Source organism: Hymenobacter sp. H14-R3 (assembly GCF_030063445.1).
Classification (GTDB): Bacteria; Bacteroidota; Bacteroidia; order Cytophagales; family Hymenobacteraceae; genus Hymenobacter.
Genome location: NZ_JASITD010000014.1, coordinates 1 through 111,243 on the forward strand (window position 1 = coordinate 1; position 111,243 = coordinate 111,243).

Below are 111,243 nucleotides of genomic sequence, written 5' to 3' on the forward strand. Positions count from 1 at the left end.
AGGGCCAGTTCAAAACGGCCGTCCTCGACTTCTTCGACCGACTCCCCGAGTTTGGCCCAGAACTCGCGTCCCGTCTAACCCTCAAATTTCATATTCTCGATTCGCAGACTACCGCGTAACGAGTATAACTACTTGTTGGTAAGGCATAACGTGTGGCGCGGCGAAATACCCGCCGCGCGCGGGCAACCCCTGTGCCGTCAACCACGTTAGTACTACTAAATTTAGTAAAAACCGCTTCGTTATGAAAATTGCAGTTGACAAAGGCCAGGACAAAGGTTTCCTGCCCGACGGCCGCCACCTGGTTACCATTACCCACATTGAGGAAGGCACCAGTGAGCACCAGGGCGTGCCGTTTTTCGCGGCCCACATGGAGAGCGAAGATGGCTACGTAGACCAGCGCTTCTACAACTCGCCCGCCGGCCACCCCATCATCCTGTCGCTGTACGCGGCCGTGGGCATTAAGCCCGAAGAAGGCAAAGACTTGGATACCAAAGAGCTGCTCGGCAAGCACTTGTCGGTAGAGGTAAGCGACCACCACTACACCGATGCCGCCAGCGGCAACGAGCGCAGCGTACGGCAAGCCACGGGCTTCCGGGCCGCGTAGGTAGCTGATAAGTAAAGGCTTCGTTAGAACGTCAGGCTGAGCTTGCCCCAGCATCTCGCTCGTATAAGCAATCTCAATCAGTAGAAATTACTTACGCGAGCGAGATGCTGGGGCAAGCTCAGCCTGACGTTCTTTTTTAAACTTAAGCAGCTTACTGCCTGCTCATTAGCTAATAACTTTCAGCTCCTTGCCTACTTTGATGAAGGCGGCAATGGCCTTATCTAGCTGTGGGCGGGTGTGGGCGGCGCTCAGCTGCACCCGAATGCGGGCCTTGCCCTGCGGCACCACCGGGTAGTAGAAGCCGACTACGTAAATGCCCTCGGCCAGCATGTTGGCGGCAAATTCCTGGGCCAGCTTGGCCTCGTAGAGCATTACGGGCACAATGGGGTGCACGCCGGCCGGAATGTCGAAGCCCGCGGCCGTCATCTGCTCGCGGAAGTAGGCGGTGTTTTCTTCGAGTTGGTCGCGCAGCTGGGTGCTTTCAGTGAGCAGTTCCAGCACGCGCAGCGAAGCCCCCACAATGGCCGGGGCCAACGTGTTGGAAAACAGGTAGGGGCGCGAGCGCTGGCGCAGCATCTCAATCACCTCCTTGCGGCCGCTGGTGAAGCCGCCCATGGCCCCGCCCAGCGCCTTGCCCAGCGTGCCGGTAATGATGTCGACGCGGCCCATTACGTGGCGGTGTTCGTGGGTGCCGCGGCCGGTTTTGCCCAGGAAACCCGTCGAGTGGCACTCGTCCACCATTACCAGGGCCTGGTACTTATCGGCCAGGTCGCATATCTTATCTAGCTGCGCAATAGTGCCATCCATCGAAAAGGAGCCGTCCGTGACGATGATGCGGTGGCGCGAGCCCTTGGCCTGGGCATCCTGGAGCTGCTTTTCCAGGTCGGCCATGTCGTTGTGCTGGTAGCGGTAGCGCTGGGCCTTGCACAGGCGCACCCCGTCGATGATGCTGGCGTGGTTGAGGGCGTCCGAAATAATGGCGTCCTGCTCGTTGAACAGCGGCTCAAACACCCCGCCGTTGGCGTCGAAGGCGGCGGCGTACAGAATGGTGTCCTCGGTACCCAGAAACTCGGCCAGCTTGGCTTCCAGCGCCTTGTGAATGTCCTGGGTGCCGCAGATAAAGCGCACCGACGACAGGCCGTAGCCGTGGGTGTCGATGGTGGCCTTAGCCGCCGCAATTACCGCCGGGTGCGAGCTAAGGCCCAGGTAGTTATTGGCGCAAAAGTTAAGCACGTCACCGGCTTCCTGGGTGTCGATTTCCGCCCCCTGGGGCGAGGTAATCACGCGCTCGCGCTTGTAGAGGCCGTTGTCCTTTATTTCTTGGAGCTGCTGCTGAAGGTCGGCTTGGAGGGTACCGTACATGGTAGATGGGAATGGAGAATGGCTGGGAAAGGGGCCGTTTAGAACCGAACAAAGTTTGGGCAGTAATGCCTCACGCTAGCTGCCAGAAAACGCGCAGTTGCGCAGGCCAGTAATAGCGCCGCTTTTCTGGCTTACACGTAAGTTATTAGTAATCAAGTACTTGATTACTAAGCTGGCTGGCTGGCCGTGGCTTCGCGCACGGCGGCTACGGCATCGGCCAGGAAGTTGGGGTTGCGCTCCAGGTGGTTGCCCACCACCACCAGGTCGGCCCCGGCGGCCAGGGCGGCGTACACTTTTTCGCCGGTGTTGAGGCCACCGCCCACAATGAGCGGCGTGGCCACGGCGGCGCGCACGGCGCTAATCATGGCCGCCGACACGGGGTGCTGCGCCCCGCTGCCCCCGTCGAGGTACATGAGGCGCAGGCCGAGCTGCTCGCCGGCCATGGCCGTGGCGGCCGCAATGCCGGGCTTGTCGTGGGGCAGCGGCGCGGTGCCGCTAATGTAGGAAGCCGTGGTGGGCCGGCCACTATCGACCAGCATGTAGCCCGTGGGCAATATCTGGAGGCCGCTTTGGCGCAGGCGCGGCGCGGCCACAATGTGCTGGCCGATGAGGAAATCGGGGTTGCGGCCCGAGATGAGTGAGAGCAGTAAAATGCCGTCGGCGCTGCCATCTACGTGCAGGGCGTGGCTCGGAAACAGCAGCACGGGCACCTGCGGGGCCTCGGCCTTGAGCAACGCAATGAGGGCAGCCTGGTGCTCCGTAAGCACCAGGCTGCCCCCAACGAGGAAAAAATCAACGGGATGCTGCTCAGTTAGTTGCAGCAGCTGGCGCAGGCGCGCCGGCTCAAAGTCATCGGGGTCAAGTAGCACGGCCAGGGCTTTGCGGCCGCGTAGCCGCAGCCCGGCCAGCGTGTCAAGCAAGCGGCTCGCGGGGAATGAGGGTGTCGTCGTGGTGGGCGGCGGCAGAGGCATTCTGAGCGGCAGAGGTAGCAGAAGTGGCGGGCCAGGTAGCGGGCTGAACGCCCGCCGGGGCCGATGAAGCCGCAAGGTCGGCATTTTTGCCGGTTTCTGCTTCATCCTTTGGCATAAAGCCCTGTACGGCCTTGGTTACCAGGGCCAAGGCTACTGCGGCAGCCTGCGCCACAATAACGCGGCCGGTTTCGCTTTGGGCAAAAGCAGTCAGCATGGGTAAAATAGTGCTGCGCTTAGACTTGGCTTTGGCGGAAGTGTTGGCAGTAAGCTCTTCGTCCTCGTCTGCCTCTGCCCCAGCAAAGCTGTTGGAGTGGGGCAAGCGGCGGCTGTCGTCGTAGGGGCGGGCCTGGTACGAATCAGTATCGGCAAACGAACCTTCCGGGCCCTCGCTGTCCCCGTGGTCTTCACCAAAGTGGTAGGCGTCAGCGTCTTCGTTGCCGTGCTGCGCGGTAGAGTGCGCCGGGAAGTCGGGGTAATCGCCCAGGCCATTATCATCGTCGTCCTCGCTTGCGGGGGCTTCAAAGTAGAAGCCGTCGCCGGCCGACCCGCTGTTGTCGGGGTCGTAGGCGTAGTCGGGGGCCTGAAAGTCGTCGGCCAGCTCGGTCCACTCCTGGTCGTTCTCGTCGAAGCCATCGAAGCCCGCATAGTCCTCAAACGCGGGGCGGTGCTTCTTGGGCTTGTGCTTCTTCTTTTTGGATTTACCACCGCTGAAAGCCTTGGCCAGCAGCCAGATACCCCCTACCACGCCCGCGCCGATGATGGCTACTTTGCCAGCCTGCACGGTTGTTTCCTTTAGCTCGGCCACGTCGCCGCGCAGGGCCCGCTCATATTCCAGCTTTTTACGCTCCAGAAAATCTTTTTCGTCTTCAAACAACGGGTTAGTAGGCTCGGTCATGGTCGGGATGGGTTGCGAGAATAGCCAGAGAAATAAGTGCCTTACGCACGCTTATCTGATTTGTAGATGGTGTTGTTGAGCAGCTTATCAGCCACGCCCTGGAATATTTTCTTGTCGATGCCCACAAAGAAAACGATGGCCAGCACCAAGTACAGCGCCGCCACCAGGCCAAAGCCCGCCGAGGGGCTGCCGAGCGCCTCGTTGAGCGCGAAGCCCAGGTATATAGAGCCGAATATAACGAAAAGCAGGCCTAGCACGCCCAGCGCTACCCCGTGCACGGTACTCACGAAGGCCCCTTTCACCTTTTCCTGGGTTTCGAGCTTGATGAGGTCGATGCGGGTATCGAGGTAGCCGGTGAGGTTGCTGATGAGGCTATCGTTACGCGGCGTTTTGTCGTCGGTCAGGGAGGCCATGTGAGCGGAATTGTTTAGCGAAGAAATGCGGTTAAGGAGCAGGGCCAGCGGCAACAGCTTGGCTGGCTAAGGCGTTCTTTACGCAAAACTTGGGAGCAGGGCTACCTTTTAAGTCGCGCTTTGTTTAAAACTTTCGGGACGTGAGTCAGAATCATTACCAGGTGCTGGGCGTGCCGCCCACGGCACCCATCGCCGACATTAAGCGTGCCTACCGCCGCCTCGCCACCGAGCTGCACCCCGATAAGCACGGCGGCGACCCCCACTATGAGGAGCGCTTTAAGGTGGTGGCCGTGGCCTACGGCGTGCTTTCGGACGCCGACCGCCGGGCCCAGTACGACTACCAGCAGCAGCAAGCCGCCCGCCGCGCCGAAGACCTGCGCCGCGCCCCCACCGAAGCCGGCCGCGGCGGCCCCTCGGTGTATAAGATGCCCGGCGAGCCGGCCACCGCCCCGCCCCTGCGCACCCGCCCGCCCGCCGGGGCCCGCGAGCGCCACTACCAGCAGCGCGTGCCGCGCCAAAAGGTGCGCTTCAACAAACAGGATTTCTGGCTGGTGGCGGGCCTCACGTTCCTGATTTTTCTGTTTGGCATCTCGGCTAAAATCGTGATGGACCGCGTGCAGGCCGACTTGTACTATACCGATGGCCGCACCGCCTTTGCCAAGGGCCAGTGGGGCGAGGCCCAAAGCCAGCTCGACCAGGCCCTGGGCTTTCGGGCCGACCACCCGGCGGCCCTGCGCCTGCGCGGCCAACTCAGCCAAGACATTGCCCACAACCTGCCCGCCGCCCGCGCCGACTACCAGGCCGCCCTGCTGGCCGACGATGGCCAGCTGCCCCCGCCCGAAACCGCCCGCCTGCTCTATCGCCTGGGCCGCTGCCAGGCCGGCCTGCACCAGCCCGCCGCCGCCGAGCTTAGCTACTGCCGGGCCCTGGCCCTCGACACGGCCCTGGCCGAAGCGTACGTAGCCCGCGGCGAAAACCGCCTGCTCGACCTCCACCAAACCCGCCCCGCCCTGGCCGACCTGCGCCGCGGCCACGCCCAGCTGCGGCGCGCCGGCCGCCCCGTGCCCCTCGAAGCCCTTCAAACCGAGGGCGCGGCCCTCACCCGCCTGGCCCGCTACGACGACGCCCGCGCCTTGTACCTGCAAGCCCTGGAAACCCAGCCTGAAGACGGCCGCACCCTGTTTTTGCTGGGTCGCCTGGCCCAGCAGGCCGGCGACGCCGCCAGCGGCTGCGAGTTTTTTAGGCGCGGTGCGGCGGCCGGGTATTCATACGCAGTGCGGGCAGCGGAGAAGTGTCGGTGATTAACTTATTGATAATCAATAGATTAACTTTGCAGAGAAAGATTTCCTTCTGGCGGAGCGCATTAGGAAGTGTAAGTGGAAGAACAGTAGCTTTGCTACGCTTAATATATTCTTCATTCTTATGAAAAAACTCTCCTTTCTCCTGCTCACGCTCGTGGCGCTTGGGGGCTGCAAAAAAGACGATAACAATACCCCCGGTATGTCGCCCACTGAGTTGCTAACGGCCAAAAACTGGCGGGTGTCTACCTTCAGCGTTACAGCCGCTGGGCAGCCTTACCCGGCTGTGCTGGACCCCTGTGACAAGGATAACTACCTGAAATTCAATACGGATAAAACGCTGATAGTTGATGAGGGGCCAACTAAGTGTGACCCCACCAACGCTCAGACTGAAAAAGGAACCTGGAGCATGCCCAGCGCTGATAAGCTAACCATAACGGCTCCTAACTTACCTGTCTCCGGCGGCACGTTCGATATCAAGGAGCTGTCGGCCACTACGCTACACCTGTACATCAGCGATAGCCAAAGCGGCACCCCACTAACTGCCGACGTTACCCTGACGGCTTTCTAACTCGCTGAATAAGAAAATTTTATCTAAAGCAGCCCCAGGTAGCTACGCTAGTTGGGGCTGCTTTTTTGTGACCAGCGCCGCCGCAATTAGCTGGGCGTGGTGGCGGCCGTTCTCGATAAACCAGCGGCTGGTGGCGAGGCCGCCGCACACGGTGCCGGCCACGTACACGCCGGGGCGGGCCGTTTCGTGGGTGGTCACGTCAAAAATGGGCGGGCGGGCATCGTCGGTTTCATCCAGCGGCAAGGCCAACATATCCACAAGTAACTTATAATCAGGGCGGTAGCCGGTGAGGGCGTACACGTAGTCGGCCTTGATGCTGCGCGGGCCGTCGGGCGTGTTTACCTCCACGGTGGTGGGCGTGAAGGCGTCGATGGTGGTGTTGAAATACGCCGTGATGCGGCCCTCCTTGATGCGGTTGAGCAGGTCGGGGCGAATCCAGTATTTCACGGCTTCGGCCACTTCGGGGCCACGCACTACCAGCGTGACGCGGGCGCCGGCGCGGGTGAGCGACAGGGCGGCCTTGGCGGAGGAGTTTTTGGCCCCTACTACTACCACATCCTGGCCGGCGTGGGCGTAAGGTTCTTTAAAATAGTGATTTACGTTTGGCAGGTCTTCGCCGGGGATGTTCAGGCGGTTGGGCACGTCGAAGAAGCCGGTGGCTACTACCACGGCGCGGGCCGCGAGTTCGCCCTTGGTGGTTTCGACCACGAAGTCGCCGGCCTGGCCGCGCAGGCCAGTCACGCGCTCGTAGAGGCGCAGGTCGAGCCGCTCGGCGGTGGCCACGCGCTGGTAGTAGTCGAGGGCGTCTTCGCGGTGGGGCTTGTAGCTGGCCATCGGGAAGGGGTGGCCGCCGATTTCGAGCAGCTCGGGGGTCGAGAAAAACTCCATCTGGGTAGGGTAGCCCACCAGCGAGTTCACGAGCGCGCCCTTATCTACCACGGCCACGGTGAGGCCTTGGCGCTGTATTTCGAGGGCGCAGGCCAGGCCCACGGGGCCGGCCCCAATCACGACGGCATCTAGCTTTTCAGTTATCATTTAACAAGTATCAGTTAGCAGCTTTTAGTAGTCAACCAACGGCCCGCCGCCAGGTTGGGTTCTGGTGCTGAACTTTACGGATGCTTTTGGGTAGAAAAGCAGAAATTGGGATACAAAGAAGACCACCGTGCTGAACGCCGTGAAGCAGGAGGGTCTGACAACTGATAATTGAAAAAGATGCGCCACTGCGACCTGTGCGGAGCTACCAGCTTCGAGCCCCTGCCCTTCTACTATCTCTTTGACGGCCAGCGCCTGCAAGGTACCCGCTGCTTGAGCTGTGACCTCGCTTTTCTGGACCCCCAGCCCACGCCCGCGCAGCTCGAAAAGCTCTACGGCAAGGCCTACTTCACCGACCGCCCCAACTACGACCGCACGGAGAAGGAAAAAACGTTTATCGAAGAAGGTAAAGCACTGGATTTGAGTAAGGTAAAGGAAGATAAGTTCACCACTTATATGCAGCGGCACTACCCCGGCCGCCGCTTCCGGTACCTGGAGGTGGGCTGCGGCCCCGGCTACACCCTCAAAAGCCTGCAAAGCCTGGGCTGGGAAACCCACGGCCTCGAAATAAGCGCCCACGCCGCCGAATACGCCCGCCACGAGCTGGGTCTGCCCGTGGTAACCGGCAACATCGAAACCACCGAAGACTTTCAGGACAGCCAGTTCGACCTCGCCTACCTCGGCGACGTGCTGGAGCACCTGCTGTCGCCGGCGGCGGCCATCCGTAAGTTTGGCCGCATCCTGGAGCCCGGCGGGCTGCTGGTGCTGGCCCTGCCGAGTGTCACTAATCTGCCGAGTATGCGCCTGGGCTTTGCGGCCTACAAGGCGTTGGGCCGCCAGCGCCGCATGGATATTCCGCCCTACCACCTCTACGAGTTCACGCCGAATACCATTCGCAAGATGCTGGTTAAGAACGGGTTCTCGGTGGTCGATTTGCTCAACCCGGTGAAGGCCCCGGCCAACATCCGCCTGGGCGGCAACGTGGTGGAGCAGGCCACCAAGCTCGGCACGCAGTACCCCACCTACTGGCTGAATAAGTTAACGGGCCGGTTTGGCGACCGCATGTTTGTGGTGGCCAGAAACGAGAAGTAGCGTAAGCTTCAGCTTGCGAGCGAGCGCAGCGAGCAGCTTGCGCGTGGCCCGGCCCCGCCTGCTCGCTGCGCTCGCAAGCTGAAGCTTACGCTACACTACATTTTGCGCAATGCCTTCCAAGCCCCGGTGCTCCACAGCGCTACACCAATCAGCACGGGCTGCATAAATAAGCGCCCCAGCCGCTTGCCATCTGTGTCGAGGCCAAAGGCCGACAGGTGCTGCGTGTACTGGTGAATATTACCCGGAAAAATAGCTGCGTAAAACGCCGCCAGCCCCAGTCCCAGGCGCACCCGGTTTTTCCCCTTTAGTAAAAGCAGCGCCAGCCCCAGGCTGATTTCGACCACGCCCGAGAGCAGCACCACGGTGTCTTTGCTCATGGGTACAAAATCGGGCACCTGGGCCTGAAAATCCTGGCGCACGAAGGTGAGGTGACCCGTGCCGGCCGCCACCATAAAGGTGCCCAGCAGGCAGCGGGCTACGTTTTGCAGCGTGGTGGTTTTGGGAGCGGGCAGGTTGGCGAGCTGGCGAAGGGTGGTTTCCATGCCGCTACATACGGCCCGCCGGCGGCCGGGGTCTGGCCTAGTATTCAGCTTACTGCCGCTACCCGCACCGGCTTGCCGTTGAAAATAACTTCCTCGCCCGCCCGCCGCCCGTGCAGGGCCACCGCCAGCGGCGCGGCCGCCGATACGGCCATAAACTCCTGACCCTCAGCCGTGGTCAGCCGCCCCGCGCTGATGCTTACGTAGAACAGCCCCAGGCTGGTGCTGGCCAGCGCGCCGGTGCGCACGGCGTCGCTGGCTAGTTCGGGGTTTATTTTTTGCAAGGTGGCCAGTAGCTGCTGGGCCTCGTGGAACTGGGCGGCGTGGCGGTCGCGCTCCTGCTGGGCCATGGCGCGGCCGGTTTCGTACTTGTCGCCGGCGCTGCTTTTGGTTTCGGAGTTGCTGGACTCTTGGGCGGCGGCCATGCCGGCGCGGGCCGCATCAAGGCGGGTTTGCACATAGGCAAGGCAGGCGGCGAGGCAGGCAGGTTTTTTAGGGGGCATCATTAGTCAAAACTAGCGCGGGTTTGGGGTTGGCGGGGCGGGCTACCGGCTTTTGCGCCGGCTGTCCGCTCGTTGCCAGCACGAGCGGCGCGGATAAGTGAGCACAAGCGGCGCGCACGACGAGCGGACAGCTGGCGCAAAAGCCGGCAGCCCGCCCCGCCCAGTGCCCTGCAAAAGCAATAGCTTTTCAGCATAAACTAGACCGAACCCGGCCGCTAGCCCCTGCGGGTGGCCTTCACCAAAAAACCAGGTCTACTTTAGCTTGTAGCGGCCGGCTCACCTTCGCCGGCGGCGCGGTTTTTATGCGTAATGTCTTTGTAGTATGCAGCTTGCTGGCTGTGAGCGGCGCGGCGCGGCCGGCCCTGGCCGCCGACCCTATTTACCAGGTGCGGGGGCAGGCCGTGAGCGTGCACACCAGCACGGTTAACCTGGAAATTCAGGTGTATGCGCCCGGCACGGTGCGCGTGTGGCGCGCGCCAATGGGCGCTAAGTTTCAGAAAACCAGCCTGTCGGTTATCAAAACCCCCGAGGCGGCGGCCAAGTTTGAAGTAACCGAAAGCCCTACTGAGCTGACTATCAAGACCAGCCGCCTGCGCGTGGTGCTGGATGTGCGCAGCGGGGCCGTGCGCTTCGCTACCCTAGCGGGGGCGTCGCTGCTGCGCGAGGCCGAGCCCGCCGACTCGCTGTTTACCCCGACCCTCGACGTGGGCAAGCCGTCGCACGTGGTGCGGCAGCGCTTTGCCCTTAGCCAGGGCGAGGGGCTGTACGGGCTGGGCCAGTTTCAGGATGGGGTGATGAACTGGCGCGGCCACCAGGTGAAGCTGCGGCAGAACAACCAGTTCGTGGCCAACCCCTTTCTGGTGTCCACGGCCGGCTACGGGGTGCTATGGGATAACTACTCGACCACCACGTTCCGCGACAACGCAGCGGGCGCGTCATTTGCCTCTGAGATAGGCGATTACATTGATTACTACTTCGTGTATGGCCCGGCCCTCGACGCCGTGGTAGCGGGCTACCGCGACCTCACTGGGCCGGCCCCGCTGTTTGGCAAGTGGGCGCTGGGCTTGTGGCAGAGCCGCGAGCGCTACAAAAGCCAGGACGAGCTGCTGGACGTGGTGAAGGAATACCGCCGCCGCAACGTGCCGCTCGACAACATTGTGCAGGACTGGCAGTACTGGGGCACCGACAACCACTACTGGAACTCCACCGAGTTTGGCAACCCCACCTTCCCCAAGCCCCAGGAAATGGTGGACCAGGTGCACGCCCTCAACGCCCACGTGATGATATCGGTGTGGCCGTCGTTTGGCGATAAAACGGCCATTTTTCAGGAGCTCAAGCAAGCTAATTTGCTGTACGACTTCAAGAACTGGCCGCCCGACGGCGGGGTGCGGGTCTACGATGCCTTCAACCCCAAGGCCCGTGATATTTACTGGAGCTACCTGAATAAGAACCTGTTTTCCAAGGGGATAGATGCCTGGTGGCTCGACGCCTCGGAGCCGGAGCAGTTTGACCGCGAGGGCCGGATGGACTCGACCCAAACCGCGCTGGGCAGCTTCAAAAGCGTGCGCAACGCCTTTCCGCTGGAGCACATCAAGGGCGTGTACACGCACCAGCGGGCCACTACTTCCGATAAGCGCGTGTTTATTCTGACGCGCTCGGCTTTTGCCGGGCAGCAGCGCTACGCGGCCGCCACTTGGTCGGGCGATATTCAGGGCAGCTGGGAGGTGCTGCGCAAGCAGATTTCGGGCGGTCTGAACTTCAGCATGGCCGGTATTCCGTACTGGACCACTGACATCGGGGGCTTTTTCACGGGTAAAACCTATCCGCTGGGCGTGGCCGACCCCGCGTTTCGGGAGCTGTACGTGCGCTGGTTCCAGTTTGGGGCGTTCTCGCCGCTGTTCCGCTCGCACGGCACCGATACGCCCCGCGAGATATATAAGTTTGGCGACAAAGGCGACTGGGCCTACGACGCGCAGGCCCGCTACGTGAACCTGCGCTACCGCATGCTGCCCTACCTCTACTCGCTGTCGTGGCGCGTCACCAACCAGGGCTACACTCTGATGCGCGGCCTGGCCATGGACTTTCCGCGCGACACCAAGGTGTACGGCATTGATAATCAGTACATGTTTGGACCGTCGCTGCTGGTAAACCCCGTAACGACGGCGCAGTACAGCCAGCGTACTTCGGATGGCAAACAGCCGGGCGCACTCGATTTCAGCACCATCAAAACTCAAAGCCAGTACCTGCCCGCCGGCACCGGCTGGTACGATTTCTGGACCGGCGAGCGCCTGCCCGGCGGCCAGACCGTGACGCGCCCCACGCCCATCGACGTGCTGCCGCTCTACGTGCGGGCGGGCTCCATCCTGCCCCTCGGCCCGGTAGTGCAGTACGCCACCCAGAAAACCACCGCCCCCCTGGAACTGCGCATCTACCCCGGTGCCGACGCCGATTTCACGCTTTACGAGGACGAAAACGATAACTACAACTACCAGAAAGGGGCCTACGCCACCATTCCGATGCACTGGGATGACAAAACCCAGCAGCTGACCATCGGCCGCCGCGCGGGCCGCTACCCCGGCATGGCTACGGCGCGCAGCTTCCGGGTGGTGTTTGTGAGCAAAGGCCAGGGCGCCGGCGACGGCCCTGCCACCGGCCCGGCCCGCCTGGTGCAGTACCAGGGCAACCCGGTGGCCGTAAGCCGTCGGTAGCGGCTGCGGGAGTAGGCAGCCGGCGCGGCCGGCCGCCTACTCCCGCAGCCACTGCGTGGCCCGGTACTCGCCCGCCCCAAAGAACAGCGTGAGTACTTCCTCTACCAGCTTGGGGCCGTTGGCGCTATTGGTGAAAATCAACAGGCTTTCCTGCTGGCCGGGCAGCGTCATAAAAAAGCCTTTAAAGTTGCCGTTGTCGCCCCACTGCCACTGCGCCAGCCCCCGGCTGGTGGTGGCCAGCCCCACGCCGCAGGCCCAGTCTATGTACGGGTCGGTGGCGGTGGCTGGCTGGCCGCAAGGGTTGGCGGGCGTGGCGGCCGTGCGCAGCAGTAGCGCGGTGGCCGGCTGCAACCCTTCGCCCGTGCGCAACGCTTGCAAAAAGCGGCTGTAATCGGTGGCCGTCGAGTAGAGGCTGAACCCCGCATTAGGCTCGGTAAAGTGGTCAATGGGCGCGGGCTTACCCACGCTATCGTGGCCGGCGCTGGCCGTGGTGGCAAACGACTCGCGCCACTTAAAGCTGCTGTTTTTCAGCCCTAACGGCTTAAATATCTCCTCCGTAGCCAGCGTTTCCAGCGGCTTACCAGTGATATGCTCCAGGGTTTTTTGCAAAAACGTGTAGCCCTCGCCCGAGTAGTTCCAGCAACTGTCGGGGGCGTACTTCAGCGCCAGGGCCGAGGCTTGCCAGCCGGGGCCGGTCGGGTTTTCGGACCAGTTGGGCAGGCCGGCCGTGTGCGCCAGCGCCATGCGCGCCGTGATGCGGGCGGCCCGCGGCTGGCCTTGCAGCCGGGGGTAGGCCGCGTATTGCAGCAGCGGCTTGTCGAGGTCGAGCAAGTGGCGGTCGAGCAGACGCAACGCCACGTAGGCCAGCATTTCCTTACCCAGCGAGGCCGCCTCGAACGTGGTAGTTGCCGTAACGGGCTGCTTGGTACCCGCTTCGCGCACCCCCAGGTTATAGGCTTCCACGGTTTTGCCTTTGGTATACACCACCTGCATGCCGGGCACGCCGTGGCGCTTGAGCAGGGTCGTAAGCTCGGCTGCTCGCTGCGCCAGGGCCGTTTGGCTCAGTAGGGTAAGCAGGAGTAGGAAGGGAATTCGCATAGGCCAGCAAGTTATCTGTTATCCGCGCTTGGTGTTTCTTGGGCGGCGGCCCTACCAGCGCAGGCGGCGGGGAGGTGGGCAGCGGGTTATAGCGAGCGGTTTTGTAGCTTGGTTAGCTCCTGCTCGTAGGAGGCAGTGGGGGTTTGCTGGGTGCGGGCCAAGGCTATTGCCTGGCGCTGCGCCGCCAGGGCCTCGTCATAGCGCTGCAACCGATAGAGCAAGTGGGCCAAGGTATCGTAGTGGGCGGCAACAGGGTTTAACTCCAGGGTGCGGCGGCTCCATAGCACGGCGGGCTGCAAGTAGGCCGCGCGGCGGGTGCCACTCTGGTACACTGACCACGCGGCGTTGTTCAGGGCCATGCTGTAGGTGACGGGCAGGTTCTGGGTAGCCTGCTGCGCTACGGTAAGCTGGCGTGCTAAGGTAGTGGCCTCTCTACTACGAGCCGAATCGGCCGAAATGCTCAGGTAATAGCGGTCATAGTACACCACGGCTTGACGTAGGTAATTGGCCGTGTCCTGGGTAGTGCGGTAAAAGGTTAGCATGTTGCTGGCGTAGGATTGCGCGCCCCGCTGGTAGTTGGGCAGCCAGCTAGTACGGGCTAAATCGGCACCTAAGGCCGCCAGACGGGCATTGTTGGTGTCAATGGCTTGGGCAAGTGTATTATTGATTATCAGCGTGTTAATCTGAATGCGCTGGGCTAGGGGCAGCACTTTGTAGAGGCTGTCCAGCAGCGGGCCGTTCAGGTGGGTAAGCTGGGAGGCCCGGCTAGTGAGCACGGGGCCGAATTCGAGAATGAACAACACCTCGGCGGCGCGGTCAAATTGCCTGGCTGGCAACTGCTGGGCGTAGGTGTCGAGCAGCGCCGGCTCTACCCACTGGCCTAGGGCCCGGCGCTTGCGCAGATAGCCCTGCAAAAAATCGGGCGACCGGTTGCCCTGGTCAAACCCGCGCCGGTAGTAGCCCAGGTTGTGGGGGTCGGCCGCCGCCTGGCGCACCGCCTGCATATCGTCCAGGTAGCGCGTCTCAGCCGTCGACTCGCCCCGGCTCCGATACAGCAAATCGCCTTCCGGAGTAAAGTAGAGATAGCTTGGGTAGCTCACCACCTGATACCGGCGCAACGCCGCCCCCAGCGCTTCGGCGCTGCCGAAGGCCACCTCTTTTACCAGAAACTTCTTGTTGAGCGCGGCCACCACGGCCGGGGCCTGCAAGCCCGTTGGCCGGCCCGCCGCAGAGGTACTGGCTGGCCGGCCGGTAGCGGTGAGCGGGGGGCTAAAGATGAGTAGCACCGGCTTGTGCTGCCGGCGGGCCTGCGCAAATACCTGGCGCACCGAATCCTTCTCGAACTTGATAACCTGCGCCCGCAACGAGCCCAGCGCACTCCAAAAGACCCAGAAGCATAGTACTGCGTATTTCATTGGTTATTGAGGTGGGTGCGCGGTAAAAATAAGCAGCACGCGGGGCACTGGCTGTTGGGTTGCCAGCGCACCACATCCGAATTAGTGCGCCTTCAGCCAGTTATCGCCCACGCCCACTTCCACTTCCAGCGGTACGCCGCGGGGCAGCAGCAGCGCGGTGGTCATCAGCTCGCGGATTTTGGGGGTGATGTAGTCCACTTCCTCGCGCACGGCGTCGAACACGAGTTCGTCGTGCACTTGCAGTATCATCTTGGTACCCAGCTTCTCACGCGCCAGCCAGTCGTTGATATTTATCATGGCCAGCTTGATGATGTCGGCGGCCGTGCCCTGGATGGGGGCGTTGATGGCGTTGCGCTCGGTGTAGCCGCGCAGCGTGGCGTTGCGCGAGTTGATGTCGCGCAGGTAGCGGCGGCGCTTGAGCAGGGTTTCGGCGTATTCGAGCTCGCGGGCGCGGTTGATGCTGTCGTCCATAAACTGCTTCACGCTTGGGAATTCCTGGAAATAGGTGTCGATGATTTCCGTGGCCTCCTTGCGGCTGATGCCGATGCGCTGGGCCAGCCCAAACGCCGAAATGCCGTAGATGATGCCGAAGTTCACGGTCTTGGCCTTGCGGCGCATCTCGCTATCTACTTCAGTAAGAGGCACATGAAAAACCTTGCTGGCGGTGCTGGCGTGCACGTCCTGCCCCAGCCGGAAGGCCTCAATCATGGTTTTATCGCCCGAAAAATCGGCCATGATGCGCAGCTCTACCTGCGAGTAGTCGGCGGCGAGCAGCACGTGGTTTTCGTCGCGCGGCACGAAGGCCTTGCGGATTTCGCGGCCCTTCTCGGTGCGGATGGGGATGTTCTGGAGGTTGGGGTTGGTGCTGCTGAGGCGGCCGGTGGCCGTTACGGCCTGGTTGAAGCTGGTGTGCACGCGGCCATCGACGGGGCTCACGAGTTGGGGTAGGGCCTCGACATAGGTGCTGCGCAGCTTGCTGAGCTGGCGGTACTCCAAAATGAGGCCGGCGATGGGGTTGTCGGCCGCCAGCTGGCTCAGAATTTCCTCGCCGGTAGCGTACTGGCCGGTCTTGGTTTTCTTGATTTTGCCCTTGCCGATGTCCATTTTGTCAAACAGCACCTCGCCGAGCTGCTTGGGCGAGCCGATGTTGAACTCCTGGCCGGCTTCGCGGAAAATCTGCGTTTCCAGCTCCTGCACGTAGCCTTGCAGCTCGGCCGAGTACTCGCCCATTGCCACCGAGTCGATGCGCACACCCTCAAACTCCACGTCGGCCAGCACGGGCACCAGCGGGTTTTCCACGTCATTGAGCAGGCCCAGCAGGCCCAGCTCTTGCAGCATGGGCTCGAACACGTGGCGCAGCTGCAAGGTCACGTCGGCGTCTTCGCAGGCGTAGTCGCTCACGGCGGCCGGGGCGAGGTCGGCCATCGTTTTCTGGTTCTTGCCCTTGGGCCCGATGAGGTCCGTGATGGGCACCGGCGAGTAGTGCAGGTAGGTTTCGGCCAGCACGTCCATGTTGTGGCGCATGTCGGGCTCGATGAGGTAGTGCGCCAGCATGGTATCGAAGAACGGCCCCGCAATGCGCACCTGGTAGTTCTTGAGAATCAACAAGTCATACTTAATATTCTGGCCGATTTTCAGGATGGTGTCGCTTTCCAAAAACGGCCGGAACTCGTCCACCACCGCTTGCGCCGCCGCGGTGTCTTCCACCGGCACGGGTACGTAGTAGGCCTCGCCGGCCAGCCAGCAGAAGCTCATGCCCACCAGCCGCGCTGTTTGGGTGTTGAGGCCCGTGGTTTCGGTGTCGAAACTTACTTCGGCCTGCTGCAACAGGAAGTCCAGCAGTGACTTACGCAGCTCTGGCGTATCGACCAAGTGGTAGTTGTGGGGCACGTCGGCCAGCGTTTTGCGCGGGCCGGTGTAGTACTCGCCGGCCTCCTCACCTTTCTCAAATTCGCCATTCTCGGCGGCATTGATAACCGCCCCGCTGCCCTCGCCAAACAGCGAGCCCTGCGCGCTCGGCGCGGCCACCTTGGGCCTACGCGCCCCGCGGCCCACCGGCGCGGCCGGGCCGGCCGGCCCGGCGCTGGGTGCGGCGGCGCTGCCGCTGCCCAGCACCCGCGCCGCCAGCTGCCGAAACTCCAGGTCGTCAAACAGTTGCCGCAGCTGCGCCTCGTCGGGCGCGTCCAGGGTCAGGGCCTCGGGCTCGAAGTCGATGGGCACGTTCACGTGAATGGTGGCCAGCTCCTTGCTCAGCAGGCCCTGCTCGGCGAAGTTGCGCACGTTTTCCTGCTGCTTGCCCTTGAGCTGGTCTACGTTGGCAATCAGGTTTTCGACCGAGCCGTACTTTTGAATCAGCGTCTTGGCCGTTTTCTCGCCAATGCCGGGGATGCCGGGAATGTTGTCGCTGGCATCGCCCTGAAGACCCAGAATATCAATGACTTGCTCCACGCGCTCAATCTCGAAGCGGGCCAGCACGTGGGCCACGTCGAGCACCTCGGCCGCGTTGCCCATGAAGGCGGGCTTGTAGATTTTGATGCGCTCGGTCACCAGCTGGCAGTAGTCCTTGTCGGGCGTCATCATAAACACGTCGAAGCCATGGGCCTCGGCCCGCTGCGCCAGGGTGCCAATCACGTCGTCGGCCTCAAAGCCCGCCATCATCAGAATGGGAATATGAAAGGCACTGATAATCTGCTTGATGTACGGAATGGCCGTGCCGATATCCTCGGGCATGGCCTGGCGTTGCGCCTTGTAGGCCGGAAACTGCTCGTGCCGAAACGTCTTGCCCGCGTCGAAGCACACGCCGATGTGGGTGGGTTTTTCCTTGAGCAGCACTTCCACCAGCGTGTTGGTGAAGCCCAGGATGGCCCCCGTATTCAGCCCCTTCGAGTTGATGCGCGGGTTCTTGGAAAAGGCAAAGTGCGAGCGATAGATGAGGGCAAATGCGTCGAGCAGGAAAAGCTTGGGGGCGGGGTCGGCGGCGGTATCGGACATAGGTAGGGGCAAAGGTCGGGGCGGCAGGCTGCGCGGGGCTAAGCTAGCTCTACGATTACCCAACAAAAAAGCCGGACGTTGCCGTCCGGCTTCTGCTGTTTTCGTAGTATTCGCCGGAGCCTAGAAGTTAGGCGACAGTGAGTACTTGTGGTAGAAATCATCAATGATTTGCACCGCTTCGCTGGCATCGTCCACAATGTGCACGAGGTCCAGGTCTTCGGCCGAGATGTTGCGCTCGTCGCCCAGCATCACGTTTTTAATCCATTCGAAGAGGCCGCCCCAGTAGGCCGAGCCCACGAGCACAATGGGGAAACGACCGATTTTTTTGGTCTGAATGAGCGTGAGGGCCTCAAACAGCTCGTCGATGGTGCCGAAGCCGCCGGGCATGCCCACGAAGGCCTGCGCGTACTTCACAAACATCACCTTGCGCACAAAAAAGTAATCGAAGTTGATGCACTTATCCTGGTCGATGTAGATGTTGTGCGTCTGCTCGAAGGGCAGCTCAATGTTGAGGCCCACCGATTTGCCACCCTCGGCGCGGGCGCCCTTGTTGCCGGCTTCCATAATGCCGGGGCCGCCGCCCGTGATGACGCCGTAGCCGTGGCGCACCAGTTTGGAGGCGATTTCCTCGGCCATCTGGTAGTACTGGTTATCGGGCTTGGTGCGGGCCGAGCCGAAGATGCTTACGCAGGGGCCGATTTTGGACATCTTCTCGAAGCCTTCCACAAACTCGGCCATCACCTTGAAAATCTGCCAGCTATCGGCGATTTTAATCTCGTTCCAGTCCTTGTCCACGAAGGCCTTGCGGATGCGCTGCTCGTCGGGGTCCTGGCCGGTTTTGGCCACGCCGCCGTTCTGCTGGCGCAGCTCCGTGATGCTGGTCAGCTTGTTATCGTTTACGTTGGGCTGCACAATGGTCTTGCCGGAGCCCGCGTTCAGGCTATCGTCGGAAGACTTGGTCTTGCTGGTTTTCTTAAGTTTTGACATAATGCCAGGGTGGGGAAAAAACGAAACCGCCCCGGCTCGATGAAGCGGGGCGGCCAAAAGTAGGGGCGCGAAGATAAGCGAGTAGCGCGAAGCTTCCGCTTCGCGCTACTTCGCCCTTATCGCAATAACGGGGTCGAGGTTGGCGGCCATTACGGCCGGGATGATGCCGGCCAGAATACCGATGCCCACCGATACCAGCAGGCCCAGCGAGATGTTGCCGAAGCTCAGGGTGAGGGCCAGCGCATCTTGCGGCACCAGCGTAATGAGCCACACCAGAAAGATGCCCGAGGCCCCGCCCAGCAGGCACAAAAACACGGCCTCGAACAAAAACTGGAACAGGATAAAGTAGTTTTTGGCCCCCAATGATTTCTGAATGCCGATAATGTTGGTGCGCTCGCGCACCGACACAAACATGATGTTGGCAATGCCGAAGCCGCCCACTACCATAGCAAACGAGCCGATGATGGCCCCCGCTATCCCAATGACGCTGAAGAGCTTGCCAATCATATCGGCCAGCATTTCGGGGCGGTTGAGGGCGAAGTTGTCTTCCTCGCGGGGCTTGAGGCCCCGGATAATGCGCATGTCGCCCTGCATCTCGGCCTCCAGGTTGAGCAGGCCGGGGTCGTCGTCGCGGCCCTTCACGGCCAGCATCGGCGAGGGGCCGCTCATGCCGGTGCTGCTCATGGCAAAGATGCTGGCAAACGCGCCGAACGGAATGAGGCAGTTGGCGTCGTTGCTGGGCGTGTCGAGCAGCTTTTTGCCCTCCTTTTTCATCACCCCAATCACCGTGAAGTAGCGGCCGTGGGTCTTGAACTGCCGGCCCACGGGCTCGCCCAGCGGGTAGAGGTTTTCGGCAATGGTGGCCCCGATGATGGCCACCGGCCGGCCGCCGTCCATTTCCTGCTGCGTAAAATAGCGCCCCACCTCAATGGGCATGCTCGATACGTTGCGGTAATCGTAGCTTACGCCTTGCAACGTGCAGTCGCTCACCGAGTTAATGCCGTCTTTGAGGGTGTTGCCGCCCTTGGGCACGAAGATGGCTACGCCCTTTTGGCTGGTGGCGGGCAGCATGCGCTGCAACTGCCGAAACTCGCGCACCGTGGGCACGGGCCGGTTGAAATACTTCCACCAGGGCCGGTCGGAGTCGAATACCCAGGGCCACTTGCCCACGTACACCACCTTGTCGCCCAGGAAGTTCATGCTGCTACGCACGTTCGATTCCAGCGAATCGACGACCATGAACACGGCGATGATGGAGAAAATACCTACCGTGACGCCCAGCAGCGACAGGATGGTGCGCAGCAAATTGGCCCGCAGTGCCTGCCAGGCAAAGGCGAAGCTCTCAAGCACGAGGCGAATGGTGAGGAACATAGGAATGTAGGGTAAGCTTTGACTACGCCGTCTTTCAGCTGGCTTGCCAGGACCGGAAGGTACCAACTCGCCGGAAAATTACTGCAGTATTGGCAGTTAGCCCGAACTAAGTTGGTAAGCTCAAGCTTACCCTTAAAAAAAAGCGTACCTTTGCCCCCCGAATTTTCGGTAACTTCCCCCTAGTACTGCCCATCATGGCGATGAAACTGCATGAGTTCAAGTTTGAACTCCCCGAAGAGCTGATTGCCAGTCACCCTGCCCGCCACCGCGACGAATCGCGCCTGATGGTGGTACACCGCGCCACCGGCCAGATTGAGCACAAGATGTTCAAAGATTTGCTCGACTACTTCGTGGAGGGCGACGTCTTCGTTTTCAACGACACCAAAGTATTTCCGGCCCGCATGTATGGGCAAAAAGAGCGCACCGGTGCTCAAATTGAAGTGTTCCTGCTTCGCGAACTCAATAAGGAGGGCCGCCTCTGGGACGTGCTCGTGGACCCGGCCCGCAAAATTCGGGTGGGCAACAAGCTGTACTTCGGTGAGTCGGATATCGTAGCCGAGGTCATTGACAATACCACCTCGCGCGGCCGCACCATCAAGTTTCTGTTTGATGGCACCGACGAGGAGTTCCGCAAGGCGTTGCACGAGCTGGGCGAAACCCCCGTGCCCAAGGAAGTGCTGAAGCGCGAAACCGAGCCCGCCGACAAAGAGCGCTACCAAACCATTTTTGCCGAGAACATCGGTGCCGTGGCCGCCCCGAGCGCCGGCCTGCACTTTTCGCGCGAGGTGATGAAGCGCATGGAAATCAAGGGGATAGAGAAAGCCTACGTGACGCTGCACGTGGGCCTGGGCACCTACCGCAACGTCGATGTGGAGGACCTTACCAAGCATAAGATGGACTCGGAGCAGTTCTTCGTGAACGCCGACGCGGTGAAGGTGGTCAACAAGGCCATGGACACCAAGAAGCAGATTTGCGCCATCGGCAGTACTACCGTGCGCGCCCTCGATGCCTCGGTGTCGGCCAACAGCCGCATTAAGGTGACCTCAGGCTGGAACGACAAGTTCATCTACCCGCCCTACGAGTTCAAAATTGCCGATTCGCTGCTCACCAACTTCCACCTGCCCGAAAGCACGCTGGTAATGATGGCCTCGGCCTTCGCCGGCTACAAGCTGATGATGGAAGCCTACCAGGAAGCCATCAAGGAGAAGTACCGCTTCTTCGCCTACGGCGACGCGATGCTGATTCTGTAAGTGAATAAATGAGTAAATGAGTAATGGCTCGGCTTCCTTGGGAAGCCGGGCCATTTTGCGTTCTGCTTCAGCGGCTTTGCTACCTTCGCCCGCGTCAATTTTTACCGACCCATGCCCCTGCCTCCTCTCCCTTCGCCGGATAATTTACTCACTTACACAGCTACTCATTTACAGCCCCGCTACGCCATCATTGTGGCCGGCGGCAGCGGGCTGCGCATGGGGGCCGACCGGCCCAAGCAGTTTTTGCTGCTGCGCGGCGAGCCGGTGCTGCTGCACACGCTGCGGCGCTTTGCCGAGCCCGCGCTGGGCGTGGCCCAGCTGGTGGTAGTGCTGCCGGCTGACCAGTTGGCATATTGGCAGCAACTAATTGAGCAGTATACGATTACTATACCGCACCAGCTAGTAGCGGGTGGAGCCACGCGCTGGGCCTCGGTAAAGGCCGGACTGGCCGCGCTGCCCGCCGACGCGTCTGCCGACGCCCCCACCGGGGCGCTGGTAGCCGTGCACGACGGCGTGCGCCCGCTCATTACGCCCGCCATTATTGAGGCGGCCTACCAGGCGGCCGCCCAGCACGGCGCGGTGGCCGTGGCGGTGCCCCCCAAAGACTCGGTGCGGATGCTGGGCGCGGCCGGCTCGTCGCCGCTCGACCGCCGCCGCCTGCGCCTCATGCAAACGCCCCAAACCTTCGACCTGGCCCTGCTGCGCCGCGCCTACCGCCTGCCCGAAATGTCCACCTTCACCGACGACGCTAGTGTGGTGGATGACCTGCACCCCGTGCAGCTGGTGGAGGGTGACTACCGCAACCTCAAAATCACCACGCCCGAGGATTTGCTGCTGGCCGAAGCGTTAATCGCAGATTCAAACGGATTTAACTGATTTCGCAGATACGGGGCTGGCGCCCCTGGCTACGCTAATCGAATTACGACTACCCTACTTTTCACTGTAGTAGAGTAGAATTGTAAGCTCGATTAGCGTAGCCAGGGGCGCCAGCCCCGTATCTGCGAAATCAGTTAAATCCGTTTGAATCTGCGGTCCGGTTATTTCAGGTAGATGGTGCGGGTGTGGCCGTTGATGGTGACGGAGGCAATGTTATCGCAGGCAGCGGTGCCGATGGGGTCGTAGTCGAGCAGCATGGTCTTCTCCTTGGAATTGGTGATTTGGACGGTGCCGGCCACGAAATGCCGGGCGCAGCCCACGGCAAACTTCTTGATGAGCGGGCGCTGGATGGCGGCGTTGTAGCTGATGTTGCGGCGGTTGGTGCCCGTGAGCGTGCCCGTGATGCTGTAGGCATCGTCGAGGATAGTGCGGGTGCCGAAGCCGGCCGTGCGGGCGTAGTGGCGCGTGGAAGTCCAAGCTGTGGTGCCGCCGTTGTTGGCGAAGATGATGCTGGCGTTTTGCACGCTCAGGTCAAACGAGCCGCCGCCCAGGTTGGTGATGACGCGGGTGCCCAGGTGCTGGTTATCGTTGACGAAGTAGTTGGTGCGGTTGATGGTGACCACCGCGCCGGCCTGGCGATAGGGCCCGCTAAACACGGCCGTGAGTACGCCGCGGCGGTAGCGGCCATCGGGGCACAGGCAGTTGGTGGGGCCAAAATCGAGGGTGAGCGTGCGGGTGGCGGCGTCGTAGCTGCGCTTGGCGCAGCCCGCGAGCAGGCCTTGCAGCTCGGTGGCGTCGGCCACGGGGGCGCTGGCCGCGGCGGTGGCATCCTGGGGGGCGGCGGCCTCCACGAGGTCGGCAGTGGCGGCGTTTTCCTCATCGCCGAGGCCGGCATCCTGGGCCGAGGTTACGTCCTCGGCCACCACGTCGGCGCGGTGGCAGGCGGTGGCAAGCAACAGGCCGCTGGCCAGAGCGGCCAGGGCGAGGGTGCGGAGGGGAGTAGCGTGGCGCATAGGAGAGCGGTAAAACAGGAGAGGTTAAGGAGTTACACCCACTCAGAGCGGCAGTCTTCCCCAGAGTTTAATGCGCGCTGAAAATAAAATCGTTGGGCTACCTCGACAGCTTCCGCACCGCTTTTGCTGGTAGTCAGCGCCTTAGCGGAAATCGGCAACTATTAGCTAAGATGTTCGTAATCAGGGTTATTAACGCTCATTTCCTTTTCCCAACTCCTATGTTTCGCTCCACTTTGCCCCTGCTTGGGGCCTGCCTGCTTGCCCTAAGCTCGTGCGGCTCCAGCACCGATACTGCCAGTACCACTACTACTCCCGGCGCCGCCGCCGACTCGCCGACCGCCCCAATGGGCGCGCCCGCCGCCGATAGCTCGGCTACGGCCATGGCCCCCATGGCGGGTAAGGCCGACCCCAACGGCCCCACGGCCCCCCACGCCGACGATAAGGAATTTATGATGTCGGCCGCTCACTCTGACCAGAATGAGATGCAGTTCAGCAAAATGGCTCTGGCCAAGGGCGTGACGGGGATGACCAAAACCTACGCTGAAAAGATGATAGCCGACCACACCAAAAGCACCGCCGCCCTCAAGCCCATTGCGGCCAAAGCCGGCGTAACACTGCCCACCGACATGGATGCCGACCACAAAGCCATGGCCCCGATGATGGAAAAGCTGAGCGGAAAGGCCTTCGAAGACAAGTACAACGCCCAGATGGTAACCGACCACCAGAAAACGGCCAACACCATGGCCGCTCATCAGCAAATGACTAAAAATGCTGCTTTGCAGAAGTTTATCACCAACACGCTGCCCGTAGTAGAAAGCCACCTCTCGATGGCCGACAAGGATTCTAAAATGAAGATGTAGTAACCGGCCCAGCGCCCTGGCACCACGGCTTAGGCCCGCAAAAAGCCGCTTCGGAAAGTCCGGAGCGGCTTTTTTGTGGGCGGGCGGCTACATTTAGTCGTCCATCAGTAGCACGCTATGAACCAGCCCGATACCGCCCTCGACCACCACGACCGCACCGAGTTTCAGCTGGAGCGGCTGATTCTGTTTACCGATGCCGTGTTTGCCATCGCCATCACGCTGCTGGCCATCGAAATCCGGTTTCCGGAGCTGCACGGCCTGCCTACCGATGCCGACATCTGGCGCGGCCTGGGCGCGCTGGCCCCCAAGTTTATGGGCTTCCTCATTGGCTTTGCCATCATTGCCCAGTACTGGACGGCCCACCACCGCATCTTCCGCTTCGTGCGCAACTACGATACCAAGATGCTGTGGCTCAATATGTTATTTTTGCTGTTTATTGTGCTCATGCCGTTTTCGTCGGGCTTATTCAGCTCCTTCGGCATTGTGCGGGCGGCTTTTATCATCTACGCCATCAACATTATGCTGGCGGGCCTGGCGCAGGTACTGCTGCTGCGCTACCTGCTGGCCCCGGCCCACGCCCTCATCTTGCCCGAAGACCGCACCCACCCCGACCTCGATACCTGGCGGCCGCTGGTGGCAGTGGCGGGCTTTGGGGCGGCCACGCTGGTGGTGCTGCTGCTGCCCAGCCGCAGCCCGTTATCGCTGCTCATTCCGTTTACCTCGCTGCTCACGCTGCCTTTTTCGTGGCTGCACCGGCGGCGGCATCGTACGCACCTGGCCGGCTTGCAGCCTGCGGGTGAGGTAGCAGTTAGCTGAGGGGCAACTGAGCCCACCCAACGGCGCTGCATGGCCCCATCTACTCGCTTCCCGCGCCCACCTCTTGTACGCAAAAGCCCCCGCGTTTCACAACGCGGGGGCTTTTATTAAAAGCTTGATTAGCAATTACTTAGATACCACAGCCTCGCCGGCTTCGCTGAGGCGGATGCTCATGTGCGAGGCATGATAGCGCACCTGGCCATCTTGCAGCATCAGGAGCTGCGGCGACTGGTGCTCGACGCCCAGCTCGCTGGCAATCTGGCCCGAGATGGGGCGGAAGCGCAGCAAGTCGAGGTAGTAGATGGCCGTGTCGGCGGGCAGGGAAGCATCGGGCCACTGGCGCTCAATCTTCGACTTGGCCGCCGCGCTGATAGAGCAGGTAGTGCTGTGCTTGAAGATGATAACCGGGTGCTCGTGCGATTCTTGCACCAGTGCTTGTAGCTGCTCAGATTCGGTAAGGGGAAGCCAGGGGGTAGCCATATTAAAGGGAAAAGTTGAATACGGAGGAGAAGGCCAGCCAGCCAAGCGGCCGTGCTGCCAGGCCCTTTAACCACGTAGCGAGGCCTTGGGTTCGCGGGCAGCGCGGCGGCGCAGGCCCGGAAACTTTTTCTGGCTGACGCGCGGCGTGCCATCGCGGCCGAAGCGCGGCTCGCGGGCGGGGTGGGGCCGGGCGGCGGCGCTGCCCAGGCTGGCGGGGTCGAGGTGGCTGTCTTTGTAGGGCGCTACTACGCGGCGGGCGTCGCGCTGGGCCTGGCGCTCGGCGGCGCGCTGCTGGGCCGGGGTGGTGGGCGCTATCTGGGCGGGGGTGGTGGCCAGCAGCAGGCCCACGAGTAAGTAGGTAAGCATGAGTACAATGCGAAAAGTGGCTACTCGCCGGGCGCGGACTGCGTGGGGTCGGGCCTGGGTACGGGCGTTTTTTTATCCTTGCTTTTCTTGGGCTGGGGGGCTGGCTCGGGTTCGGGCTCGGTGGGCTCGGGCTTGGGAGCTATTGCTTTGGTGCTCTTGGCTTTGGGCGGCGGGTTGGTGGGCTCGGCGGCGGGTGGGCCGGGGTCGGGGCCGGTATCGAGGGCGGGGTCTAGGGGCTGGTCTTTTTCCTTCTTGTCGCTGTTACGGGGCGCGTCTTTGCCGTGGTCGGTGTGGCCCTTTTTGCGCAGCTTGCGGTTTTCGGTGCTGGCTTCGCGCGGGGTGAGGGGGCGGGTATCGTAGTGGTGCAGCTTGTGGCCATTGTACTGCATCCGTTGCAGGCGGCTGCGCTTGAGCAGGCCCGTTTTGGTATTATAGGTGTTGCCCAGCATGTCCTCAATCGACTTGTTTTTGTCCGATAAGCTTTTGGCGTCATCGGCGGCGGGTGGGGCACCGGGGTCGGTGGTGCCGTCGGCGCTGGTGGCTTCGGCGGCTTTCAGTGAGGTGCCCTTGCGGCGGGCTTTCTCGGCGGCCTTTATGCGGGCCTTGGTGCTCGACGTCATGGGCGGCGTGCCCAGCCGGTGGGGGTGAAACACGGAGTCGTACACCGCGCAGCCGCTCAGCAGCCACAGCGGCAGCAGCAGGACAACGCAAACGGGCAGCTTCTTTAAAAACTTCACAGCAAAGAGATTGGGCCGGGCAACGGGCAATATACAAACCACGCACCCCGGCTAGTAGTCGCGCAGGGCCCGCAGCTGCTCACGCAGCCGCTGCTGGGGCAAAAAGTCGGCCTCCAACTGCGGCGCAAACGGCACGGCCGTGTCGAGGGCAGCCACGCGGCGCACCGGCGCGTCGAGGCTGGCGAAGCAGTGCTCGGCAATCCAGGCCGCGATTTCGCCGCCCAGGCCGCCAGCCAGCGTGTCTTCGTGCAGAATGAGCACGCGGCCGGTTTTGCGCACCGAGCGGCCCACGGCCTCGGTATCCCAGGGCAGCAGCGTGCGCAGGTCGATGATATCAGCCTGCACGTCCAGCTCTTTGCAAGCCGCCAAGGCCCAGTGCACGCCCAGACCGTAGGTGATGATGCTCAGGTCGTTGCCTTCCTGGGCCAGCGCCGCCTGGCCGATGGGCGTGGTATAGTACGCCGCCGGCACCGGCCCGCTCAGCGAGCGGTACAGCAGCTTGTGCTCGAAATACAGCACCGGGTTGGGGTCTTCAAAGGCGGCGCAGAGCAGGCCCTTGGCGTCGTGCGGGTTGCTGGGGTACACCACTTTCAGGCCTGGCACATGGGTAAACCACGCTTCGGTGCTTTGCGAGTGAAACGGCCCGGCGGCCGTGCCCGCGCCGGTGGGCATGCGCACCACCACGTCGGCGTTCTGGCCCCAGCGGTAGTGGCTCTTGGCTAAGTTGTTGACAATCTGGTTGAAGCCGCAGGTCACGAAGTCGGCAAACTGCATCTCGACCATGCTCTTCTTGCCCCGAATGCTCAGCCCCAGCCCCGCCCCCACAATGGCCGACTCGCAGAGCGGCGTGTTGCGCACGCGCCCCTTGCCAAACTCGGCCACGAAGCCCTCCGTTATCTTAAACACGCCGCCGTACTCGGCAATGTCCTGGCCCATAAGCACCAGCTCGGGGTAGCGCTCCATGCTCTGGCGCAGGCCCTGCGAAATAGCGTCGATGAAGCGCTTTTCGGGCACCGGGCCATCGGCAGCCGGCTCAGTAAGCGGCTGCACGAAAGGCTGATACATATCGGCCAGCTCGGTGGCCGTGTCGGCCACCGGCGCGGGGGCAGCTTCGGCTTCCTGCCAGCCTTTTTCTATCTCCTGCTTGATGCTTTCGCGGGTTTGCGCCTTGGCCGTTTCGCTGAGAATGCCCTCGGCCAGCAGCCACTTTTCGTAGTTCTCGACCGGGTCTTTGGTGGCCCACTCCTGCATGAGTTCGGCGGGCACGTACTTGGTGCCGCTGGCCTCCTCGTGGCCGCGCATCCGGAAGGTGAGGGCCTCCACTAGCACGGGGCGCGGGTTTTGGCGCAGGTCGGCGGCCAGGGTGGCTATTTTGTCATACACCTCCAGCACGTTGTTGCCGTCTACCTGCACGGCCTCCATGCCGTAGGCGGGCCCTTTATCCACAAACGACTTGAACCGAAACTGCTCGTTGCTGGGTGTGCTGAGGCCGTAGCCGTTGTTTTCGATGAGGAAAATAACCGGCAACTGCCACACCGCCGCCACATTGAGCGCCTCATGAAAGTCGCCCTCGCTGGCCCCGCCATCGCCCGAATACGTGAGCGTTACGCGGGGCTGCTTGTCGAGCACGTCGGCCAGGGCAATGCCGTCGGCCACGGCCAGCTGCGGGCCCAGGTGCGAAATCATACCCACAATGTGGTGCTCGTTGGTGCCGAAATGGAAGCTGCGGTCGCGGCCCTTGGTGTAGCCCGTGGCCTTGCCCTGCCACTGCGCAAACAAGCGCCCCAGCGGCACGCCGCGCCCCGTAAACACGCCCAGGTTGCGGTGCAGCGGCAAAATGTACTCATCGGCATTGAGCGCCAGCGTGCTACCCACCGAAATGGCCTCCTGCCCGATGCCCGAAAACCACTTGGTTACCTTGCCTTGGCGCAGCAAAATCAGCATTTTTTCCTCAATCATGCGCGGCTTCAGCAGTTCGCGGTACAGGCGCAGTAGCAGGTCGTTGGAGTAGTCTTTGCGGTCAAAAATCATGAGCGTTGGGGGGCGGGTTGGGGGTGGCAAAGGTAGCGGCGGGCGGCAGCTAGCTGCCCGCACGGCACAACGTGGGCTGTACGTATTTTAATGTAAGCGGCGGCGGGTCCGCTGGCCCACCGGCCGGCCTCGCCGCCCGCCGCGCTACTTGTCTCATTTTACCGTTGGGCGCTAGCCACAGAAGTGCCTATTCAAAAGGGCTCGAAGCCCGCCAGGCAATAGCCTGCCACCGCTATGTAGTAGGCATGCACACCTTTTTGGGGGTGGCGCTGTTAAGTTTGTCAAACCAGCCACTTGCTGGCCCGACCCGCCCTGCTATGATTCATTTTCAGGAATTTACCCTGCCCAACGGCCTGCGCTGCCTGGTGCACGAAGACTTTGCCACCCCGCTGGCCGTGCTCAACATCCTGTACGATGTGGGCTCACGCGATGAAAGCCCCGACCGCACGGGTTTTGCTCATCTGTTTGAGCATCTGATGTTTAGCGGCTCGGTAAACATTCCGAGCTACGACGAGCCGCTGCAAAAAGTGGGGGGCGAAAACAACGCCTTCACCTCGCAGGACATTACTAACTACTACCTCTCGCTGCCGGCCGCCAACATCGAAACCGGCTTCTGGCTCGAAAGCGACCGCATGCTGGACCTGGCGTTTTCGGAGAACGGCCTCGACGTGCAGCGCAAAGTGGTGGTGGAGGAGTTCAAGCAGAACTACCTCAACCAGCCCTACGGCGATGTTTGGCTGAAGCTCAAGCCCTTGGCCTACCAAAACCACCCCTACCAGTGGAACACCATCGGCAAGGAAATCAGCCACATCGAAGAGGCCGAGATGGCCGACGTGCGCGCCTTTTTTCGCCAGCACTACGCGCCCCAAAACGCCATTCTGGTAGTGGCCGGCGCCGTGGCGTTTGAGGAGGTTAAGCGCTTGGCGGAGAAGTGGTTTGGCCCCATTGCTGGCGGCGAGCGCCCGCTGCGCCAGCTGCCCCAGGAGCCCGCCCAAACCGAAGCGCGCCGCGCCGAGGTAACGGCCGCCGTGCCCCTCTCGGCTCTCTACAAAGCCTACCACATGCCCGCTCGCCTCGACCCGCGCTACCACGCCATCGACCTGCTGAGCGACTTGCTGGGCCGGGGCAAAAGCTCGCGCCTGCATCAGCGCTTAGTAAAAGAGCTTCAACTATTTAACAACGTATCGGCATCCGTAACGGGGGCCCTCGACCCCGGCCTGTTTGTGGTGAGCGGCAAGCTCAACGCCGGCGTGGCCCTCGCAGATGCCGACCGCGCCGTGGAGGCCGTGGTAGCCGAGCTGCTGCGCGACGAAGTGCCCGCCGACGAGCTGCAAAAAGTAAAAAACCAGGCCGAAGCGGGCCTGGTCTTTGGCGAAATCGAGTTGCTGAACCGCGCCCTGGCCCTGGCCATCGGTAAGCTGCTCGGCAACGCCAACCTCGTAAACGAGGAACCCGCCCAGCTGCAAGCCGTAACCCCCGCCGACCTGCGCGCCGCCGCCGAGCTGGTGCTGCGCCCCGAAAATTGCAGCACGCTTTACTACCAGGCCGCCGAGTAACTACTTGTTTTTTAATTAAATAATTAAAAAAGGCCCGTCGCAAGGGATTGCGACGGGCCTTTTTGGTTACCTCGGATTGGCTACTTCACGGTGCCGAGCGTGGTGCGGGTGCGGGCGGCACCTTGGGGCGCGGGGCCGTCGTAGGGGGGCGTGTTTTTGCCGTTGTCCCGCACGTTTACCGGTTCGCCGGGGGCGGCGTACACGTTGTTGCCCTGGCCATTGTTGTTGGTGCCGCGCAGCGGGTCGGCGGCGCGGGCGGCGGGCGTGGTATTGGGCACCATGCGGGGGGCCGGCTTGCGGGCCGGGCTGGCCTTGGGCTTGGTTTGGGCACTGGCTACCTGGGGCACGCCCGACAGGGTTAGCGCCGCTGCGCCCAGCAGGGGTAGGCAAAGGCTACGAAAGGATGACATAAGATTCTGATAATGAAGTTGGAAATGCCCGGCACAACTGCCCGGCCGGGCTGCCTCTTCATACGCAAAGCGGCCACGAAAGGCTAGCTTCCGTGGCCGCAGCAGTGTAGGCAGAAAAAAGGGAGAAAAGCGGGCGGCTAGCGCCGGGTGGTGATGGTGGTGCTGGCTACCTCGCGGCGCAGGGGCCGGCCGTTGTAGTCGGTGGTTACGCCGTGGCCTACCTGGTTGATGGGCATGCCGGGGGCCACCGACAGGTTGGCGGTGGGGCGGTGCGCCGCGGTGTTATCACCGGCGGCTACGGGCTCGTCGCCCCAGCCGTTCCAACTGGTGCTGCTGGCGGTGGCGGGTACCTGGGCGGCGGCCACGGTGGCTTGGGCGGCCTGGGCTTTGGCGGTGGCTTCGGCAGCGCGCTTCTCGCGGGCGGTGAGGGTGCGGCCGGGGCGGGCCACGGGGCGGGCGTAGGCCCCGGCGGCTGGCTTGGCGGGCACGGTTTGGGCAGTGGCGGCGGTGCTAGCAAAAAGCGCAATACCCAACAGCGGCAGGAGAAAACGGCGTACCATGGTGAGAAAGGAAAAGGAGTGGGAGGAGTGGAAAGCTGAAAAGGTGTTTGCAAAGGCGATGCCAATTTTTGGCAAAGCCCTGGGGCAGCCCCGCATTGCGCAGCGGCACCCATAATGTAACTTGCTTTCGGCTAGAATATTATAACTTATTCGAAAAGCAATGCTAGACTGCGTTTTAGCGCGCCGCAGGGCCGGCCGTACCTTTGCGGGTATCATGCAGGAATCTATTTCGGGCCTGGCCGCTGAGGTGGCCGCCGCCGACGTCAGCACCGCCGCCGCCCTCGACCAGTTTCGCCTTCTCTACCTAGGCCGCAAGGGCCGCCTGGCCGACCTCTTTGACCAGCTCAAAACGGTGCCCGCCGACGAGCGCCGCGCCATTGGCCAGCAGCTCAACGGCCTCAAGCAGCAGGCCCAGGCCCGCTTCGACGAGGCCCAGGCCGCCGTGGAAGCCGCCACCGCCAACCAGCCCGCCGACGCAGGCTTCGACTACACGCTGCCCGCCGTGCCGCACGCCCTGGGCACGCGCCACCCCCTCAACCTGGTGCGCGAGCAAATGCTGCGTATCTTCTCGCGCATCGGCTTCGCCGTGGCCGAAGGCCCTGAAATTGAGGACGATTGGCACAACTTCACGGCCCTCAACTTCCCCGAAAACCACCCGGCCCGTGACATGCAGGACACGTTTTTCGTGCCCGCCGTGGAAGGCGATACGCAGCCCGGCCTGCTGCGCACCCACACCAGCACGGTGCAGGTGCGGGTGATGGAAAACGAGCCGCTGCCCATTCGCCGCGTCATGCCGGGGCGGGTATACCGCAACGAGGCCATTTCGGCGCGGGCGCACATGCTGTTTCACCAGGTAGAGGGCCTCTACATTGATGAGAACGTGAGCTTTGCCGACCTCAAGCAAACCATCTATTACTTTGTGCGTGAGCTGTTTGGCGAGGATATCAACATTCGGTTCCGGCCCAGCTACTTCCCCTTCACCGAGCCCAGCGCCGAAATCGACATCACCTGCCTCATTTGCAAAGGCGCGGGCTGCAACATCTGCAAAGGCACCGGTTGGGTCGAAATCGGCGGCTGCGGCATGGTAGACCCCGCCGTGCTCGAAAACTGCGGCATCGACCCCGAAAAATACTCGGGCTACGCCTGGGGCATGGGCATCGAGCGCATTACCATGCTCAAATACCAAGTGAAGGACCTGCGCCTGTTCACCGAAAACGACGTGCGCTTCCTGCGCCAGTTCGAGGCGCTCTAGTCCGCCAGGAAACCCTAAACCGCCCAGTCCTGTTGCCCAACGCGCACGTAGCGTAAGCTTTAGCTTGCGAGTGAGTGCAGCGAGCAACTCGCGCCAGGGCCGGCCGGTCCCGCCTGCTCGCTGCGCTCACTCGCAAGCTAAAGTTTACGCTACACCGTGTTAATCAGTGATTTATGAAAGTTAGAACTCTTAAACAGAATAAAGTCAACGTTATAACGCTGGGCTGCTCCAAAAACCTCGTCGATAGCGAGGTGCTCATGGGCCAGCTCAAGGCCAACGACTTCCAGGTGACCCACGAAGCCAAGAAGTCGGACGCCAACATCGTGATTATCAATACCTGCGGCTTTATCGACAATGCCAAGCAGGAGAGCATCGACACCATTCTGCGCTACGCGGAGGAGAAGGAGAACGGCAAGCTGGAGAAGCTATACGTAACGGGCTGCCTGTCACAGCGTTATAAAGACGAGCTGGAAGTCGAGATTCCGCAGGTCGACGCGTTTTTCGGTACCCTGGAGCTGCCTCAGATGCTGAAAGTGCTGGAGGCCGACTACAAAAAAGAGCTGGTAGGCGAGCGCCTGCTCACCACGCCCAAGCACTACGCCTACTTCAAAATCGCCGAAGGCTGCAACCGCCCGTGCTCGTTTTGCGCCATCCCGCTGATGCGCGGCAAGCACGTGGACCGGCCCATGGAAGACCTCGTAACCGAGGCCAAGCGCCTGGTGAGCATGGGTACTAAAGAGCTGATTCTCATTGCCCAAGACCTCACCTACTACGGCCTGCAAGCCTACGGCGAGCGCAAGCTGCCCGAGCTGCTGGAGCGCCTCTCGGACGTGGCCGGCGTGGAGTGGCTGCGCCTGCAATACGCCTACCCGTCGCAGTTCCCGCTGGCGGCGCTGGACGTGATGCGCGAGCGCGACAACATCTGCCGCTACCTCGACATGCCGTTGCAGCATATTTCGGATAACATGCTGAAAAGCATGCGTCGGGGCATCACGGGCCGCCGCACCAAGGAGCTGGTGCGCGACATCCGCGACCGGGTGCCGGGCATTGCGCTGCGCACTACGCTCATCGCCGGCCACCCCGGCGAAACGGAGGCGGACTTCGAGGAGCTGTGCGAATTTGTGCAGGAATCGAAGTTCGAGCGCCTGGGCATTTTCACCTACTCGCACGAGGAAAACACGCACTCGCACACCCTGGCCGACGATGTGCCTGCTGAGGTAAAGCAGGACCGCGCCGACCGCATCATGGAAATTCAGCAGCAGATATCGCTGGATTACAACGAGTCGCGCGTGGGCCAGACGTATAAGGTGCTCTTCGACCGGCTCGAAGGCGGCTACTACGTGGGCCGCACCGAGTTCGACTCGCCCGAGGTAGACAACGAGGTACTGGTGCTGGCTACCAACGACTTGCATATCCCACAGGGCAGCTTCGCCAACGTAAACATCACCGGCGCGTCGGACTTCGATTTGTACGGCGAGGTCGTGCGCTAGGTATGAGAGCCGCGGATTTTGTAGACGATTCAATAACGGGCAAGTAGGCTCGTTTTAGGAAAAGGCAGCCACTTGGCTGCCTTTTTTGTTTACTCCCGACCTTTGCCAACCGGTAAGGGCCTGGCGGCACCGCGCCGACCACAAAATCCGACCAATCCGCTAAATCCGAAAAATCCGTGGTTCAGACACTTTCCTACGCTACCACCGGCGCGTTCTCGGGCCTGCTTACCGACTACATCGCCGGCGCACCGGCCCTGGCTCCCTTTTATAACCGCCGGCCCGAACTGGCGGCTTTTCAGGCCCAAATCGACGAGAAAAAAGCTAGCTACTCGCCCGAAGCCCGCCAGCGCCTCGTGGCCGACCTGCGCGCCCAATACGCCGAATTGGGCGGTGAGGTACCGCCCGCCGTGGCCGCCCACCTCGACCTGCTGGCCCGCGACACCACGTTTACCATCACCACGGGGCACCAGCTCAACCTGCTCACCGGGCCGCTGTATTTTGTGTATAAGATAGTTACGGCCATCAAGCTGAGCCAGGAACTAAAGGCGGCTTACCCCGCCTACGACTTCGTGCCGGTGTACTGGCTGGCCACCGAGGACCACGATTTTGCCGAAATCAACAGCTTTCCGCTCTTCGGCAAAACGTATAGCTGGGCCGGGCCCGGCGGCGCGGCCGGTCTGGGCGGCCCCGTAGGCCGCCTGCGCCTGCAAGGCCTTGACGAAGAGCTGCTAAGCCAGCTGCCGCCCGAGGTGCCCGCCGCCTTCCGCGAGGCCTACACCAGCAGCCAAAACCTGAGCGAGGCCACGCGCCGGCTGGCTACCAGCCTCTTTGGCGACTACGGCCTGCTGTGCCTCGACGCCGACCGGCCGGCGCTAAAGCAGGCGCTTAAGCCGCTACTGGAGAAGGAGCTGCGCGAGCAGTTTTCCAACCAGGCGGTGCAGGCCACCAACGGCCGCCTCACGGCCGCCGGCTACAAGCCGCAGGTGTTTTCGCGCCCGCTCAACCTGTTTTTCCTCACCGATGGAGGCAAGCGCGAGCGCCTGGAGCTTGATTCCCAGCCGCAAGCTGAGCTGCTGGCCCTGGCCGCCGCCGAGCCCGAGCGCTTTAGCCCCAACGTGGTGCTGCGCCCGGTGTACCAGGAAATCCTGATGCCGAACCTCGCCTACATCGGCGGTGGGGCCGAGGTGGCCTACTGGTTTCAACTCAAAGACGTGTTTGCGGCGCTCGGCGTGCCCTACCCCATTGTGCTGCCCCGCAACTCGGCCATGTACCTGAGCCGCGCCAACGCCGGCAAGCTCGCCAAGCTGGGCCTCACGGCCACCGATATTTTCAAGCCGCTGGCCGAGCTGAAAAAGCAAGTCGGCGCGCAGCTGGGGCAGGAGGAAATCAGCCTGGCCGCGCAGCAGCAAGCGCTGGCCGCCGCCTTCGAGCAGGTGCAGGCCCTGGCCCAGCGCCTCGACCCCACGCTGGTAAAAACCGTGGCCGCCGAAGCCCAGAAAGCCGCCGGCAGCCTCGCCGGCCTCGAAAAGCGCCTCGCCAAAGCCGCCGAAGCCAAGCACGAAACCGCCTACGCCCAGCTCACGGCCCTCAAAGACAAGCTCTTCCCCGAGGGCGGCTTGCAGGAGCGGACGGATAACGTGCTGAGTATCCTGCTTAATAACCCCGGCTTTATCGAGCAGCTGGTGGCGGCATTTGAGCCGCTGGCCTTGGAGTTTGCGGTGGTGACGGAGGGCTGAGCAACCAGCCCGCTGGTAATCATCGTACACCATAGTCTTACCTATCTAATTCCTCGCTCATGTGTCGCTACGCCATGCACAGTTATAAGCAGCATTATGCGTGCTTCGATTGCCGCAAGGCTTTTAAAAGACGGCTCCTGACCGATGTGCAACCCGAACGTCAGGAGTCGGTGGCGGGGCACTGGTTTAGGGTGAATGCCACTTTGCAAGAAAAGCAAGTGCTTAAGGAAGAGCCGGAAACTGCCAAATGCCCCGATTGCGGTGGCCTAATGGCTAGCATGGGTCGCGACTTTAAGGCCCCGCCCAAAGATGACTACCGGGCCTGGCAGCACCTGCGCAGGCTGTACAAAGTGGGCATTGCGTTTCACTCGTGCGGCTGCGGCGGCCCCGGCCTGGTGCCTGCTACGGCCGAGGAGCTGGTGAGCCACTTAACCCAGCAGCTCAGCGGCTACGTAGAACAGCTACGCTACTGGTTAATTCGCTCAGCACCAATAACTAAAATTGAGCATGAGGCGGATAAAAAAGAGAACTGGCACCAGAACTGGGGCTTGCAAAAAGATGACAAAGGCCGGGTAGACGCGCCGGCTGCCCTGGCCTATTGGCAGGGGCGCGTACAACAGTTGGAGCATCACATTGCGGAGGTAAAAAGGCAGCTGCCCACCCCAGCCAGGTAGCGCCGTCCGTAACTCGACTAGCTGGCGCCCTGCTCAAGCTGGCTCCCGGCTATTGCGCAGGTCCGGGGCAACCCACAGCCGCCGCACTGCATCTAAAAGAGCCCAGTGCCACTCCGGCGCTGGGCTCTTTCTTTGCGACTATGGTTCGCTATTCGCTGCTCGTGCTTTTCTGGCTGCTGGCCGTTGTCGCCGGGGCCCAACCCATAACCGGGCGCGTGACGGACGCCAAAACCGGGCAGCCGCTGCCGTTTGTGAATATTGGGGTGGTGGGCAAGGCGCTCGGCACCGTCAGCAACGAGCAGGGGCAGTACGGGCTGGCGTTTCAGGAGCAGCTGGCCGCCGATACCGTGCGGGTGTCGTACCTGGGCTACCAGCCGCGGCTGCTCACGCTGCGGCAGTTGCAAAGCGCGCCCAACCTGGCGCTCACCGCCGCCGCCGTGGCGCTGGCCGAGGTGCGGGTGGCGGGCAAGTCGCAGTTTCGGCGGGTGCACACGCTGGGCAACACCGGCAACAGCGAAACCTCTACCAATACGCTTAGCAACAACGATTTGGGGGGCCAGGTGGGCACCGTTATCAAGCTGAGCCGGCGGCCCACCCGCCTGCGCAATGCCACGTTCAATATCGCGCGCACGGCGCAGGGCGTAGTCACGTTTCGGGTTAATATTTATCGCCTCGATGCGCGCGGACGCCCTACCGATACCAAGCTGCTCACCCGCGACATCATCGTGACGGCCCCCGCCGTGCGCGGCCCCATCACCGTTGACCTCAGCGCCGACCAGCTCATTTTAGACGAGAATTTCTTCCTCGCCATCGAAATGCTGAAGTGGGAGAACGCCACCCCGCGGGCCGAATTCACCTTCTCGGCCGCCATCGGCTATGCCAATAACGAGATTTACTGGCGGCGCACCAGCCAGGCCCCGTGGGACCGGGCGTCGGTGGGCGCCCTGCTGGCCGGCATGCAGCCCAAGCTCAGCTTCTACGTAACGGCGGAGGATTGATTATCATGATAAAATACTCATTAGCAATATTTTGCCTAATAACCCTCGCGGCTTCGGCGGCCCGGGGCCAGGCCGCCTACGTGGGCACGGTAGGCACCGCGCCCATTGAGTTGACGCTGAACTCGGTAGGCGATGGCGAGCTGGCTGGGGTGTACCTCTACACCAAAATCGGCACGCCGATTAAGCTCAGCGGCCGGCTGAAGCAGGGCGCGCTCACGCTGACCGAGCCCGACGCCCACGGCAAGCCGGCCGCCACGCTCACCGTCGCCAGCTTTGCGGCGGGGGCCGCCCGGCTCACGGGCACCTGGCGCAGCCTGGCCACCGGCCGGCAGCTGCCGCTGGTGCTGGCGCGCCCCAGCCAGCCGGCCCAGCACGGGCTGCTGCAAGCCGAGGCCCTGAAAGACAGTTACTTCAAGATGGTGTTGGTGGGCAAGCCGGGCAAAGACGAAGACCAGCCGACGGCCGTGCAGCTGCTCGAAAAAAAGACTAACCGGGTGCTACAACAGCTACCCGTGGAGGTGCAGCCGATGGGTATTTACAGCGTGCAGGTGGGCGATTATAACTTCGATGGCCTGCCCGATTTTTCGGTGTTTGAGAGTACCTACGCCGGTCCCAATACCACGAGCCTGTACTACCTCTATGACCCCGCCAGGCAGCGCTACGTGGCCAGCGGCTACGAGGGCACGTCGCTGAAATTTGACCCCAAAAAGCGCCGCGTGTACGAGCACAACTCGTGCTGCGCCGGCTCGTCGGTAATCAATGTGGAGTATAAAGTATTGAATAACAAGCTGGTAACGCTGGCCCGCCATTGCTACCGCTGGGACGAGAAAAAGCAGGAACTCGTGGAGCGGCCCTTCAGCGCCTGCCAGTAGCGCGCCATGCAGCCCCTCGCCAAAGCCGCCCTGCGCCGCGCCGCCCTTACCGAGCGTAAGTTATTATCCGAAAGCGAGTTAGCGATGAGAAGCGAGCAGCTGTGCGCCCAACTGTTTCAGCATTTCCCGGTGGCGGAGTGGCGCTGGCTGCACGTTTTTTTGCCGCTGCTGAAGCAAAACGAGCCCGATACCTGGTTAATAATCAGCCGCATCTGGGCCGAACGGCTGCCGGTGCGCCTGGCCGCGCCCGTGGTGCAGCCCGATGGCATCTTCCTGAACCACTATGAGTTGACTGCTCATACGCCGCTGCTGCTCAACCGCTGGGGCATTTCGGAGCCGGCCCCCGACCTGGCCACCGAGGTGCGGCCCGCGCAGCTCGATGCGGTGCTGGTGCCGCTGCTGGCCTGCGACCAGCAGGGCCAGCGCGTGGGCTACGGCGGGGGCTTCTACGACCGCTTCCTGGCCCAGTGCCGGCCCGGGGCGGTGTTCATCGGCCTCAGTATGTTGGAGGAGGCCCCGGTGCCCGCGCTGGCCGACGTGCTGCCCACCGACGTGCCGCTGCACGCGCTTATCACGCCGGGCGGCGTGTGGAATTTTTAGGCGCGGGGCATCAGGAAGGTAGCTACTGCTTATGGTAGCGCTGCGGCGGCGCGGCGCGTGCAGTGGCCTCATTCTTAATTCGCTACCTTATGGCTGCCATTGACCGACCCGCCCCAAAAGCTGGTAAAAAACCGCGCGCTCGCAAGCACAATTTCCGCCTCGACATGACGCCGATGGTGGACCTGGCGTTTCTGCTGCTCACGTTTTTCATGCTCACCACCACCTTCGCCAAGCCCCGCGTGATGCAGCTGACCATGCCGGTGAAGCCGCAGTCAGCTGACCAGAATGAACCCCTGCGGGCGTCACGCGCCATGACCATTATGCTGGGGGCGGGCCACCGGGTATTCTACTACTTTGGGCTGAACGCGACCACCGACCCCAGCGTGCCGGCGCCCACGCTACACACTACCGATTTTGGCCCCAAAGGCATCCGGCAGGCGCTGTTAGCGCGGGGCCGCCAGCAGCCCGCGCCCGTGGTGCTTATCAAGACTGGCCCCCACGCCAAATATAGCGACATGGTGGATATTCTGGACGAGATGAACATCACCGGCCAGTCGAAATACGCCCTCACCGACCTCTCGGCGGCCGACCGCCAGCTGCTGCCGCCTAGCGAGCGGCAGTAGCCGGCAGCAGCGCTACGCGCTCGATGCGGGCCTGGCCCCAGGGGGCGATGCTGACGCGCACGCGCACGGCGGGGCTGGTTTTGCCCAGGCGCAGGGGGCTGTCGCCGGGCACGTAGTAGCGCTCCAGGTTGTAGCGCAGGCCCAGGGTGCGGCTGTACACATCGGTAACCCAGCCGCGCAGCACGGCCTGGCCCGCGCCGGGGCTGAGGGTTTTATCATAGACGCCGGCCACGGTGGCGAGGCTGTCGGGGCTCGGCACCGCGTTCAGCAGCACGTATACCGCCTGCCGGCGCTGGGGTGGGCCCGCGCCGTGCCAGGCCGTGAGCGGGGCCTTGGCGGCGGCGTAGCGCAGGCGCACGAAGCTCTCGTACTGCAAGCTGTGCAAATCGACGGGGCTGGTAGCCAGCCAGATGTGCTGGCCGTAGGCCGTGGTGGCGTAGCCAGCCCCGGCCACGCCCAGCACGTAGAGCACCTGCGCCGCCACGAGCAGGCGCAGCAGCATTCGGTGCGAGGGAGAAGTGCGCGTGAGCATAATTTAGGCCGGTTCAGGAGCTTCGGATGCGGCCGTGACGGCGGCCGCGCCGGCCGCCAGCCGCTGAGCATTGCGGCGGCGCAGGTACCAGCTCAGGCTCAGCAGCAGCACGCCGCCAATCAGGAAAAACAGCGACTTATCCAGGAAAGCCCAGGTCAGCTTGAAGTACGCCACCATGGTCGCCACCACAAACAGCACGGTGCCCAGCGTAAGCTGCCCGGCCTCGCCCGAGCGGTGGGCGCGGGCCAGCACCGAGCCGGCGTGGGCGTACAGCACCACCAGCGTGGCAATGGCCAGCGGCAGCCCGCCCGGCAGGTAAAAGCCCGGTAGCAGCAGCAGCCAGTCGGGCAGGCTGCCCAGGTGGGCCCGCGCCCGCTTGCCCGCCGCCGACAGCGCCAGCACGGCCGCCAGCGCCCCCAGGTAGGCCAGCACCGGCGGCCGCAGCAGCCCGGCGTACTGGTCGGTTTCGCCAAACAGGGCCAGGCCCAGGGCAAACAAATAGGCCGCCACCAGCGGCGGCCCTTGCAGGGCGCGGCCGGCGGCGCGGTCGCGGTGCCAGTCGCCGGCCGCGTACACGAGCATGGCCGGAATAAAAAACCAGGTGATTTTGGCGTGGCTGACCGCCACCCACAGCCCCGCCTGCCACAGTAGCCCCAGCGCCAGAATGGTGGCCACCAGCGCATCGGGCCGGCGCCACCAGCGGTAGCCGCTGCCCAGCGCTACCAGCGCCACCGTAGCGTAGCTGAACGTGCCCAGCGCCTGGGTGCAGTATGTTTGCACCGCCGCGCCAATTACGATGGGTAATAAGATAAGGCTCTGACTATCATATAAATAGCTGAGTAATACGCCCGCTACTACCCAGGCCAGCAGGCCGCTCACATCGTAGCCCACCAGCTGAAAAAGCTGGCTGGTGAGAATAATACCGGCCCCAAACAGCACCAGGCCCAGGCTCAGCAGGCCGTGGCCCACCCGCCGGTTGCCGCGCCGCAAGAAGTACTCGCCGGCCGTGTAGGCAGCCAGCAGGCTGCCCAGCAGCAGCCCCAGCCGCACGGCGGTGGGCAGGCTCTGCCAATTGGCAGCCACCACGCTCAGCGCGCTCAGCCCCACTAATATGCTGCCCAGCAAGGGCAACAGGCCCACCGCCTGCACCAGCTCGGGCGGGTAGCGGGCCAGCAGGCGCCGGCGCTGGTCCTCGGTGATGAGGCCCTCGCTGACCCAGGCGGGGCTTTCGGTATCGAGAAATTTACGGCTCATGCTACGGGCGGTAAACGGCCACCGGCGCGGGCATGGCCGCCTCCACCAGCTCCTCGACCAGCGCATCGAGGCCGTGGTACCAGTCGATGTGCGCCGACGTAACGCCGCAGCCGCCCGGCCGGGGCGGGCACGTGGTTACGGCCCAGCGGTAGTGGCATTTGGGGCACGTGCCGCCCGTGTCAAACGTGTTCCAGACGTGGCCGCAGCGGCACTGCCAGTGCGCGCCGCCATCGGGCTCCCACTGGCAGGCCGGGCAATAAATTTCGATAGCTGAAGAAGCAGGCATTGCGTTAAAGTAAAGATTAGTAAATGATTAAGAGGGTTTGCGGGCGCGGGTCATCTCGCGCTTGCCGGGCGGGCCGGGCAGCTTTTCGGTGAGCCAGCCCGCAGCCCGCAGGTTACGCCGGAACTGGCCCTGCGCGCAGTAGCTCACGAGCACCGCGCCGGGCGCGGCGGCGGCATAGAGCCGGGCAAATACGTCTTCGGTCCACAGCTCGGGCTGTTTTTCGGGGGCGAAGGCGTCGAAGTAAATGAGGTTGTAGAGTTCCTTGCCCAAGTTGGCCTGCTGCACCGCCTCCTGAATTTTGGTTAGAAAAAGCGTTTCATCAATTTCTGCAACCTCCTGCCAAGGTGCGGCGTGCAATTGCTTAAATGCCACACTGAGTGTTGGTTCGCTAGCCCACTGCGGAGCCAGCGCCGCCACGGCATCGGGCGGTAGCGGGTAAGTTTCATACCCATCATATTCAATAACAGCCCCCGCGGCGTGGGCTGCTTGCAGTGTCAGCAAGGCGTTGAGACCGGTGCCGAGGCCCACCTCCAAAATGCGCAGTGGCCCGGCCCCAGCCGGCCCCAGCCCGGCCGCCAACAACGGCCGCAAGCCCGCCTCGATAAACACGTGGCGCGACTCCTGCGCCGCGCCGTGCGTGCTGTGGTAGTGCTCATCGAGGGCGGGCACGTAGAGCGTGGGCGAGCCGTCGGCAGTGGTACGCACCTCTATTTTTGACCCCTTATCCAATTGCTCCCTGCTCATTGTTCCCTATTCACTGAAAAGATGCCCCGCGTAAAAGTAAGTTTGCCCGCCAGCTTTGGCTTCGCGGTGGATATTCCCGTCCGCATCACCGACCTCAATTACGGCGCTCACCTCGGCAACGATGCCCTGCTGAGCCTGCTGCACGAGGCGCGGGTGCAGTTTCTGGCCAGCCTCGGGGCCACCGAGTTTGACCCCGCCACCCGGCAGGGCTTCATCCTGGTCGATGTGGCGATTGAGTACAAGGCCGAGGCGTTTCACGGCGATGTGCTCACCATCGCGCTCGCCGCCAACGACCCCAATAAGTACGGGTTTGATATCGTGTATCAGGTTAAAAATCAAGCTAATAAAGAAGTAGCCCGCGCTAAAACCGGGATGCTCTGCTTCGACTACACCACCCGCAAGCTGCGGCCGTTGCCGCCTGCGCTGGCGGCCCAGGTCGGCTAGGTAGTCTATGTTTCGCCTGCTGCTTATCACGGCCCCCACGGCCCTGCCCCACGAGCCCCGCCTGCTCACCGAGCTACTGGCGCTGGGCCTGCCCCGCCTGCACCTGCGCAAGCCCGGCTGGCCGGCTAGCCAAGTGGCCGCGCTTATCGAAGCGCTGCCGCCGCAGTTTCGTGCGCGCCTGGTGTTGCACGGCCACCCCGAGCTAGTGCGGGGATATCGGCTTGGAGGACTGCATCTTACGGCTGCCGGGCGACTGGCCGCCGCCCGCCGCCCGGCGCTGCTGCCGGGGCAAACCCTCTCCACGTCGTTTCATTCGCTGGCCGAAATCAGCCAGCATCGGCGGCGCTACGACTACGTGTTCCTGAGTCCCATCTTCGATAGCATTAGCAAAGCGGGCTACGGGAGCGCGTTTGACCTCGCCGTAGTGCGGGCTTTTCTACAAAAGACAGCTTGCCGGACTGGTTACTGCCCGCAGGTATTGGCGCTTGGCGGCGTTGACAGCCAGAATGTTAGCTTAACGAAGGAAGCTGGCTTTGCGGGCGCGGCCGTGCTGGGCGATGTGTGGGGCAGCGCCGACCCGGTGGCGGCTTTTCAGCGGCTGGCGCAGGAAGTTACCGCTGAGGTGCGCAGGGGGAATCGCTGAGGTACGCTGAGTTTTAACGTCCGCGCTCAGCGTACCTCAGCAGTAACTTCCCGAACGACAGCCGTTTATGTCAGCGCCGCGTCCCAATCCTTCCACACCGGCTCGTAGCCCTGGCGGCGCAGCATAGCCGCCACTTCAGCGGGGCTGCGCTCGTCCGAAATCTCGAACTGCTCCAGCGATTCGGGGGCCACGGCGTAGCCCCCCGGATTAGTCTTCGAGCCCGCGCTAATACTGGTGATTCCCAGCCTGATAACTTGGTCGCGGAAAGCCGGCGTTTCGCGGGTCGAGAGCGAAAGCTCTACCTCCTCATTGAGCAGCCGGTAGGCGCAGATGAGTTGCACCAGCTCGCGGTCGCTCATCGCCACCTTGGGTTGCAGCAGGCCCTCGGCCGGCCGAAGGCGCGGAAAGGAGAGGCTGTACCGGGTTTGCCAATACATACGCTCCAGGTAATCAAGGTGTAGCGCCGTATAGAAGCAGTCGGTGCGCCAGTCTTCGAGCCCGATGAGCACGCCCAGGCCCATCTTGTGGATGCCGGCCCGCCCCAGGCGGTCGGGCGTGTCGAGGCGGTAGTGGAAGTTCGATTTCTTGCCCTTCGGGTGATGCTTTTTGTAGTCGTCCTGGTGGTAGGTTTCCTGGTACACCAGTACCGTGTGCAATCCCTCGAGAATCAGGCGCGCGTAGTCGGCCTCATCGAGCGGCTGCACTTCCATGGCTAAATGGGCGAAGTGCGGGCGCAGCGTACGCAGCGCATTGGCCAGGTAGTCAACGCCTACCGTTTGGTTGGCCTCGCCGGTCACCAGCAGCACGTGGCCGTAGCCCCAGCCGGTGAGCACGGCCGCCTCGGCCAGTATTTCCACGCTGCTGAGGGTGCGGCGGGCTATTTTATTGTCGAGGCTAAAGCCGCAATAGGTGCAGATATTCTGGCACTCATTGCTGAGGTACAGCGGCGCGTACAGCTGCATGGTGTTGCCAAAGCGCCGGCGCGTGAGCTGGTGGCTGAGCTGCGCCATCTGCTCTAGAAAGGGCGCGGCGGCGGGCGAAATCAGGGCCTTAAAATCTTCCAGGGTGCGGCGTGGCGCGGCCAGGGCGCGGGCCACGTCGGCGCTGGTTTTGGCATAAATGCTGGCCTTCACCGCCTCCCAGGGGTGGGCTTCAAAAACGGGGTGGAAGCTCATACTTTGTTTTGTTAAATTGCGTGTAGCGCGAAGTTTCCACTTCGTGCACGAGCGCAGCGAGTATCCACGCTCGCCAATCTCACGTCCATACTCGCTGCGCTCGTGCACGAAGTGGAAACTTTGCGCTACTAATCCAAAAATGCGGTGAGCGGGCTACTGGCCACCGCCTTGTGCGCCACTGGCGCGGCCAGCCGCGCCTCGTAGGCCATGCGCCCGGCCTCCACGGCCAGCCGAAAGGCGTAGGCCATCGCCACCGGCTGCCCGGCCACGGCAATGGCCGTGTTCACGAGTACCGCATCAGCCCCCATTTCGAGGGCTTCCGCCGCGTGCGAGGGCGCCCCCAGGCCGGCATCGACCACCACCGGCACCCGGCTCTGGCCGATGATAATTTCCAGAAAATCCCTGGTCAGCAAGCCTTTATTGGAGCCGATGGGGGCGCCGAGCGGCATTACGGCGGCCACGCCCACTTCCTCTAGGCGCTTGCACAGCACCGGGTCGGCGTGGGTGTAGGGCAGCACCACGAAGCCCAGCTTCACCAGCTCTTCGGCGGCGCGTAGGGTTTCGATAGGGTCGGGCAGCAGGTACTTGGGGTCGGGGTGAATTTCGAGCTTGAGCCAGTTGGTTTCGAGCGCCTCGCGGGCCAGCTGGGCGGCAAACACGGCCTCGCGCGCCGTGCGCACGCCCGAGGTGTTGGGCAGCAGGCTGAACTGCGGGTGGCCGAGGTGGCGCAGGATATCATCTTGTTTATCAGTGATATCCACGCGCTTGAGGGCCACCGTCACCAGCTCCGAGCCGGAGGCCAGCAGCGCCTCCTCCATCAGGGCCGACGAGCTGAACTTGCCCGTGCCCGTAAACAGCCGCGAGGTGAAGGTGCGGCCGGCAATTACTAAAGGTTGGGTTTTCATGCGGTTGCTACGTACTGGTTATCAGCTACTTCAGCTACAAAAAGCGCGGCCGTAGCCGTGGGGTTGGCAGCCTGGCCGATGGCCCCCGATACGGCCACGCCGTGCACGCCCGTAGCCCAAAGCGCCGCCATATCGGCGAGCCCTACCCCACCGATACCCACAATGGGCACCGTAATGCCCGTGGCCCGGCATTGCGCCATAATTTCTGCGTAGCCCGCTAGGCCCAGTATCGGGCTCAGTTTTTCCTTGGTAGTAGTGAAGCGAAACGGCCCCAGGCCGATGTAATTCACGCCGGCGGCCACTAGTGCCTCGATATCGGCGAAGGTGTTGGCCGTGCCGCCGATGATAAAGCCCGGCCCCAGCAGGGCGCGGGCCTCGGCGGGCGGCATGTCCTGCTGGCCCAGGTGCACGCCGTCGGCCCCTATTTCAAGCGCCAGCGCGGGGTTATCGTTGATAATGAGCGTGCTACCGTATTGGCGGCACGCGGCCTGAGTAGCCAGCGCCCGCTGCCGCCACTCGGTCGGGGGCAGGTTTTTTACCCGCAGCTGCACCCAGCGCACGCCGCCCTGGCAGGCCAGCCCGGCCGCCTGCGCCGTGGTGGCGATGTATTGCAACTTATTGATTTTCATACTATTGATTTCCAAAGTGATAGCCCAGCAGCGTGTCGTTGCTAGCCAAAAAAGCGGCCGTGTAGGCCTTGCCCGCCCGGCAGGCAGCAGGTAGGTCGTCGCCCAGCGCGAGCCGGGCCAGCACCGCCGCCGACAGCACGCAGCCGCTGCCGTGCTTGGCCCCGTGCGGCAGGCGCGGAGCCGAAAACTCGTGGCGGGCGTCGCCCACCAGCAGCGCATCGGTGGCGCAGGCACCAGCGGCGTGGCCGCCTTTGAGCAACACCGGGCACCAGGCGGCCAGCGTTCTGGCCGCCGCTTCGGCCGTGGCGGCGGGCAGCAGGCGTAGCGCCTCGGGCTGGTTGGGGGTGAGCAGCGCCAGCTCGCGGCAGATGCCTTGCAGCAGTGCCACCTCGGGCCGGGCGTGAAATTCGTAGCCCGCCGTAGCCTTTAGCACGGGGTCCCACACGATTTGCACGGCCGGGTTATGCGCTTTCAGCCAGCCGATTAGCTCCCGCAGCATGGGTAGGCTTTCGATGAGACCGATTTTCACGAAGCCGATGGCAAACCGCGCCAGCAGCAGTCGGACCTGGTCCTGAATTTCGGCCAGCGGCACCCAGCGCACCCGCTCGAAGGCCACGTCGTTCTGCACCGTAAGGGCGGTGCAGGCGGCCAGGCCGTACACGCCGCTAGCTTCCAGCGTTTTGACGTCGGCCAGCACGCCGGCCCCGGCGCTGGGGTCGAAGCCGGCAATGGTGAGGGCGTAGGGGCGCATGGCGTAGCTATTACTTAGCGACAGAGGTTTACAGATAAATCTCGCTGCCCTTCGCCACAAACTCGCGCGACTTCTCGCGTAGCCCCTCCGTCAATACCTGGGCCGCCGTTTTCTCCTGCTTGGCCGCGTAGTCGCGCACCTCCTGCGTTATTTTCATGGAGCAGAAATGCGGCCCGCACATCGAGCAGAAATGCGCCACTTTGGCGCCTTCGGCGGGCAGGGTTTCGTCGTGGTAGGCGCGGGCGGTGTCGGGGTCGAGGCTGAGGTTAAACTGGTCTTCCCATCGGAACTCGAAGCGGGCTTTGCTCAGGGCGTTGTCGCGGTACTGCGCGCCGGGGTGGCCCTTGGCGAGGTCGGCGGCGTGGGCGGCAATTTTGTAGGCGATTACGCCGTCCTTCACGTCCTGCTTGTTGGGCAGGCCCAGGTGCTCCTTGGGCGTTACGTAGCAGAGCATGGCGGTGCCAAACCAGCCAATCATGGCCGCGCCAATGGCCGAGGTAATGTGGTCGTAGCCGGGGGCAATATCCGTGGTCAGCGGGCCCAGCGTGTAGAAAGGCGCTTCGTGGCACTCGCGCAACTGCTTGTCCATGTTTTCTTTAATGAGGTGCATGGGCACGTGGCCGGGGCCTTCTATCATCACCTGCACGTCGTGGGCCCAGGCTATTTTGGTGAGCTCACCCAGGGTTTCCAGCTCGGCAAACTGGGCCTCGTCGTTGGCATCGGCGATGGAGCCGGGGCGCAGGCCGTCGCCCAGCGAAAAGGCCACGTCGTAGGCCTTCATTATTTCGCAAATCTCCTCGAAGTGCGTGTATAAAAAGCTCTCCCGGTGGTGCGCCAGGCACCACTTGGCCATAATGGAGCCGCCGCGCGACACGATGCCCGTCACGCGCTTGGCCGTCATTGGCACGTAGCGCAGCAGCACGCCCGCGTGAATGGTGAAGTAGTCCACGCCCTGCTCGGCCTGCTCGATGAGCGTATCGCGAAACAGCTCCCAGGTGAGGTCCTCGGCCTTGCCGTTCACCTTCTCTAGGGCCTGGTAAATGGGCACCGTGCCCACCGGCACCGGGCAGTTGCGGATAATCCACTCGCGGGTTTCGTGGATGTTCTTGCCCGTGCTCAAATCCATGAGCGTATCGCCGCCCCAGCGGCAGCTCCACACGGCTTTATCTACCTCTTCCTCAATGGATGACGTCACGGCCGAGTTGCCAATATTGGTATTGATTTTCACCAGAAAATTGCGCCCAATAATCATCGGCTCGCTCTCCGGGTGGTTGATATTGCTCGGGATAACGGCCCGCCCGGCCGCCACTTCCTGGCGCACAAACTCGGCCGTGATGTGGCCCTCCGGCGTGCGCGCCCCGAAGCTGTGGCCGCGGTGCTGCGTGCGCAGCGGGTCATCGGCCGGCAGCTCGTCGAAGCGCTGGTTCTCGCGGATGGCGATGTACTCCATCTCGGGCGTAATAAGGCCCTGCTTAGCGTAGTGCAGCTGGCTTACGTTGGCCCCGGCTTTGGCGCGCAGCGGGGCGGCAATGTGCTCGAAGCGCAAGTGGTTCAGGCTGTTATCGGCGGCGCGCTGCTGGCCGTAGCCGGAGGTGGTGCCGGCCAGTTGCTCCACGTCGCCGCGGCCCAGAATCCAGCTTTCGCGCAGGCGCGGCAGCCCTTTTCTGAGGTCAATCTCGATATTCGGGTCCGTGTAGGGGCCGCTGGTGTCGTACACCGTCACGGGCGCGTTCGGCTCCGATGGGAAGCCAAAGTCGAACTGGCGCTCGGTGTCGGCCAGTACGATTTCGCGCATCGCCACCCGGATGCCGGGGTGCAGTTGGCCCGGCACGTAAATCTTGCGCGAGCCCGTCAGGGGCTGGCGTTCCACCAGCGTCTGCTGGGGGGCGCGGTCTTTTTGCTTCATCTGAAAAAATGATTAATTGATTATCCGCCAGCTTCATGCAATTATCAGTCAATCAATAAATTGGGCAAAATACCCACCTGATAATTGATAATTGTTCCCTGGTAATTGAAAAGTCACCCGCCTTGCGTGGCCCGGATGAGGGTGAGGCGGTCGTGGGGCTGCACGGCGCGGCTGGCCCACTCGGCGCGGGGCACCACCACGTCGTTGATGGCCACGGCGAGGCCGCGCGTCTGGGTCTGGCCCAGCGTGGCGAGCAAATCAGCTAGCCACTGGTTATCAGTGACTTCGTGCTCAGAATTGTTTACGTAGCAAACCATGCAACTAGCGTTAGTTGGGACAAGGGCAGGCCATAAACACTAGGCGGCGCCGGCCACGGCGTGCCCCATAAGGCAGCCGCGGGCGGACCAGTACTTTTCCCTTCGCCAGCATTATCTGGTTCAGGTTCGGAGGGTATCGTCTCAGCCTTGCTTGCGCAAAGCACCCCTAAAGTTTATGCGGCGAAGGTAAGCAAAAACATGGTTCTGCAAGCCGGTTTTTTACAAACCCAGGCCTAAACGCAAGCCGGTATCGACTTGCTGAAGCTCGGCCATAGTGAGTTCGCCGATGCGACCGCTCAGCTGACTCGGGTCGAGGGTAGCCATTTTTAGTACGCGCACCAGCGAAGGCTTCTGTAGTCGATTTAGCGCGGTTGGCTGCAACACTACGTCGTGCGGTTGCGCAAGGGCCAGGTTGCCGGTTATGAAAGCCACCGTAACATCGGGCGCTTCTACGGCTAGCACGAGCGCTGGCCGGCGCTTGCCCCCTTGCTGATTGGTAAACGGAAATTGAACCTGGAGAATATCACCTTTTTTCATCAGGCAACTCCAATTTGAGTTGTTACTTCTAATTTGTCTTCTGATAGGCTGGATTCATCGTGCAGAAAATCATAAGCTCGGCTGTGCTGCTGAATAGCCCTGATATCAGCCGCAAATTCTTCTTCGGTTTCATCAGCCGACAAGTTATCATCAACCAACGGTAAATTGTGCCACGCTTGCTGGGCTAAAAAAGCCGCGAAGTCGCGCACCGTGCGCGCTTGCTCTTCAGATAGAGCGGCCAACAAACGGCCAGTTTCGGCAATGAGCGTTTCGTTGCGCATGGGAATAGCGGAGATAGTACTTCTGCAAAATACGCCCGGCCCTGCAAAAGTTCTCCAAAATGCCGGGAACCCAACGTTCTGGCTGTTTGTATCTTTGCACTATGTTACTGGAACTCGAACTCGCCCCCGCTAAACGCGACATCCGCAAAACCTCGCCCGACGACCTCAAGGCGTTTATGGTGGCGAATGGCGAAAAGCCCTTCCGCGCCAAGCAGGTGAGCGAGTGGCTGTGGAAAAACACGGCTGGCTCGTTTGAGGAAATGAACAACATCTCGCTGGCTACCCGCGAGTTGCTGGCCGCCCACTTCGTGATAAACGGCGTGGCCGTGCAAAACCAGCAGCTCAGCAACGACGGCACCATCAAGTCGGCCTTCCGGCTGCACGACGGCAACATTGTGGAGGGCGTGCTCATTCCGCACGATACGCGCATGACGGCCTGCATCAGCAGCCAGGTGGGCTGCTCGCTCACCTGCAAGTTTTGCGCCACCGGCTACATGGACCGCAAGCGCAACCTCGACGCGGCCGAGATATACGACCAGGTGGTGCGCATTCGCGAACAGTGTGAGGCTCAGTATGGTACGCCGCTCACCAACATCGTGTACATGGGCATGGGCGAGCCGCTGCTCAACTACGCCAACGTGGTGGAAAGCGTGCGCCGCATCACCGCCCCCGATGGCCTCAACATGGCTCCGCGCCGCATCACCATCAGCACGGCCGGCATCGCCAAGATGATAAAGAAGCTGGCTGACGACGACATCAAGGCCAACCTCGCCCTGAGCCTGCACGCCCCCAATGACGTGAAGCGCAACGAGATTATGCCCATCAACGAGGCCAACTCGCTGGCCGCCCTTAAGGAGGCGCTGCAATACTACCACGAGAAAACGGGCCGTAAAGTCACCTACGAATACATTGTGTTCGATGGCTTCAACGACTCGCTGCAAGACGCCGCCGAGCTCTACCTCATCAGCAAGTGGCTGCCCTGCAAGATTAACCTCATCGAGTACAACCCCATCGAAAACGCCGATTACCAGAACGCGGAGGCCGATAAAATCACGGCCTTCCACAAGTACCTGGCCGACCGTGGCGTGCAAACCAATATCCGGCGCAGCCGCGGCAAGGATATTGATGCCGCCTGTGGCCAACTAGCTAATAAAGAGACGGTTGCGGTAGGCGCGTAGGCTTTCGTAACCGTTGCCTTACCGCAGCTTAATCTTCCCAAAGCGTAGGGATACGTCCAGGTAGGCCGGGTAAAGGCCGGTTTCGCTACGCACGGAGTAGTACAACGCCCCCAGGCTGGCGCTGAAGCGCGGTGCGGCGTAGCGCAGGCCGGCCAAGCCAAAAACGCCATCGTTATTCGTGGCGGTGGTCAGGTAGGTTTCGTTGACCAGCGAAAACAGGCGCGATATCCGGGCGTTGGCCCCAACAACTACCACTGGCGAGCTGCTACCCCCGTCGCTACTAAAGCCGTAGCCCAGCCCCAGCGTCACGTTGGTATCGGCCGAGCCGTAAGTGGCCAGGCCGTAGCCCACACCGGCGCTGCCGCGCCCCCCGTCAACGCCCGTGGCAAAGCCGTACAGTACGCCTGCCCCTAGGTTAAGCTTATCATTCACCGGCACAGTCAGCTTGGGGGTCACGGCTATGGCCGGAATGCCCACAAACGGCACCACGGGCACCAACAGGCCCACCGAAAAATTATCGGTCACGCCGTAGTTGACTCCCAGCAAAAAAACGTCAATTGCCTGCGCGTATCCTTCGCCCTTGTGCAGGTTGCGGGCTGTGGGGGCAATAAACATGCGCGTGCCATTGCCCACGTAGTCGAAGCCCCGCCGCACCTGCTCGGGGGTTTGGCTCATTAGCTGCCGCATATTAACGCGCTGTATCGTTACCAGTCCCAATTCGCGGGTTTCAAACGTGAGCGCTAAGTCGGTTACCTCGCGCAGCGTGCCGTCGAAAAGCGTCCCGCCCACCGTTTCGACGCTGTAGCTCTGCCCGATAACTTCGCCGGGGTGGCCAATAACCTCGGCTCCCGGTAGCTCGGCCGTGCGCGGGGGCGTTAGTGGTTGGTTGGGCTGCGGCGCACCGGGCAGGGCCACCGGTTGCTGGGCATGGGCCAGGGCCGCCATCAAAATGCCTCCTAGCAGTAAAACAACGCGCATACTTTGGGGCCACCGCTATGTAGCCGGCAACTGGGGCAAAGATGCCTTGCTAAGGGCCGATAGTTGCAAGCCCGTTTTGCAACGCATCAGACTCTAATTCAGCGAATTTCCAGCCTTTAGCAAGCTGTTGAAACGAATTAATAAGCTTATTATCAATTGAATATAAAGCAATTTCGCTTGAAGCTAACCGGACATTACCAGCCGGTGGTGGGCGCTGTTTTTTTTTATCCTTTCCAGCTGCCGGTGCTGGGCGGGCGGCCGCTGGCTATTTCGCCTTCCGACTCACCGGGCGGCACCTCGCGCACTTCCACGCGCACGGCGTGGGCCTTGGGCTGAATGCGCTGCCCAAAGGCGTCGGCAAATTCCTGAGTGAACTCAGCCCCGAAAAAGATGATGAGTGATGAGTAATTAATCCACACCAGCAGCACAATGGCCGAGCCCGCCGCCCCAAAGGCCGAACCTGGATTAGATTTGGCTATGTAAAAGGAAATCAGATACTTGCCCAAAATAAATAACGAAGCCGTGATAAACGCGCCAATGCCCACATCGCGCCAGCGAATGATGGCATCGGGTAGAAACCGGTAAATCAACCCAAACAGCAGCGTGGTGATAACCAGCGATAATACAAAATCGACCAGCTTAATGGCGATGAGGCCGATTTCGGGCAGCAGCCGCTGTAGATAACCGGTAAATACTCCTAGTAAAGCACTCACTACGAAGGAGATAAGCAATAGCAAAGCTACGCTAAGGATGAGCCCGAACGAAAGTAGCCGCTGGCGCACAAAATCCCAGATGCCAATACCTTCAGTCTTGACTTTCAGGTTCCAGATGTCGTTGATGCTCTCTTGCAGCGTAACGAAAAACGTGGTAGCCGCGAAGGTCAGCGTGCCCAGGCCAATGGCCGTAGCCAAGCCCGATTTTTGCTGCAAGGTAAACTGCGCGATGCTGTCTTGCAGGAACTTAGCCGAATCGGCCCCCACCAACCCTTTGAGCTGACCATAAATCTGCCCGGTCAGGGCCTCGCCGCCATATACCGAGCTGGCCAGCGTGATAACGATGAGCAGCAGCGGTGGCAGCGAAAAAATGGTGTAGTATGATAGCGCTGCCGCGTGCCGAAACGAATTGTTAACGGTAAACTCGGTTGCTGAAGCTTTGAAAATCGCAACGATATCGGAAAATTTATACTGCGTCATAAGCAGGGGCGGAAATAGCGTGGGAAGCGGCGAGCGCGGGTACTCAGCCAGCTACCAGGCGCAGCAGCGGGCCGCGCTGAAGTAGGTGTTTACTCCAATACGGACCGCCCGGATTTTTGCCCGGAAAATGCACGAAAAAATAACCTAGCCCGGCTGCAATATCCAGCACAGCGTTTGGGTGGGGCCAAAGTGCAGCGCCGCCGCCAGCTCGGCATCGTCGCGAAACCGAAGCTGGTGCAGTTGCTGGGCTTCAACGCTCACCACCAGTTCTTTGTCGGCGAAGGGCCAGGGGCTCACGACTACCGGCGTGCCGGGCCCACCGGGTTGCCGCACCAGGTGCGCCGTGCGGTGGCCGTTGCCCAGGGGGTCGGGGTAAATTTCGACGGCGCGGCCCATTTCGGGCAGCTCGTTGCGGCACAGAATGAGGGAGAGGCGGTCGCACCAGTGCAGCAGGTCGTAGGCCTGGTGGGTCCGCACCTTGTCGAGGTGCAGCTCCTTCATCCAGCGGGCCTGGCGGGCGCGCAGCTCGTCCAGAAAGTCAACCAATTCGGGTTTGCTATCGCGCATGGGCTCATACAACGTACTCAGGTGCAGGCTGGTAAGCAGGCTGCGCCAGCGCCCCTGGAAGCGCGCCGCGTGCAGCACGCCTTCGGCCTGCTCCAGCGAAAAGGGCAGTTGGGTGAAGTTGGCTGGGGCGCCGGCGGGCGTGAGGCCGTGGTGGCCGCCGCGCCCGTGCCAGGCGGCCTGCTCGTCGTCGTGCTGCGCCGTGGCGGCCAGCAGGCCCACCCAGCGGTCGGCCGATAAAAAGGGGGCCCAGTGCCAGGCCAGCTGCGCAGCCAGCAAGGCGTGGGCCTGTTGGTAAATTACCTGCCAGCCGGTAGGTATTGGGTTAACTATCATGCGCGGGTTCTCAGTATTTTGTCGCAGTTTTGGGGCCGCTTTACGCTAAATGAGCAGGCACAGGCAACGGAATAACTGTTGGATGGTCAACAATTTTTCTCCTTTCCCTCCAAATTCCGCATTCACCCGCCAATGTACGCCCAACTGCAAGACATCCTCACGCACCCGCTGCCCTCGCTGGCGGTGGTCGGTAACCTCGTCATTATCGAAAGCCTGCTTTCGGTAGATAATGCCGCCGTGCTGGCTACCCTGGTGAGCGACCTGCCCCGCGAGCGCCGCAAGCAGGCGCTGCGCTACGGCATCTTCGGGGCGTATTTTTTTCGGGGTCTGTGCCTGGTTTTTGCCTCGTACCTGGTAGGCTTCTGGTTTCTGAAGCCGCTGGGTGGCCTGTACCTGCTGTACCTCACGCTTGACTATTTCCGCGCCACGCGCCCCACCGACGACGACGCGCCCGACAAGCAGAAAAGCTGGCTCTACCGCCGCACGCTGGGGCTGCTGGGCCCCTTCTGGGCCACCGTGGTCGTTATTGAAATTATGGACATTGCCTTCTCCATCGACAACGTGTTTGCGGTGGTGGCCTTTAGCAACAACCTGATTCTGATTGTGGTAGGCGTGTTCATCGGCATTCTGGCCATGCGGCTGGTGGCACAGGCCTTCGTGGGGCTCATGGGTAAGTACCCGTTTCTGGAAACGGCGGCCTTCGTGGTTATCGGCATCCTGGGCCTCAAGCTGGTGCTCTCGCTGCTGGAGCATTTTGCGCCCAGCTACCCGGTGAGCCGGTTTCTGGCCAGCGAAGCCGCCGACGTGGGCCTTACGGTGCTCACCATTGCCACGTTTGGGGTGCCGCTGCTCACCTCGCGGCTGCTGGGCTGGCCGCGCCGCCTGGGCGGGCGGTAGGGCTAGGGGCGGGGCGGGGTTGGCACGTCGGGGTTGCGGCCCAGGCGGTAGCTCAGGCCCAGGCGCGCCGCGAAGTTGCTGCCAACCAAGTTGCCGGAAAGACCCTCAATACCAGAGCGATACAGTTGGCCGTCGAGGGTTGCCGTGAAGCGCCGCTGCCGCCAGCCTAGGGTAAGGTTGGGCAGCAGCACGGTTTGGGGGTAGTAGACATTCTGGTCTTCGTACTGCAGGTATTGCGCAGTGGCTGCATCGGTTGCGGCAAGTCCCCACACTTGGTCATACTCAAACCCCAGACCCACAATAAGTTGCTGGTCGTGGGCCAGTGGCCGGTAGTACCGCACCCCAATGCGCGCCGTGCCCAGCGTGCCGTGGTAGCCAAATGGGGTGTAAATAATAATTCCCTGGCTACTTAAGCTGGAAATATAAGCCGTTCGATTGCGAAACGTGCTGACGCTCAGTTCGCCGTAGATGGCCGCTGTGCGGCTGGGCAGCAGTAGCTCGGTGTAGAGGCCGCCAAACGGTACCAGTTGCGAACCAGCGCGCGAGGCTCCGTCTATCGCCTCTACCGGGCTGCTGATGCCATTGTAGCGCAGGCCGGCCAGCACCCCGCCCTGAAACGCCACCTGCCGCCGGCGCCGGGCCTGCCCCAGCCAGCTGCTGGCCGGCTGCTGGCCGGGGCTGCACGCCATGGCGTAGGCCTGGGCTACGGCCGCTAGCCCTTCGGCGGTGAAGGGGGCGGTGGCCGCCGCCTGGGACGCGGCCGGGCAATCAATAAAGTAGATATCCAGTTGGCTGTGGTAGTTGTTGCCGTCGGCTATCGACCAAACGCCGTCGTCCTTCTGCCGCAGAAACTTGCGCTCGCTCAGGGCCAGGTCGGGTTGGCCAGGGCGGCGCAGCACGTAGTGAGTGGTGCCCATCAGCACTACCCGCCGCAGGTCAATTGGCCCTTCCAGCAGTACTTCGGCCAGCACCGAATCGGTGCGGATATCGGCGTAGTTGCCACGCGGCAGGCTTTCGAGGCGGGTTTCGGCCGCGTGGTCGAGGCGCAGCACTTCGTAGCGAAAATGACGCCCCCCAGTAAGGCGCACGGCCCGCAGCTGGCGCGGTGCAAATAGCTGGCTGGGGCTGGCCGTCGTGCTTCGGTAGCGAATAAACGTGGGTGGCGCTTCCCAGAAATCGTTTTCGATTTCCCCGCGCAGGGTGTCGCCGTTGCTACGTACCAGCAGGCCCGGCTCGTAGGCCTGGGCCCACAGGCGGTTGGTAAAGAGAAGCAAGCCCGCGAGCAGGCAAAGTAAGCGTAGCATCATAGATAAGAATAAAGTGCCAACAAAAATAGCCGCACTTACCCCTCCTAATATGCCAGGTTTTTAACCTTTTTTAACTTATTTCGGTGTTACACAACTCGGGGCCGAAAGGCGAAGCTGCCCGCTCCCACCTGAACCAAACGGTTGCTTTGGATAGGAGCGGGCAGCCAACTACGCCACTACCGGCTCGCGCAAATGCACCAGCATGTCGCGCGTCATTTTCTCCAGGTCAAACTCCGGGGCCCAGCCCCAATCCTGGCGGGCGGCCGTGTCGTCGATGCTAGCGGGCCACGAGTCGGCAATGGCCTGGCGCTGGTCGGGCGCGTAGCTGACCTGGAAGCCGGGTGTTTCCTGCTGAATGGCCGTGGTAATCTCGGCGGGCGAGAAGCTCATGGCCCCCAGGTTGTAGCTGGTGCGCACCTTAATGCTATCGGCGGGGGCGTGCATGAGGTCGAGCGTAGCCTTCAGAGCATCAGGCATATACATCATGGGTAGGTAGGTGTCGGCCTTCAGGAAGCACTCGAAGTCCTCGCCGGCCACGGCCTTGTGGTAGATGTCCACGGCGTAGTCGGTGGTGCCGCCGCCGGGCAGGCTCTTGTAGCCGATGAGGCCGGGGTAGCGCAGGCTGCGCACGTCGAGGCCGTAGTGGCGGTGGTACCATTCGCACCACTGCTCGCCGGCCAGCTTGCTGATGCCGTACACCGTGTTGGGGTTCATGATGGTGGTCTGGGGCGTGTGCTCGCGTGGGGTGTCGGGCCCAAACACTGCAATGGAGCTGGGCCAGTACACCTGCGGCACGCGGTACTGCACGGCCAGGTTCAGCACGTTCAGCAAGCCATCCATATTCAGCTTCCAGGCAAACATCGGGTCCTTTTCGGCCGTGGCCGAGAGCAGCGCCGCGAGGTGGTATATCTGCACCGGCTGGTACTGCGCCACCAGGGCCTCCAGGCGGGGCTGGTCGAGCACGTCGAGCAGCTCGAAGGGGCCGCCGGCCAGGGCCGCGGGGTCTTTGGGCGGGCGCACATCGGCGGCCACCACGGCCTCGGGGGCGTAGCGCTGGCGCAGGGCGGCGGTGAGCTCTAGGCCCAGTTGGCCGCAGGCCCCAATGACAAGGACGTTGCCGGGTGTTCGGGAAGTGGTGGTAGGTTCGCTGGGCGAAGTAGTCATGAGCAGGCTGGGAGTGAGCGGGATGGGAAGGGAGCAGACAGGCTGCAAAGATACGGCCAGCCTCAGGGGCCGGGTGGCCGGGTGGTTGCCGCAGTAGCGAGACGGAGCAGTATCTTGCGGGCTATGGCTAGTCGTTTGTTCTTGTTGCTCAGTCTATTGAGATTTTTGAGCAGCCCCGCTACTACGCAGGCTCAATCCACTACCCCACCCTATCGCAACCTCGTGCTGGAGGGCGGCGGCATTCGGGGCATTGCCTACGGCGGGGCCTTGCAAGAGTTGGAGCAGCGCGGCGTGCTGGCCGGCATCGAGCGGGTGGGGGGCACTTCGGCGGGGGCTATTCAGGCGGCGCTGCTGGCGGTGGGCTACTCGGCTAGTGAGATTGTGGCCGTGGTAAATGCCACGCCCGTGCAGCGCCTCAACGACGGCCGGTTCATCTTTTTTGGGGGCACCCACCGCCTGGTGAAGCAGTACGGCTGGTACCGCGGCGATGCCTTCGCCACCTACCTCAGCGAGCTGATAGGCCGCAAAACCCAGCGGCCCCACCTCACCCTGGGCGAACTGCACGCCCTGGCCCAGCAGCGCCCCGGCCACTACCGCGACCTCTACACCACTGGCACCAACCTCACCACCCAGCGCACGCAGGTGTTCAGCTACGAAACCAACCCCACCATGCGCGTGGCCGATGCCGTGCGCATTAGTATGAGCATTCCGCTCTATTTCCGGGCCGTGCTACTCGATGCCGGGGGCAATGTTGTGCTGGGCCGGCCAACCCCCGGCCAGCCCGTGCAGGTGCTCGTCGATGGCGGCCTGCTGGCCAATTATCCCATTGATTTGTTTGATAAGCCGCGCTACTTGCCCGCCGGCCCCGCCGCCGCGCCCGACGCCCGTGGCAACGTCTACAACCCCCAAACACTGGGCCTGCGCCTCGACCGCGCCGAGCAAATTGCCTACGACACCGCCGCCACCGGCCGCCAGCAGCTGGCGCCCTACGCCATCACCGATTTCAAATCCTACGCGGGGGCCCTCTACACCGTGGCCCTCGAAAATCTCAACCCCGTGCCGCCCGCCGACTGGCAGCGCACCATTAGCATCAACTTCCTGGGTTTCAGCCCCCGCATCAAACGGATTTCCAGCGCTCAGAAACAGCAGCTCATGGACAGCGGCCGCCTGGGCGTGCAAACCTTTTTGGCCCGCCAGGCAGCTAAGCACTAATTAGTCAATGCGGTAGCATAGGGTAAAAGTCAGGTACGGAGTAACCCCCTCCCACACCGCACCGCAGCAAAAAAGCCCAACGCTCCCAACGCCAAGCAAAGCGTCAGGAGCTTTAGGCTTCCCAGTCTCGGCCAACTCACCGGCCCAACCAAGGCTCGTCTGAATCAGCGAAATCTGTCTAAATCTGCGGTTTATATGTTCATGGCCGTTTCGCGGCGGCGCATTTTGCCGGCCGGAATGCCAAACATCATCTTGAAGCGCCGACAGAAGTAGGCCGTGTCCTTATAGCCCACTTCCTTGCCAATGTCGCGGATGCTTTTTTTGGTAGTGCGTAGCAGCGAAACCGCGCGCTCCATGCGCTGGTACTCAATGTAATCCTGCGGGTTGATGTTGGTCAGCATCTTGAAATACTGGCCCACGTAGTCCTCGCTCACGCTGGCTACCGTGGCCAGCACCTTGTTGGACAAATCGCCGCTTAGGTTCTCCTTAATAAAGTTGAACAAGTCGATGAGGCGCGGGTCCTTGAAGTAGGTGCTGTTGGTGGCGAGCTGCTCCACAAACAGGTTGTTGCGCAAGATGTAGCGCACCACTTCCACTACCAGGTTCTCGGTGTAGATGTTGATGAGGCGCTCGCGGCCCGGCAGGTCCTGTAGCGATTCCTCAATGATTTTAATCACCAGGTTGGCCAGCTTCGTGTTGCCCCTAATAATGAAGGCCGGCACGTCGAGCGACGCGAAGAAGTTGACCGAGTCAAACACCTTGGCCTCAAACGAGACGAAGCTGTGGCTTTCCTCGGCATCGCCGATGAAATCGAGCTTATCGTTGGAGGTAAAAAACCGGTCTTTATTCGTAATTAAGTCGTCGTTGGAAATCACGCGGGTGGCGGCGCTTTCGCCGTAGCCCACGCGCGTAGCCCGCCCGCCGGGCAGGAAAAGCAATTCGCCTTCCTCCACCGTTTGCTCGTCTTCCCCAAAAATCACTTTGCCTTGGTGCAGCAGAATAATGTTATTGCCTACATCATAGGCATTGCGCACCGTGAAGGCCTGCCTCAGTACCAGGTTTTTGGCTCTGATGTAACGAACCCCCAAAGATTCAATTACTTTATTATAATCTTCCATCTACGTTGTTTTCATTATAAGGATAGGTCCCCTCAGTTCCCCGCAAAAGTGGCTAAAGTTACTACTATTTACTGCAATGTTTTCTAAAAAAAATTCACAAAAACAAAAACCCAGGCCTATTTGGCCTGGGTTCCGTGCAACTTCGTGATTTTGATAGCCGGTAGAGTGCTATTTGAGGATTTCGCGGGAGATTACGATTTTCTGGATTTCCGAGGTTCCTTCATAAATCTGGGTAATCTTGGCGTCGCGCATAAAGCGCTCCACGTGGTACTCCTTCACAAAGCCGTAGCCCCCGTGAATCTGCACCGCCTCCACGGCCGAATCCATGGCTACCTTCGAGGCGAAGAGCTTGGCCATGGCCCCGCTCTTGGCGTAGTCGGCGTGGTTGTCCTTGTCGGCGGCGGCTTGCAGGCACAGCAGGCGGGCCGCGTCGATGTTGGTAGCCATGTCGGCCAGCTTAAACTGGATGGCCTGGTGCTTGGCGATTTCGACGCCAAATGCCTTGCGCTCCCTGGCGTACTTGATGCTCAGCTCCAGCGAGCCCGAGGCAATGCCCAGGGCTTGCGAGGCGATGCCAATGCGGCCGCCCGCCAGCACCTGCATGGCAAACTTAAAGCCGAAGCCATCGGCCCCGATGCGGTTTTCCTTGGGCACCTGCACGTCGGTAAACATGAGCGAACAGGTGTCGGAACCCCGGATGCCGAGCTTGTTCTCCTTAGGGCCCTGGATGAAGCCAGGCATGTCCTTGTCCACAATCAGCACGTTGATGCCGCGCGACTTCAGCTCGGGGTTGGTTTGGGCAATAACCAGGTACACCGAGGCAGTGGTGCCGTTGGTAATCCAGTTTTTGGTGCCGTTGAGCAGGTAGTAGTCGCCCTTGTCCTCGGCGGTAGTGCGCTGGCTGGTGGCATCGGAGCCGGCCTCAGGTTCGGAGAGGGCGAAGGCGCCGATGATTTCGCCCGAGCACAAGCGGGGCAGGTATTTCTGCTTCTGCTCCTCGGTGCCGTACTGCTCTAAGCCCCAGCAAACCAGCGAGTTATTAACCGACATGATAACTGAGCACGAGGCATCGACCTTGGAGATTTCCTCCATCGCCAGCACGTAGCTCATGGTGTCGAGGCCCGAGCCGCCGTACTCGGGGCTCACCATCATGCCCATGAAGCCGAGCTCACCCATGCGCTTTACCTGGGCGGCGGGAAATTTCTGGTGCTCGTCGCGCTCAATCACGCCTTCCCACAGCTCGCTCTGGGCAAAGTCGCGGGCGGCGGCCTGCACGGCCAGTTGCTCTTCGGTGAGCTGGAAGGGGGAGGCCGTGGCCGTCGAAGTGGTCATTTCCAAAATACGGGGGTGGGGGATAGGGGTGGGAGAGGGGAGAGTAGACTGCAAAAATACGTTAGTTGGCTCGAAAACGGCTGCCCTAACTAGTAGGCGTGCCGAGTAGTTAGGGCTTCAGGCCGTCGGTTATCTTCTTAACAATGTTGGAGGTACTATAGCCCGCCACCAGCGGCACGGTGCGTACCTGCCCACCCCGGCCCAACACCAGCTCGTGGCCCACAATTCCGGCCACGGCATAATCGTCGCCCTTTACCAGAATATCGGGCTGCACGGCCTCAATTAGCTGCAACGGCGTGGGCTCGCCAAACAGCACCACGGCATCGACAAAGGCCAGCGCGGCCAGAATGCGGGCGCGGGCGGTTTCGTCCTGTAAGGGCCGGCCGGGCTTCAGCGCACGCACCGAGGCATCGGTGTTGAGGCCCACCACGAGGCGGGTACCCAGGGCGCGGGCCTTTTCGAGGTAATCGACGTGGCCCAGGTGCAGCAGGTCGAAGCAGCCGTTGGTGAACACCACGCGCTCGCCGGCGGCGCGCCAGGCGGCCAGCGTGGCGGGCAGCTGCGCCGGGGTGAGGATTTTATCGGCGGTCATGGCGTAAAATAGTAAATTACTTGTTATCAAGGCATTATCTGAAAGGCTAGCAGCCTACCCACTCAGGTTACTTCCCTCACTTAGGCTGAAAAGTAGAAGCCAGGTAATCGGTAATGAGGAGGGCCTGGGCGTGCTCGGCAGGTACCCGCGATTGCAGAAGGACAGTGGTGAACGACGCAAAAAACAAGTAGTCGCGGGTGACCATGGCCGTGCCATTGTTGAAGCGGCCGCCGGTGCGGGCGGCTACCACGCCCGCCACCTGGCCCAGCTGCTCGGGGCCCCGTTGCCAGTTGAGTGCATCGCGCTGGTTCACAAGGTCGTAGCTGGCCAGGTAGCTGGCCGTGTCATTGGCAAAGCCCTCAATCTGCGTCTGGATAACGAGGCTCATCCCCAGCTGCGCGTGGTAGAAACCGGCCGGCGTGCGCGCCCACTCGGGGCCGCTGGGCAGCTCCATGGTGCCGATGCCCTCCAGGCTCTCACGGGTGAGCGCAAAGTCGGGGCGCGGAGGCGGGTTATCCACCAGGCTGGGCTGGCCAACCGCCTGCGTACGGGCTTTGCGCCGGTGCATATACAGCCGAATACCTACGTACAGCAGGGCCAGGACAAAGAAGAAAGCTGGGTGGGTAAACAGGCTCATAAGCTACTAAGTAAGGAGAGGGGGTGTTGGCAGGCGGCTTATCAGGCTTAACGCAAAGCGAGCGGTGGTACGCACCCTCCGGGGCCAATCACCAACTCACTCCGTGGTCAGGGGCTCATCTGCCAGGGCTTCGGCTTCGGCCACCATGTTGCCTTTGTCGGCGGCGGCCACGGCCACGAAGCTGATGCCGCCCATTACCACCACTAGCAGCGTTTGGGCGCCGTGCACCACCAGGGCGTAGGCAATGCCGGCTTCCTTGTTGACCCCGTAGGCCAGCAAAATGCCCTGCACCAGCACGTGAAACGGCCCGATGCCGCCCGCCACCGGTGCGGCCATGCCGAATGCCCCGAAGGTGAGCACCGCCAGGCCGGCCTTCATGTCCAGCCCGTAGGTTTCGGGAAAGCAGAAAAACGCCAGGTAATCCATGAGGTAATACACGCCCCACGTGAAGAGGGTATGCAGTAGAAACACGCCCTTGTGCTCCATTTTGAGCACGCTGAACACGCCAGCCAGTAGGCCCTTCATGAAGAGCGCCGCCTTGTTGAAAAGGGCATTCTGGCGCAGGCGCTCCAGGTTGCGCACCAGCGTGTAGGTGGCCACGGCCAGCAGCACCAAGCCGCCCAGCGCGGCCAGCAGCAGGGGCGTGCGGTTGCGGGCTAGCGCATCGTACTGGCCCCCCAAGAGCTTATCAGTAGCAAAGGCCCAGAAGGTGTTGAAATCGAGCAACAGCGTGGCCCCCAGTAAGCTAAGCAGCACCAGCACGTCGATAACGCGCTCCGTAACCACGGTGCCCAGCGCCACCTGCACCGGCACCCCGCCCGTGCGCCGCAGCACCGAGCAGCGAATAACCTCGCCCATGCGCGGCAGCACCAGGTTGGCTAGGTTGCCCACCATCATGGCGTGGTAGATGGTCCAGAACGGGGCCGGGGTGCGCGAGGCGGTGAGCTGCATCTGCCAGCGGTAGGCGCGGCTGAAGTAGCCCAGCACTGAGAGAAACAGCGTGAGCGAAAGCCAGAAATAGTTGGCCGTGCGGATGTAGTGCCCGATGCGCGACAAATCCTGCCCGCGCACTGCATACCACATGAGCGCGCCCGAAATCCCCAGGAGCAGGGCGTACTTGAGGATGGTAATTAAGTGCTTCATTTTTTGGCTATTAGCTAACAGCTGTTAGCCGTTAGCTTTCGTTCGACAAAAAAGCTAACAGCTAGCAGCTGTTAGCTAACGGCTCAACCCAGGCGGTTGTGCTGGTCGGGGAAAATGATGGTGGGCTGGTGGGCGCGGGCCTCCTTGAAATCGACGAGGCCGTAGGAAATGACAATGACGATGTCGCCCACGGCGGCCTTGCGGGCGGCGGGGCCGTTGAGGCAAATCATGCCCGTGCCGCGCGCGCCCTTGATGGTGTAGGTTTCGAGGCGCTCGCCGTTGTTGACGTTCACCACGGTCACCTTCTCATTCTCCACCATATTGGCGGCGTCGAGCAGGTCTTCGTCAATGGTAATGCTGCCCACGTAATGCAGCTCGGCCTGGGTCACTTTGGCCCGGTGGATTTTGGACTTGAGAACTTCGATGTGCATAGCTAAAAACTATAAAAGCCCCCAAAGATAACTGCCCCTTGGCGGGGGCGGGGCCGCGTCGTACTTTCCGGTCCCCATCTGCTGCCTACTCTTCTTACTTATGAAAAACCAACTTGTCGGCCCCTGGTGCCTGGTGCTGCTGGCGGCCTGGCTGCTGGCCCCCGCCGCCGCCCGCGCCCAAACCCCCCTCGGCCAGCCCTCGCTCGACGAGGCCAAGGTGCAAATCTGGTGCGCCACCGCCCGCTACGTGTACGCCGATGCCGGCCGGCCGCAGCTGCAACGCACGCTGCGCTGCGAGGGCGGCAACCTGGCCGGCCTAGCCGCCAGCCTGCGGCCCGACAGCCTGCGCATCTACTCGGTGTTGTACCTGCCCATTGAGGGCAAAGGCAAGATTTACAAAGGGTTAAAGAACAATCCGGCTCGGGTAGCGGCGCTCGCCAAGGCCATCATTGGTCGCTTGAAGGCCTCGCCCGCCCGGCAGCGCGACCCCGCCCGCCTGGCCGGCCTGCAAGCCCTCGAAAAAAAGCTCAACGACTATGTGCAAACCGGCCTGCCGCCCACCGACCCCACCCCCGCGCCCCAGGCCGAGGCTGATGCCGGCACCGGTGCCGGTCCCGCCGAAGCCGCTGAAGCCAGCGGCGGCCCCACTACCCAGCTTACCCCCGCCGGCCCCGCGCCCGCCGCCGAGCCGCTCCTAAACCGAATATTTGCGCCGTTAGCGCTGATATTAAGTATCTTGAGTCTGGTGCTCTACGCCATGCTACGCCTGAGCCTGGGCCGCGAGCTACGGCAGCTGCGCCGGGCGGCTCCCGCCGCCAGCGCCGGGCTCACGGCCGCCCAGCACCAGCAGGTAGAGGCGCTGGTAGCCGCCCGCGTGGCCGAGGCCCTACGCCCAGCCCCCGAAACTACCCCCGATGCCTGACCCCGCGGGCCGGAGGGGCAAACATCCGGCCCCGCTCCTTATTCTTATGGTGTTATGACGCGCATTACTATCCTTCGGCTGGGTTTGGTGCTGGCGGGGCTGCCGCTGGCGGCCGGCTGCCGCATTGCCACCTCCCGCGCGCCGGAGCGCAAGGCGGCCGTGCGCGCCAACGCTATTTCCAATAAGCATATTCTCACCGAGTCGCCCACTTTGGAGCGCCCTGCACCCAAGGTGGTGCCCGGCCCGTAGCTCCCTTATTGCTCTTTCATTTTGACGTATCCCGCCGCCCGCCGCGACCCGCAGCCCGACACCTATTTCGGCACCGAAGTGCCCGACCCCTACCGCTGGCTCGAAGACGCCGATTCGGCCGAAACCACCGCCTGGGTGCAAGCTGAAAACGAGGTAACGTTTGCCTACCTGGCCCAGATTCCGTTTCGCGATAAGCTGCGCGAGCGTCTCACCCAACTCTGGGACTACGAGCGCTACGGCGTGCCGAGCCAGGAAGGTAAACTGCTGATTTTTAGTAAGAACAATGGCCTGCAAAACCAGGCCGTAGTGTACGCTGTGCCGGTGGGCCAGCCCCTGGACACGGCCACGGTGCTGCTCGACCCCAACCAGTTTTCGGCCGATGGCACCACGGCGCTCACGGGCCTGCACTTCAGCAACGACCACCGCTACCTGGCCTACACCACCAGCGGCGGCGGTTCGGACTGGCAGCAAATCCGGCTGCTCGACATGGCCAGCCGCCAGCCCCTGCCCGATGCCCTGGACTGGGTAAAAGTATCGGGCGTGGCTTGGGCTAAGGAGGGTTTTTACTACAGCGCCTACGACGCGCCCCGGCCCGGCGAGGCCGCGCTGGCCGGCAAAAACGAGTTTCACAAAGTGTATTACCACCGCCTCGGCACGCCCCAAAGCGCCGACGAGCTGGTGTACGAAAACCCAGCAATGGCCCTGGGCTTCCGCATTGCCGACGTGACGGAGGACGAGCGCTGGCTCTGCCTGAGCCTCACCGATGGCCAAAGCGATGGTAACCAGCTGCTGGTGCGCGACTTGCAAAATCCCGCCCAGGCGGCGGCCTGGCTCACCGTGCAGCCCAGCTACGCGTTTGACACCAGCGTAATCGGCAGCCTCGGCGACGAGCTGCTGCTGTATACCAACGACCACGCGCCCAACTACCGCATCGTGCGCGTGTGGCCCGGCCAAGCGGCTGATTGGCAAGACGTTATTGCCGAAGCCACGGAGAAGCTCGAAGGCATCAGCCTGGCGGCGGGGTGCCTGCTGGCTACCTACCTGCACGATGCCAGCTCGCGGGTGCGGGTGTATTCGGAACAGGGTGAGCACCAGCACGATGTGACGCTGCCGGCCATTGGCACGGCGGGCGGCTTTGGCGGCCGGCGCGACGACAAGGTGCTGTACTACGCCTTCACCTCGTTTACGTACCCGACCACCATCTATCACTATGACCCGGTGGCCAACGTGAGCACGGTGTTTAAGGCGCCTACCGTGGACGTGCAACCCGCTGATTACGTGACCACCCAGGTGTTCTACGCCAGCAAAGACGGCACGCGGGTGCCCATGTTCATCACCCACAAAAAGGGGCTGGCGCTCGATGGCCAAAATCCCACCTACCTCTATGCCTACGGCGGCTTCAATGTGAGCGTGACGCCGGGCTTCTCGGTGGCGCGGCTGCTGTGGCTGGAGCAGGGCGGCGTGCTGGCCATTCCGAACCTGCGCGGCGGCGGCGAATACGGCGAGGCCTGGCACCAGGCCGGCATGACGCCCCACAAGCAAAACGTGTTCGACGACTTTATTGCCGCCGCCGAAACCCTGGTGAGCCAGGGCTATACCTGCGCTGCCAAGCTGGCCATTGCGGGCGGCTCGAACGGTGGCCTTCTGGTGGGCACCATTATGACGCAGCGGCCCGAGCTGTGCCGCGTGGCCCTGCCCGCCGTGGGTGTTATGGACATGCTCAAGTACCAGAAATTCACCATCGGCTGGAACTGGGCCCCCGAGTACGGCACCTCCGATGACGAGGCGCAATTTCGTAACCTGCTCAGCTACTCGCCGTTACACAACCTGAAGCCCGCCACGGCCTACCCCGCCACCCTCATCACCACCGCCGACCACGACGACCGCGTGGTGCCGGCCCACTCCTTCAAATTCGCGGCCCAGCTGCAAGCCGACCAGGCGGGCGACGCGCCCACCCTCATCCGCATCGATGTGAACGCTGGCCACGGCGCGGGCAAAAGCACCCAACTCCAAATAGCTGAGTGGGCCGATGTGTGGAGCTTCACGTTGTTTGAAATGCGGTAGCGCGAAGTTTCCACTTCGTGCGCGAGCGCAGCGAGCATCTTGCATTCGGGTTATTCAGTGCCGCCTGCTCGCTGCGCTCGCGCACGGAGCGGAAGCTTCGCGCTACTTCTTTACTCCACCACTTCCAGCGTGGTGCGGAAGGAGTGGTATTTGCCCGCAAAGCGCTTATCCATTTCCTGGCGCAGGGCGGGCGCGAAGTGCGCCTGGTAAGCATCTAATTGCTCCAGGCTGACGCTGAAATACTGGGCAGCGTAGGTCACACCGCCGTCTTCCTCATTGAGGAGGCGTAGCAGCGTGCTTTTGATAAAGCATCCAGTACCAACTACTTCGGCCATGTGGTGCTCACGCATGTAGGCCACCCATTCGTCGGCAATGCTGGGTTCGAGACTAGTGGTGACGTTGTAAAGAATCATAAATGGTAAATGGGTAAGTGAGTAGCTGAGTAACTGAGCAGAAAAGCCGGCGAGTAGTCGATGTACTCAGTTACTCAGTTACCGCATGGTCACACGCGGATGGTGTCAAACTGGTAGTCGTTGATGCGGGCCAGGATGTCTTTGGGCGTTAGTTTTTCCTGGGCTGCGGCCTGGGCCAGGGCGGGCAGTTCCTGGTCGCCGGCGAGGCGCAGGGTAAGTATTTGCTTGAGAGTGAGGTTTTTTTCGAGTGATGCGAAGCGCTGGCCGCTTACTTCAAAATAGCGCTGGCGCACTTCGAGGCGGGCCACTCGGTCTTGCAGCACCAGGGCGTAGTGTTGGCGCAGCATCACCACGGTTACAAAAAAGAGCAGTGTAACGGCCGCCAGCGAAAACCAGAGCCGCGAAATTTCGGAGTCGTCGCCGGCCACGCCCACGTAGCGCCGAATGGTATAGCCCACCATCAGCAGCGTGAGGGGCAGCACCACGAAATGGTGCAGCGGGTAGTATTGGGCGGGGTTTTTGGCGGCCATGGGGCGAAAATGCGAGCGGCGTGAGTAAAAGCAAGCATACGGGCAAAACAAAAAAAGCTCCGGCCAGGGCCGGAGCTTTTTGTTGGTAGCGGCGCAACTGCGTGCACTATTGGCTGGCTTACTGCATTTTGCGCGCAGCTTTCTCAGCCGCTTTTTGCGCGCGCAGCTGAGTTTTAGCGGCTTTCTCCTGCGTGCGGGCTTCTTTGGCCTGCTGGCGGGCCACCTTCATCTGCGCGTTCTGTTGCTTAGCCTGCTGGCGCTGCTGCTTCATCTGGTTCTTCAGGTCGCGGTTCTGGCTTTCCTGCTGCTTTACCTGGCGGCGGCTGTCCTCTACCGCTAGGTCGGCCGCCTTGCGTTGGTCGCGCTGCTGGTCGTAGGTGGCTTGGGTATTTTGCACCGGTTGGGGAGAGGGGCCCGTTTGGTCAGTAGTGGTGGTTTGGGCGTGGGCCGAAGTGGCAACCAAGGCACTCAGGGCAAAAGCAGCCCCAAAAAATAACTTTTTCATAGGATAAATTAAAGCCCGTTTACGTGGCCGCGTCTTCAACGCAGGGCCCTCCGGATAGTTCGGGCAAGCCCAACTAATTTTGATTTAGAGGCTATCCGACTCAGGTTTTGCGGGCGCCGACACGGTGGCGGAGCCAGCCGACTAGTTGTTGCGCGCCCGCTGGCCGCACGACTGGCCAGGTGGCGCACGCAACAACCAGTCGGCCGGCAAAGCCGTTGTACCGGAGAACGTACTACTTAAACGCCAGCGGCACCACCAGCTTCACGCTCAGCGTGCGGCCCATATTGTAGACCCCGCGCCGGCCGGTGGCGTAGTTGACGGCCTCGTACTTGAGGCGGCTAAGGTGGCTTTGGTAGGCCACGTCGAAGAGGTTGTTGGCCGTGATGTAGAGCGAGAACAGCGTGCGGCCCTTGGCATCGGCCACATCGGTGCCCACGCCGGCATTAAACAAGGTGTAGGCCGGGGTGGCCGTTTCGGTGTCGAAAGCCCCAAAAAAACGGTTCTGGGCAAAGGTTTGCTCCAGTTGAAAGCGGGCGTACACGTTGGTGAGGCGCTGGCCCTGGCGGCGGAAGTTGCCGCGTAGCTCGCTTTGCAGGCGGTCGGCCGGAATGAAGGGCAGGAATTGCTGCTCGGCGGGCACGTCGAGCTGGCGGGCGCGCACTAGGGCAAACGAGTTTTCGAAGTGCAGCCAGTCGAGCGGGTGGGGGTGAAAATCGAGCGTGACCTCGCCGCCCAGCAGCCGCGCCTGCCCCTGCACGTAGTTGAACAACCCAATATCGGGCCCCGTGGACACCAGCGAATCGGTGCCAGCCCGGTTCAGCACCCGCCGCGCAAAGATGTAGTTGCTGATGCTGTTTTCAAACGCATCGACCGTAAAGCGCACGTGCTCAGAGGTATAGCTTACGCCCGCATCCGCCTGCAAGCTGGTTTCGGCTTGGAGGCCGGGCTGGCCCACCTCGTAGCGAATGGTACCCTCATGCACGCCGTTTGCCCCCAGCTCGGCAATGTTGGGGGCCCGGAAGCCCCGCGAAATATTGGCCTTCACCGTGAGGCGGTCGCTGAGGTTGTAGGCCGCGCCCAAGCTGCCGCTGTAGTTATTAAAAGTGCTGAGGAAGCCCGGAAACTTGGTTTCGGCGCCCGGCGCGGTGGGCTGCTCGTTGCCGTCGAGAAACAGGGTTTGGGCCGAAATGCGGCGCACGTCGTAGCGCAGCCCACCACTGAGGTCGAGGCCGCCAAACGACTTTTTGAGCACCCCAAACACGCCGCCCTCGGTCATATTGTAGGCCGGAATGAGGAATTCGGTGCCCAGGTTGCGGTTTTGCTGGCGCAGGCCGGTGGTGCCCACGGCCAGGTTGTAGCCGCCGCCAAACTCGGGCACGAAGTAGCGCAGGGCGTAGTCCACGGTGCGCAGCTGGAAGTAGAGCTGCGGCTGGTCGGGGTTGAGCACGTCGCCGTACTCGCGGCGCAGGTTTTGCTGGTAGTTGACTTGCAGCGTGAGCCGGCCGCCGTTTTGGCCCACCACAAAGCTGTTGTCGGTGCCAAAGCGCAGGTGGTTAACGAGTTGGCGGGGTTGGGTGAGGCCGTAGCCGCGCAGCTCGTCGTTGCTCACCACCCGCGACTCTGTCTGGCCGCCCACGGCCACCTCGCGCACAAAGCGGCCGCTCAGGCTGTCGCGCTCGCCCTCCACGAGGCCCAGGTTTTGGTTGAACGTGCTGAACGTGAGGTGCGAATAGCCCCAGCTTTTGTTCAGGCCCAGGTAGCCGTTGGCGTTCCACTCATTAAAGCCCGAGTTAAACACGTGGCCGTCGTAGCGATTCTGGTAGTTGCCGGCCACCTTGCGGGTGCCGCGCGCCAGCCAGTTGAGGCCGTTGATATTGCCCGCGTTTTCCAGGGAGTAGCCCTGCTGGTGGTTGTTGGTCTGGTAGTTGGCCGTGGCCGAGCCCGTGATGCGGCCCTCGGCAATGGGGTCGGGAGCCAGGAAGTTGATGACGCCCGCCATAGCATCGGAGCCATACAGCAAGGAGCCCGGCCCCTTAATAATTTCGGCCCGGTCGATGCTGAACTCGTCAATCTCAATGCCGTGCTCGTCGCCCCACTGCTGGCCCTCCTGCTTGGCGCCGTTGTTCAGGGTCACCACGCGGTTGTAGCCCAGCCCGCGCACCACGGGCTTGCTGATGGCCGCGCCGGTGGTAATCTGGCTGATGCCCGGCGTGTGGGCAATGGCATCAATAATATTGGTGGCCGAGGTCTGGTTGAGGCGCGTGCGGTCCACCACGGTGGTGGGCACCGGCGAGCGGCGTAGCTCCGTGGCCTGGCTCACGCCCGTGACTACTACCTGGCCTATTTCGGTGGCCGCGGGCGTGAGCCTGAGGTCGAGGGCCTGGCCGGTGCCGGTAGCAATGGTTTGGGTTATTGTGTTGTAGCCCAGCGAAGTAACCTGCACCAAAAACCGCCCCCGGGGCAGGTTGGCGAAGCTGAAGCGCCCATCGGCATCGGTGGCCGCGCCCTGCTTGAGGTCAGGAAAGACAACGTTGGCACCCGGCAGCGGCTGGCCGGTGGCCGCATCGGTGAGGCGGCCGGCGAAGGTGGCGGCCCGGCCGCGAGCTGGGGTAGTAGCTGGGGCTACCTGCGCCCCCGCCGAAAAAGACAAGGTGCTGGCTAGCACCACCAGTACAGAGGTACGAAGCATAAAAAACCGCGAAATGAGGGGCAGGCTACCGCGTTGCGCTATCCAGCCAGCCGCACCCCGCCCCGCAAACAAACCTCAGCCAGGGGCCAGGGTATGTTCACATTTTCTCTAAAACCAAACCAGAGAAAAACCGGGGCGGCGGGCCCTGTAGGGCCGGGCGGCAAGCGGATAAGGTCAGCTATAAATGCTGACAATCAGGCGAATAGCCTATAAATATAAAAGACAAAACACTGCGAATAGGTGGCTACCCTAGGGCAGCCTACGCCCGCGGGGGGCCGCGCAGGGCCGTGCTTCGCAGCACTGCCGCCAGGCTGGCCAGCTGGGCCGGCACGGCCAGCGGCTGGTAGTGGGCGCGTAGCCGCGGCTGTGGCACGCGTATCGGGAACGCCGCCACAAAGGGCGTATTGTAAAACTGCTCGGTATGGCAGTGGGTGTGCTGGGGGCTGGCCAGCGGCTGGCCAGTGGGGCGGTGGGTGGCCGCTACCTCAGTAGTGTGGCCGTGGCGGTGCAGCGCCAGCACCCACGCCTCGGGCAGCAGCGTCCGCACCAGGCAGAGCAGCAGCAGCAGGGCGAGGTAGGGGCGGAAGGCGAGCCGTAACACGGTAATAACCAAGTAAGCGCTACTGGATAGAGACAACTGCCGCGCAATGGTTGCATCGGTTCTGCAAAGTTAGGGGTAAGGAAACGTTGGGAGACTTATTTGTTGCAACAATGTTACAAAATAGGTCGTTTCGGGCTGAATACCGTAGTGCAGCGCCACCAGGCTGGCCGAGATACTCTGCTAGCCGCGTATCTTGGCCACCTCATACTATATAGCTACTTGATGCACCCTGTTTATTGGCGTAGGTTATGGCTGCTGGCGGGCTTGGTGCTGCTCATGGGCCGCGCCTGCGCCCAGGTGCCGGCCGCGCTGCTGGGCCAATGGGAGCTGCGCCAAATCAGCTTTGTGACCGACCAGGGGGCCGACCCCGCGCTGCTGGCCCGCATGGATAACCCCGAAGTAGCCGCCCTCAACCGGGCGGTAACTGCGGGAACCGCCCGCCTGCTGGTCACGTTTCGACCCGACGGCACCTATGCGTTCAGCATTGCCCGCCCCGGCCAGCCCGTTCGCAATGAAATAGGCACCTACTTCGTTCGGGACAATACGCTCTTCGCCCAGAGCCCAGCCACGGCGGGCGGCTCGTCGTTCGACCACCAGCGGCTTGTGCAGGTGGGCCGGCGCAAGCTGGTAGTGGAGTTTCTGGTGGGCGAGGAGCTTCCCGGCGTACTGGAGGAGGTAGAATACCGCCGCCCCAAGTACTAATTACCGCATGGTTACTACTTGAATTCAAGTACTACTACGTCCATTTTAAGCGCGTTTGCGTATATGTGCCGCTCCGCTGCTACCCTGGTGCTCAGCCAGCTGCCACTACTAAAGATGAAGGCAGAATAAGTTTATGATTATTAACACGATAGAGGAGTTTTGCGTACAAAATGACGAGCCCCTGAACGTGGCGCGGGTGGCGTGGGTGGGTGGCCGCAATATGCGCTACTTTCAGCGCGCCTTTACGCAGCTGCAACGCGTGCTTACCCACCTTGGCGTGGGCCGCGTAGTGCTGGACCTCAACGCGTTGCCCGACGTGTCGGTGTATGACCAGTTGTGGCTGAGCACCAGCTTCATGCCCACCCTGATTAAGCTGCCGCTGCGGCAGATGGTGGTGGTGCTCTCGGGCCAGCGCATCTACAACCAGCACGTGCTGGAGGGCCTGCTGGTCGCCGTGGCCAAAACCATTCCGTTCGACGTGCAATTCTTTACGAATGCAGACGCTGCAATGGCCTGGCTTACTGATGATTCGCCGCAGCTGCCCGCACTGCTTGCCGAGTGGGCCAGCGGCTGCGGCAATGCCTATAACGCGCCCAGCGGAGTAGCCGAGCCCCGCGCCCACTACCAGCGCCGCGCGCGCGCCGACTGCCAACCTGGCAGCTAGCCACACCTTGGAACAGCCTTTGAATTGAAAGGCTGGCTAGCGGGCCCTGCCTGTTAGTCAGCCTTTTATTATTTCACTCAGTTATTTCTTTCCGATGTCCGAAACCGGCTCCATCTCCATCCATACCGAGAACATCTTCCCCATCATCAAGAAGTTCTTGTATTCTGACCACGAGATTTTCCTGCGCGAGCTGGTCAGCAACGCCGTTGATGCCACCCAAAAGCTGCAAAGCCTGGCCCGCCAGGGCGAGTTTAAGGGCGAGCTGGGCGAGCTGAAAGTGCGCGTAACCGTGGACAAAGAAACCCGCAAAATCACGGTATCGGACCACGGCCTGGGCATGAGCGCCGAGGAAATTAAGAAGTACATCAACCAGATTGCCTTCTCCGGGGCCACCGAGTTTGTGGAGAAGTACAAGGATACCGATGCCACGGCTAAAGACCAGATAATCGGGCAGTTCGGCCTGGGCTTCTACTCGGCCTTCATGGTGTCGAAAGAGGTTGAAATCTGGTCGAAGTCGTACCAGGAAGATGCGCTGACCGCCCACTGGACTTGCGACGGCAGCACGCAGTACACCATCGACGAGCCCACCGGCGAGCACGAAAAGGCCGAGCGCGGTACCGATGTGGTGCTGCACGTAGCCGACGACTCGGACGAGTTTCTCGAAGAAGCCCGCCTGCGCACCATTCTCACCAAGTACTGCAAGTTTTTGCCAGTGCCGATTGAGTTTGAGGGGGAGCTGATTAACGACACCACGCCCATCTGGACCAAGCAGCCCGCCGACCTCACCGACGAGGACTATAAGAAGTTCTACCAGGAGCTCTACCCGATGAGCATGGACGAGCCGCTGTTCTGGATTCACCTGAATGTGGACTATCCGTTTAACCTCACGGGTATTTTGTACTTCCCCAAGGTGAAGGATGAGCTGCAATTTTCGCGCAACAAGATTCAGCTGTACTCGCGCCAGGTGTTCATCACCGACGAGGTGAAGGACGTGGTGCCTGAGTTTCTGATGCTGCTGCATGGCGTAATTGACTCGCCCGATATCCCGCTCAACGTATCGCGCTCGTTTCTGCAAGCCGATGCCGCGGTGCGCAAAATCAACACCTACATCACCAAGAAGGTAGCCGATAAACTGGCCGAGCTATTCCGCAAGGACCGCCCCGCTTACGAGGAGAAATGGGCTGACATTGGGCTGTTTGTGAAGTACGGCATGCTCTCGGACGAGAAGTTTTACGAGCGCGCCAAGGACTTCGTACTGCTGAAAAGCGTGGACGGCACCCTGCGCACCCTCACCGAATACGCCGAGCACGTGCAGGCCAACCAGCAGGATAAGGATGGCAATACCGTGGTGCTCTACACCACCGATGCCGAGCAGCAGCACGGCTTCGTGGCCGCCGCTCAGGAGCGCGGCTACGACGTGCTGAGCCTCGACCACATGCTCGACCCGCACTTCATCGGCCAGCTAGAGCAGAAATTAGAGAAAACCACGTTCAAGCGCGTAGACGCGGCCACGGCCAGCCAGCTCATTGAAAAGGACGACGCCCAGGCCAGTGTGCTCAGCGACGACGACCAGACCAAGCTGAGCGAGGTGTTTGTGAACGCCATCAGCAACCCGGCCATGCACGTCAAAGTGGCGGCTCTCTCGCCGCAGGATGCACCGGTGGTCATTACCCAAAACGAGTTTATGCGCCGCATGAAAGATATGCAGCGCTCCGGTGGCGGCGGCGGCATGCAGATGTTTGGCGCCATGCCCGACTCGTTCGACGTGACCGTAAACGCCAACAGCCCGCTCGTGGCCAAGGTGCTCGCCGACGGCGGGGCCACCATTGCCAAGCAGGCGTTTGACCTGGCTTTGCTCACGCAGGGCATGCTGAAGGGCGAGGCCCTCACGGCCTTCGTAAAGCGCAGCACCGAATTGCTGTAAGCCGGCCGGCTCCCGGTCCGCCGGCGCAAGCTGGTCGACCAGAGGCCCCGGCCAAGCGCTGCTTTAGGGTAATTGACAGATTTTTAATTTGATAGAGGCCCCGTTGCCCAGCTGGCAACGGGGCTTTTTGCGTATAGCGCAAAGCTTCCGCCTTCGTGCGTGCGCGCCGCACGGCCCCGCCTGCTCGCTGCTCGCGCGCACGAAGTGGAAACTTCGCGCTACTACCTTTCGGCATGAAACTGCTCCTTTCCTTGCCCATTCTTTTCCTGACCTTGGTGGCCGCGGCCCAGAGCGGTAGCGACCTTCTCCATAACCAGGTGCAAACGGCCGGCGGCCGGCTGGCCGGTAGCACCGCGCCCAGCGGCATCCACGAGTTTAAGGGTATTCCCTACGCCGCGCCGCCGGTGGGCGGGCGCCGGTGGCAGGCCCCGCAGCCCGCCCCGAAGTGGGCCAACGTGCGGCCGGCCACCCAGTTTGGCCCGCGCGCCATGCAGCTGCCGCTATTTGGCGACATGAACTTTCGCTCGAATGGCGTGAGCGAGGACTGCCTGTACCTCAACGTGTGGACGGGTGCCAAAACGGCCCAGGAAAAGCGGCCGGTGCTGGTGTATTTCTACGGTGGCGGCTTCGTGGCCGGCGATGGCTCGGAGCCGCGCTACGACGGCGAGGCGCTAGCCCGGCAAGGCATCGTGACCGTGACGGTGAACTACCGCCTGGGCGTGTTCGGCTTTATGGCCCACCCCGAGCTCACCAAGGAGTCGGCGCACCACGCTTCGGGCAACTACGGCCTGCTCGACCAGGCGGCGGCTATTCAGTGGGTGCGGGCCAATATTGCGGCCTTTGGGGGTGACCCCCAGCACATTACCATCGGCGGCGAGTCGGCCGGCTCGTGGTCGGTGAGCGCGCAAATGGCCGCGCCGGTTTCTAGAGGCCTGATAGCCGGGGCCATTGCCGAAAGCGGCTCGCTGCTGGGCTTGCAGCCGCTGCCCACCCTGGCGCAAGGCGAGGAAACGGGCACGGCCTTCGGCGCGCGCGTGGGCGCTACCTCGCTGGCGGCGCTGCGGGCGCTGCCGGCCCAGCAGCTGCTGGAAGCCAGCGGCAAGCAGGGCGCGCCGCGCTTTGCGCCCGTGGTCGATGGCTACTTCCTGCCCCGCTCGCCGGCCGAGATTTTTGCTGCTGGCCAGCAGGCGCACGTGCCGCTGCTGGTGGGCTGGAACTCGCAGGAGATGGGCTACCAGCTGGTGCTTGGCCCGGCCGCACCTACCAGGGAGAATTACCAGGCTGCCGTGCAAAAGCTATATGGTGAGCAAGGAGCTGATATTCAGCGCCTCTACTCCGCCACCACCGATGCCGAGGCCGAGCAGGCTGCCACCGACCTGGCTGGCGACCGCTTCATCGCCTACAGCACCTGGAAGCTGACCGAGGCCCAGCTCCAAACCGGCGGCCAGCCCGTGTACCGCTACCTCTACGCGCGCCCGCGCCCGGCCATGACGCCCGCAATGGGCAGCGCCACCGCCAACCTGGCCGGCGGCGTAACCAAGGGCGACCCCAATGCCAAGCCCGCGCCGCTCGCCAAGGGCGCCGTGCACTCGGCCGAGATTGAGTATGCCCTGGGTAACCTACCCACCAATAAGGTATATGCCTGGACAGCTGATGATTACCAGGTATCCAAAACCATGCAGGGCTACTTCGCCAACTTCATTAAAACCGGTAACCCCAACGGCGCGGGTCTGCCCACCTGGCCCAAGGCCAGCCAGCAAAACGGCCAGCTGCTGCGCCTGGATGCCACCACCCAGGCAGTGCCCGACCAAACGCGGGCGCGGTATCTGTTTCTGGAGCAGCACGCGGGGAAGTAGTGCCCTGACGTAACCCATCTGAAAAGCCCCTTTGCTCCTCCGCAAAGGGGCTTTTTGCTGGATAAAACCCAGTCATTGGCAGAAAAAATGCCGCCGCCGGGTGCAATCGGCCTCCTTTTCGCGTTAAGCTGGGCTAGGCCGGCGCTTACTTTTGCCCAAAGGCTCTTCATTCTCTTCTGCGATGCGTAAAATTCTGCTTGGTTTTCTGGTGTTTGTTGTGCTGCTGGTGGTGGCACTGGTGGCCGCGCCGTTCTTGTTTAAAGACAAATTGCGGGCGCTGGCCGACCAGCAGATAGCCCAGCGCGTGCGGGCCAAGGTGCAGTACAACCCCGACGATATTGGGGTGACGCTGCTCAGCACGTTTCCCGATTTGGGCCTGGACATCAAGAACCTGCGCGTAATTGGCCTCGACTCGTTCAGCCGCGATACACTGGTGTACCTGCCCGATTTGAAAGTAGGCCTGGACTTGATGAGCGTTATCAAAGGCCAGCAGATTGCTATTAAGAGCATGGCCCTCGACCGGCCCGAGTTTTCGGTGAAGGTGCTCAAAAGCGGCCTGCCCAACTGGGATATCATGATTTCGGACTCGGCCGCCGCCGCCAAGGGCCAGGATACGAGCGCCGTGAACCTGGCCATTCGGGGCTGGGAAATCACCGACGGGCGGCTGCGCTACGAGGACCGCACCATCCCGTTCAGCATGGATGCGCGCGGCGTGAACCACAAAGGCAAAGGCGACTTTGCCCAGAACGTCTTCGACCTCACCTCCAACACGACCATTGACAAGCTCACGGCCAATTACGCCGGCATTAATTACCTGACCGACAAGCAAGTAGATGCCGCCATCGCCATGAGCATGGACCTGAACAAGAGCCTCTACACGTTCAAGGAAAACCAGGTGAAGCTGAATGACTTTCCGTTCAGCTTTGCGGGCGCCATTGGGCTGCCCAACGCCACGGATATCACCTATGACGTGACGTTTAAGGCGTTGAAGACCGACTTTAAGAACATTCTGAGTTTGGTGCCGGGCGTGTTCAACGCGCAGTTTAAGGATGTGGCGGCGAGCGGGCAGGTGGCGTTCAGCGGCTACTACAAGGGCGTGCAAAACAAGCTGCGCATGCCCGGCTACGGCGTGAACCTGACCGTGACCAACGGCCGCTTCAAGTACCCGCAGCTGCCGCAGGAGGCCAAGAATATCAACGTGGCGATGGTGGTGGATAACCCCTCGGGCTTTACGAACAACGTGAAAGTCAACGTGTCGAAGTTTCACCTCGACCTGGGCACCAACCCCGTGGATGGCAACGTGACCATCGACGGCCTGGCGCCCATGAAGGTGGATGGCCGCGTACGCGCCAACGTGAACCTGGCCGAGGCGCTGAAAGTGTACCCCGTGGCCGGCCTCACCATGCGCGGCCAGCTGTTTGTGGATGCCACCGGCAAGGGCACCTACTCGAAAACCCAGATGCCGGTGGTAAACGCCGCCATCAAGATGACCAACGGCTACGTGAAATCGGATAAGTTTCCGGCTCCGATTGAGGATATTAACCTGAGCGGTACGGTAGTAAATTCGACTGGCCAGGTGAACGATACCTACGTGAACCTGCCCCAGTTTCACATGATGCTGGAGGGCGAGCCGCTCGACGGCCGCCTGGCAGCCCACAACATCAACTCGCCCGTGTTCGACGCCAATGTAAAGGGCACCGTGGACCTCACCAAAATCACCAAGATTTTCCCCCTCGAAGGCATGACCGTGACGGGCCGCGTGAGCGGCGACATAGCCGCCGCCGGCAACATGGCCGACGTGGAAGCCGGCCGCTACCAGAACGTGAAGGCCAGCGGCACGGTGCAGGCTAAGAACGTGACTTACAAGAGCAAAGACCTGCCGCAGGGCGTGAATATCAGCAGCGCGGCGGGCACGTTCAACAACAACCAGATTGCCATTCAGAGCCTCAATGGCACGGCCGGCACCTCCGATTTTGCGGCCAACGGCACGGTGAGCAACTACCTGGGCTACCTCTTCACGCCCGGCCAGGCGCTGAAGGGCACGATGAACGTGACCTCGCACAACTTCAACGTGAACGAGTTTATGGTGGACCCGGTGAGTGAGAAATCGACTGCCACCGGCAAGGCCGCCCCCGCCAAAGCTACCGGCGTGGTGCCGATTCCGAAGTTCTTCGACCTGGTGCTCAACAGCAAGGTGGACAACGTGACCTACGACAACCTGAAGCTGACCAACGCCAGCGGAGCCGTGACGGTGAAGAACGAGGTGGCGACGCTCAAGGATTTGACCTTTAATACGTTGGGCGCAACGTTCGGTACCACTGGTAGTTACAATACCCAGGACCTGGCGCACCCCAAGTTTGACTTGGGGCTGAACATCAAGAACCTCGATTTTCAGAAGGCGTTTAGCTCCTTCAATACCATTAAGGCGCTGGTGCCGCTGGCCGCGCAGGTGCAGGGGATATTCGGCACCAACTTTAGCGTGAGCGGCGAAATGGGCCAGGACATGCTGCCCAAGCTGAGCACGCTGAGCGGCAAGGGCTTGTTTGACATCGTGAAAGCCAGCGTGTTGCAGTCGCCGGTAATGTCGCAGATTTCGAGCCTGACCACGCTGCCCGAACTCAAAAACCTGCAAGTGCTCAACAAGATTGTGGACGCCCAGATTGTGAACGGCAACTTCCTGGTGAAGCCCTTCGACCTGAACATCGGCGATGTGAAGATGACCGTGGGCGGCTCGAACAGCCTGGCCGGCCTGCTTTCGTACGTCACGGCCATCAACGCGCCCACCGGCAAGCTCGGTAACGCGCTGAGTGGCAAGCTCACGCAGCTCACGGGCGTGCAAAACATCCAGGGCACCGACCGCGTGACGCTGGGCCTCAACATCGGTGGCACCATGGCCAGCCCGGTGGTGAAGCTCACCAGCGGCAGCCTCAAGGACCAGGGCAAAGCCATTGTGACCAACGTGGTGAAAACCAAGCTCACCGATGCCCTCCTGGGCCTCGCCAATAAGAACAAAGCCAAGGGCGACAGCACGAATAAAGCCACCGCCACCGCGCAGCAAAACTCGCAGGAGCAGCTCAACCTGGAGATTCAGAAGAAGAAGCTGGAGGCGCAGGAAAAAGCCAAGCAAGCCATCGGCGCGGGGCTGAACAGCCTGTTTGGCGGCCGCAAAAAGCCCGCCGCGCCCGCCCCGGCCCCCGCGCCTGCCGACACGACCAAAAAGTAGCCGAATACGTTACCCACAGAAAAGCCCCGCGCTCTGGACGAGCGCGGGGCTTTTTTGTGGGTAACGTATTCGTTGACAACGACCTAGCTGAGACGCTGGAGCACTGCCAGCAATTCGTGCTGGGTGGTGCGGGTGGCGTCCTGGTCGTACCAGGCGTGCACCTGGGTCACGATTTCCTCGAAGGGAGCTTCGCGCGCTTTCAGGTCTTGCATGATGGCCTGCACGGGCGCCGGGCGCGGGCCCCACACGCCAGCCTCGGTAAGGGAGTCGGCGTGGAGGAATACGGTAATGGGAATGGCCCGGCCGCCGTTGGTGAGGTACTTGTCGATAAGCTCGGGGTGCGAATCGCGCAGGAAGTAGCGCGTTTCGAGCTGGCCGCCGCTAGCCTGGGCGATGGCCTCAAAGATGGGCACGGTCTGCGACGCATCGCCGCACCAGCCCTCCGTGATGATGGCCCAGAGGTATTTGCTAGTAAGCTGGTTGAGAACCGTTTGCAGCTCGGGTAGCACCACTACCGTGGGCGTAACCTTGTCCATGCGGTTGACACCCGCCTGGTAGTGCGGCAGTATTTTGGCTAGGTGCTCATCGGGCTGGGGGGTGGCCAGCGCGTCGGCAATGTGCTGGCGGTAGGCGGCGTAGGGGAGGCCGGTGGCCAGCTGGTCGGTGGTAAGAACGGGAGCAGACATAAAGCAGGGTGAATTGTGGGGTGTAACCGCCGAACCGCCGACAGTTCTAGCACTCCGCAGCCGGGTGGGGCCCTATTGCACGCCGCCGCCCAGGGCGCGGTACAGGGCCACGGCTTGCAGCAGCTGGCTGCGGCGCAGCTCGGCCAGGCTTAGCTCGGCGTCGAGCACGCTGCGCTGGGCCGTGATGATTTCGAGGTACGTGGCGTAGCCGGTGTATTGCAGTAGGCTGGCGGTTTCTACGGCGCGGCGCAGGGTTATTACTTCCTGGCGGCGCAGCACCACGGCGCTGTCGTAGTTGGCCACGCCCCGCAGGCTGTTGGTGACCTCGCGCACGCTGGTTTGCAGGGTTTTCTGGTAGGCGAAGTAGGTTTCGAGGCTGGCCGCGGTGGCGCGGTTGCGCTGGGCGCGCAGCGCCCGGCGGTTGAGAATGGGCGCGCTGAGGCCACCCAAAATACCCGCCACTATCGAGCTGGGCTCAAACAGCAGCGACGCCCGAAAGGCGTTGACCCCGGCGTAGGGCGTGAGGGTGAGGGCCGGCAAAAAGGCGGCGCGGGCCGCGTCGAGGTCGGCCCCGTTGGCGGCCAGGTTCAGCTCGGCTTGGCGCACGTCGGGGCGGCGCAGCACCAGGCGGGCGGGCACGCCGGCCAGCAGGCGGGCGGGCACCTGCACATCGGCCAGCTCGGCGGGGCGCGCAATGCGGCCCGGGTAGCGCCCCAGCAGCTGGTTGAGCTGGTTTTCGGTTTCCACCACCCGCTGCCGGGTTTCAAAAACCAGGCTGCGCGTGCGCAGCACCTGCGCCTGAAACTGCTGCACGGCCAGCTCGGTGGCGCGGCCGGCCAGCTTCTGCACCTTGGTAATCTCGAAGGCCCGCTCCTGCAACACGAGGTTGCGCTGCAAGGTAGCCAGCTGATTGTCAAGCGTTAGCAGCTCGTAGTAGTTATTAGCTACCTCGGCTACAATGCCCGTTACTACGAGCTGCCGGCCCTGCTCGGAGGCCAGCAGGCGGCCCTGGGCGGCATTGCGCAGGCTGCGCAGGCGGCCCCACAGGTCCACCTCCCAGGTGCTACGCAGCCCCAGGAAATAGTCGGGCGTGACGCTGGTGGGTACCATCTGCCGCCCGTCGATATTCTGCGAGAGGTTGGTGTCGTAGTTGCCCACGCCGGTCATGGTGTAGCGGCCGTAGCGGTCGTAGCCCGCGGTGGCAGTGGCGTTGACGGTGGGCAGCAGGGCGGCGCGGCGCTCCAGCACGTTGGCGCGGGCCTGCTCTACGCGCTGAATGGCCTGGCGCAGGTCCAGGTTTTGCTGCAAAGCCGTGTCGATGAGGCCGATAAGCGTGCGGTCGGCGAAGAACTTGCGCCACGGCAAATCGCCGATGCTGGCGCTATCGCCCACGGCGGGGTAGCCGTAGGTGCCGGGCAGCGGGGTGGCGGCCGGGTAGGTGTGGGGCGCAGCGACCTGGCAGGAACCCAGGGCTAGGGTAATTACCAAGGCCGCGTAGGCTCGCCGACTGTGGGACCCCACCCCCGGCCCTTCTCCGCTTAATGCGCGGCATCCTCCGGGAGAGGGGAGCCTGACGACTTCTTTCTTATTAAGAAATGAATTTAAAAACCGTGAAAAAAGCATCAGAATCAAATAATTGAACTTAATAATCGTCAGGCTCCCCTCTCCCGGAGGGGAGGAGCCGGGTGTGGGGCCGGGGGTGGGGTGCCACGGGCGCTAGGCGTGCGCCGCCTCCGCTTCTTCCTCCACGGCTTCGGTCACCGGCTCGGGCTTCTCCACCTTTATCATGCCCGCAAAAATGACGTAGAGGCCCGGCACCAGCAGCAGGCCGAAGGCCGTGCCCAGCAGCATGCCGCCCGCCGCCGCCGTGCCGATGCTGCGGTTGCCCAGGGCGCCCGCGCCGTCGGCCACTACCAGCGGCATCAGGCCCAGGATAAAGGCAAACGACGTCATCAAAATCGGCCGCAGGCGCGAGAGCGTGCCCTCGATAACGGCATCGAACACCGAGGCCCCGGCGCGCCGCCGCTGCTCGGCCACCTCAATGACCAGAATGGCATTTTTGCCCAGCAGGCCGATGAGCATTACCAGCGCCACCTGGGCGTAGATATTGTTTTCGAGCCCCAGAATTTTCAGGAACAGGAAGGCCCCGAAAATGCCCGTGGGCAAGCTCAGCAGCACCGGCATGGGCAGCAGAAAGCTCTCGTACTGCGCCGCCAGAATGAGGTACACGAACACGATAACGAGCGCGAAGATGTAGAGCGCCTGGTCGCCCGACAGCACCTGCTCGCGGGTCATGCCGCTCCACTCGAAGGTGAAACCCTTGGGCAGCACCTTCTTAGCAGTTTCCTGCACCGCCTTGATGACGTCGCCGGTGCTGTGCCCGGGGGCGGCATCGCTGCTCACCATGGCCGAGGTATACATATTGTAGCGCGTGAGCTGGTCGGGGCCGTACACGCGCTCGAGGCGCACGAAGGTGGAGTAGGGCACCAGCTCGCCGCGGTTGTTTTTCACGTACAGCTTCAGCAAGTCGTCGGGGTTCACGCGGTACTCGGGTGAGGCCTGCACCATCACCTTATACAGCTGCCCGAAGCGGATGAAGTTGGAGGCGTAGTAGCTGCCAATCAGCGTTTGCAGGGTGCTCATGGCCTGGTCCACGGTCACGCCCTTTTTGGCGGCCTGCTCCTGGTCCACATGAATGAGGTACTGCGGAAAATTAGCGTCGTAGTTGGTGAAGGCGTTGCCGATGGCCGGCGTTTTGTCGAGGGCCATAATAAAGTCCTTGGTCACGGTGGCCGTGCGCTGCAAGTCGCCGGTGCCCGACTTGTCGAGCACGCGCAGCTCCACGCCGCTGGCGTTGCCGAAGCCCGGCACCGAGGGCGGCGGAAAAAACTCGATGCTGGCATCCGAAATGCCCTTGGTTTTTTCGCGCAGCTCGACAATCAGCTCATCCACCGATTGGTTGCGCTCCTCCCAGCCCGCCAGGTTAATCATGCCCATGCCGTAGGTCGAGCCCGCCACGTCGTTGAGCAGGCTGTAGCCGGCCAGGGTCGAAACCGATTCCACGGGCTTGAGCTTGGCCGCGATTTTTTGAATCTCATCCAGCACCTTTTCGGTGCGCTCCACGGTGGCCCCGGGGGGGGTGGTCACGTTCACGTATATCATGCCCTGGTCTTCGGTGGGGATAAAGCCGGCGGGCAGAATGGCGCTCGTGCCCCAGGCCAGCCCGATGAACATCAGCAGGGCCCCCAGGGTGATGAGGCGGCGGTTGGCCACCGCGCTCAGCACGCGCTTGTAGCCGTTGGCCAGCCCGTCGTAGCGCTTGTTAAACCAGATGAAAAACCGGCCCATCAGGCCCGGCTTTTTGTCGTGGTCCACTTCCTTGAGCAGCAGCGCGCACAAAGCCGGCGTAAGGGTCAGGGCATTAATAGCCGAAATCAAAATCGCCGAGGCCAGCGTGAGCGAAAACTGCCGGTAGAACACGCCCACCGGACCGCTCAAAAACGACGTGGGTACAAATACTGCCGTCATTACCAGCGTAATAGCCACAATGGCCCCGCTGATTTCGTGCATGGCCGCGAAGGTGGCTTCGCGGGGGCCCATGTGCTCGTTGTGCATTTTGGCGTGCACGGCCTCCACCACCACAATGGCGTCATCAACCACGATGCCGATGGCCAGCACCAGCGCAAACAGCGTGAGCAGGTTGATGCTGAACCCCAGCGCATTCATAATAGCCAGCGTGCCGATGAGGGCCACCGGCACCGCCAGCGCCGGGATGAGCGTGGAGCGGAAATCCTGCAAAAACACGAACACCACAATAAACACCAGGATGAACGCCTCGACCAGCGTTTTGAGCACCTCGTGAATACTGGCATCCAGAAAGCGCGACACGTCGTAGGCCACGCTGTAGGTCATGCCGGGCGGGAAACTGGTGGCTTTCAGCTCGGCCATGCGCGCCTTCACGCCCGCAATTACTTCGCTGGCGTTGGAGCCGGGGCGCTGCTTGAGCATGATGGCCGCCGAGGGCCGCCCATCTTCCTTCGACACCATGCCGTAGCCCAGCGAGCCAAACTCGACGTCGGCCACCTGCTTGAGCTTCAGCACCGAGCCGTCGGGGTTGGCGCGCAGCACAATGTTGCGGTACTGCTCGGGCTCAAACATTTTGCCCGTGTAGCGCAGCACGTATTGCAGGGCGTGGGCCTTGCCGCCCGAGCTTTCGCCCGATTTGCCGGGGGCAGCCTCCACGTTTTCGGCCCGGATGGCGGCCACCACTTCCTCGGCGCCCACGTTGTAGGCGGCCATGCGGTCGGGCTTCAGCCACACGCGCATCGAGTATTCGCGGGCACCCATTATCTCAGCCAGGCCCACGCCGTTGATGCGCTTGAGCTCCTGCAAGATGTTGATATCGGCGTAGTTATAAATAAACTTCTCGCCGGCCGCCTTGTCGGTGCTCGTGATGTTGAGGTAGAGCAGCATCGAGTTTACCTCCTTTTCGGTGGTCACGCCGGCCTTGATTACCTCCTCGGGCAGCTCGTCCACCACGGTTTGCACGCGGCCCTGCACGGCCACGGCGGCCAGGTCGGGGTCGGTGCCCACCTCAAAGAAAACTTCGATGAGCGTGGTGCCATCGTTGCTGTTCACCGACGTCATGTAGGTCATGCCCGGCACGCCGTTGATGGAGCGCTCCAGGGGCGTGGCCACGGCCTTGGCGCACACCTCGGCGTTGGCCCCGGTGTAGTGCGCCGTCACGGTTACGGAGGGCGGCACAATGTCAGGAAACTGCGTGATGGGCAGCTGAAACAGCGCCAAGCCTCCCAACAGGGTTATCAGCAGGGAGATAACCAGCGAGAGCACCGGGCGGCGAATGAAGATATCGAACATAGAACTTGGTAGTCAACTAGGATTCGTTTGTCATGCTTTGACTCCGCTGCGCTGCGCGGACGCCAGATGAGCATGACAAACGTTGTGTTATTAGGCAGCTACTTGTTAAGCCCTACCGCACCTTAGCCACCGCCGACGCTTCTGCCTGTGGCAGCTCGGCCTTGCGGGGCACCACTTTCTGGCCGTCTTTCACCTGCTGCATACCCTCGTACACCACGCGGTCGCCGGGCTGGAGGCCGCTTTTCACCACGTAGTCGTCGCCGGTGCGGGTGCCGGGCACGAAGGCGCGCGTGTGGGCCACGTTGTTGCTGTCGAGCAGGTACACGTAGCTCTTGTCCTGCACTTCAAACACCGCCTTTTGGGGCACCAGCAGCGCGGCGGTCACCACGTTGGTGAGGCGCACGCGGCCGGTAGCGCCGTGCTTGAGCAGGCGCTGGGGGTTGTCGAAGCGGGCGCGGAAGGCGATGGAGCCGGTGTTTTCGTCAATCTCGCCCTCCGAGGTTTCGATGTAGCCGGGGTAGGGGTAGCGGCTGCCGTCGGCCAGCACCAGCGCGATGGTGTCGGAGCGGCTCTGCTCGGGGTGTTTTTCGCGCAGCTTCACAAACGTGAGGTACTCGTTTTCCGGAATCTCGAAGTAGGCAAATACCTGGGTCAAATCCGACACGGTCGTGAGCAGCGTGGTTTCCTCAATCAGACTGCCCACCTTGAGCGGAATGCGGTTGATAACGCCGTTGAAGGGCGCGCGCACCAGCGTGTAGTTGAGATTGAGGCGGGCCGTGCTCTGGGTGGCGCGGGCCTCGGCCACGTGGGCGCGGGCGGTGCGCAGGTTGGCGTGGGCCAGGTCGGCCTCGGTAGCGGCAATAATGTTTTTGCTCACCAGCAGCTGTACCCGGCCCAGCTGCACCTCAGCGGCGGCCACCTCGGCCAGGGCGCTGCTCTCGGCGGCGCGGGCGTGGGCCAGCTGGTTTTTATACTCGCTGGCCTGAATGCGAAACAGGGGCTGGCCCTTCTTCACAAACTTGCCCTCATCCACATAAATAGCTTCGAGAAAGCCGCGCACCTTGGCCCGCACCTCCACGTTGCGCTCGGCCTGAATATCGGCTACGTGCTCGCGGAACAGGCGCTGGTCGGTGGTTTGCAGGGCCACCACCGGCACCTGGGGGGCCGCGTCGGCCTTGGTGCCTTCGGCCTGGCCTTTGCCGCAGCCACTCAGCAGCAGCCCGCCAGCCACGGCTGCCAGGGAAAAAGGACGAAGAAGCACGCGGCGAAATAAGGAATTCATACTAAAAGAAAAATGAGCAAGCAAAAAGCCCCCGGCCGGCTACTGGGCCGAGGCGGTGGGCAACATGGCCGGCGGCGTGGGCCGCAGCGCCAGCAGGCTGTCCTGCTGCTGGTGGTCGGACTGGCAGCGGGCCAGCAGCCGCTGCGTCAGGCGCAGGTCGGCTTCGGTTTCCTGCAAGTCCTCGTAGTCGGCCGTGGCCGGCGCGCGGCTATACAGCAAGAAGCCATTGAGCATCAGCGATAAAGCTAACGCCCCCGCCAGCAGCAGAGCCAGGAAATTCAACGACCGAATTGGATTGAGCATGAGCAAGCGGGGCAGTGGCAACTGCCCACAAAGCACCACCCGCGACATTAAAACGGTATGAGAACGGTATTAGAAAAGATGAAAAGGCAGTGAAGGCAGTAGCGCGAAGTTTCCACTTCGTGCGCGAGCGCAGCGAGCAGGCGGCTTAGGACGGCGCGAACGATTATACTCGCTGCGCTCGCGCACGAAGTGGAAACTTCGCGCTACACCGGCGAGGCCGGCAGCCACACCGTGGCCGTAGTGCCCTGGCCCACGGCCGAAACCAGCTCCAGCCGGCCCTCGTGGCGGCGCACAATGCGCTGGGTAAGCGGTAGGCCCAGGCCGTAGCCGGGGCGGCCCATGGCCCCGGCGGCGCGGTATAGCGGCTCGTAAATGTGGCTCAGCTCGTCGGGGCTGAGGCCGGGGCCGGCGTCGGCCACGCGCACGCGCAGGGTGGCGGGGCCGTCGTAGGCCAGCTCGGCCAGCACGAGGCCGGCCGAGTACTTGGCGGCGTTATCGAGCAGGTTGAGCAGGGCCGTGGTGAGCAGCTCGGCGTTGCCGGGCAGCATAAACACATCGGCCTCGGCCTCGGCTGGCAGCGCCCCAAACGCGAGCCGAAACTCGCGGCCGGGGTATTTGGCGCGGGCAAAATCGAGGGCTTGGCCTAGGCACTCATCAAGGCGTACGGGGCCGAAGGGCGGCAGCGTGCCGTCGGCCTTGGCCAGGGCCAGCAGGCTGGTGGTGAGGCCCTGCAAGTGGCGGGCGGCATCGAGCGACTGGGCCAAGCTCTCGCGGGCGTCGGGCAGGGTGGCGTCGTAGGCCAGGGCCGTTTCGAGGGTGCCGGTGAGGGTGGTGAGGGGCGTGCGCAGCTCGTGCGAGGCATGGGCCAGGAAGCTTTTTTGCGACTCAAACGCCTGCTCCAGCCCCGCCAGCATGGCGTTGAAGGCCCGCGCCAACTGGGCCAGCTCGTCGCGCCCGTTGCCCTCCGACAGCCGCCGGCCCAGGTTGGTGGCCGAAATGCGCCCCGCCTGCCGCCCAATGCGCGCCACCGGCGCCAGCGCCGCGCCCGCAAAGTACCAGCCCGCTAAAATGGTGAGCGCCAGCGCCCCCACGTTGCCCAGCAGCAGCAGCAGGCCCAGTTGCTGCTGCCGCGCCCTACCCACCTGGTCGTCGGCCGACACAAAAATGGCGTACTGCTCGCCTTCGTGGTCGTAGGGCCGGCCCACCGCCTCGCGCCGCCCGCCGGCCCCGAAGCCCGTGAGCTGGCCCGGCCGCAGGCTGCCCAGCCGCGCCCGGTTGGGGCCCTGGTCAATGTTGTCGGCGCTGCTGTAGCGCAACTCGCCGCCCGGCCCGTAAATGCTGATTTGCTCCTCGGGCAGCGTCAGCAGGTCGCGGCGGCGCAGGCTGCCCAGCCGCCCGGTTTCGAGCTTGCCGGGCCTGATGAGCAGCCGCCCCGCCAGCGTGGCGCTGGTGCCCAGCCGGTGCTCAAAGCGCTGCGCCCGCGTGCCAGCATTGAAGTAGTAAATGAACGCCGAGAAGCTGACCTGAATGGCCAGCACCACCAGCGTAAAGCGCAGCATCAACTTATTGCGAATCAGCATACTAAGGGAGGTAGCGTGGACTCTGCGAGTCCGCGCGTTGAACAGCACTGAAACGACCTATGCGCGGACTCGCAGAGTCCACGCTACCTACCCCTCGCGCATCACGTAGCCCATGCCCACCACGGTATGAATGAGCTTGGGCGAAAAATCGCGGTCCAGCTTCTTACGCAAGTAGCTCACGTACACGTCGATAACGTTGGTAGTCGTATCGAAGTCCAGGTCCCAGACGCGCTCGGCAATATCCACGCGCGACACCACGCGGCCGCGGTTGCGCAGCAGGTGTTCCAGCAGCGAGTACTCGCGGGTGGTGAGGGCGATGCGCTGGCCGGCGCGGGCCACGGTTTTGGCATCGAGGTCGAGCACGAGGTCGGCCATGCGCAGCTCGCGGCGTTCGCCGCTGGCGGCCGCGTAGCGCTGGGTGAGGGCGCGGGCGCGCATTAGCAACTCTCTGAATTCAAAGGGTTTAACTAAATAATCATCGGCCCCAGCCGCAAAGCCGGCCTCCTTATCGTCGAGGCTGTCGAGGGCCGTGAGCAGCAGTACGGGCACCCGCCGGCTGTGCGCCCGAATGCGGCGGCACAACTCCACACCGTTCACGTAGGGCAGGTTCACGTCCAGTATCACCAGGTCGTAGGGCTGCTGCTCGTAGAGCGACCAGCCCGTGCGCCCGTCGTAGGCCACGGTGAGGTCGTAGCCCTCGTGGGCAAAGCCTTTTTTGACGAACGAGGCCAGCGGCGGCTCGTCTTCGACCAACAGAATTTTCATAAATTACAACGAACTACGCATCCTATACGGCCCCAACGAAAACAGGCTGCCCCGCAATCAAGTGCGAAGCAGCCTGCCAAAAACGGGCGCGCAGCTTACAACTGCGGGGTCACCTGGCCGGCTTGCTCGCGGCAGTAGGTGATGAAGTCGGAATTGACGGGCTCCAGCCCGCCTTCGCGCATCTTCACGGCCACCTGGCCGCGGTGGTAGCTGGCGTGCATCACGCAGTGGGTCAGGATGTCGCTCACCTGCGAGTCGAAGGCATCACCCTGAGAATTAGCGTATTGAATGTGGCGCAGCAGCTCCGTTTCGTCGGCGTTGGCGCAGAGGTCGGCAAAGGCCTGCGAGGTTTGCTCGTGCCAGTGGTGCAGGCCGGCGAGGTCGTGCTCCTGCCATACTTTAAGCGGGCTGGCCGTGCCCGAAAGGCGGGCAATCCAGATGGCCTGGGCATTGATGACGTGGCTGAAAATGCGCAGCGCCGGCTGCGGCGCTTCCTTGCCCGCAGCTACCGACGAGTCGAGGCGGCGCAGCAAAGTTTCGTTGGCCCACACGTTGAAAACGCCGAGCTTGGCGATGGTGTTAATCATGAAGAAAGGCAAAAATTGGGTTTGAAATGCAAAAGAACGTCATGCTGCGCTTGCCGCAGCATGACGTTCTTTTGAGATAGCCTACCTCAGCGGGGGTCTTGCCACACCAGCTGTTCGTTGGTCTTGCGCTTGTCGAAGTTGCCGCAGCGCCCATCACCCTTGCCCGTGATGCCGCCTTCGGGGTGGCATAGTATTTTACCCTTCGGGTCGTAGAGCGTCGATTGCTGGTTGCAGCACGGAGCCGACTCGTAGTACACCGTTTCGCCCTCAAACTGATAGCGCGTAACCCGAATAATGGGGTTGCGCTTGCGCGTAGCCAATATCTTCTGGATGCGGTTTTGCAGCCACGCGGGGCGGGCCGTGCTGTCGAGGCGCATATCGCGGGCGGGCACGGCATCCACGGTGTTGGTGCTGGTGGGCGCGGGCGTATTGGGCTGGCTCACAAAGCCTTCGGAGGGCGGCGTGGTGGGGGTATTCACTACCACATCCTGCTGGCAGGCCCCCAGCAACAGGGTGAGGGCGATAAGTGGAATAGACGAACGACGCATAGCGGAGGGGTAGTAAGGCACAGGTAAAAAGTGCTTAGCCTTACGCCAACCAGCCTAAATAGTTGAAAAGCGTGCCGTAAGCTTCAGCTTGCCGTTGAGCTAGCAGGTGCAGCCACCCACCGGCCAGCTAAAGCTTACTGCCCAGCGCCCACACCTTGGGCCCGAACACGCAGCCGCCCACCACCAGCGCGGCCAGCGCGGCCAGCAGCACGGCCCCGGCCGCCACGTCTTTGGCTCGCCCCGCCAGCGGGTGGTAGCCCGGCGACGCCAGGTTGGTGAGTGCCTCAATGGCCGTGTTGAACAGCTCAGCGGCCCACACGCTGCCCACGGCCAGCGCCACCAGCGCCCATTCGGTCGGGCTCAGCCCAAAAAACCAGCCCACCCCCAGCACCACCGCCGTGGCCACGGCGTGAAACTGCAAGTGTACCTCGGTGCGCAGGGCCGCCCCCACGCCCCGAAACGCGTGCCCGAAGCTGGCCGCCCGGCGGCGCAGCAGTCCCGGCCGGGCCGCCGGGCGGGCCACATCGGCCGCCCCCGGCTCAGACATTGTATTCGGCAAAGGTGGTGCGGCGCAGCTCGTGCCACTCGGGCCGCAAGACGCTGAAAATGACCGTGTCGCGCCGGTAGCCGTCGTGCAAAATGCGGTGGCTGCGCAGGGTGCCCTCCTCGGTGGCCCCCATGCGGCGCATGGCGTTTTGCGACTGCTGGTTGCGGCGGTCGGTTTCCAGCTCCACGCGCTCGCAGCCCAGCTGGTCGAAGGCGTAGCCCAGCAGCAGGTGCTTGGCCGCCCGGTTGAGGCCAGTGCGCTGAAAATCAGTGCCTATCCAAGTGTAGCCCACGCTCAGCTTGTCGTTGTCGAGGTCCAGGTTGTAGTAGCTGGTGCTGCCCGCCAGCCGCCCCGTAGCCCGGTCGATAATGGCGAATGGGTAGCGCTGCCCGGCCTGCCGCGCCTGCGTGGCCGCCGCAATGTAGGCCGCCAGGCTCACCGTATCACCGGCGCGGGTAACGGTGAATTCCCAGATTTCGGGCGCAAAGGCCACGAGCTTTAACTCCTCAAAATCAGCGGCTTCGAGCGGGCGTAGGCGCACGCGGCTGTTTTCCAGTACCAGGTTTTGGGTGAAGTCGAAGGGCATAGCTAGTAGCGAATAGTGAAGCTGCAAAGATGCAAAAAAACAAAGCCGCCCGGCACAGGGCCGGGCGGCTTTTACGGGGCCAACGGGCCGCCAATGCTAAAACGAGTACGTGTAGCCGGGGATGGTAACGGGGTTGAGGCGATAGTATTCTTCCCCATTAGGGCCGATAAAATCTAACTCGGCCTCGCCAGGCGCAAAAACCGGGCGCGCGGCTTTGCGGGCCTCCCGAACGGCTTGCCGCAGGTCGATTTTTTTAGAACGCTTCCCGGAAAATGTTTTCATAACGCGCGATAATCTGTTTTTTGAGCAACTGGTTGGCTGCTACCCCATTGGGCAATATGAAGATAGTGCTGTTTTTGGGCCTGGTAGTTACGGTAAAACGCAACGGATTGATTTTCAATTCCAGCATGCGCTTGTAAAGCCGAAACCGCTTGGTACTCTCGTCGCTGGTTTCATTCATCATCGCGGCGGCAATAAAGCCAAAGCAGGCTTGCGGGTCGTGGCGTAGCACCTCGGCCAGAATGGCCAGCACAGTGCCGCCGAGCTTGCCCGCCGCCTGCTGGTTGGTGCGCAGCCGGTAGCGGTTGACGTTCTGCACCTTGGCATAAAAGTCGGCCGTGTAGAGATGGTTGGTGTAGGCATGAATCTCTACCAGATACTTCCGCCGCGAACTCGGCGTGTGCATGAAAAACTTGTAGATATCGACAAATACCCAGCTTTCCCGCCCCATTGTGCTGTTGCGGTTGCGCTGCACCAGGCGGTAGGGGAGAACGGTGTTAAACAATGGGGTGAAGGTGCTGAGTATGAGAATGCAAAGAAAATAAAGAACGTCCTGCTGCGCTTGCCGAAGCACCTCGCTCGCATCGCTGAGGAGTTAATCCTAGCGGTGCGGCAGAGGTGCTTCGGCAAGCGCAGCAGGACGTTCTACAGTCTGCTAACAGCTTGATGGAAAATTACTTAATCTCGCCCACCATGTCCTCGGGCTTCAGCCACTGGTCGAAGTCCTCGGCCGTCACGTAGCCGAGCTGGATGGCGGTTTCCTTGAGGGTCGAGCCGTTTTTGTGGGCCGTTTGGGCAATTTCGGCGGCCTTGTAGTAGCCGATGTGGGGGTTGAGGGCCGTTACCAGCATCAGGCTGCTATCGACGTGCTTTTTGATATTGGGCAGGATGGGCTCGATGCCCATGGCGCACTTGTCGTTGAAGGCTACGCACACGTCGCCGAGCAGGCGGGCCGAGTGCAGGAAGTTGTAAATCATGACGGGCTTGAATACGTTCAGCTCGAAATGGCCCATGCTGCCGCCCACCGTAATGGCCACGTCGTTGCCCATTACCTGGGCCGAAACCATCGTCATGGCCTCGCACTGGGTGGGGTTTACCTTGCCGGGCATGATGCTGCTACCGGGCTCATTATCAGGAATATGAATCTCACCGATGCCCGCGCGCGGGCCGCTGCTGAGCATCCGGATGTCGTTGGCGATTTTCATCAGGCTCACGGCTACCAGCTTGAGCGCGCCGTGGGTTTCCACGATGGCGTCGTGGGCGGCCAGGGCCTCAAACTTGTTTTCGGCCGTGACGAAGGGCAGGCCCGTAAGCTCGGCAATGTACTTGGCCACGTTTTCGGAGTAGCCGGGGGGCGTGTTGATGCCCGTGCCCACGGCCGTGCCGCCCAGCGCCAGCTCACTCAAGTGGCTGAGCGTGTTGTTGATAGCCCGCAGGCCGTGGTCGAGCTGCGAGGCGTAGCCCGAAAACTCCTGGCCCAGGGTCAGCGGCGTGGCATCCATGAAGTGCGTGCGACCGATTTTCACCACGTGCTTGAAGTCTGCCGACTTCCGGCGCAGCGTGTCGCGCAGCTTCGTGATGCCCGGTATCGTGTTCTCTACCAATATCTTGTAGGCCGCGATGTGCATGGCCGTGGGGAAGGTGTCGTTGCTCGACTGCGACTTATTCACGTCGTCGTTGGGAGCCAAAAACTTCTTCTCGTCGCTGAGCAGGCCGCCGTGCAGCACGTGGCCGCGGTAGGCAATCACCTCGTTCACGTTCATGTTGCTCTGCGTGCCCGAGCCCGTTTGCCACACCACCAGCGGAAACGAGTCGGCGAGCTTGCCGGCCAGAATCTCGTCGGCCACTTGGCCAATGAGGGCGGCTTTGTCGGCGTCGAGCACGCCGGCATCGCGGTTGGTGAGGGCAGCGGCCTTTTTCAAATAAGCGAAGGCGGCGATAATCTCCTTCGGCATCTTGTTGATATCCTGCGCGATGGGGAAGTTTTCGATGCTGCGCTGGGTTTGGGCGCCCCAATAGGCGTCGGCGGGCACTTGCACCTGGCCCATGGTGTCTTTTTCGGTCCGAAACTGGCTCATTCTGAGTAGGGTATGAGGGGGTGAGGGTAGGCGGGTAGGAAGGGGTGGGGCCAGCGCGGCCCTGCCGAAACCCAGGCAACACCGTGCGCTGGGCAGGGCAAAAGTAAGGCCGCTGCCCACCGCCCGGCAGCCATTGGCCGGCCGTGCTCGTAAAGCCTGTTACCCGCCCTACATAAAACCTCCTACCCCCATACCCTATTAATCATGAACAAGCCCACGCCCACTCCCGACCCCCACACCGAGCCCCCCGTACCCGTGCAAGGCGACGGCGTGCCCGATTACAGCCACCTCGAAATCCACACCGAATCGGACTTGCCTACGCCCGACAAAGCTGGTGGTAGCGCCACCGAGCCCGAAAGCGGCGGTGGTTACAGCGGCTAGCCTTATCGGTGTTTTCACCGCAGCGGCCGCGGAAGGTTCCGCAAAAGAGACGCAGAAGAACAACCTCTACGTCTCTTCTGCGAAACCCGCTGCGTCCGCTGCGGTGAAAACCCAGTAGCTTAGCGCTATGTCTTTCACTCGCTACCTGCTGCTACTGGCCGCCGCGCTGCCCGCCTGCCAACCCGCCGCCACTACCGCTCCGGCGGCCGCGCCCAGCACCTATTTCCCGGCCGTCGAAACCGGTGTGAAAACCGGCGGTGTGCAGGTGATTCCCATCACCACGCCCAAGGGCAAGTTCAACGTCTGGACCAAGCGGTTTGGTAACAACCCCAAAATCAAGGTGTTGCTGCTGAACGGCGGCCCCGGCGCCACGCACGAGTATTTCGAGTGCATGGAAAGCTTCCTGCCGCAGGAGGGCATCGAATTCATTTACTACGACCAGCTGGGCTGCGGCAACTCCGACAACCCCCGCGATACCAGCATGTGGAGCCTGCCGCGCTACGTGGAGGAAGTGGAGCAGGTGCGCCAAGCCCTGAAGCTGGATAAAAGCAACTTCTACCTGCTGGGCCACAGCTGGGGCGGCATCCTGGCGGCCGAGTACGCCTTCAAGTATCAGCAAAATCTTAAAGGACTCATTATCAGTAATATGATGATGAGCGGCCCCGCCTATGGCAAATATGCCCAGGACGTGCTGGCCAAGCAGATGAAGCCCGCCGTACTAACCGAAATCCGGCAAATTGAGGCCGAAAAAGACTTCGCCAACCCGCGCTACATGGCGCTGCTGGAGCCCAATTTCTACGCCGAGCACCTGTGCCGCCTCGTGCCCAACCCCGAGCCCGTGACCCGCGCCATGAGCAAGGTCAACCAGTCGCTCTACGTGACCATGCAGGGCCCCAGCGAGTTCGGTATCTCGGGCAAGCTCACTACCTGGGACCGCACCAAGGACCTGCCGCAGCTCACAGTGCCGGTGCTCAGCATCGGCGGCAAGTACGACACCATGGACCCTGCCCACATGGCCTGGATTGCCACCCAAGTCAAGCACGGCAACTCCCTCATCTGCCCCCAGGGCAGCCACATGGCCATGTACGACGACCAGCAAGTGTACATGGCCGGCCTCACCAAGTTCCTGAAAACCGTGGACGACGGCTCTTTCAAAGGGGTGAATCAGTAAGTTGGTGAATGAGTGAGTTGGTGAATGAGCGATTAAATTCTTTCACCGATTCACCAACTCATCCCTAAAAAGGCACTGCTACCATCACCATGCGGGGGGCGCGCTGGCCGCCGCTGATGCCGGGCACCCACTTGGGGCCGTCGCACACCAGGCGCTGGGCCTCAGCGTCGTAGTCGGCGCGCAGACCGTGTAACACCCTCATTTCCTGAATCTTGCCATCGGCCCCGATGGTTACGCCCAGCTGCACCGTGCCCGAGAGGGGTTGGTCGGGGGCTTCGGGCTTGAACTCGGTGGCCTCGCGGCGCAGCTGCTCGCGCCAAGCGGCGTAGCCACCTACCGGCGTGGGCGGCAGGCCCGGCGCGGCGGGCATGGCCGTGGCCCGCACCTTGGCGGCATTGTCCAGCGCGCTCTTGCGCAGGGCCAGGCCATTCACGCGCCCCGCCAGGGCCACGGAGTCGGTAGGGGCAGCGGCAGCGGCGCGGGCTACCGGCGCGGCGGGAATAGCAGCCGAACTCACAATGAGGTCGGGGGCCGTCTCACCTAGCCTTTCAGCTATCGGAGTAGGCTTAGTAGCGGCAACATCCTTATTCGACAGCGTTGCAAGCGGCCGCTGGGCAGGCCGCGTCATTGCGGTGGGTTTGGGCCGGGCTGCTGGGCGGGCTACTGCCACTGATGCGGCCGCGCTGGCATTGGGAACTGACTCGTTAGTTGCCGCTTGCGGGGCTACCGCAGTGGTGGCGGCCGGGGCAGTGGGCTGCGTGCTAACGGCAACGGGCAGCTGCGCCGCCGGCGAATGCTGGCGCTGTTGCCACGTCCACCAGCCGCCGGCCAGCAAGCCAAAAAGCAGGGCGGCGGCGGCGGCGAGTTGGGGCACCAACCAGCGGTGGCGGCGCGTTTCGCGCACCAGCCGGGCCGGGGCGGCCTGCTGCTGCACGCGCTGGCGCAGCCGCAATTGCAGCTGGGCCAGGGCCTGGTCGGTGGTGGTGGCGGGCGTTTGCATGAGGCCGGCCAGCACGTCGGCGCAGCGGGCGCAGGCCAGCGTGTGGGCCTCCACGCGGTGCTGGGCCGCGGGAGCCAGCGTGCCCGCCGCATACTGGCGCAGCAGTGCCACCGGCAGGTGCGGGCCGGCCGGGGCAGTAGCGTTCAGTAAGGGGTTGGCAGGCAGCATGTTGGTTGAATTAAGGAGTAGGAGTGAAGAAGTAGGAATTGAATTTTTGGGTGAGGAATAACAGGTGTTCTAGCAATTAGCAGACCGTCTTGATGAGCTTACCGAAGCAGGATGGGATGTTCATTCCTCGTTTCTGATTTTCAACTCAGTACTCAGGTTGCGCTTGAGCATCCGCCGCCCGTTTTGCAGGTGGCTTTTGACGAGGTTGAGGGCCAGGCCGGTGGCGGCCACCACTTCCTGATACGATTTTTCTTCGAGGTAAAATAATTCCAGGCAGCGGCGCTGCTCGGCCGGCAGCTGGCTGAGGGCCAGCTCCAGGGCTTGCAGGTCGGCCTCGTGCTGGTCGGCGGCTTCGGCTTCCAGGCCGGCATCGGGCAGATGCCGGGCGGCGGCATTTTCCACATCGGTGGCCTCGGGCAGCAGCACCAGCACGCCGCCGCTGGCCGTGCCGCGCTGCCGGGCGCGCAGCTCCATAAGGCAAAAGTTGCGCGCCGTGGTGTAGAGCCAGGCCCCAAAGTTGTCGGGTGCGTGGGTGCGTAGCTTGGTCACGAGCTGCTCAAAGAGCTGCATAGTAGCATCTTGCGCATCTTCGTCGGGCGGGGCCAGGTAGCGTCGGCACACCGCAAACACCTCGGGCAGGTGCCGCTCATAGAGCGTGCCCAGCGCGGCCACGTCGCCGCCCTGGCGGTAGCGGGCCAGCACCTCCTGGTCGGAGAGGGCGGCGGCTGGGACGGTAGGGGCGCGGCGACTAAAGAACACGGCGGCAAAATACGCCCAACCGGCGCTAGAGCCCACAAAAAAAGCCCACGCCGGGAGCGGCGTGGGCTTTCACTAGGCGGCAAACGTTGCTTAGTTGGCAGCGTTCTTCATGTTCTCCTTGGTTTCGCGGGCCGACTTGGCAGCGGCGTTGCCCATGGCGTCCATCTTGTTGCCAGCGGCATCCATTTTGTTCTCCATTTTGGCTTTGGCATCGGCGGCGTTGGCCTGCATTTTGTCGCCGGCGGCGTCCATTTTGTCGCCAGCGGCATCCATTTTGGCGTTCATTTTGTCGCCGGCGGCATCCATTTTGGCGTCCATTTTGTCGCCGGCAGCCTGCATTTTGGCGTCCATTTTGTCGCCGGCAGCCTGCATTTTATCGCCAGCGGCATCCATTTTGGCGTCCATTTTGTCGCCTACCTGGTCGGCGCTGGGGGTAGTTACTTCGGTGGTGGTAGTGGTGCTACCGTCGGGGTTGTCGGTTTTGGCGGTGTCGGTCGAGCAAGCGGTGAAGCTCAGGGCGATGGCGGCAGCGAACAGGGTTTTGAGTGAAGTATTCATAAAATTGAAAAAGAAAATGAGGAGCCAGTGAGTTTGTGCGGCTTAATTAGCGACGGGGCCAAAAGGTAACCTTAGGCGAAGCCGGGAAAACTAACTTTTTTGGGCCGCGCTAAGTATAGCCAGTTAACTTATCCTTTCTCTTATGGACTCTACCGCCGCCACCCCGTACACGCCCCCCACGCCCGAAGTGCAGCTGCACATCAGCGACGAGCAAAACACGGCCTTGCTTACCGATACCCTCGCCCTGCTGGGCCAGGGCCTGCCCAATGCCGACGGCGCCACCGGCCTGCGCGAGCTGGAGCGCTGGGAAACCGTGCTGGCCGCCAGCGACCGCCCTGGCCTGGCCAAAATAAAGCAGGAAATCAAGCTGTTGCGCGAAATGTTGGCTTCGTCCGACACCCAGGCTCACGAAGTGGCCGAGGTGCTGGCCAGCCTCGGGGCCGAAGCCGCCAAGGTAGGCGAGGAGTCGGCCAATGGCTACTCCGACGCCCTGCACCAGTTGAGCCGCACGCTCATTAAGGCCGGCAACCTGCTTTCGCGCTAGCCGCCCAGCCACCCTACTTTTCTCCCCTTGCAATGCCCCAAGTACGGGCAGGATACCGCTGGTTGTAGCCAACCGCCGGTAACCTGCCCGTACTTGGGTTTTTTGGTGTGGCATGAGCGCGTTAGCGCACGCGATTTATTTGGTATAAAATATTGATTATAAGTTATTTATCCGTATTATCAACTTCATATTCATTAAATGTTCATTAAAAAGGCAACTAACGAGTTCGTTAGAGGTAGATGACGCAAAACCAACGAACTACTGCTGCTCATCTTTACCCAACGTGTGCCTCACCGCGGTAGTTACCCATCCGCACCGCGCCGTTCCTGGCCGGCCAACTTCCACTAGCGGGCTCATCAACTACCTCATATACTGTCAATTAGAATACCTATGGCTTCACACGCTAGGGCTGGCTTGCCGCCGCCCACTCCTTGGCAGCGCCTGGTGCGCATGCTCAACACGGAGCGCCGTACCATTCGCTACATCATTTTTTACGCTATCCTGACGGGGCTTATCAGCCTGTCGCTGCCGCTGGGCACGCAGGCCGTGTTCAACCTGGTTTCGACGGGGGCCGTGTTTGGCTCTACCTACATTTTGGTGGCCGTGGTGGTGGGCGGCGTGCTACTGGGCGGCATCCTGCTGGTGGGCCAAATGACGCTGGTAGAGGCCATTGAGCAGCGCATTTTTGCCAAGGCGGCCATCGAGTACGCCTACCGGCTGCCGCGCATCAAGGCCGAGGCGCTGGCCGGCCAGGACCCCCGCGAGCTGGTGAACCGCTTTTTTGACGTGCTCACCATTCAGAAGGGCCTCACTAAGCTGCTGGTAGACATCATGTTCGCCCTGTTGCAAATAGTGCTGGGCGTGATAGTGCTGGCCTTTTATCACCCCGTTTTTATTGGGTTTGGCGTGTTTACGCTGCTGGCGATGGCGCTGCTCTACATGCTCAACTACCGGCAGGCGCTGCGCACGAGCATCGACGAATCGGCCTATAAGTACGAACTGGTGGCCTGGCTCCAGAACGTGGCCGGCCGCCTGCAAGAGGTGCGCGACAGCGACGAGGAACAAGCCACCGCCCTCACCCGCGCCGACGAGCTGACGGCCGAGTACCTGCACGCCCGCAACCAGCATTTTCGGGTGCTGAAAACGTACTACGCCTACGGGGTGGCACTGCGCACCGTGCTCACGGCGGGCCTGCTCATTGCGGGCACGCTCTTCGTGGTGTCGCGCCAAATGACGCTGGGCCAATTTGTGGCCGCCGAGGTACTTATCGTGATGATTAGCGGCTCGATAGAAAAGCTAATGACGAGTCTTAACACCATTTTTGACGTGTTGACGGGCGTGGAGAAGGTGGCGGCCCTCACCGACCTGCCCATGGAAGAATACAAAAAACCCGAAGCCCTGACCCATGCTTAATCTCTCCAACCAAAACGTGGCCGAGGAGGTGTGGAAGCAGGTGCCCCGGCAGTCGCGCCCCGAGCTGCTGCGCACCTACGCCAGCCGTAAGCTGGGCCGCATCCTGGGGGTGATTGGCCTGGCATTTCTGATTATCCTGTTTTTACCCTGGCGCCAAACCATTTACGGCACCGGCACGCTCACGGCCCTTACGCCGCAGGACCGTCCGCAAAACGTTCAGAACCAGATAGCGGGCCGCATCGAGCACTGGAATGTGCGCGAGGGCCAGCTGGTGCACCGCGGCGATACGCTGCTCATGCTCTCCGAGATAAAGGACGAGTACTTTGACCCCAACCTGCCCGAGCGCCTGCGCGAGCAACTGGCCGCCAAGCGCGGCAACGTGGCCGCCAACGTGGCCAAGATATCGGCCACCGACCAGCAGCTCGCCGCCCTGCGCACCACCCTGGAAGTGCAATTGTCGTCGGCCCGCAACCGCGTGGAGCAGGCCACCAACACCGTGAGCAGCGAACGCGCCGACCTCGTAGCCGCCCAAAGCTTTTACGCCACCACCCTCTCGCGGCTGGCCCGCTACGAGGAAGGCTACAAAAACGGCTTGTTCTCGCTCACCGACATCGAAACGCGCCGCCTCAAGCTGCAAGAGGACCTGGCCAAGGTAACGGCCCAGCGCAACAAGCTGGCCAGCAGCCTCGATGGCCTGGCCATTGCCCGCATCGAGCTGGCCAACCTGCGCGCCAAGTATGACCAGGACCTGGCCAAAAACCTGTCCGACCGCAGCTCGGCCGTGTCGAGCCGGGCCAGCTCGGAGGGCGAGGTGTCGTCGCTGCGCAACAAAATCAGCAACGTGGCCGTGCGCCGCGGCCTCTACGTGGTGCGCGCGCCCCAAACCGGCTTCATCGTGCGCGCCCTCAAAGCGGGTATTGGCGAAACGATTAAGGAGGGCGAATCCATTGCCACGCTCCAGCCCGAGGCCCCGCTGCTGGCCGCCGAGATGTACGTGCGGGCCATGGATGTGCCCCTCATTCAGCGCGGGCGCCGGGTGCGCATTCAGTTCGATGGCTGGCCGGCCATCCAGTTTTCGGGCTGGCCCTCGGTGGCCGTGGGTACGTTTGGCGGTTATGTCACGGTGATTGACGTGGTGAGCAGCCCCGGCGGCAAGTACCGCCTGCTGGTGCGCCCCGCTCAGCCCCAGCCCGGCGACCAGCCCTGGCCCAAGCAGTTGCGCCTGGGCTCGGGCGTGCAGGGCTGGGTTATCCTCGACTCGGTGCCCGTGTGGTACGAAATCTGGCGGCAGCTCAACGGCTTCCCGCCCACCCTGGGCACCGAGCCCGACGGCACCCCCGTGAAGGAAGACAAGGAGAAAGCCAAGTAGCCCATGTATTCATTCGCGTTGATTTTCAAAGTTTTATACTTAGCGGCGGCTGGCCCGGCCCGGCGCTGGCTGCCCGCGCTGGCGCTGCTGGCCGGCCTGGCGCACTCTGCCCGGGCCCAGGCCCCGCAGCTGCCCGCCCGCCGGCCGGGCCTGGAGCGCGCGCGCCTCCAAACCGAGCAGCTGGGCGAGGTGCAGCCCGACGACACGGCCAAGGTGTTTTCGCTGCAAGACCTGGCTGACCTCGTGTTTGCCAACCACCCCATTGTGAGGCAGGCCGCCCTGCTCAGCGACGAGGCCCGCAGCCAGGTGCTGCAAGCCCGCGGCGGCTTCGACCCCAAGCTGGGCTCCGACTTCCGCCGCAAGCAATTTGGTGGTACTGAGTACTATAATAACTGGGGCACCGAGCTGAAGGTGCCCCTCTGGCCCGGCGGCATCGACCTCAAGGCCACCTACGACCGCTACGCCGGCACCTACGTCAACCCCGAAAGCCGCACGCCGCTCAACGGCCTGGCCGGCGTGGGGCTGTCCATCCCCATCGGCCAGGGCCTGCTCATTGATGCGCGCCGCAGCACCCTGCGCCAGGCCCAAATTATGCAGACCGCCGCCGAGGCCGACCGCGTGAAACAGATAAACGAGGTGTGGCTGCAAGCTGCCAAAGACTACTGGACCTGGTACTACACCTTCCAGCAGGCGGCCCTCATCCGGGAGGGTGTAGCGCTGGCCGACCGCCGCTTCCAGGGCACCGCCCGCCGCGCCCAGATTGGCGACCAGGCCCCCATCGACTCGGTGGAGGCCCAGATAACCGTGCAGGACCGCCAGGTGCAGGCCACCCAGCTGCAAGTAGACCTGCAAAACGCCCGCTTAGTACTATCTAACCACCTCTGGAACAACAATAACCAGCCCGTGGAGCTGCCGCGCTACGCCGCGCCCCAGGTGCCCGTGCGCGACACCGTGCGCCGCGCCGAGTACCAGCGCCTCGCCGAGCTGGCCGCCGCCAGCCACCCCACCCTGGTGAAGCTGGGCGCCAAAAGCCGCCAGCTTGGCATCGAGGAGCGCTACCGCCGCGAGATGCTTAAGCCCAAGCTCAACCTGACGGGTACGCTCATCAGCCAGGGCAATTTTTATCAGAATGAAGTACCTGACTACTACCGGTTTGGGCTCGATAACCACAAAGTGGGGGTTGACTTTGCCTTCCCGCTGTTTTTGCGCGCCGAGCGCGGCAAGCTGCAATACACGCGCATCCAAATTAAGGAAAACGTGCTGGAGCAGCAGCAAAGCCAGCGCACCATCGTGACGCAGGTGAGCACGGTATACAATAGCCTCAAGGCCTACGAGCGCCAGCTGGTGCTGCAAACCCAAACCATTGCCAATCAGCGCATTCTGCTGCGCGCCGAGCTGGCCAAGTTTGAGCTGGGCGAAAGCACCATCTTCCTCATCAACGCCCGCGAAACCAAGCTCATAGACCTCAGAATCAAGCAGGAAAGCCTGCGGGCCAGCTACGAAAAATCGCGCGCCGAGCTGTACTACTACGCCGGCAGCCGCTCGGCCGGCCCGCCGCCCAGCCTGCCCTAAGCCGCCGCGCCCGACCTTTGCGGCCGTTACCCGCGCTGCTTATGATTACGCTTTACGACCCCTTCGAGGGCATGCAATTCGGCCCCGGCCGCTGCTTCCTCACCGGCCAGCCCGTGGGCCCGGCCGCTACCGTGTCCGTGTTTTCCGACTGGCTAACAACCACTTACGGCCTGGCCGAGCGCCCCATTTACCTGCTCGACCAAAGCCACACCACCTACGCCGCCCTGCGCCTGCCGCTGGTGCCGGCCCTGCACGCTCGCCTGGCCGCGCTGGAAGCCGAGGTGCAGGCCGCCGCCCTGGCCGGCCCCGCCGCCCTGCGCGCCCTGCCGCCCGCCCGCCTGTGGCAGTGGCTGGGCAAGATGTTCTACGGCATCTTTGCCGCCGAACTGGTGCAGCAGCAGGAGCCGCTCATCAAGCCCCAGTATCCGCTGGCCGAAAACGTGCATTTACTCCAGCGGTTTCGGGCGTTTTTTCAGCTGCTGCAAGGCCTGCGCGTGCCCACCGACTACGCCGATTTTATCCCCGGCTCGGTGTTCGTGCTCGAAGTGGATGCGGCCTACGAAGCCCCGGCCTTTGAGTACGACGACGACCTCAATACGCTGGTTTTCAGCATTAAAATGGGTAACGCCGTGGTAGTGGGCACGTTGGTGGATATCGGCTTCATCAGCCAGGCCATGCGGCAGGTGTACCACGATGCCCAGCGCCCGCTGCACCCCGCGCAAGTAGCTGAATTTAAGGCCCGGGCCTACTACGCGGCCTACCTGCTGGCAGCCGTGCCCGACGTATACCCCCGCCGCCCCGGCCCCCTCGACCCCCCCGGCACCGAGCTGGTCCTCGACGCGCTCGTGGATGACGTGACGGCCACCATCTTCAACCCCTGGGACAACCTCGGCTACGCCCACACCCTCACCGGCCTCTGGCCCCGCTGGGGCATCGGCGAAGACCGTATTCTGGCCAACCCCTTCCAGCCCATGAGCCTGCTTTATAATGCCGAGGGCCAGGTGCAGAGCGCCGCCGAGGCGGCCGTGTGGCTGTGAGGAGCCCCACCCCCGGCCCCTCCCCTGCGGGGGAGGGGAGCCTAACGTTCGCGCGGACGAAAAGCCCCCCTCCCCCGCAGGGGAGGGGCCGGGGGTGGGGCAGCCCGGTAGAGCAGGTACCAGAGCGGCTCGCGCAGAGCGAATAACCTCCGCCGAACGCCCTACCCGCCTCGCCCGTATGCAAAACCCCGGCCTCGCAACGAGGCCGGGGTTTTTAGTAACCTTCCTTTTCCATGACTGCTTCTCTTCTCAAAGCCGGGGCTGCGCTCTCGGCCGCCGGCCTGCTGCTGGCCAACTGCAACGGCAACGACTCGGCCACCAACAAGGCGCGCGGCACCATGCCCGCCGACTCTACGACGGCCCACGTGCCGGCGCCGGTGCCCGCCAATTCGCCGCTCACCATCGTGGCCGAATTTCCCGACCCGCAGGTAACGGGCGTGGCCGTGGCGCCCGGCGGCAAAATATTCGCCTTTTCGCCGCGCTGGGACTATAACCCCACCTTCCCAGTGGCCCTGGTGGGAGCCAACAGTACCCTCACGCCGTACCCCGACGCGAGCTGGTGCACCTGGAACGACTCGGTAAAAGCGGAGCCCCAGAAGCACTGGATTTGCCCGCAGGCCGGCTACGTCGATAGCCAGGGCATGCTCTGGATAGTTGACCCCGCCGCGCCCGGCCTCAAGTTCACGGTGCCCGGCGGCGTGAAGCTGGTGAAAACCGACCCCAAAACCGGCCAGGTCCTCCAAACCATCCTGTACCCCGAGCGCGTGGCCCCGCGCCATTCGTACCTCAACGATGTGCGCATCGACCTGCAAAACAACTACGCTTACCTCACCGACTCGGGCACCGGCGCGCTGGTCGTCACCGACCTCAAAACCACCAAGTCGCGCCAGCTGCTGGCCAAGCAGCCCTCCACGCTCCCTGATAAAGACTTCATTACCAAGGCCCAGGGCACGGCCTTGTACGACCCCACCGGCAAGCCCGGCGCCTTCAAAGCCGATGGTATTGCGCTCAGTACCGATAATCAGTACCTCTACTACCGCGCCTTATCGGGCCACTCCCTTTACCGCATCAAAACTGCGGTATTGCGCAACGCGGCCCTCACCGAGGCCCAGGTAGAAGCTGCCGTGGAGAAGCTGGCCGATGCGCCGGCCTGCGACGGTATGGAAATGGATAGCAAGAATAACCTCTACCTCACGGCCTTCGAAAACGCGGAGATACTGCGCCGTACGCCGGATGGTAAAATAGAAACGCTGGTGAAGGAAGCCCGCCTCGAATGGCCCGATACCTTCGCCTGGGACCCCGATGGCAAGTCCATCTACTTCACCACGTCGGCCATTCACAAAACGCCGCATTGGAACAAGGGCGTGGGGCAGCCCCGCGAACCCTACCGCATCTACAAAATGGCGCTGGCAAAATAGTTGCCGCCTTTATCGCTGGCCAAAAAGCTCCTATGCATGCGCAGCGCGCTGGCCACTGGCCGGCGCGTTCGCAGGCGGCTCAGGCTGGCAATTGGCCGGGTGTGGTCTTTCTGCGTCCGGCCAGGGGGCGCGTTGGCGGTTACGCTCGGTGCCTTAGTAACTAATTGTATCTTAACGTCTTTGGTAAAAATATCTACTTTCTCGTTCGGGTGAGTCAGGATGTCCATGCAGTGCCGGTGGCGCTTGTTCATGGTATCGTGCACCGTGTACACCCCGTCGAGCTTTGGCGAAATGCCCCGTACCAGCACCTTGTCGCCGTAGTCGAACTTGCCGCCCCAGCGCGTCAGCAAGTCGTTGGAGAGGGCCATCCAGCGCGTTTTGCTGCTGTAGTGGCGCTTAATGCGCGAGTTATCGGCCGTTACAAACGGCTCGTTGTCGGTTTGGCCCGGCACAGCCTGGTAAGCCGTAGCCGTAACGGTAAAGGTGCGGGAGCTGGTTTTGAGCAGCTTTTTCTTCTTTGTGGTGCGCGTTACCATCCGGTGGCTACGGCCCGCTGAAGCGATAAAAGCAGAAATATTGGCGGTAGGGGCCGCCGTTTCGGCTGGGTGAGGCGCGGTAATCAGCGCCACGGCAGCTAGCAAAATATTTGCAACTAATTTAACATTATCCATTCATAAAATAGTGACTCTTGCGCCAGTTAGGCCCGGCGTTCTGGGCGTTCTGCCTGCCAAATTATTCGGGCAGAAAATCACTAACAATGAATAAGATAGAATGGTTTTGGGTAATCTTATTGTCCAACAAACACTAGCGCTATTAGCTTAGGGTGAGCCTTGTAGTTGGAAAAATTCTATCCAAACCGGGCTGGTTTCTCAACCAGAATCAGGTGCCGGAGCTGCCGTGCCGTGGGCAAAAGGCTGCCCTTGTGCACTAACATGGGGCAGCCAGGTAGGCGGATATCCTGGCTAATTCAGTTAAATTGGCCAACCATCGGCACCCTAGCCAGTAAGCTATGTAGCTAATAAACTGACTGTCAGTAAAATTTGTAAACCCGAATACAGGTTTCGTGCTTGCTGCCAGCTAGTTTACTTTTGCATTGCTTTCGCCTGACCCTTCAAATTCCCGCAATGGATACCTACTCCTACATCGCCAACGCTGACGCGGTGGCCATCGAAACGCTGTACCAGGCGTACCGAAACAACCCCGAATCCGTCGATTTTGGCTGGCGTAAGTTCTTCGAGGGGTTCGATTTCTCGCAGCAATTCCCGGAGGGTGAGCCGCTAGTGCCCGGCGCCGCTAGTGCCCCGCCCGCTACCAACGGCAGCGCGCTCAAAACCACTGCCGAGCCCAGCCCCGGCCCCGTGCCGCAGCCCGATGCCTACGGTGTGCTCAATACCAGCGCCTCCACCAACAACGCGCCCGCCCTGGCGCAGGGCACCCCGGCCGACGACAAGGAAACGGCCGTGCGCAACCTCATCCACGCCTTCCGCAGCCGCGGCCACCTGCGCGCCAAAACCAACCCGGTGCGCGAGCGCAAAGACCGCCAGGCCCGCCTCAACCTCGCCGACTTCGGCCTGAGCGACAGCGACCTGGATACCAAATTTCGGCAGGGCGACGACCTCGGCCTGGGCCAGGGCTCCACGCTGCGCGAGATTGTGGCCGCGCTCACCAGCATCTACGCGGGCACCGTGGGCTTCGAGTACACCTACATCCGCGACCCGCAAGTGCTGGAGTGGTTCCAGCAGAAAACGGAGCACGACGCGCTGGCTTTCAACCCCGATGCCGACTACAAGAAGCGCATTCTCAAGAAGCTCAACGAGGCTGTTGTTTTTGAGAATTTCCTGCACACCAAGTTTTTAGGCCAGAAGCGCTTCTCGCTGGAAGGCGGCGAAACCACCATTCCGGCCCTTGATGCCATCATCAACCGGGGCGCCGAGCTGGGCGTGAAGGAAGTGATGATTGGCATGGCTCACCGCGGCCGCCTCAACGTGCTGGCCAACATCATGGGCAAGACGTACGAGCAGATTTTCTCGGAGTTTGAGGGCACGGCTACGCCCGACCTTACCATGGGCGACGGCGATGTGAAGTACCACATGGGCTATTCGTCGGAGGTAGAAGCCCTTAACGGTCAGAAGGTTAACCTGAAGCTGGCCCCCAACCCCTCGCACTTGGAGGCGGTGAACCCGGTGGTGGAAGGCTTCGTGCGCGCCAAGATTGAGCACCAATACGGCGGCGACTACCACCAGATTTTGCCCATCCTCATCCACGGCGATGCGGCGCTGGCCGGCCAGGGCATCGGCTACGAGCTGACCCAGATGTCGCAGCTGGAGGGCTACAAAACGGGCGGTACGATTCACTTCGTGATTAACAACCAGGTGGGCTTTACCACCGACTTTGAGGATGCGCGCTCGTCTATTTACAGCACTGACCTGGCGAAGATTATCGACGCGCCGGTGATTCACGTGAACGGCGACGACCCCGAGGCGGTAGTGTTTGCCGTGCGCCTGGCTACCGAGTACCGCCAGCAGTTTCACGCCGATATCTTCATTGATATGGTGTGCTACCGCCGCCACGGCCACAACGAGTCCGACGAGCCCAAGTTTACGCAGCCCACGCTCTACAACGTCATCTCGAAGCACCCCAACCCGCGCGAGGTCTACAACGCCCGCCTCGTGCAGCGCGGCGATGTGGATGCCGAGCTGGCCGCCCAAATGGACCGCGAGTTTCGCGACACGCTGCAAGCCCGCCTCGACCAGGTGAAGCAACAGCCGCTTCCTTATAAGTACCAGGCCCTCGAAAACGAGTGGCGCACCCTGCGCCGCTCCAAGAGTGAGGACTTTGAGCAGTCGCCAGAAACCGGAATTTCGGCCGAAACTATCGAGCGCGTAGCGCAGGCACTGACTACTATTCCCGAGAATTTCCGGCCTATCAAGCAGATTGACAACCTGTTGAAGGAGCGTCGCAAGATGTTTTTCGAAACGCGTACCCTCAACTGGGCCGCCGGCGAGCTGCTGGCCTACGGCTCGCTGCTCACCGAAAACCACATGGTGCGCGTGAGCGGCCAGGATGTGCAGCGCGGCACGTTTTCGCACCGCCACGCGGTGCTGCACGACGCCGAAACGTCGGCCCCTTACAACTCGCTTAATAACATTGCCGGCGAGCACGAGCAATTGAGCATCTATAACTCGCTGCTGAGTGAGTACGCCGTGCTGGGTTTCGAATTTGGCTACGCCATGGCCAACCCCACGGCCCTGGTGGTGTGGGAGGCCCAGTTTGGCGACTTCGCCAACGGTGCCCAAACCATGATTGACCAGTTTTTGGTGAGCAGCGAAAGCAAGTGGCAGCGCATGAACGGCATCGTGCTGCTGCTGCCCCACGGCTACGAAGGCCAGGGCCCCGAGCACTCCAATGCCCGCCCCGAGCGCTTCTTGCAGCTGGCGGCTGAGGATAACATCGTGGTAGCCAACATCACCACGCCCGCTAATTTCTTCCACGCCCTGCGCCGCCAGCTGGCCTGGAGCTTCCGTAAGCCACTGGTAGTAATGGCGCCCAAGTCGATGCTGCGCAACCCGCTCTGCGTGTCGCCGGTAGCCGATTTCACGAGCGGCCACTTTCAGGAAGTGCTCAGCGACACGTTTGCCGATGCCAAGAAGGTGAAAAAGGTGCTGCTCTGCTCGGGCAAAGTGTACTACGACCTGCTCGACGAGCAGCAGAAATCCGCCCGCAAGGACGTGGCCATCGTGCGCCTGGAGCAGCTGCACCCCTTCCCCAAGAAGCAGCTCGACGCCGAGCTGGCTAAGTACCCGAAAGCCAAGCTCATCTGGGTGCAGGAAGAGCCCGAAAACATGGGCTACTGGAACTACCTGCTGCGCTTCATGCGCCGCGAGCTGCACGACGTGGTGGCCCGTAAGCCCTCGGCCTCGCCTGCCACCGGCTACAACAAGGTGCACGTAAAAGAGCAAAAGGAAATCGTGGCCCGCGCCTTCGACAAGCCTAAGGAGGAAGTGGCCACCGAGCAAATCAAAGCAACCAACGAGGTAGCCAAAAAACAGGACTAGCTGTAACAACCGAAGCGCAAATCCAGGTTGTGGTTTAGCGCATTGCGTGAGTATCTGCGCCGTGTATAATTGTTCTGTATGGTGCAGGTATTCAAGTAATTAGCACCTCGCCACAGCTGCCCTGCCTACAACGTATGCGCTGCTCGACGCAGCGGCGGCCCTCTACCAGACTTTTACGCAGCGCATTCGGCAAAGCCTGACGTAATTCTTTCCTTTGCCAAAATTCCCGCTCCTTACTATGCCCACCGAAATCAAAATCCCCGCCGTCGGCGAATCCATCACCGAAGTCACCATTGCCAAGTGGCTCAAGAAAGACGGCGAGGCCGTGAAGCGCGACGAGGTTATCGCCGAGCTGGAATCGGACAAGGCCACGTTTGAGCTGCCCGCTGAGGCCGACGGCGTGCTCAAAATCCGCGTGGCGGAAGGCGAAACGATTAACATCGGCACGGTCATCGCCGAGCTCGATGGCGCGGGCAGCGGCAACGCGGCCCCGGCTAGCGCCCCGGCCGCCGCCGCGCCCGCCGCTGCCAACGACCCGCTAAGCAAGGGCGAAGAGAATCCGCAGGCCAGCGACCAGGCCGGCTACGGCGGCACCCCCGCCGACCGCCCCGACGCTGACCCCAGCACTCCCGGTGCGGCCTCGGCTGCCCCCATTGCCCCCGCCGCCGGCGGCAGCAGCTCGCTGGAGATGAAGATTCCCGCCGTAGGCGAATCCATCACCGAAGTAACGGTGGCTAAGTGGCTGAAGCCCGACGGCGCGCAAGTAGCTCGTGATGAGGTAATTGCAGAATTAGAGTCGGATAAAGCCACGTTTGAGCTGCCCGCCGAGGCCGAAGGCATCCTGCGCCACGCCGTGCAGGAAGGCGAAACCATCAGCATTGGGGCCGTTATTGCCCGCATTGAGGGTGGGAGCGGCACGGCGGCTGTGGCACCAGCGGCCAGCGCGCCGTCCGCGGCGGCGGCTACCCCTGCGTTGGCCCAGCCAACCAGCGCCAGTGCCACCACCTACGCCACGGGCGTGCCTTCGCCGGCCGCCGGCAAAATACTGGGTGAGAAAGGCATCAACGCCGCCGACGTAGCCGGCACCGGCCGCGACGGCCGCATCACCAAAGACGACGCTCAGAACGCCCAGGCCAAGCCTGCGGCTCCTGCTGCCGCACCGGCCCCCGCGGCTGCCCCGGCTAGCCAGCCGGCCGCTGCCCCCGCCGCAACCGGCGAGCGTGGCCAGCGCCGCGAACGCATGAGCAACCTGCGCAAAACGGTGGCTCGCCGCCTGGTGTCGGTGAAGAATGAAACGGCTATGCTCACCACCTTCAATGAGGTGAACATGCAGCCTATCATGGACTTGCGCACCAAGTTCAAGGATAAGTTCAAGGAGAAGAAGGGCGTGGGCCTCGGCTTCATGTCGTTCTTTACCAAGGCCGTGTGCGTGGCCCTGCAAGAGTGGCCCGCCGTGAACGCCTACATCGACGGCGGCGACATCGTGTACTCCGATTTCTGCGACATCAGCATTGCCGTATCGGCCCCCAAGGGCCTCGTGGTGCCCGTGATTCGCAACGCCGAGAAGCTGAGTTTTGAGGGAATCGAGAAGGAAGTGGTGCGCCTCGCCGGCCTGGCCCGCGACAACAAGCTCACCATCGAGCAGATGACGGGTGGCACGTTCACCATCACCAACGGCGGTATTTTCGGCTCCATGATGAGCACGCCCATTATCAACGCGCCGCAGTCGGCCATTTTGGGTATGCACAACATCATTCAGCGCCCCGTGGCCGAGAACGGCCAGGTGGTTATCCGCCCCATG

Annotated in this window: 106 protein-coding genes and 1 riboswitch (1 of these 107 only partly in view); of the genes, 41 read left to right on the forward strand and 65 right to left on the reverse strand. The window is 62.2% G+C overall.

Annotated features, from left to right (window positions below; translation table 11 throughout):
* The first annotated feature begins 241 nt into the window (after window positions 1-241).
* Window positions 242-604: a hypothetical protein gene (locus QMK33_RS13645; RefSeq protein ID WP_283565150.1), complete on the forward strand. Its 363-nt coding sequence runs from the start codon at window positions 242-244 to the stop codon at window positions 602-604.
* 165 nt (window positions 605-769) lie between these two features.
* Here the strand turns inward: QMK33_RS13645 and kbl are convergent, their stop codons facing one another.
* From kbl to QMK33_RS13665, 4 genes are all read right to left on the reverse strand, one after another.
* Window positions 770-1,966: a glycine C-acetyltransferase gene (gene kbl, locus QMK33_RS13650; RefSeq protein WP_283565151.1), complete on the reverse strand. Its 1,197-nt coding sequence runs from the start codon at window positions 1,964-1,966 to the stop codon at window positions 770-772.
* A 167-nt stretch (window positions 1,967-2,133) separates the two neighbouring features.
* Window positions 2,134-2,886: a geranylgeranylglyceryl/heptaprenylglyceryl phosphate synthase gene (locus QMK33_RS13655; RefSeq protein WP_283565152.1), complete on the reverse strand. Its 753-nt coding sequence runs from the start codon at window positions 2,884-2,886 to the stop codon at window positions 2,134-2,136.
* Window positions 2,879-3,832, reverse strand: coding sequence for a hypothetical protein (locus QMK33_RS13660; protein WP_283565153.1), 954 nt, complete (start codon window positions 3,830-3,832; stop codon window positions 2,879-2,881). The genes QMK33_RS13655 and QMK33_RS13660 overlap by 8 nt, the downstream gene beginning before the upstream one ends.
* A gap of 41 nt (window positions 3,833-3,873) precedes the next feature.
* Entirely contained in the window at window positions 3,874-4,245 is a 372-nt protein-coding gene (locus tag QMK33_RS13665; protein ID WP_283565154.1) for a phage holin family protein, read from the reverse strand.
* Between the two features lie 140 nt (window positions 4,246-4,385).
* Here QMK33_RS13665 and QMK33_RS13670 point away from each other — a divergent pair, with 140 nt between their 5' ends.
* Together QMK33_RS13670 and QMK33_RS13675 are read left to right on the forward strand one after the other, a co-directional pair.
* Entirely contained in the window at window positions 4,386-5,546 is a 1,161-nt protein-coding gene (locus QMK33_RS13670) for a DnaJ domain-containing protein (protein WP_283565155.1), read from the forward strand.
* 121 nt (window positions 5,547-5,667) lie between these two features.
* Window positions 5,668-6,114, forward strand: a complete 447-nt coding sequence (locus QMK33_RS13675) for a lipocalin-like domain-containing protein (protein WP_283565156.1) — start codon at window positions 5,668-5,670, stop codon at window positions 6,112-6,114.
* A gap of 42 nt (window positions 6,115-6,156) precedes the next feature.
* Here QMK33_RS13675 and QMK33_RS13680 read toward each other — a convergent pair whose 3' ends face one another.
* Entirely contained in the window at window positions 6,157-7,149 is a 993-nt protein-coding gene (locus tag QMK33_RS13680) for a YpdA family putative bacillithiol disulfide reductase (RefSeq protein WP_283565157.1), read from the reverse strand.
* A 177-nt stretch (window positions 7,150-7,326) separates the two neighbouring features.
* Between QMK33_RS13680 and QMK33_RS13685 the strand changes: the two genes are divergently transcribed.
* Window positions 7,327-8,238 carry a class I SAM-dependent methyltransferase gene (locus tag QMK33_RS13685; protein ID WP_283565159.1) on the forward strand — a complete coding sequence of 304 codons (912 nt, stop codon included), beginning with the start codon at window positions 7,327-7,329 and terminating at the stop codon, window positions 8,236-8,238.
* Window positions 8,239-8,333: 95 nt separating this feature from the next.
* On the opposite strand, the gene QMK33_RS13690 is transcribed toward QMK33_RS13685, so the two are convergent.
* Together QMK33_RS13690 and QMK33_RS13695 are read right to left on the reverse strand one after the other, a co-directional pair.
* The gene (locus QMK33_RS13690) at window positions 8,334-8,780 is read right to left on the reverse strand and encodes a DoxX family protein (RefSeq protein ID WP_283565160.1); all 447 of its coding nucleotides are present in this window, start codon (window positions 8,778-8,780) and stop codon (window positions 8,334-8,336) included.
* 44 nt (window positions 8,781-8,824) lie between these two features.
* The gene (locus QMK33_RS13695; RefSeq protein ID WP_283565161.1) at window positions 8,825-9,283 is read right to left on the reverse strand and encodes a 3-oxoacyl-ACP synthase; all 459 of its coding nucleotides are present in this window, start codon (window positions 9,281-9,283) and stop codon (window positions 8,825-8,827) included.
* Window positions 9,284-9,582: 299 nt separating this feature from the next.
* Between QMK33_RS13695 and QMK33_RS13700 the strand changes: the two genes are divergently transcribed.
* Window positions 9,583-11,988, forward strand: a complete 2,406-nt coding sequence (locus tag QMK33_RS13700; protein ID WP_283565162.1) for a glycoside hydrolase family 31 protein — start codon at window positions 9,583-9,585, stop codon at window positions 11,986-11,988.
* A gap of 36 nt (window positions 11,989-12,024) precedes the next feature.
* Here QMK33_RS13700 and QMK33_RS13705 read toward each other — a convergent pair whose 3' ends face one another.
* From QMK33_RS13705 to QMK33_RS13725, 5 genes are all read right to left on the reverse strand, one after another.
* On the reverse strand, window positions 12,025-13,086 hold the full coding sequence (locus QMK33_RS13705; RefSeq protein WP_283565163.1) for a serine hydrolase domain-containing protein: 1,062 nt from the start codon (window positions 13,084-13,086) through the stop codon (window positions 12,025-12,027).
* A gap of 86 nt (window positions 13,087-13,172) precedes the next feature.
* Window positions 13,173-14,501, reverse strand: a complete 1,329-nt coding sequence (locus QMK33_RS13710; protein ID WP_283565164.1) for a tetratricopeptide repeat protein — start codon at window positions 14,499-14,501, stop codon at window positions 13,173-13,175.
* Window positions 14,502-14,582: 81 nt separating this feature from the next.
* Window positions 14,583-17,492: a DNA polymerase I gene (gene polA / locus QMK33_RS13715; RefSeq protein ID WP_283565165.1), complete on the reverse strand. Its 2,910-nt coding sequence runs from the start codon at window positions 17,490-17,492 to the stop codon at window positions 14,583-14,585.
* Window positions 17,493-17,612: 120 nt separating this feature from the next.
* On the reverse strand, window positions 17,613-18,479 hold the full coding sequence (locus QMK33_RS13720) for an LOG family protein (protein ID WP_283565166.1): 867 nt from the start codon (window positions 18,477-18,479) through the stop codon (window positions 17,613-17,615).
* 105 nt (window positions 18,480-18,584) lie between these two features.
* Window positions 18,585-19,850: an ABC transporter permease gene (locus QMK33_RS13725; RefSeq protein ID WP_283565167.1), complete on the reverse strand. Its 1,266-nt coding sequence runs from the start codon at window positions 19,848-19,850 to the stop codon at window positions 18,585-18,587.
* Window positions 19,851-20,050: 200 nt separating this feature from the next.
* On the opposite strand from QMK33_RS13725, the gene queA reads away from it, so the two are divergent.
* On the forward strand, window positions 20,051-21,100 hold the full coding sequence (queA, locus tag QMK33_RS13730; RefSeq protein ID WP_283565290.1) for a tRNA preQ1(34) S-adenosylmethionine ribosyltransferase-isomerase QueA: 1,050 nt from the start codon (window positions 20,051-20,053) through the stop codon (window positions 21,098-21,100).
* 111 nt (window positions 21,101-21,211) lie between these two features.
* The gene (locus tag QMK33_RS13735; protein WP_283565168.1) at window positions 21,212-21,976 is read left to right on the forward strand and encodes a 2-C-methyl-D-erythritol 4-phosphate cytidylyltransferase; all 765 of its coding nucleotides are present in this window, start codon (window positions 21,212-21,214) and stop codon (window positions 21,974-21,976) included.
* Between the two features lie 161 nt (window positions 21,977-22,137).
* On the opposite strand, the gene QMK33_RS13740 is transcribed toward QMK33_RS13735, so the two are convergent.
* Window positions 22,138-22,989, reverse strand: coding sequence for a hypothetical protein (locus tag QMK33_RS13740; RefSeq protein ID WP_283565169.1), 852 nt, complete (start codon window positions 22,987-22,989; stop codon window positions 22,138-22,140).
* A gap of 218 nt (window positions 22,990-23,207) precedes the next feature.
* On the opposite strand from QMK33_RS13740, the gene QMK33_RS13745 reads away from it, so the two are divergent.
* Together QMK33_RS13745 and QMK33_RS13750 are read left to right on the forward strand one after the other, a co-directional pair.
* Entirely contained in the window at window positions 23,208-23,849 is a 642-nt protein-coding gene (locus QMK33_RS13745) for a DUF4142 domain-containing protein (protein ID WP_283565170.1), read from the forward strand.
* A 117-nt stretch (window positions 23,850-23,966) separates the two neighbouring features.
* On the forward strand, window positions 23,967-24,665 hold the full coding sequence (locus QMK33_RS13750; protein ID WP_283565171.1) for a TMEM175 family protein: 699 nt from the start codon (window positions 23,967-23,969) through the stop codon (window positions 24,663-24,665).
* A 126-nt stretch (window positions 24,666-24,791) separates the two neighbouring features.
* On the opposite strand, the gene ytxJ is transcribed toward QMK33_RS13750, so the two are convergent.
* The 4 genes from ytxJ to QMK33_RS13770 form a co-directional block, all read right to left on the reverse strand.
* Window positions 24,792-25,145, reverse strand: coding sequence for a bacillithiol system redox-active protein YtxJ (gene ytxJ, locus QMK33_RS13755; protein WP_283565172.1), 354 nt, complete (start codon window positions 25,143-25,145; stop codon window positions 24,792-24,794).
* Between the two features lie 66 nt (window positions 25,146-25,211).
* The gene (locus QMK33_RS13760; RefSeq protein WP_283565173.1) at window positions 25,212-25,511 is read right to left on the reverse strand and encodes a hypothetical protein; all 300 of its coding nucleotides are present in this window, start codon (window positions 25,509-25,511) and stop codon (window positions 25,212-25,214) included.
* A gap of 20 nt (window positions 25,512-25,531) precedes the next feature.
* On the reverse strand, window positions 25,532-26,248 hold the full coding sequence (locus QMK33_RS13765) for a hypothetical protein (protein WP_283565174.1): 717 nt from the start codon (window positions 26,246-26,248) through the stop codon (window positions 25,532-25,534).
* Between the two features lie 51 nt (window positions 26,249-26,299).
* The gene (locus QMK33_RS13770; RefSeq protein ID WP_283565175.1) at window positions 26,300-28,279 is read right to left on the reverse strand and encodes an alpha-ketoacid dehydrogenase subunit alpha/beta; all 1,980 of its coding nucleotides are present in this window, start codon (window positions 28,277-28,279) and stop codon (window positions 26,300-26,302) included.
* Between the two features lie 317 nt (window positions 28,280-28,596).
* On the opposite strand from QMK33_RS13770, the gene QMK33_RS13775 reads away from it, so the two are divergent.
* Window positions 28,597-29,835, forward strand: a complete 1,239-nt coding sequence (locus QMK33_RS13775) for a M16 family metallopeptidase (protein WP_283565176.1) — start codon at window positions 28,597-28,599, stop codon at window positions 29,833-29,835.
* An 80-nt stretch (window positions 29,836-29,915) separates the two neighbouring features.
* Here the strand turns inward: QMK33_RS13775 and QMK33_RS13780 are convergent, their stop codons facing one another.
* Both QMK33_RS13780 and QMK33_RS13785 read right to left on the reverse strand, forming a co-directional pair.
* Entirely contained in the window at window positions 29,916-30,245 is a 330-nt protein-coding gene (locus QMK33_RS13780; RefSeq protein WP_283565177.1) for a hypothetical protein, read from the reverse strand.
* Window positions 30,246-30,382: 137 nt separating this feature from the next.
* Window positions 30,383-30,805 carry a hypothetical protein gene (locus QMK33_RS13785; protein ID WP_283565178.1) on the reverse strand — a complete coding sequence of 141 codons (423 nt, stop codon included), beginning with the start codon at window positions 30,803-30,805 and terminating at the stop codon, window positions 30,383-30,385.
* Between the two features lie 214 nt (window positions 30,806-31,019).
* On the opposite strand from QMK33_RS13785, the gene pheS reads away from it, so the two are divergent.
* The 8 genes from pheS (at window position 31,020) to QMK33_RS13825 (ending at window position 39,050) form a co-directional block, all read left to right on the forward strand.
* A complete protein-coding gene (pheS, locus tag QMK33_RS13790) occupies window positions 31,020-32,057 on the forward strand; it encodes a phenylalanine--tRNA ligase subunit alpha (RefSeq protein ID WP_283565179.1) in 1,038 nt (345 codons plus the stop codon).
* Window positions 32,058-32,230: 173 nt separating this feature from the next.
* Window positions 32,231-33,547 carry a 30S ribosomal protein S12 methylthiotransferase RimO gene (gene rimO, locus QMK33_RS13795; RefSeq protein ID WP_283565180.1) on the forward strand — a complete coding sequence of 439 codons (1,317 nt, stop codon included), beginning with the start codon at window positions 32,231-32,233 and terminating at the stop codon, window positions 33,545-33,547.
* Window positions 33,548-33,723: 176 nt separating this feature from the next.
* Window positions 33,724-35,283, forward strand: coding sequence for a bacillithiol biosynthesis cysteine-adding enzyme BshC (gene bshC, locus QMK33_RS13800; protein ID WP_283565181.1), 1,560 nt, complete (start codon window positions 33,724-33,726; stop codon window positions 35,281-35,283).
* A gap of 278 nt (window positions 35,284-35,561) precedes the next feature.
* The gene (locus QMK33_RS13805; RefSeq protein WP_283565182.1) at window positions 35,562-35,957 is read left to right on the forward strand and encodes a hypothetical protein; all 396 of its coding nucleotides are present in this window, start codon (window positions 35,562-35,564) and stop codon (window positions 35,955-35,957) included.
* A gap of 140 nt (window positions 35,958-36,097) precedes the next feature.
* Window positions 36,098-36,955: a carboxypeptidase-like regulatory domain-containing protein gene (locus QMK33_RS13810; RefSeq protein WP_283565183.1), complete on the forward strand. Its 858-nt coding sequence runs from the start codon at window positions 36,098-36,100 to the stop codon at window positions 36,953-36,955.
* Between the two features lie 5 nt (window positions 36,956-36,960).
* Window positions 36,961-37,827, forward strand: coding sequence for an XAC2610-related protein (locus QMK33_RS13815; RefSeq protein ID WP_283565184.1), 867 nt, complete (start codon window positions 36,961-36,963; stop codon window positions 37,825-37,827).
* 6 nt (window positions 37,828-37,833) lie between these two features.
* Entirely contained in the window at window positions 37,834-38,427 is a 594-nt protein-coding gene (locus QMK33_RS13820; protein WP_283565185.1) for a 5-formyltetrahydrofolate cyclo-ligase, read from the forward strand.
* Between the two features lie 89 nt (window positions 38,428-38,516).
* A complete protein-coding gene (locus QMK33_RS13825; protein ID WP_283565186.1) occupies window positions 38,517-39,050 on the forward strand; it encodes an ExbD/TolR family protein in 534 nt (177 codons plus the stop codon).
* Here the strand turns inward: QMK33_RS13825 and QMK33_RS13830 are convergent.
* The 4 genes from QMK33_RS13830 to mnmC2 are packed head-to-tail and all read right to left on the reverse strand — an operon-like array spanning window position 39,034 to window position 41,827.
* Window positions 39,034-39,582: a GDYXXLXY domain-containing protein gene (locus QMK33_RS13830; RefSeq protein WP_283565187.1), complete on the reverse strand. Its 549-nt coding sequence runs from the start codon at window positions 39,580-39,582 to the stop codon at window positions 39,034-39,036. The two genes, QMK33_RS13825 and QMK33_RS13830, sit on opposite strands and share 17 nt — an antisense overlap.
* Before the next feature lie 3 nt (window positions 39,583-39,585).
* Window positions 39,586-40,836, reverse strand: a complete 1,251-nt coding sequence (locus QMK33_RS13835) for a DUF2157 domain-containing protein (protein ID WP_283565188.1) — start codon at window positions 40,834-40,836, stop codon at window positions 39,586-39,588.
* Between the two features lies 1 nt (window position 40,837).
* On the reverse strand, window positions 40,838-41,122 hold the full coding sequence (locus tag QMK33_RS13840) for a hypothetical protein (RefSeq protein ID WP_283565189.1): 285 nt from the start codon (window positions 41,120-41,122) through the stop codon (window positions 40,838-40,840).
* Between the two features lie 27 nt (window positions 41,123-41,149).
* Complete coding sequence (gene mnmC2 / locus QMK33_RS13845; RefSeq protein ID WP_283565190.1) at window positions 41,150-41,827, reverse strand: tRNA (5-methylaminomethyl-2-thiouridine)(34)-methyltransferase MnmC2; 678 nt, start codon at window positions 41,825-41,827, stop codon at window positions 41,150-41,152.
* A 60-nt stretch (window positions 41,828-41,887) separates the two neighbouring features.
* Here mnmC2 and QMK33_RS13850 point away from each other — a divergent pair, with 60 nt between their 5' ends.
* A complete protein-coding gene (locus tag QMK33_RS13850) occupies window positions 41,888-42,310 on the forward strand; it encodes a thioesterase family protein (RefSeq protein ID WP_283565191.1) in 423 nt (140 codons plus the stop codon).
* 7 nt (window positions 42,311-42,317) lie between these two features.
* Window positions 42,318-42,953, forward strand: a complete 636-nt coding sequence (locus QMK33_RS13855; protein ID WP_283565192.1) for a thiamine phosphate synthase — start codon at window positions 42,318-42,320, stop codon at window positions 42,951-42,953.
* A 65-nt stretch (window positions 42,954-43,018) separates the two neighbouring features.
* Here the strand turns inward: QMK33_RS13855 and thiH are convergent, their stop codons facing one another.
* From thiH to QMK33_RS13895, 8 genes are all read right to left on the reverse strand, one after another.
* Window positions 43,019-44,128: a 2-iminoacetate synthase ThiH gene (gene thiH, locus QMK33_RS13860; protein ID WP_283565193.1), complete on the reverse strand. Its 1,110-nt coding sequence runs from the start codon at window positions 44,126-44,128 to the stop codon at window positions 43,019-43,021.
* Between the two features lie 128 nt (window positions 44,129-44,256).
* Window positions 44,257-45,033: a thiazole synthase gene (locus QMK33_RS13865; RefSeq protein ID WP_283565194.1), complete on the reverse strand. Its 777-nt coding sequence runs from the start codon at window positions 45,031-45,033 to the stop codon at window positions 44,257-44,259.
* Window positions 45,030-45,662, reverse strand: coding sequence for a thiamine phosphate synthase (locus QMK33_RS13870; protein ID WP_283565195.1), 633 nt, complete (start codon window positions 45,660-45,662; stop codon window positions 45,030-45,032). The genes QMK33_RS13865 and QMK33_RS13870 overlap by 4 nt, the downstream gene beginning before the upstream one ends.
* Window position 45,663: 1 nt before the next feature.
* On the reverse strand, window positions 45,664-46,413 hold the full coding sequence (locus QMK33_RS13875) for a hydroxymethylpyrimidine/phosphomethylpyrimidine kinase (protein ID WP_283565196.1): 750 nt from the start codon (window positions 46,411-46,413) through the stop codon (window positions 45,664-45,666).
* Between the two features lie 28 nt (window positions 46,414-46,441).
* A complete protein-coding gene (gene thiC, locus QMK33_RS13880; protein ID WP_283565197.1) occupies window positions 46,442-48,319 on the reverse strand; it encodes a phosphomethylpyrimidine synthase ThiC in 1,878 nt (625 codons plus the stop codon).
* A gap of 113 nt (window positions 48,320-48,432) precedes the next feature.
* Window positions 48,433-48,636, reverse strand: a complete 204-nt coding sequence (gene thiS, locus QMK33_RS13885; RefSeq protein WP_283565198.1) for a sulfur carrier protein ThiS — start codon at window positions 48,634-48,636, stop codon at window positions 48,433-48,435.
* A gap of 80 nt (window positions 48,637-48,716) precedes the next feature.
* A riboswitch (TPP riboswitch) is annotated at window positions 48,717-48,814 on the reverse strand.
* Between the two features lie 41 nt (window positions 48,815-48,855).
* Window positions 48,856-49,173, reverse strand: coding sequence for a type II toxin-antitoxin system PemK/MazF family toxin (locus QMK33_RS13890; RefSeq protein WP_283565199.1), 318 nt, complete (start codon window positions 49,171-49,173; stop codon window positions 48,856-48,858).
* On the reverse strand, window positions 49,173-49,454 hold the full coding sequence (locus tag QMK33_RS13895) for a hypothetical protein (protein ID WP_283565200.1): 282 nt from the start codon (window positions 49,452-49,454) through the stop codon (window positions 49,173-49,175). The genes QMK33_RS13890 and QMK33_RS13895 overlap by 1 nt, the downstream gene beginning before the upstream one ends.
* Window positions 49,455-49,555: 101 nt before the next feature.
* On the opposite strand from QMK33_RS13895, the gene rlmN reads away from it, so the two are divergent.
* Entirely contained in the window at window positions 49,556-50,632 is a 1,077-nt protein-coding gene (rlmN, locus tag QMK33_RS13900; RefSeq protein ID WP_283565201.1) for a dual-specificity RNA methyltransferase RlmN, read from the forward strand.
* Between the two features lie 18 nt (window positions 50,633-50,650).
* Here rlmN and QMK33_RS13905 read toward each other — a convergent pair whose 3' ends face one another.
* The 3 genes from QMK33_RS13905 to QMK33_RS13915 all read right to left on the reverse strand — a co-directional run bounded on the left by QMK33_RS13905 (window position 50,651) and on the right by QMK33_RS13915 (window position 53,703).
* On the reverse strand, window positions 50,651-51,610 hold the full coding sequence (locus QMK33_RS13905) for a hypothetical protein (RefSeq protein WP_283565202.1): 960 nt from the start codon (window positions 51,608-51,610) through the stop codon (window positions 50,651-50,653).
* Window positions 51,611-51,834: 224 nt separating this feature from the next.
* Entirely contained in the window at window positions 51,835-52,803 is a 969-nt protein-coding gene (locus tag QMK33_RS13910) for a YihY/virulence factor BrkB family protein (protein WP_283565203.1), read from the reverse strand.
* Between the two features lie 144 nt (window positions 52,804-52,947).
* A complete protein-coding gene (locus QMK33_RS13915; protein WP_283565204.1) occupies window positions 52,948-53,703 on the reverse strand; it encodes a DUF3891 family protein in 756 nt (251 codons plus the stop codon).
* A gap of 132 nt (window positions 53,704-53,835) precedes the next feature.
* On the opposite strand from QMK33_RS13915, the gene QMK33_RS13920 reads away from it, so the two are divergent.
* On the forward strand, window positions 53,836-54,600 hold the full coding sequence (locus QMK33_RS13920) for a TerC family protein (RefSeq protein WP_283565205.1): 765 nt from the start codon (window positions 53,836-53,838) through the stop codon (window positions 54,598-54,600).
* A 2-nt stretch (window positions 54,601-54,602) separates the two neighbouring features.
* Here QMK33_RS13920 and QMK33_RS13925 read toward each other — a convergent pair whose 3' ends face one another.
* Both QMK33_RS13925 and QMK33_RS13930 read right to left on the reverse strand, forming a co-directional pair.
* Window positions 54,603-55,907 carry a hypothetical protein gene (locus QMK33_RS13925; RefSeq protein ID WP_283565206.1) on the reverse strand — a complete coding sequence of 435 codons (1,305 nt, stop codon included), beginning with the start codon at window positions 55,905-55,907 and terminating at the stop codon, window positions 54,603-54,605.
* 168 nt (window positions 55,908-56,075) lie between these two features.
* Window positions 56,076-57,071, reverse strand: a complete 996-nt coding sequence (locus tag QMK33_RS13930; protein ID WP_283565207.1) for an NAD-dependent epimerase/dehydratase family protein — start codon at window positions 57,069-57,071, stop codon at window positions 56,076-56,078.
* A gap of 123 nt (window positions 57,072-57,194) precedes the next feature.
* Between QMK33_RS13930 and QMK33_RS13935 the strand changes: the two genes are divergently transcribed.
* Window positions 57,195-58,283, forward strand: a complete 1,089-nt coding sequence (locus tag QMK33_RS13935; RefSeq protein WP_283565208.1) for a patatin-like phospholipase family protein — start codon at window positions 57,195-57,197, stop codon at window positions 58,281-58,283.
* Window positions 58,284-58,474: 191 nt separating this feature from the next.
* Here QMK33_RS13935 and QMK33_RS13940 read toward each other — a convergent pair whose 3' ends face one another.
* The 6 genes from QMK33_RS13940 to panD form a co-directional block, all read right to left on the reverse strand.
* Entirely contained in the window at window positions 58,475-59,401 is a 927-nt protein-coding gene (locus QMK33_RS13940; RefSeq protein ID WP_283565209.1) for an AraC family transcriptional regulator, read from the reverse strand.
* A 168-nt stretch (window positions 59,402-59,569) separates the two neighbouring features.
* Complete coding sequence (locus tag QMK33_RS13945; RefSeq protein ID WP_283565210.1) at window positions 59,570-60,733, reverse strand: acyl-CoA dehydrogenase family protein; 1,164 nt, start codon at window positions 60,731-60,733, stop codon at window positions 59,570-59,572.
* A 109-nt stretch (window positions 60,734-60,842) separates the two neighbouring features.
* Window positions 60,843-61,325, reverse strand: a complete 483-nt coding sequence (rfaE2, locus tag QMK33_RS13950) for a D-glycero-beta-D-manno-heptose 1-phosphate adenylyltransferase (RefSeq protein WP_283565211.1) — start codon at window positions 61,323-61,325, stop codon at window positions 60,843-60,845.
* A gap of 76 nt (window positions 61,326-61,401) precedes the next feature.
* A complete protein-coding gene (locus QMK33_RS13955; RefSeq protein WP_283565212.1) occupies window positions 61,402-61,962 on the reverse strand; it encodes a hypothetical protein in 561 nt (186 codons plus the stop codon).
* 96 nt (window positions 61,963-62,058) lie between these two features.
* The gene (locus QMK33_RS13960) at window positions 62,059-63,105 is read right to left on the reverse strand and encodes a lysylphosphatidylglycerol synthase transmembrane domain-containing protein (protein WP_283565213.1); all 1,047 of its coding nucleotides are present in this window, start codon (window positions 63,103-63,105) and stop codon (window positions 62,059-62,061) included.
* Between the two features lie 83 nt (window positions 63,106-63,188).
* Window positions 63,189-63,536, reverse strand: coding sequence for an aspartate 1-decarboxylase (gene panD, locus QMK33_RS13965; RefSeq protein ID WP_283565214.1), 348 nt, complete (start codon window positions 63,534-63,536; stop codon window positions 63,189-63,191).
* A 100-nt stretch (window positions 63,537-63,636) separates the two neighbouring features.
* On the opposite strand from panD, the gene QMK33_RS13970 reads away from it, so the two are divergent.
* Genes QMK33_RS13970 through QMK33_RS13980 form a run of 3 tightly spaced genes read left to right on the forward strand, consistent with a single transcriptional unit; the run spans window position 63,637 to window position 66,771 of the window.
* Window positions 63,637-64,458: a hypothetical protein gene (locus QMK33_RS13970; protein WP_283565215.1), complete on the forward strand. Its 822-nt coding sequence runs from the start codon at window positions 63,637-63,639 to the stop codon at window positions 64,456-64,458.
* Between the two features lie 54 nt (window positions 64,459-64,512).
* Window positions 64,513-64,707: a hypothetical protein gene (locus tag QMK33_RS13975; protein ID WP_283565216.1), complete on the forward strand. Its 195-nt coding sequence runs from the start codon at window positions 64,513-64,515 to the stop codon at window positions 64,705-64,707.
* 21 nt (window positions 64,708-64,728) lie between these two features.
* Entirely contained in the window at window positions 64,729-66,771 is a 2,043-nt protein-coding gene (locus QMK33_RS13980) for a prolyl oligopeptidase family serine peptidase (RefSeq protein WP_283565217.1), read from the forward strand.
* A 110-nt stretch (window positions 66,772-66,881) separates the two neighbouring features.
* On the opposite strand, the gene QMK33_RS13985 is transcribed toward QMK33_RS13980, so the two are convergent.
* The 5 genes from QMK33_RS13985 to QMK33_RS14005 form a co-directional block, all read right to left on the reverse strand.
* Window positions 66,882-67,184 (reverse strand): DUF4286 family protein, encoded by a 303-nt coding sequence (locus QMK33_RS13985; RefSeq protein WP_283565218.1) that lies wholly within the window; start codon window positions 67,182-67,184, stop codon window positions 66,882-66,884.
* 89 nt (window positions 67,185-67,273) lie between these two features.
* On the reverse strand, window positions 67,274-67,714 hold the full coding sequence (locus tag QMK33_RS13990) for a DUF6526 family protein (RefSeq protein WP_283565219.1): 441 nt from the start codon (window positions 67,712-67,714) through the stop codon (window positions 67,274-67,276).
* 118 nt (window positions 67,715-67,832) lie between these two features.
* A complete protein-coding gene (locus QMK33_RS13995; protein WP_283565220.1) occupies window positions 67,833-68,219 on the reverse strand; it encodes a hypothetical protein in 387 nt (128 codons plus the stop codon).
* 232 nt (window positions 68,220-68,451) lie between these two features.
* On the reverse strand, window positions 68,452-70,908 hold the full coding sequence (locus QMK33_RS14000) for a TonB-dependent receptor (RefSeq protein ID WP_283565221.1): 2,457 nt from the start codon (window positions 70,906-70,908) through the stop codon (window positions 68,452-68,454).
* A 259-nt stretch (window positions 70,909-71,167) separates the two neighbouring features.
* Complete coding sequence (locus QMK33_RS14005; RefSeq protein WP_283565222.1) at window positions 71,168-71,509, reverse strand: hypothetical protein; 342 nt, start codon at window positions 71,507-71,509, stop codon at window positions 71,168-71,170.
* Window positions 71,510-71,731: 222 nt separating this feature from the next.
* Between QMK33_RS14005 and QMK33_RS14010 the strand changes: the two genes are divergently transcribed.
* The 5 genes from QMK33_RS14010 to QMK33_RS14030 all read left to right on the forward strand — a co-directional run bounded on the left by QMK33_RS14010 (window position 71,732) and on the right by QMK33_RS14030 (window position 79,878).
* Window positions 71,732-72,211, forward strand: coding sequence for a hypothetical protein (locus tag QMK33_RS14010; RefSeq protein WP_283565223.1), 480 nt, complete (start codon window positions 71,732-71,734; stop codon window positions 72,209-72,211).
* Window positions 72,212-72,344: 133 nt separating this feature from the next.
* Entirely contained in the window at window positions 72,345-72,875 is a 531-nt protein-coding gene (locus QMK33_RS14015) for a hypothetical protein (protein WP_283565224.1), read from the forward strand.
* A gap of 94 nt (window positions 72,876-72,969) precedes the next feature.
* Window positions 72,970-74,799, forward strand: coding sequence for a molecular chaperone HtpG (gene htpG / locus QMK33_RS14020; protein WP_283565225.1), 1,830 nt, complete (start codon window positions 72,970-72,972; stop codon window positions 74,797-74,799).
* 233 nt (window positions 74,800-75,032) lie between these two features.
* On the forward strand, window positions 75,033-76,655 hold the full coding sequence (locus QMK33_RS14025; protein ID WP_283565226.1) for a carboxylesterase/lipase family protein: 1,623 nt from the start codon (window positions 75,033-75,035) through the stop codon (window positions 76,653-76,655).
* 181 nt (window positions 76,656-76,836) lie between these two features.
* The gene (locus QMK33_RS14030; RefSeq protein ID WP_283565227.1) at window positions 76,837-79,878 is read left to right on the forward strand and encodes an AsmA family protein; all 3,042 of its coding nucleotides are present in this window, start codon (window positions 76,837-76,839) and stop codon (window positions 79,876-79,878) included.
* An 83-nt stretch (window positions 79,879-79,961) separates the two neighbouring features.
* Here QMK33_RS14030 and QMK33_RS14035 read toward each other — a convergent pair whose 3' ends face one another.
* The 14 genes from QMK33_RS14035 to fumC form a co-directional block, all read right to left on the reverse strand.
* Complete coding sequence (locus tag QMK33_RS14035; protein WP_283565228.1) at window positions 79,962-80,564, reverse strand: thioredoxin family protein; 603 nt, start codon at window positions 80,562-80,564, stop codon at window positions 79,962-79,964.
* 72 nt (window positions 80,565-80,636) lie between these two features.
* Entirely contained in the window at window positions 80,637-82,052 is a 1,416-nt protein-coding gene (locus tag QMK33_RS14040) for an efflux transporter outer membrane subunit (RefSeq protein WP_283565229.1), read from the reverse strand.
* A gap of 228 nt (window positions 82,053-82,280) precedes the next feature.
* Complete coding sequence (locus QMK33_RS14045; RefSeq protein WP_283565230.1) at window positions 82,281-85,442, reverse strand: efflux RND transporter permease subunit; 3,162 nt, start codon at window positions 85,440-85,442, stop codon at window positions 82,281-82,283.
* A 112-nt stretch (window positions 85,443-85,554) separates the two neighbouring features.
* Entirely contained in the window at window positions 85,555-86,724 is a 1,170-nt protein-coding gene (locus tag QMK33_RS14050; protein WP_283565231.1) for an efflux RND transporter periplasmic adaptor subunit, read from the reverse strand.
* Window positions 86,725-86,763: 39 nt separating this feature from the next.
* Entirely contained in the window at window positions 86,764-87,027 is a 264-nt protein-coding gene (locus QMK33_RS14055) for a hypothetical protein (protein WP_283565232.1), read from the reverse strand.
* Window positions 87,028-87,230: 203 nt separating this feature from the next.
* A complete protein-coding gene (locus QMK33_RS14060) occupies window positions 87,231-88,607 on the reverse strand; it encodes a sensor histidine kinase (RefSeq protein WP_283565233.1) in 1,377 nt (458 codons plus the stop codon).
* 87 nt (window positions 88,608-88,694) lie between these two features.
* Window positions 88,695-89,372 (reverse strand): response regulator transcription factor, encoded by a 678-nt coding sequence (locus tag QMK33_RS14065; protein ID WP_283565234.1) that lies wholly within the window; start codon window positions 89,370-89,372, stop codon window positions 88,695-88,697.
* Between the two features lie 95 nt (window positions 89,373-89,467).
* Window positions 89,468-89,959 carry a DinB family protein gene (locus tag QMK33_RS14070; RefSeq protein ID WP_283565235.1) on the reverse strand — a complete coding sequence of 164 codons (492 nt, stop codon included), beginning with the start codon at window positions 89,957-89,959 and terminating at the stop codon, window positions 89,468-89,470.
* A gap of 86 nt (window positions 89,960-90,045) precedes the next feature.
* Window positions 90,046-90,507, reverse strand: coding sequence for a DUF6970 domain-containing protein (locus QMK33_RS14075; RefSeq protein ID WP_283565236.1), 462 nt, complete (start codon window positions 90,505-90,507; stop codon window positions 90,046-90,048).
* A 127-nt stretch (window positions 90,508-90,634) separates the two neighbouring features.
* Window positions 90,635-91,054, reverse strand: coding sequence for a diacylglycerol kinase family protein (locus QMK33_RS14080; protein WP_283565237.1), 420 nt, complete (start codon window positions 91,052-91,054; stop codon window positions 90,635-90,637).
* Window positions 91,047-91,667, reverse strand: coding sequence for a GNAT family N-acetyltransferase (locus QMK33_RS14085; RefSeq protein ID WP_283565238.1), 621 nt, complete (start codon window positions 91,665-91,667; stop codon window positions 91,047-91,049). Before QMK33_RS14085 ends, QMK33_RS14080 begins: the two co-directional genes overlap by 8 nt.
* A gap of 69 nt (window positions 91,668-91,736) precedes the next feature.
* Entirely contained in the window at window positions 91,737-91,922 is a 186-nt protein-coding gene (locus QMK33_RS14090; RefSeq protein WP_283565239.1) for a hypothetical protein, read from the reverse strand.
* Window positions 91,894-92,424, reverse strand: a complete 531-nt coding sequence (locus tag QMK33_RS14095; RefSeq protein WP_283565240.1) for a hypothetical protein — start codon at window positions 92,422-92,424, stop codon at window positions 91,894-91,896. Before QMK33_RS14095 ends, QMK33_RS14090 begins: the two co-directional genes overlap by 29 nt.
* A gap of 169 nt (window positions 92,425-92,593) precedes the next feature.
* Window positions 92,594-93,997, reverse strand: a complete 1,404-nt coding sequence (gene fumC, locus QMK33_RS14100; protein ID WP_283565241.1) for a class II fumarate hydratase — start codon at window positions 93,995-93,997, stop codon at window positions 92,594-92,596.
* Window positions 93,998-94,201: 204 nt separating this feature from the next.
* Between fumC and QMK33_RS14105 the strand changes: the two genes are divergently transcribed.
* Together QMK33_RS14105 and QMK33_RS14110 are read left to right on the forward strand one after the other, a co-directional pair.
* Entirely contained in the window at window positions 94,202-94,378 is a 177-nt protein-coding gene (locus QMK33_RS14105; RefSeq protein WP_283565242.1) for a hypothetical protein, read from the forward strand.
* Between the two features lie 127 nt (window positions 94,379-94,505).
* Window positions 94,506-95,549 (forward strand): proline iminopeptidase-family hydrolase, encoded by a 1,044-nt coding sequence (locus QMK33_RS14110; RefSeq protein ID WP_283565243.1) that lies wholly within the window; start codon window positions 94,506-94,508, stop codon window positions 95,547-95,549.
* A gap of 64 nt (window positions 95,550-95,613) precedes the next feature.
* On the opposite strand, the gene QMK33_RS14115 is transcribed toward QMK33_RS14110, so the two are convergent.
* The 3 genes from QMK33_RS14115 to QMK33_RS14125 form a co-directional block, all read right to left on the reverse strand.
* Window positions 95,614-96,717 (reverse strand): energy transducer TonB, encoded by a 1,104-nt coding sequence (locus QMK33_RS14115; protein WP_283565244.1) that lies wholly within the window; start codon window positions 96,715-96,717, stop codon window positions 95,614-95,616.
* Between the two features lie 120 nt (window positions 96,718-96,837).
* Window positions 96,838-97,512, reverse strand: a complete 675-nt coding sequence (locus QMK33_RS14120; protein ID WP_283565245.1) for an RNA polymerase sigma factor — start codon at window positions 97,510-97,512, stop codon at window positions 96,838-96,840.
* A 54-nt stretch (window positions 97,513-97,566) separates the two neighbouring features.
* Complete coding sequence (locus QMK33_RS14125; protein WP_283565246.1) at window positions 97,567-98,034, reverse strand: hypothetical protein; 468 nt, start codon at window positions 98,032-98,034, stop codon at window positions 97,567-97,569.
* A gap of 142 nt (window positions 98,035-98,176) precedes the next feature.
* Here QMK33_RS14125 and QMK33_RS14130 point away from each other — a divergent pair, with 142 nt between their 5' ends.
* The 6 genes from QMK33_RS14130 (at window position 98,177) to QMK33_RS14155 (ending at window position 105,387) form a co-directional block, all read left to right on the forward strand.
* Window positions 98,177-98,578 (forward strand): hypothetical protein, encoded by a 402-nt coding sequence (locus tag QMK33_RS14130; RefSeq protein ID WP_283565247.1) that lies wholly within the window; start codon window positions 98,177-98,179, stop codon window positions 98,576-98,578.
* Between the two features lie 390 nt (window positions 98,579-98,968).
* Entirely contained in the window at window positions 98,969-99,991 is a 1,023-nt protein-coding gene (locus tag QMK33_RS14135; protein WP_283565248.1) for an ABC transporter transmembrane domain-containing protein, read from the forward strand.
* The gene (locus QMK33_RS14140) at window positions 99,984-101,360 is read left to right on the forward strand and encodes an HlyD family secretion protein (RefSeq protein ID WP_283565249.1); all 1,377 of its coding nucleotides are present in this window, start codon (window positions 99,984-99,986) and stop codon (window positions 101,358-101,360) included. Before QMK33_RS14135 ends, QMK33_RS14140 begins: the two co-directional genes overlap by 8 nt.
* A 3-nt stretch (window positions 101,361-101,363) precedes the next feature.
* Entirely contained in the window at window positions 101,364-102,932 is a 1,569-nt protein-coding gene (locus QMK33_RS14145) for a TolC family protein (RefSeq protein ID WP_283565250.1), read from the forward strand.
* A gap of 41 nt (window positions 102,933-102,973) precedes the next feature.
* Complete coding sequence (locus QMK33_RS14150; RefSeq protein WP_283565251.1) at window positions 102,974-103,969, forward strand: hypothetical protein; 996 nt, start codon at window positions 102,974-102,976, stop codon at window positions 103,967-103,969.
* A gap of 233 nt (window positions 103,970-104,202) precedes the next feature.
* Window positions 104,203-105,387, forward strand: a complete 1,185-nt coding sequence (locus QMK33_RS14155) for an SMP-30/gluconolactonase/LRE family protein (protein WP_283565252.1) — start codon at window positions 104,203-104,205, stop codon at window positions 105,385-105,387.
* On the opposite strand, the gene QMK33_RS14160 is transcribed toward QMK33_RS14155, so the two are convergent.
* Window positions 105,363-106,058, reverse strand: coding sequence for an RlpA-like double-psi beta-barrel domain-containing protein (locus QMK33_RS14160; protein WP_283565253.1), 696 nt, complete (start codon window positions 106,056-106,058; stop codon window positions 105,363-105,365). The two genes, QMK33_RS14155 and QMK33_RS14160, sit on opposite strands and share 25 nt — an antisense overlap.
* Before the next feature lie 453 nt (window positions 106,059-106,511).
* Between QMK33_RS14160 and QMK33_RS14165 the strand changes: the two genes are divergently transcribed.
* Both QMK33_RS14165 and odhB read left to right on the forward strand, forming a co-directional pair.
* The gene (locus QMK33_RS14165; RefSeq protein WP_283565254.1) at window positions 106,512-109,442 is read left to right on the forward strand and encodes a 2-oxoglutarate dehydrogenase E1 component; all 2,931 of its coding nucleotides are present in this window, start codon (window positions 106,512-106,514) and stop codon (window positions 109,440-109,442) included.
* 238 nt (window positions 109,443-109,680) lie between these two features.
* Window positions 109,681-111,243: the 5' portion of a 2-oxoglutarate dehydrogenase complex dihydrolipoyllysine-residue succinyltransferase gene (odhB, locus tag QMK33_RS14170; protein ID WP_283565255.1), read on the forward strand. Its footprint extends 117 nt past the window's final position; 1,563 of the gene's 1,680 nt are visible here — the first part of the coding sequence; the start codon lies at window positions 109,681-109,683; its stop codon lies beyond the right edge, outside the window.

Coding starts and splice junctions, on each gene's coding strand:
- QMK33_RS13645 (WP_283565150.1), top strand. CDS start 242: ATGAAAATTGCAGTTGACAAAGGCCAGGACAAAGGTTTCCTGCCCGAC.
- kbl (WP_283565151.1), bottom strand. CDS start 1,966: ATGTACGGTACCCTCCAAGCCGACCTTCAGCAGCAGCTCCAAGAAATA.
- QMK33_RS13660 (WP_283565153.1), bottom strand. CDS start 3,832: ATGACCGAGCCTACTAACCCGTTGTTTGAAGACGAAAAAGATTTTCTG.
- QMK33_RS13665 (WP_283565154.1), bottom strand. CDS start 4,245: ATGGCCTCCCTGACCGACGACAAAACGCCGCGTAACGATAGCCTCATC.
- QMK33_RS13675 (WP_283565156.1), top strand. CDS start 5,668: ATGAAAAAACTCTCCTTTCTCCTGCTCACGCTCGTGGCGCTTGGGGGC.
- QMK33_RS13680 (WP_283565157.1), bottom strand. CDS start 7,149: ATGATAACTGAAAAGCTAGATGCCGTCGTGATTGGGGCCGGCCCCGTG.
- QMK33_RS13685 (WP_283565159.1), top strand. CDS start 7,327: ATGCGCCACTGCGACCTGTGCGGAGCTACCAGCTTCGAGCCCCTGCCC.
- QMK33_RS13690 (WP_283565160.1), bottom strand. CDS start 8,780: ATGGAAACCACCCTTCGCCAGCTCGCCAACCTGCCCGCTCCCAAAACC.
- QMK33_RS13695 (WP_283565161.1), bottom strand. CDS start 9,283: ATGATGCCCCCTAAAAAACCTGCCTGCCTCGCCGCCTGCCTTGCCTAT.
- QMK33_RS13700 (WP_283565162.1), top strand. CDS start 9,583: ATGCGTAATGTCTTTGTAGTATGCAGCTTGCTGGCTGTGAGCGGCGCG.
- QMK33_RS13705 (WP_283565163.1), bottom strand. CDS start 13,086: ATGCGAATTCCCTTCCTACTCCTGCTTACCCTACTGAGCCAAACGGCC.
- QMK33_RS13710 (WP_283565164.1), bottom strand. CDS start 14,501: ATGAAATACGCAGTACTATGCTTCTGGGTCTTTTGGAGTGCGCTGGGC.
- polA (WP_283565165.1), bottom strand. CDS start 17,492: ATGTCCGATACCGCCGCCGACCCCGCCCCCAAGCTTTTCCTGCTCGAC.
- QMK33_RS13720 (WP_283565166.1), bottom strand. CDS start 18,479: ATGTCAAAACTTAAGAAAACCAGCAAGACCAAGTCTTCCGACGATAGC.
- QMK33_RS13725 (WP_283565167.1), bottom strand. CDS start 19,850: ATGTTCCTCACCATTCGCCTCGTGCTTGAGAGCTTCGCCTTTGCCTGG.
- queA (WP_283565290.1), top strand. CDS start 20,051: ATGAAACTGCATGAGTTCAAGTTTGAACTCCCCGAAGAGCTGATTGCC.
- QMK33_RS13735 (WP_283565168.1), top strand. CDS start 21,212: ATGCCCCTGCCTCCTCTCCCTTCGCCGGATAATTTACTCACTTACACA.
- QMK33_RS13740 (WP_283565169.1), bottom strand. CDS start 22,989: ATGCGCCACGCTACTCCCCTCCGCACCCTCGCCCTGGCCGCTCTGGCC.
- QMK33_RS13745 (WP_283565170.1), top strand. CDS start 23,208: ATGTTTCGCTCCACTTTGCCCCTGCTTGGGGCCTGCCTGCTTGCCCTA.
- QMK33_RS13750 (WP_283565171.1), top strand. CDS start 23,967: ATGAACCAGCCCGATACCGCCCTCGACCACCACGACCGCACCGAGTTT.
- ytxJ (WP_283565172.1), bottom strand. CDS start 25,145: ATGGCTACCCCCTGGCTTCCCCTTACCGAATCTGAGCAGCTACAAGCA.
- QMK33_RS13760 (WP_283565173.1), bottom strand. CDS start 25,511: ATGCTTACCTACTTACTCGTGGGCCTGCTGCTGGCCACCACCCCCGCC.
- QMK33_RS13770 (WP_283565175.1), bottom strand. CDS start 28,279: ATGATTTTTGACCGCAAAGACTACTCCAACGACCTGCTACTGCGCCTG.
- QMK33_RS13775 (WP_283565176.1), top strand. CDS start 28,597: ATGATTCATTTTCAGGAATTTACCCTGCCCAACGGCCTGCGCTGCCTG.
- QMK33_RS13780 (WP_283565177.1), bottom strand. CDS start 30,245: ATGTCATCCTTTCGTAGCCTTTGCCTACCCCTGCTGGGCGCAGCGGCG.
- QMK33_RS13785 (WP_283565178.1), bottom strand. CDS start 30,805: ATGGTACGCCGTTTTCTCCTGCCGCTGTTGGGTATTGCGCTTTTTGCT.
- pheS (WP_283565179.1), top strand. CDS start 31,020: ATGCAGGAATCTATTTCGGGCCTGGCCGCTGAGGTGGCCGCCGCCGAC.
- rimO (WP_283565180.1), top strand. CDS start 32,231: ATGAAAGTTAGAACTCTTAAACAGAATAAAGTCAACGTTATAACGCTG.
- QMK33_RS13805 (WP_283565182.1), top strand. CDS start 35,562: ATGGGTCGCGACTTTAAGGCCCCGCCCAAAGATGACTACCGGGCCTGG.
- QMK33_RS13810 (WP_283565183.1), top strand. CDS start 36,098: ATGGTTCGCTATTCGCTGCTCGTGCTTTTCTGGCTGCTGGCCGTTGTC.
- QMK33_RS13815 (WP_283565184.1), top strand. CDS start 36,961: ATGATAAAATACTCATTAGCAATATTTTGCCTAATAACCCTCGCGGCT.
- QMK33_RS13820 (WP_283565185.1), top strand. CDS start 37,834: ATGCAGCCCCTCGCCAAAGCCGCCCTGCGCCGCGCCGCCCTTACCGAG.
- QMK33_RS13825 (WP_283565186.1), top strand. CDS start 38,517: ATGGCTGCCATTGACCGACCCGCCCCAAAAGCTGGTAAAAAACCGCGC.
- QMK33_RS13830 (WP_283565187.1), bottom strand. CDS start 39,582: ATGCTCACGCGCACTTCTCCCTCGCACCGAATGCTGCTGCGCCTGCTC.
- QMK33_RS13835 (WP_283565188.1), bottom strand. CDS start 40,836: ATGAGCCGTAAATTTCTCGATACCGAAAGCCCCGCCTGGGTCAGCGAG.
- QMK33_RS13840 (WP_283565189.1), bottom strand. CDS start 41,122: ATGCCTGCTTCTTCAGCTATCGAAATTTATTGCCCGGCCTGCCAGTGG.
- QMK33_RS13850 (WP_283565191.1), top strand. CDS start 41,888: ATGCCCCGCGTAAAAGTAAGTTTGCCCGCCAGCTTTGGCTTCGCGGTG.
- QMK33_RS13855 (WP_283565192.1), top strand. CDS start 42,318: ATGTTTCGCCTGCTGCTTATCACGGCCCCCACGGCCCTGCCCCACGAG.
- thiH (WP_283565193.1), bottom strand. CDS start 44,128: ATGAGCTTCCACCCCGTTTTTGAAGCCCACCCCTGGGAGGCGGTGAAG.
- QMK33_RS13865 (WP_283565194.1), bottom strand. CDS start 45,033: ATGAAAACCCAACCTTTAGTAATTGCCGGCCGCACCTTCACCTCGCGG.
- QMK33_RS13870 (WP_283565195.1), bottom strand. CDS start 45,662: ATGAAAATCAATAAGTTGCAATACATCGCCACCACGGCGCAGGCGGCC.
- QMK33_RS13875 (WP_283565196.1), bottom strand. CDS start 46,413: ATGCGCCCCTACGCCCTCACCATTGCCGGCTTCGACCCCAGCGCCGGG.
- thiC (WP_283565197.1), bottom strand. CDS start 48,319: ATGAAGCAAAAAGACCGCGCCCCCCAGCAGACGCTGGTGGAACGCCAG.
- thiS (WP_283565198.1), bottom strand. CDS start 48,636: ATGGTTTGCTACGTAAACAATTCTGAGCACGAAGTCACTGATAACCAG.
- QMK33_RS13890 (WP_283565199.1), bottom strand. CDS start 49,173: ATGAAAAAAGGTGATATTCTCCAGGTTCAATTTCCGTTTACCAATCAG.
- QMK33_RS13895 (WP_283565200.1), bottom strand. CDS start 49,454: ATGCGCAACGAAACGCTCATTGCCGAAACTGGCCGTTTGTTGGCCGCT.
- rlmN (WP_283565201.1), top strand. CDS start 49,556: ATGTTACTGGAACTCGAACTCGCCCCCGCTAAACGCGACATCCGCAAA.
- QMK33_RS13905 (WP_283565202.1), bottom strand. CDS start 51,610: ATGCGCGTTGTTTTACTGCTAGGAGGCATTTTGATGGCGGCCCTGGCC.
- QMK33_RS13910 (WP_283565203.1), bottom strand. CDS start 52,803: ATGACGCAGTATAAATTTTCCGATATCGTTGCGATTTTCAAAGCTTCA.
- QMK33_RS13915 (WP_283565204.1), bottom strand. CDS start 53,703: ATGATAGTTAACCCAATACCTACCGGCTGGCAGGTAATTTACCAACAG.
- QMK33_RS13920 (WP_283565205.1), top strand. CDS start 53,836: ATGTACGCCCAACTGCAAGACATCCTCACGCACCCGCTGCCCTCGCTG.
- QMK33_RS13925 (WP_283565206.1), bottom strand. CDS start 55,907: ATGATGCTACGCTTACTTTGCCTGCTCGCGGGCTTGCTTCTCTTTACC.
- QMK33_RS13930 (WP_283565207.1), bottom strand. CDS start 57,071: ATGACTACTTCGCCCAGCGAACCTACCACCACTTCCCGAACACCCGGC.
- QMK33_RS13935 (WP_283565208.1), top strand. CDS start 57,195: ATGGCTAGTCGTTTGTTCTTGTTGCTCAGTCTATTGAGATTTTTGAGC.
- QMK33_RS13940 (WP_283565209.1), bottom strand. CDS start 59,401: ATGGAAGATTATAATAAAGTAATTGAATCTTTGGGGGTTCGTTACATC.
- QMK33_RS13945 (WP_283565210.1), bottom strand. CDS start 60,733: ATGACCACTTCGACGGCCACGGCCTCCCCCTTCCAGCTCACCGAAGAG.
- rfaE2 (WP_283565211.1), bottom strand. CDS start 61,325: ATGACCGCCGATAAAATCCTCACCCCGGCGCAGCTGCCCGCCACGCTG.
- QMK33_RS13955 (WP_283565212.1), bottom strand. CDS start 61,962: ATGAGCCTGTTTACCCACCCAGCTTTCTTCTTTGTCCTGGCCCTGCTG.
- QMK33_RS13960 (WP_283565213.1), bottom strand. CDS start 63,105: ATGAAGCACTTAATTACCATCCTCAAGTACGCCCTGCTCCTGGGGATT.
- panD (WP_283565214.1), bottom strand. CDS start 63,536: ATGCACATCGAAGTTCTCAAGTCCAAAATCCACCGGGCCAAAGTGACC.
- QMK33_RS13970 (WP_283565215.1), top strand. CDS start 63,637: ATGAAAAACCAACTTGTCGGCCCCTGGTGCCTGGTGCTGCTGGCGGCC.
- QMK33_RS13975 (WP_283565216.1), top strand. CDS start 64,513: ATGACGCGCATTACTATCCTTCGGCTGGGTTTGGTGCTGGCGGGGCTG.
- QMK33_RS13985 (WP_283565218.1), bottom strand. CDS start 67,184: ATGATTCTTTACAACGTCACCACTAGTCTCGAACCCAGCATTGCCGAC.
- QMK33_RS13990 (WP_283565219.1), bottom strand. CDS start 67,714: ATGGCCGCCAAAAACCCCGCCCAATACTACCCGCTGCACCATTTCGTG.
- QMK33_RS13995 (WP_283565220.1), bottom strand. CDS start 68,219: ATGAAAAAGTTATTTTTTGGGGCTGCTTTTGCCCTGAGTGCCTTGGTT.
- QMK33_RS14000 (WP_283565221.1), bottom strand. CDS start 70,908: ATGCTTCGTACCTCTGTACTGGTGGTGCTAGCCAGCACCTTGTCTTTT.
- QMK33_RS14010 (WP_283565223.1), top strand. CDS start 71,732: ATGCACCCTGTTTATTGGCGTAGGTTATGGCTGCTGGCGGGCTTGGTG.
- QMK33_RS14015 (WP_283565224.1), top strand. CDS start 72,345: ATGATTATTAACACGATAGAGGAGTTTTGCGTACAAAATGACGAGCCC.
- htpG (WP_283565225.1), top strand. CDS start 72,970: ATGTCCGAAACCGGCTCCATCTCCATCCATACCGAGAACATCTTCCCC.
- QMK33_RS14025 (WP_283565226.1), top strand. CDS start 75,033: ATGAAACTGCTCCTTTCCTTGCCCATTCTTTTCCTGACCTTGGTGGCC.
- QMK33_RS14030 (WP_283565227.1), top strand. CDS start 76,837: ATGCGTAAAATTCTGCTTGGTTTTCTGGTGTTTGTTGTGCTGCTGGTG.
- QMK33_RS14035 (WP_283565228.1), bottom strand. CDS start 80,564: ATGTCTGCTCCCGTTCTTACCACCGACCAGCTGGCCACCGGCCTCCCC.
- QMK33_RS14045 (WP_283565230.1), bottom strand. CDS start 85,442: ATGTTCGATATCTTCATTCGCCGCCCGGTGCTCTCGCTGGTTATCTCC.
- QMK33_RS14050 (WP_283565231.1), bottom strand. CDS start 86,724: ATGAATTCCTTATTTCGCCGCGTGCTTCTTCGTCCTTTTTCCCTGGCA.
- QMK33_RS14055 (WP_283565232.1), bottom strand. CDS start 87,027: ATGCTCAATCCAATTCGGTCGTTGAATTTCCTGGCTCTGCTGCTGGCG.
- QMK33_RS14060 (WP_283565233.1), bottom strand. CDS start 88,607: ATGCTGATTCGCAATAAGTTGATGCTGCGCTTTACGCTGGTGGTGCTG.
- QMK33_RS14065 (WP_283565234.1), bottom strand. CDS start 89,372: ATGAAAATTCTGTTGGTCGAAGACGAGCCGCCGCTGGCCTCGTTCGTC.
- QMK33_RS14070 (WP_283565235.1), bottom strand. CDS start 89,959: ATGATTAACACCATCGCCAAGCTCGGCGTTTTCAACGTGTGGGCCAAC.
- QMK33_RS14075 (WP_283565236.1), bottom strand. CDS start 90,507: ATGCGTCGTTCGTCTATTCCACTTATCGCCCTCACCCTGTTGCTGGGG.
- QMK33_RS14080 (WP_283565237.1), bottom strand. CDS start 91,054: ATGTCTGAGCCGGGGGCGGCCGATGTGGCCCGCCCGGCGGCCCGGCCG.
- QMK33_RS14090 (WP_283565239.1), bottom strand. CDS start 91,922: ATGAAAACATTTTCCGGGAAGCGTTCTAAAAAAATCGACCTGCGGCAA.
- fumC (WP_283565241.1), bottom strand. CDS start 93,997: ATGAGCCAGTTTCGGACCGAAAAAGACACCATGGGCCAGGTGCAAGTG.
- QMK33_RS14105 (WP_283565242.1), top strand. CDS start 94,202: ATGAACAAGCCCACGCCCACTCCCGACCCCCACACCGAGCCCCCCGTA.
- QMK33_RS14110 (WP_283565243.1), top strand. CDS start 94,506: ATGTCTTTCACTCGCTACCTGCTGCTACTGGCCGCCGCGCTGCCCGCC.
- QMK33_RS14115 (WP_283565244.1), bottom strand. CDS start 96,717: ATGCTGCCTGCCAACCCCTTACTGAACGCTACTGCCCCGGCCGGCCCG.
- QMK33_RS14125 (WP_283565246.1), bottom strand. CDS start 98,034: ATGAATACTTCACTCAAAACCCTGTTCGCTGCCGCCATCGCCCTGAGC.
- QMK33_RS14130 (WP_283565247.1), top strand. CDS start 98,177: ATGGACTCTACCGCCGCCACCCCGTACACGCCCCCCACGCCCGAAGTG.
- QMK33_RS14135 (WP_283565248.1), top strand. CDS start 98,969: ATGGCTTCACACGCTAGGGCTGGCTTGCCGCCGCCCACTCCTTGGCAG.
- QMK33_RS14140 (WP_283565249.1), top strand. CDS start 99,984: ATGCTTAATCTCTCCAACCAAAACGTGGCCGAGGAGGTGTGGAAGCAG.
- QMK33_RS14145 (WP_283565250.1), top strand. CDS start 101,364: ATGTATTCATTCGCGTTGATTTTCAAAGTTTTATACTTAGCGGCGGCT.
- QMK33_RS14150 (WP_283565251.1), top strand. CDS start 102,974: ATGATTACGCTTTACGACCCCTTCGAGGGCATGCAATTCGGCCCCGGC.
- QMK33_RS14155 (WP_283565252.1), top strand. CDS start 104,203: ATGACTGCTTCTCTTCTCAAAGCCGGGGCTGCGCTCTCGGCCGCCGGC.
- QMK33_RS14160 (WP_283565253.1), bottom strand. CDS start 106,058: ATGGATAATGTTAAATTAGTTGCAAATATTTTGCTAGCTGCCGTGGCG.
- QMK33_RS14165 (WP_283565254.1), top strand. CDS start 106,512: ATGGATACCTACTCCTACATCGCCAACGCTGACGCGGTGGCCATCGAA.